General features: G+C 67.1%; 88 protein-coding genes and 2 pseudogenes (2 of these 90 running past the window's edge). 50 read left to right on the forward strand and 40 right to left on the reverse strand.

Features of this window, described 5'->3' with window-relative positions; translation table 11 throughout:
* Positions 1-1,285, reverse strand: partial view of a type II toxin-antitoxin system HipA family toxin gene (locus FHW73_RS12940; RefSeq protein ID WP_183427161.1) — the 5' portion only. 32 nt of this gene lie to the left of the window's left edge; only the first 1,285 of its 1,317 coding nucleotides appear in the window; the start codon lies at positions 1,283-1,285; its stop codon lies off the left edge, out of view.
* Positions 1,286-1,287: 2 nt separating this feature from the next.
* Positions 1,288-1,533: a helix-turn-helix domain-containing protein gene (locus FHW73_RS12945; protein WP_183427162.1), complete on the reverse strand. Its 246-nt coding sequence runs from the start codon at positions 1,531-1,533 to the stop codon at positions 1,288-1,290.
* Positions 1,534-1,721: 188 nt separating this feature from the next.
* On the opposite strand from FHW73_RS12945, the gene xth reads away from it, so the two are divergent.
* The gene (xth, locus tag FHW73_RS12950; RefSeq protein WP_183427163.1) at positions 1,722-2,501 is read left to right on the forward strand and encodes an exodeoxyribonuclease III; all 780 of its coding nucleotides are present in this window, start codon (positions 1,722-1,724) and stop codon (positions 2,499-2,501) included.
* Positions 2,502-2,947: 446 nt separating this feature from the next.
* On the opposite strand, the gene FHW73_RS12955 is transcribed toward xth, so the two are convergent.
* Both FHW73_RS12955 and FHW73_RS12960 read right to left on the reverse strand, forming a co-directional pair.
* Positions 2,948-3,208 (reverse strand): GlsB/YeaQ/YmgE family stress response membrane protein, encoded by a 261-nt coding sequence (locus tag FHW73_RS12955; protein WP_183427164.1) that lies wholly within the window; start codon positions 3,206-3,208, stop codon positions 2,948-2,950.
* A 71-nt stretch (positions 3,209-3,279) separates the two neighbouring features.
* The gene (locus FHW73_RS12960) at positions 3,280-4,659 is read right to left on the reverse strand and encodes an AMP-binding protein (RefSeq protein ID WP_255493002.1); all 1,380 of its coding nucleotides are present in this window, start codon (positions 4,657-4,659) and stop codon (positions 3,280-3,282) included.
* Between the two features lie 129 nt (positions 4,660-4,788).
* On the opposite strand from FHW73_RS12960, the gene FHW73_RS12965 reads away from it, so the two are divergent.
* The 12 genes and pseudogenes from FHW73_RS12965 (at position 4,789) to FHW73_RS13020 (ending at position 21,100) form a co-directional block, all read left to right on the forward strand.
* Entirely contained in the window at positions 4,789-5,415 is a 627-nt protein-coding gene (locus FHW73_RS12965) for a 4'-phosphopantetheinyl transferase superfamily protein (RefSeq protein ID WP_221187557.1), read from the forward strand.
* A complete protein-coding gene (rsmG, locus tag FHW73_RS12970; RefSeq protein WP_183427166.1) occupies positions 5,412-6,062 on the forward strand; it encodes a 16S rRNA (guanine(527)-N(7))-methyltransferase RsmG in 651 nt (216 codons plus the stop codon). The genes FHW73_RS12965 and rsmG overlap by 4 nt, the downstream gene beginning before the upstream one ends.
* Before the next feature lie 109 nt (positions 6,063-6,171).
* Positions 6,172-6,981 carry an AAA family ATPase gene (locus FHW73_RS12975; RefSeq protein WP_183427167.1) on the forward strand — a complete coding sequence of 270 codons (810 nt, stop codon included), beginning with the start codon at positions 6,172-6,174 and terminating at the stop codon, positions 6,979-6,981.
* Positions 6,978-7,895, forward strand: a complete 918-nt coding sequence (locus tag FHW73_RS12980) for a ParB/RepB/Spo0J family partition protein (protein WP_183427168.1) — start codon at positions 6,978-6,980, stop codon at positions 7,893-7,895. The genes FHW73_RS12975 and FHW73_RS12980 overlap by 4 nt, the downstream gene beginning before the upstream one ends.
* A gap of 44 nt (positions 7,896-7,939) precedes the next feature.
* Positions 7,940-8,287: a DUF2946 family protein gene (locus tag FHW73_RS12985; protein ID WP_183427169.1), complete on the forward strand. Its 348-nt coding sequence runs from the start codon at positions 7,940-7,942 to the stop codon at positions 8,285-8,287.
* 310 nt (positions 8,288-8,597) lie between these two features.
* A complete protein-coding gene (locus FHW73_RS12990; protein WP_183427170.1) occupies positions 8,598-9,902 on the forward strand; it encodes a TolC family protein in 1,305 nt (434 codons plus the stop codon).
* A gap of 167 nt (positions 9,903-10,069) precedes the next feature.
* Positions 10,070-10,861 (forward strand): annotated as a pseudogene (locus FHW73_RS12995) (efflux RND transporter periplasmic adaptor subunit); the annotation flags it as partial.
* A gap of 119 nt (positions 10,862-10,980) precedes the next feature.
* Complete coding sequence (locus tag FHW73_RS13000) at positions 10,981-14,160, forward strand: CusA/CzcA family heavy metal efflux RND transporter (RefSeq protein WP_183427172.1); 3,180 nt, start codon at positions 10,981-10,983, stop codon at positions 14,158-14,160.
* 78 nt (positions 14,161-14,238) lie between these two features.
* Complete coding sequence (locus FHW73_RS13005) at positions 14,239-15,864, forward strand: hypothetical protein (RefSeq protein ID WP_183427173.1); 1,626 nt, start codon at positions 14,239-14,241, stop codon at positions 15,862-15,864.
* A 310-nt stretch (positions 15,865-16,174) separates the two neighbouring features.
* The gene (cml, locus tag FHW73_RS13010; RefSeq protein WP_183427174.1) at positions 16,175-17,389 is read left to right on the forward strand and encodes a CmlA/FloR family chloramphenicol efflux MFS transporter; all 1,215 of its coding nucleotides are present in this window, start codon (positions 16,175-16,177) and stop codon (positions 17,387-17,389) included.
* Between the two features lie 131 nt (positions 17,390-17,520).
* On the forward strand, positions 17,521-20,694 hold the full coding sequence (locus FHW73_RS13015) for a hypothetical protein (protein ID WP_183427175.1): 3,174 nt from the start codon (positions 17,521-17,523) through the stop codon (positions 20,692-20,694).
* A 133-nt stretch (positions 20,695-20,827) separates the two neighbouring features.
* Positions 20,828-21,100: a hypothetical protein gene (locus FHW73_RS13020; protein ID WP_183427176.1), complete on the forward strand. Its 273-nt coding sequence runs from the start codon at positions 20,828-20,830 to the stop codon at positions 21,098-21,100.
* Positions 21,101-21,288: 188 nt separating this feature from the next.
* Here FHW73_RS13020 and FHW73_RS13025 read toward each other — a convergent pair whose 3' ends face one another.
* From FHW73_RS13025 to FHW73_RS13050, 7 genes are all read right to left on the reverse strand, one after another.
* On the reverse strand, positions 21,289-26,169 hold the full coding sequence (locus tag FHW73_RS13025) for an RHS repeat-associated core domain-containing protein (RefSeq protein WP_183427177.1): 4,881 nt from the start codon (positions 26,167-26,169) through the stop codon (positions 21,289-21,291).
* Positions 26,170-27,225: 1,056 nt separating this feature from the next.
* Positions 27,226-27,702, reverse strand: a complete 477-nt coding sequence (locus FHW73_RS17370; RefSeq protein ID WP_221187558.1) for a hypothetical protein — start codon at positions 27,700-27,702, stop codon at positions 27,226-27,228.
* 196 nt (positions 27,703-27,898) lie between these two features.
* Positions 27,899-28,348 (reverse strand): hypothetical protein, encoded by a 450-nt coding sequence (locus FHW73_RS13035; RefSeq protein ID WP_183427179.1) that lies wholly within the window; start codon positions 28,346-28,348, stop codon positions 27,899-27,901.
* Between the two features lie 82 nt (positions 28,349-28,430).
* Positions 28,431-29,018, reverse strand: a complete 588-nt coding sequence (locus FHW73_RS13040) for a hypothetical protein (protein ID WP_183427180.1) — start codon at positions 29,016-29,018, stop codon at positions 28,431-28,433.
* Positions 29,019-29,322: 304 nt separating this feature from the next.
* Positions 29,323-29,700, reverse strand: coding sequence for a DUF4279 domain-containing protein (locus tag FHW73_RS13045; protein WP_183427181.1), 378 nt, complete (start codon positions 29,698-29,700; stop codon positions 29,323-29,325).
* A gap of 40 nt (positions 29,701-29,740) precedes the next feature.
* The gene (locus FHW73_RS17495) at positions 29,741-29,875 is read right to left on the reverse strand and encodes a hypothetical protein (RefSeq protein WP_255492978.1); all 135 of its coding nucleotides are present in this window, start codon (positions 29,873-29,875) and stop codon (positions 29,741-29,743) included.
* A gap of 372 nt (positions 29,876-30,247) precedes the next feature.
* Positions 30,248-30,715, reverse strand: coding sequence for a hypothetical protein (locus tag FHW73_RS13050; protein WP_183427182.1), 468 nt, complete (start codon positions 30,713-30,715; stop codon positions 30,248-30,250).
* A gap of 646 nt (positions 30,716-31,361) precedes the next feature.
* Here FHW73_RS13050 and FHW73_RS13055 point away from each other — a divergent pair.
* The 4 genes from FHW73_RS13055 to FHW73_RS13070 all read left to right on the forward strand — a co-directional run bounded on the left by FHW73_RS13055 (position 31,362) and on the right by FHW73_RS13070 (position 37,683).
* Entirely contained in the window at positions 31,362-31,763 is a 402-nt protein-coding gene (locus FHW73_RS13055; RefSeq protein WP_183427183.1) for a DUF2946 family protein, read from the forward strand.
* A 115-nt stretch (positions 31,764-31,878) separates the two neighbouring features.
* Positions 31,879-34,110, forward strand: a complete 2,232-nt coding sequence (locus FHW73_RS13060) for a TonB-dependent siderophore receptor (RefSeq protein ID WP_183427184.1) — start codon at positions 31,879-31,881, stop codon at positions 34,108-34,110.
* 14 nt (positions 34,111-34,124) lie between these two features.
* Positions 34,125-35,513 carry a PepSY domain-containing protein gene (locus FHW73_RS13065; RefSeq protein ID WP_183427185.1) on the forward strand — a complete coding sequence of 463 codons (1,389 nt, stop codon included), beginning with the start codon at positions 34,125-34,127 and terminating at the stop codon, positions 35,511-35,513.
* Between the two features lie 133 nt (positions 35,514-35,646).
* Positions 35,647-37,683: a TonB-dependent receptor gene (locus FHW73_RS13070; RefSeq protein ID WP_183427186.1), complete on the forward strand. Its 2,037-nt coding sequence runs from the start codon at positions 35,647-35,649 to the stop codon at positions 37,681-37,683.
* Between the two features lie 1,065 nt (positions 37,684-38,748).
* Here FHW73_RS13070 and FHW73_RS13075 read toward each other — a convergent pair.
* From FHW73_RS13075 to FHW73_RS13095, 5 genes are all read right to left on the reverse strand, one after another.
* On the reverse strand, positions 38,749-39,120 hold the full coding sequence (locus FHW73_RS13075; RefSeq protein WP_183427187.1) for a hypothetical protein: 372 nt from the start codon (positions 39,118-39,120) through the stop codon (positions 38,749-38,751).
* A gap of 256 nt (positions 39,121-39,376) precedes the next feature.
* The gene (locus tag FHW73_RS13080; protein ID WP_183427188.1) at positions 39,377-40,180 is read right to left on the reverse strand and encodes a hypothetical protein; all 804 of its coding nucleotides are present in this window, start codon (positions 40,178-40,180) and stop codon (positions 39,377-39,379) included.
* Positions 40,181-40,838: 658 nt separating this feature from the next.
* The gene (locus FHW73_RS13085; protein ID WP_183427189.1) at positions 40,839-41,309 is read right to left on the reverse strand and encodes a DUF4265 domain-containing protein; all 471 of its coding nucleotides are present in this window, start codon (positions 41,307-41,309) and stop codon (positions 40,839-40,841) included.
* A gap of 244 nt (positions 41,310-41,553) precedes the next feature.
* A complete protein-coding gene (locus tag FHW73_RS13090) occupies positions 41,554-41,997 on the reverse strand; it encodes a DUF4279 domain-containing protein (protein WP_183427190.1) in 444 nt (147 codons plus the stop codon).
* A gap of 440 nt (positions 41,998-42,437) precedes the next feature.
* Complete coding sequence (locus tag FHW73_RS13095) at positions 42,438-43,379, reverse strand: aromatic alcohol reductase (protein WP_183427191.1); 942 nt, start codon at positions 43,377-43,379, stop codon at positions 42,438-42,440.
* A gap of 94 nt (positions 43,380-43,473) precedes the next feature.
* Between FHW73_RS13095 and FHW73_RS13100 the strand changes: the two genes are divergently transcribed.
* A complete protein-coding gene (locus FHW73_RS13100) occupies positions 43,474-43,911 on the forward strand; it encodes a helix-turn-helix domain-containing protein (RefSeq protein ID WP_183427192.1) in 438 nt (145 codons plus the stop codon).
* 171 nt (positions 43,912-44,082) lie between these two features.
* On the opposite strand, the gene FHW73_RS13105 is transcribed toward FHW73_RS13100, so the two are convergent.
* On the reverse strand, positions 44,083-44,247 hold the full coding sequence (locus tag FHW73_RS13105; protein ID WP_183427193.1) for a hypothetical protein: 165 nt from the start codon (positions 44,245-44,247) through the stop codon (positions 44,083-44,085).
* A gap of 567 nt (positions 44,248-44,814) precedes the next feature.
* Here FHW73_RS13105 and FHW73_RS13110 point away from each other — a divergent pair.
* The 4 genes from FHW73_RS13110 (at position 44,815) to FHW73_RS13125 (ending at position 48,203) form a co-directional block, all read left to right on the forward strand.
* Entirely contained in the window at positions 44,815-45,438 is a 624-nt protein-coding gene (locus tag FHW73_RS13110) for a GntR family transcriptional regulator (RefSeq protein ID WP_183427194.1), read from the forward strand.
* 164 nt (positions 45,439-45,602) lie between these two features.
* A complete protein-coding gene (locus tag FHW73_RS13115; protein ID WP_183427195.1) occupies positions 45,603-45,746 on the forward strand; it encodes a benenodin family lasso peptide in 144 nt (47 codons plus the stop codon).
* 46 nt (positions 45,747-45,792) lie between these two features.
* Complete coding sequence (locus FHW73_RS13120; protein ID WP_183427196.1) at positions 45,793-46,464, forward strand: lasso peptide biosynthesis B2 protein; 672 nt, start codon at positions 45,793-45,795, stop codon at positions 46,462-46,464.
* A complete protein-coding gene (locus FHW73_RS13125) occupies positions 46,464-48,203 on the forward strand; it encodes an asparagine synthase C-terminal domain-containing protein (protein ID WP_183427197.1) in 1,740 nt (579 codons plus the stop codon). The genes FHW73_RS13120 and FHW73_RS13125 overlap by 1 nt, the downstream gene beginning before the upstream one ends.
* Here FHW73_RS13125 and FHW73_RS13130 read toward each other — a convergent pair.
* Together FHW73_RS13130 and FHW73_RS13135 are read right to left on the reverse strand one after the other, a co-directional pair.
* On the reverse strand, positions 48,200-50,302 hold the full coding sequence (locus FHW73_RS13130; protein WP_183427198.1) for an Atxe2 family lasso peptide isopeptidase: 2,103 nt from the start codon (positions 50,300-50,302) through the stop codon (positions 48,200-48,202). The two genes, FHW73_RS13125 and FHW73_RS13130, sit on opposite strands and share 4 nt — an antisense overlap.
* 68 nt (positions 50,303-50,370) lie before the next feature.
* Positions 50,371-52,689 (reverse strand): TonB-dependent receptor, encoded by a 2,319-nt coding sequence (locus FHW73_RS13135; protein ID WP_255492980.1) that lies wholly within the window; start codon positions 52,687-52,689, stop codon positions 50,371-50,373.
* Positions 52,690-53,063: 374 nt separating this feature from the next.
* Here FHW73_RS13135 and FHW73_RS13140 point away from each other — a divergent pair, with 374 nt between their 5' ends.
* From FHW73_RS13140 to FHW73_RS13165, 6 genes and pseudogenes are all read left to right on the forward strand, one after another.
* Positions 53,064-53,324, forward strand: coding sequence for a helix-turn-helix transcriptional regulator (locus FHW73_RS13140; protein ID WP_183427200.1), 261 nt, complete (start codon positions 53,064-53,066; stop codon positions 53,322-53,324).
* A 598-nt stretch (positions 53,325-53,922) separates the two neighbouring features.
* Entirely contained in the window at positions 53,923-54,867 is a 945-nt protein-coding gene (locus FHW73_RS13145; protein WP_183427201.1) for an HNH endonuclease signature motif containing protein, read from the forward strand.
* Between the two features lie 25 nt (positions 54,868-54,892).
* Positions 54,893-55,528, forward strand: a complete 636-nt coding sequence (locus FHW73_RS13150) for a hypothetical protein (RefSeq protein ID WP_183427202.1) — start codon at positions 54,893-54,895, stop codon at positions 55,526-55,528.
* A gap of 621 nt (positions 55,529-56,149) precedes the next feature.
* On the forward strand, positions 56,150-56,908 hold the full coding sequence (locus tag FHW73_RS13155) for a hypothetical protein (RefSeq protein ID WP_183427203.1): 759 nt from the start codon (positions 56,150-56,152) through the stop codon (positions 56,906-56,908).
* 78 nt (positions 56,909-56,986) lie between these two features.
* Positions 56,987-57,514 (forward strand): hypothetical protein, encoded by a 528-nt coding sequence (locus FHW73_RS13160; protein WP_183427204.1) that lies wholly within the window; start codon positions 56,987-56,989, stop codon positions 57,512-57,514.
* Positions 57,515-57,660: 146 nt separating this feature from the next.
* A pseudogene (locus tag FHW73_RS13165) lies at positions 57,661-58,595 on the forward strand (IS481 family transposase).
* A 460-nt stretch (positions 58,596-59,055) separates the two neighbouring features.
* Here the strand turns inward: FHW73_RS13165 and FHW73_RS13170 are convergent.
* Complete coding sequence (locus FHW73_RS13170; RefSeq protein WP_183427205.1) at positions 59,056-62,136, reverse strand: NACHT domain-containing protein; 3,081 nt, start codon at positions 62,134-62,136, stop codon at positions 59,056-59,058.
* A gap of 68 nt (positions 62,137-62,204) precedes the next feature.
* The gene (aceE, locus tag FHW73_RS13175) at positions 62,205-64,994 is read right to left on the reverse strand and encodes a pyruvate dehydrogenase (acetyl-transferring), homodimeric type (protein WP_183427206.1); all 2,790 of its coding nucleotides are present in this window, start codon (positions 64,992-64,994) and stop codon (positions 62,205-62,207) included.
* Between the two features lie 265 nt (positions 64,995-65,259).
* Here aceE and FHW73_RS13180 point away from each other — a divergent pair, with 265 nt between their 5' ends.
* From FHW73_RS13180 to FHW73_RS13190, 3 genes are read left to right on the forward strand one after another with little or no spacing between them, the layout of a single operon-like run.
* Positions 65,260-67,068 carry an ATP-binding protein gene (locus tag FHW73_RS13180; RefSeq protein WP_183427207.1) on the forward strand — a complete coding sequence of 603 codons (1,809 nt, stop codon included), beginning with the start codon at positions 65,260-65,262 and terminating at the stop codon, positions 67,066-67,068.
* A complete protein-coding gene (locus tag FHW73_RS13185) occupies positions 67,065-67,505 on the forward strand; it encodes a response regulator (protein ID WP_183427208.1) in 441 nt (146 codons plus the stop codon). Before FHW73_RS13180 ends, FHW73_RS13185 begins: the two co-directional genes overlap by 4 nt.
* A gap of 6 nt (positions 67,506-67,511) precedes the next feature.
* Positions 67,512-67,922, forward strand: coding sequence for a response regulator (locus FHW73_RS13190; RefSeq protein WP_183427209.1), 411 nt, complete (start codon positions 67,512-67,514; stop codon positions 67,920-67,922).
* 790 nt (positions 67,923-68,712) lie between these two features.
* Here FHW73_RS13190 and FHW73_RS13195 read toward each other — a convergent pair.
* The 4 genes from FHW73_RS13195 to FHW73_RS13210 all read right to left on the reverse strand — a co-directional run bounded on the left by FHW73_RS13195 (position 68,713) and on the right by FHW73_RS13210 (position 75,043).
* The gene (locus tag FHW73_RS13195) at positions 68,713-70,998 is read right to left on the reverse strand and encodes an NADP-dependent malic enzyme (RefSeq protein ID WP_183427210.1); all 2,286 of its coding nucleotides are present in this window, start codon (positions 70,996-70,998) and stop codon (positions 68,713-68,715) included.
* A 101-nt stretch (positions 70,999-71,099) separates the two neighbouring features.
* Entirely contained in the window at positions 71,100-72,584 is a 1,485-nt protein-coding gene (locus tag FHW73_RS13200) for a porin (protein ID WP_183427211.1), read from the reverse strand.
* Between the two features lie 38 nt (positions 72,585-72,622).
* Complete coding sequence (locus FHW73_RS13205) at positions 72,623-73,642, reverse strand: alpha/beta hydrolase (RefSeq protein ID WP_183427212.1); 1,020 nt, start codon at positions 73,640-73,642, stop codon at positions 72,623-72,625.
* Positions 73,643-73,687: 45 nt separating this feature from the next.
* Positions 73,688-75,043, reverse strand: a complete 1,356-nt coding sequence (locus FHW73_RS13210) for a dicarboxylate/amino acid:cation symporter (RefSeq protein ID WP_183427213.1) — start codon at positions 75,041-75,043, stop codon at positions 73,688-73,690.
* A 176-nt stretch (positions 75,044-75,219) separates the two neighbouring features.
* Here FHW73_RS13210 and FHW73_RS13215 point away from each other — a divergent pair, with 176 nt between their 5' ends.
* The 3 genes from FHW73_RS13215 to FHW73_RS13225 all read left to right on the forward strand — a co-directional run bounded on the left by FHW73_RS13215 (position 75,220) and on the right by FHW73_RS13225 (position 80,053).
* Positions 75,220-76,386, forward strand: coding sequence for a porin (locus FHW73_RS13215; protein ID WP_183427214.1), 1,167 nt, complete (start codon positions 75,220-75,222; stop codon positions 76,384-76,386).
* Positions 76,387-76,436: 50 nt separating this feature from the next.
* Positions 76,437-79,055, forward strand: a complete 2,619-nt coding sequence (locus tag FHW73_RS13220; protein ID WP_183427215.1) for a PAS-domain containing protein — start codon at positions 76,437-76,439, stop codon at positions 79,053-79,055.
* Positions 79,056-79,177: 122 nt separating this feature from the next.
* Complete coding sequence (locus tag FHW73_RS13225) at positions 79,178-80,053, forward strand: hypothetical protein (protein ID WP_183427216.1); 876 nt, start codon at positions 79,178-79,180, stop codon at positions 80,051-80,053.
* Between the two features lie 74 nt (positions 80,054-80,127).
* Here the strand turns inward: FHW73_RS13225 and FHW73_RS13230 are convergent, their stop codons facing one another.
* Entirely contained in the window at positions 80,128-80,766 is a 639-nt protein-coding gene (locus FHW73_RS13230; RefSeq protein ID WP_183427217.1) for a response regulator transcription factor, read from the reverse strand.
* A gap of 86 nt (positions 80,767-80,852) precedes the next feature.
* On the opposite strand from FHW73_RS13230, the gene FHW73_RS17570 reads away from it, so the two are divergent.
* A complete protein-coding gene (locus tag FHW73_RS17570) occupies positions 80,853-83,981 on the forward strand; it encodes a ligand-binding sensor domain-containing diguanylate cyclase (protein WP_183427218.1) in 3,129 nt (1,042 codons plus the stop codon).
* A gap of 4 nt (positions 83,982-83,985) precedes the next feature.
* Here FHW73_RS17570 and FHW73_RS13240 read toward each other — a convergent pair whose 3' ends face one another.
* Positions 83,986-85,212, reverse strand: a complete 1,227-nt coding sequence (locus FHW73_RS13240) for a flavohemoglobin expression-modulating QEGLA motif protein (protein WP_183427351.1) — start codon at positions 85,210-85,212, stop codon at positions 83,986-83,988.
* A gap of 533 nt (positions 85,213-85,745) precedes the next feature.
* Positions 85,746-86,831, reverse strand: coding sequence for a ribosome small subunit-dependent GTPase A (gene rsgA / locus FHW73_RS13245; RefSeq protein ID WP_255492984.1), 1,086 nt, complete (start codon positions 86,829-86,831; stop codon positions 85,746-85,748).
* Between the two features lie 151 nt (positions 86,832-86,982).
* On the opposite strand from rsgA, the gene FHW73_RS13250 reads away from it, so the two are divergent.
* The 9 genes from FHW73_RS13250 to FHW73_RS13290 all read left to right on the forward strand — a co-directional run bounded on the left by FHW73_RS13250 (position 86,983) and on the right by FHW73_RS13290 (position 97,417).
* Entirely contained in the window at positions 86,983-88,245 is a 1,263-nt protein-coding gene (locus FHW73_RS13250) for an aminotransferase class I/II-fold pyridoxal phosphate-dependent enzyme (RefSeq protein WP_183427219.1), read from the forward strand.
* Complete coding sequence (locus FHW73_RS13255; protein ID WP_183427220.1) at positions 88,238-88,867, forward strand: GDSL-type esterase/lipase family protein; 630 nt, start codon at positions 88,238-88,240, stop codon at positions 88,865-88,867. Before FHW73_RS13250 ends, FHW73_RS13255 begins: the two co-directional genes overlap by 8 nt.
* Positions 88,864-89,580 (forward strand): class I SAM-dependent methyltransferase, encoded by a 717-nt coding sequence (locus tag FHW73_RS13260; RefSeq protein ID WP_183427221.1) that lies wholly within the window; start codon positions 88,864-88,866, stop codon positions 89,578-89,580. The genes FHW73_RS13255 and FHW73_RS13260 overlap by 4 nt, the downstream gene beginning before the upstream one ends.
* Positions 89,577-90,113: a hypothetical protein gene (locus tag FHW73_RS13265; RefSeq protein WP_183427222.1), complete on the forward strand. Its 537-nt coding sequence runs from the start codon at positions 89,577-89,579 to the stop codon at positions 90,111-90,113. Before FHW73_RS13260 ends, FHW73_RS13265 begins: the two co-directional genes overlap by 4 nt.
* An 87-nt stretch (positions 90,114-90,200) precedes the next feature.
* Positions 90,201-92,171 (forward strand): lytic transglycosylase domain-containing protein, encoded by a 1,971-nt coding sequence (locus FHW73_RS13270; RefSeq protein ID WP_183427223.1) that lies wholly within the window; start codon positions 90,201-90,203, stop codon positions 92,169-92,171.
* Positions 92,172-92,278: 107 nt separating this feature from the next.
* Positions 92,279-93,910, forward strand: a complete 1,632-nt coding sequence (locus FHW73_RS13275) for a hypothetical protein (protein ID WP_221187559.1) — start codon at positions 92,279-92,281, stop codon at positions 93,908-93,910.
* Positions 93,911-94,104: 194 nt separating this feature from the next.
* Positions 94,105-95,766 carry a hypothetical protein gene (locus FHW73_RS13280; protein ID WP_183427225.1) on the forward strand — a complete coding sequence of 554 codons (1,662 nt, stop codon included), beginning with the start codon at positions 94,105-94,107 and terminating at the stop codon, positions 95,764-95,766.
* A gap of 75 nt (positions 95,767-95,841) precedes the next feature.
* A complete protein-coding gene (locus tag FHW73_RS13285; protein WP_183427226.1) occupies positions 95,842-97,128 on the forward strand; it encodes a multifunctional CCA addition/repair protein in 1,287 nt (428 codons plus the stop codon).
* Positions 97,121-97,417, forward strand: coding sequence for a peptidase (locus FHW73_RS13290; RefSeq protein ID WP_183427227.1), 297 nt, complete (start codon positions 97,121-97,123; stop codon positions 97,415-97,417). The genes FHW73_RS13285 and FHW73_RS13290 overlap by 8 nt, the downstream gene beginning before the upstream one ends.
* Positions 97,418-97,510: 93 nt before the next feature.
* On the opposite strand, the gene FHW73_RS13295 is transcribed toward FHW73_RS13290, so the two are convergent.
* The gene (locus tag FHW73_RS13295; RefSeq protein ID WP_183427228.1) at positions 97,511-97,729 is read right to left on the reverse strand and encodes a helix-turn-helix transcriptional regulator; all 219 of its coding nucleotides are present in this window, start codon (positions 97,727-97,729) and stop codon (positions 97,511-97,513) included.
* 8 nt (positions 97,730-97,737) lie between these two features.
* Positions 97,738-98,259, reverse strand: a complete 522-nt coding sequence (locus tag FHW73_RS13300) for a DUF2975 domain-containing protein (protein WP_183427229.1) — start codon at positions 98,257-98,259, stop codon at positions 97,738-97,740.
* 45 nt (positions 98,260-98,304) lie between these two features.
* Between FHW73_RS13300 and FHW73_RS13305 the strand changes: the two genes are divergently transcribed.
* Together FHW73_RS13305 and FHW73_RS13310 are read left to right on the forward strand one after the other, a co-directional pair.
* Complete coding sequence (locus FHW73_RS13305; protein WP_183427230.1) at positions 98,305-99,636, forward strand: aspartyl protease family protein; 1,332 nt, start codon at positions 98,305-98,307, stop codon at positions 99,634-99,636.
* Between the two features lie 113 nt (positions 99,637-99,749).
* The gene (locus tag FHW73_RS13310) at positions 99,750-100,466 is read left to right on the forward strand and encodes an alpha/beta hydrolase (RefSeq protein WP_183427231.1); all 717 of its coding nucleotides are present in this window, start codon (positions 99,750-99,752) and stop codon (positions 100,464-100,466) included.
* A 309-nt stretch (positions 100,467-100,775) separates the two neighbouring features.
* Here the strand turns inward: FHW73_RS13310 and FHW73_RS13315 are convergent, their stop codons facing one another.
* Both FHW73_RS13315 and FHW73_RS13320 read right to left on the reverse strand, forming a co-directional pair.
* The gene (locus FHW73_RS13315; RefSeq protein WP_183427232.1) at positions 100,776-101,273 is read right to left on the reverse strand and encodes a DUF1801 domain-containing protein; all 498 of its coding nucleotides are present in this window, start codon (positions 101,271-101,273) and stop codon (positions 100,776-100,778) included.
* A 207-nt stretch (positions 101,274-101,480) separates the two neighbouring features.
* Positions 101,481-102,014, reverse strand: a complete 534-nt coding sequence (locus FHW73_RS13320; RefSeq protein WP_183427233.1) for a dihydrofolate reductase family protein — start codon at positions 102,012-102,014, stop codon at positions 101,481-101,483.
* A gap of 43 nt (positions 102,015-102,057) precedes the next feature.
* On the opposite strand from FHW73_RS13320, the gene FHW73_RS13325 reads away from it, so the two are divergent.
* Both FHW73_RS13325 and bla read left to right on the forward strand, forming a co-directional pair.
* On the forward strand, positions 102,058-102,618 hold the full coding sequence (locus FHW73_RS13325) for a TetR/AcrR family transcriptional regulator (RefSeq protein ID WP_183427234.1): 561 nt from the start codon (positions 102,058-102,060) through the stop codon (positions 102,616-102,618).
* 245 nt (positions 102,619-102,863) lie between these two features.
* A complete protein-coding gene (bla, locus tag FHW73_RS13330; protein ID WP_255493004.1) occupies positions 102,864-103,727 on the forward strand; it encodes a subclass B3 metallo-beta-lactamase in 864 nt (287 codons plus the stop codon).
* A gap of 982 nt (positions 103,728-104,709) precedes the next feature.
* Here the strand turns inward: bla and FHW73_RS13335 are convergent.
* The 8 genes from FHW73_RS13335 to FHW73_RS13370 all read right to left on the reverse strand — a co-directional run bounded on the left by FHW73_RS13335 (position 104,710) and on the right by FHW73_RS13370 (position 112,666).
* On the reverse strand, positions 104,710-105,546 hold the full coding sequence (locus tag FHW73_RS13335; protein WP_183427236.1) for a DUF72 domain-containing protein: 837 nt from the start codon (positions 105,544-105,546) through the stop codon (positions 104,710-104,712).
* 7 nt (positions 105,547-105,553) lie between these two features.
* Positions 105,554-105,910, reverse strand: coding sequence for a VOC family protein (locus FHW73_RS13340; RefSeq protein WP_183427237.1), 357 nt, complete (start codon positions 105,908-105,910; stop codon positions 105,554-105,556).
* A complete protein-coding gene (locus FHW73_RS13345) occupies positions 105,907-106,947 on the reverse strand; it encodes a phosphotransferase (protein ID WP_183427238.1) in 1,041 nt (346 codons plus the stop codon). Before FHW73_RS13345 ends, FHW73_RS13340 begins: the two co-directional genes overlap by 4 nt.
* 63 nt (positions 106,948-107,010) lie before the next feature.
* On the reverse strand, positions 107,011-108,114 hold the full coding sequence (locus tag FHW73_RS13350) for a heparan-alpha-glucosaminide N-acetyltransferase domain-containing protein (protein WP_183427239.1): 1,104 nt from the start codon (positions 108,112-108,114) through the stop codon (positions 107,011-107,013).
* A complete protein-coding gene (gene nagA, locus FHW73_RS13355) occupies positions 108,083-109,222 on the reverse strand; it encodes an N-acetylglucosamine-6-phosphate deacetylase (protein WP_183427240.1) in 1,140 nt (379 codons plus the stop codon). The genes FHW73_RS13350 and nagA overlap by 32 nt, the downstream gene beginning before the upstream one ends.
* Positions 109,222-110,277: an SIS domain-containing protein gene (locus FHW73_RS13360; RefSeq protein WP_255492986.1), complete on the reverse strand. Its 1,056-nt coding sequence runs from the start codon at positions 110,275-110,277 to the stop codon at positions 109,222-109,224. Before FHW73_RS13360 ends, nagA begins: the two co-directional genes overlap by 1 nt.
* Entirely contained in the window at positions 110,261-111,340 is a 1,080-nt protein-coding gene (locus FHW73_RS13365; RefSeq protein WP_183427241.1) for a LacI family DNA-binding transcriptional regulator, read from the reverse strand. Before FHW73_RS13365 ends, FHW73_RS13360 begins: the two co-directional genes overlap by 17 nt.
* A gap of 30 nt (positions 111,341-111,370) precedes the next feature.
* Positions 111,371-112,666, reverse strand: coding sequence for a sugar MFS transporter (locus FHW73_RS13370; protein WP_183427242.1), 1,296 nt, complete (start codon positions 112,664-112,666; stop codon positions 111,371-111,373).
* A 382-nt stretch (positions 112,667-113,048) separates the two neighbouring features.
* On the opposite strand from FHW73_RS13370, the gene FHW73_RS13375 reads away from it, so the two are divergent.
* Both FHW73_RS13375 and FHW73_RS13380 read left to right on the forward strand, forming a co-directional pair.
* A complete protein-coding gene (locus tag FHW73_RS13375) occupies positions 113,049-114,071 on the forward strand; it encodes a glucokinase family protein (RefSeq protein WP_345776185.1) in 1,023 nt (340 codons plus the stop codon).
* A gap of 158 nt (positions 114,072-114,229) precedes the next feature.
* Positions 114,230-115,343 carry the 5' portion of a TonB-dependent receptor gene (locus tag FHW73_RS13380; protein WP_183427244.1) on the forward strand. Its footprint extends 1,595 nt past the window's final position, so the window shows 1,114 of its 2,709 coding nt (coding positions 1-1,114); it begins with the start codon at positions 114,230-114,232; the stop codon falls past the right edge of the window.

Here is a 115,343-nt window from a genome sequence, read left to right on the forward strand (position 1 = left end):
TCCGGCGTCCAATGCCTCCGCTGACGGACGCGTGCAGCGCCGCCGGAAAGTCCGAGGGCAGTTCGCGTTCGAGCGACGCCAGCGCGGTATCCATTCGGGCGCCGATGTCTTCGATCGCATGGCGCACCAGCGAGGGCGGCAGTCCCGCCGCGTCACCCGTCTGGAAGAAATGCCGGGCTTGGATCTCGTCGATGCGGTAGTGGTGGTTGTTGCCGAGCGACATGGCGAGCTTCATCTGCTTGCGTTCGATCTGTCTCGCATCGAGGCTGAGCTGCGCCGAGAGCACGTCGTACAGCGGCGTCAGCGCGTAGCCGCCGCCCGGGTGCAGGAAGATGCTGAAGTTCTTGGCATGGCCGTCAGTTGCACCAATCAGCCAGAAGATCAATTGCGCCTGGAGCAATGTGCGGTGATCGTCGACGGGCGCATCGGCGCCCTTCAACAGGTCCGCGATTGCCACGAAGCCAGGACCGCCGTGACTCTGATATTTGCGCGCCGGCGGAACGGACAACGCCTGGCAGCAATCCTCCTGCGGCAGGCGAATCAGGCGGCCCTGACTCCAGACGCGGTCGAAACGCTGGACGACCAACGCCTTTGTCTGACCAAAAGTCACTATCTCCGCATGAGCGACCGGCAAACCGAGGTGGCCGAGCAAACGGAGGCAGTAGAACTCGTTCTCGACGCTGTTGGACAGATCGATGCCATTGGGCAATTGGCCGATCTGCGGCTTGATCAGATGCGTGGTCGGCGTGGTGCCGTGCGGCTTCAGCCATTGTCCGTCCAACTGCAGCAGCGCGGTCTTCTCCTGCGCGCCCGCAACCGAGATCCGGAAGTCGTCGTCCCGGCGCAGCCCCAACGGGGCCTGCGCCAGCGATTTGAGCAGCTGTTCGATGGCCGCCTCGTCGACCGCTTCGCCCGAAAGCTGCGACGTATCGATCGGCGCCGCATCACCGACGATGAACTGCAGGGCGCCGATGCAGTCCCGGCCGATCTCGGCCAGCAGGCTGTAGGCATCGATGCCGGCAGCACCAACCTTCTCGGCCACGCGCTTACGTAGCTCGTCCGAGTCCGGCAACAGGTTCTCGAATACCGCGACGACCGGCTCGCCCCGCCAGGGGTCCTCGCGCAAAGGCAGCGACAGCGAGACCGGGAAGGCCTTGCTGCCGCGGTCCAGCCACGCGCGGTCGTAACGGAACTCGATCGCGCCGCTGGGCTCTTTTTGCAGATGTCCGACCAAGCGGTCGTTCTGGTAGACGCGTAGCGGCGGATGCCGGCGTGCCCTGGCCATGCTCAGACCAGATCCAAGGGATCGGCGCCACGGCTGCGGGCAGCGATCCGCAGTTCCAGATCGAGTGCCGCCAGCACGGCGAGCACCGTGTCGAGCCGGGTCGCCGGATTGCCGGTCTCGATCAACGAGATCGTCTCCTGTCGCAGGCCGACGCGCTCGCCCAGCGCGCGCTGGCTCATGGCAAGGCGCTTACGGTTGCGGCGGATGGTGGTGCCGAGCTGCTTGGGGGTACGGGCCAGGTCGTGCATCGCAGTCTCCTTGGCTCAAGACTATGCGCCAATCGCAATAAGTTGGCAATATCGGAATCAGCGCATATTTCTAAATTATTAGCCAATCCCGATAATTATGCCTTATCGTACTTGACGCATAGGATGTCGCTTTCGCGTTGCCGCACCAGGCCCCAGCCTCTCCAAGACATCGACAAGTGAAGCACTGAATGAAGATCGCCAGCTGGAACGTCAATTCGCTCAATGTCCGCCTGCCGCACCTCGAACAGTGGCTGCGCGAGACGCAGCCGGACATCGTCGGGCTCCAGGAAACCAAGCTCGAGGATGCGAAGTTCCCCGACTCGGCGCTCGCCGCACTCGGCTATCGCAGCGTGTTCTCCGGCCAGAAGACCTACAACGGCGTCGCGTTGCTGGCGCGCGAGCGTGCGATCGCCGACGTGCAGATCGGCATTCCCGGCTTCGAGGACGACCAGAAGCGCGTGATCGCCGCGACGATCGACGGCGTGCGCGTGATCGACCTGTACGTCGTCAACGGCCAGGACGTGGGCACCGAGAAGTACGCCTACAAGCTGCGCTGGCTCGAGGCGGTGCACGACTGGGTCGCGCGCGAACTGGCGATCCACCCGCACCTGGTGGTGCTGGGCGACTTCAACATCGCACCCGATGCGCGCGACGTGCACGACCCCGAAGTCTGGAACGACAGCCACATCCTCACCTCGAGCGCCGAGCGCGACGCACTGCGCCGGCTGCAGGCGCTGGGCCTGCACGACGCGTTCCGCCTGCATCACGCGCAGGGCGGGATGTTCAGCTGGTGGGACTACCGTCAGGCCGCGTTCCGCCGCGACCTGGGCCTGCGCATCGACCTGACGCTGGTCTCCGACGCCCTGCGCGACCGCGCGCTGGCCTCAGGCATCGACCGCGAACCGCGCACCTGGGACCGGCCCAGCGATCACGCGCCGGCCTGGGTCGAGCTGCGGCTGGACCGGTAGCCGCGGGAACCCGTACAACGCACTGAGTTCGAGGCGCGCGACGTTTCTAGCGGGAGATGCCGCGTCCAAAAGGAATTCGGTTGTCATCGCCCGAAGCAGCGGACTGACAGCCGGTGGCCGCGTCGAGCACGCCATGGGTGAGCCCGCTCTGCTTGCGCGGCATGCCGCGCGAGCGTGCGAACGCACGGCGTGCTGCGCCGGGCCGGACCGATCCGCGAAGCGGAGCGGGCGTGCGCCCGAGTCAGGGCAGGGTGAGCCTGGATGGCCTGCGCGGCACTGCCGCGCATCCATGCGAACGCCACGCGTGCTTCGCGTGGCTGGACCGCAAAGCGGCCCTGACCGAGGGGAAAGCGGCTTCCGGCTGTCAGGTCGCTGCCTATCCGAAGTGGAACTCCCATCTTCAATTCGGGAGAAGAGTAAAAATCGACTCTGACCCCGGTGTGGAGTCAGCGGCGGAACAGGTTGACGATCGCCAGCAGGATCACCGCGCCGAGGAAGGCGGTGATCAGGAAGCCGAGCCAGCCGCCGCCCACGCTCAGCCCGATCCTGGGCAACAGCCAGCCGCCGATGAAGCCGCCGACGATGCCGACCACGACATTGAGCACGATGCCCTGGCCGCGGCTGCGCATCAGCAGACTCGCCAGCCAGCCGGCGATACCGCCGACGAACAGATAGAACACCCAGGACCAGAACGACGTCGGTTCCATACCCGCCCACCTCCAACTGCGAAAGGGAGCCGCCGGGCGCGCCGGCGGCCGTCAGCACACAGACGACGCGCTCAGGCCACCGCGTCGCCAAGCAGGGCGTCGAGCGCGGCACGCGGCAGCTTGCCGGTCTCGTTGCGCGGCAGCGCGTCCACACGGCGCAACCGCCGCGGCAGGAACACCGGATCGGTACTCTCGCGCAGCGCGGCCAGCAGCGTGGCATCGTCGAGCGCAGGGTCGGCGACCACGACCGCCGCGATCCGCCGTACCCCGTAGGCATCGGCGGTCGTCGCCTGGCAGATCACGCCGTCGCGCACGCCCTCGATCGCCAACAACCGGCGGGTGAGGTCGGCCAGCGACGCACGCTTGCCGGCGATCTCGATCATGTCGGCCTGGCGACCGCGCAGCACGAAATGCCCGTCGGCGTCGAGCTCGACGAGGTCGGCCAGCATCCGCGGCTCGGGCAGGTGCGGCGCAGTCACCAGCGTGCCGTCGGGCACCGGCTGCAGGCGCACGCCCGCGAACGGCGTCCAGGCGGTCTCGCAGGCGGTCCGGCGGCGGGCGAAGATGCAGGTCTCGGTCGAGCCGAACAGCTCGCGCACCTCGCACCCGAAGCGCGCCTCGGCCTGCGCGGCCAGCGCCTGTGGCAGCGGCGCGGTCGCGGTCGCGATCGCAGCCAGCGGCGGCAGTGCCACACCCGATTCGACCAGCGTGCGCAGATGCACCGGTGTGGTCACCAGCAGGGCCGGTGCCGGCGCATCGCGCAGCGCCGCGGCGATGTCCTCGGGGAAGAACGGTCGCGCGTCATGCACCGCCACATTGCCCAGCAACGGCAGCAGGACCGACATCTCCATGCCGTACATGTGCTGCGGCGGCACCGTCGCCACCACCGGCAACGTCGCCCCATCGTGCAGGTCGGCCAGCGCCGCCAGATTCTGCGCGGTGCTGGCGTGGAAGCTGCCCCAGGTCTTGGCGTTGGCGGTCGGCACGCCGGTGCTGCCGGAGGTGAAGCCGATCGCGACCACCGCATCGGCGGCGAGCGTGGGCAGGTCGTCGCCGAAGGCCAACGGCAGGACCTCGGGCAGGCGCAGGTAATGCGGCGGCATCGCACCCGATGCGGGGGCGCCGGCCTCGCAGCCGCAGTCGCCGCGATCGCCGACGCAGTAACTGTCGGGGTGACGCGCCCGCACGTCGTCGATCGCGCCGCGCGTCCGCGAGGGCGGCAGCAGCGTCGTCTGCCCGCGCAGCGCAACCGCGCAGAACGCGACCAGGAAGCGGTAGCGGTCCTCGCACAGGTTCAGCGCGTACGGTGCGTCGGGCAACATCGCGGCCACGCCGCGCACATGCGCCAGGAAGGTCGCCAGCGGCACCGGCCCCTGCGCACCGAACGCGACCGCGCGCGCGCCTTCGCCCGCCGCCAGCGGCAGCCGCCCGGCATCCTGCGCGTCCCCCATGCCCCCTTGTTCCCACACGACTGCCGACATCCGCACTGCGCTCCTCGTGACCTGGCCCGCGCGCCCCGGCGGCATCGCGTATCCGACGTTTTAGCTTACGCTGGACGCCCTGCGGCATGCCAAGTGCGGATGTTCAGCCCATACAGCAGCCTGCGTACAGGCCCGGTCCGCTGCGCCTGGCGCGACTACCGACGTGGCGAGTCGGCCGAAACCCTGATCCGCCCCTGGCTGGCCGCCGAACTGGCGACCGACGATGCCCGGATCGACCTGACCCGCGATGCCCGCGGCCGGCCACGGCTGCGCCTCGCTGCCGACGCACCGGGCGAGGCCCCGATCCGCTTCGACATCAACTGGAGCCACAGCGGCGAGGCGCTGGCGGTCGCACTCGGCGACGGCGTCGATGTCGGTATCGACATCGAATGGCTGCGCCCGCGGCCGCAGGCGATGGCGCTGGCACGGCGGTTCTTCGCCCCCGAGGAGGCCGACGCGCTTGCCCGGCTGCCGACGGCCGAGGCCGAGACCGCGTTCGTGCAGCTGTGGTGCGCCAAGGAAGCGGTGCTCAAGGCCCACGGCCACGGGCTGTCGTTCGGTCTGGAGCGGCTGATCTTCGCCCCCCGGGACGCGCACTGGTCGCTGGTGGCCTGCGATCCCGCACTCGGCCGCCCCGAGGACTGGCGCATCGAGGCGTTCTCGCCGCTGCCCGGCTACCTGGCGACGCTGGCCTGGCGGCCGCGGCTTCTACAATGCCCGCCATGACCGACCCCCACGACCCCGCGCTGCGCGCCGAACTCGACGCCGGCCTGCGCGCCCTCGCCCTCGACCCGGCCCTGGCCGGGCCGCTGCTCGACTACCTCGCGCTGCTCGCGCGCTGGAACCGCACCTACAACCTCACCGCGATCCGCGAGCCGCGCGAGATGGTCGTGCGCCACCTGCTCGACTCGCTGGCGATGACGTCCTACGCGGCCGGGCTGCCGACGCTCGCCGATCTGGGCACCGGCCCCGGGCTGCCCGGCATTCCGCTGGCGATCGCACTGCCCACGCTGCGGGTGACCCTGGTCGAGTCCAACGGCAAGAAGGCACGCTTCCTGCGCGAGGCCGTGCGCCAGCTCGGCCTGGGCAATACCGAGGTCGCCGAGTCCCGGATCGAAGCGGTCGATCGGCCCGGCGCCTTCGCCGCGATCACCGCACGCGCACTCGCTACCCTGCCCGACATCCTCGCCGCCGGCGGCCACCTGCTGGCCGACGACGGCCGGCTGCTGGCGATGAAGGGGCAGCGGCCCGACGACGAGATCGCCGCGCTGCCGGCCGCCTGGCGGCTGGAGGCGGTGCACCCGCTGCGGGTGCCGGGGCTGGAGGCCGACCGCCATCTGGTCGTGATCGCGCGCGCAGGCCCCGGCGCCTGAACCGCGCCGGGCCGGCCGGCGCGCCCGAACCCCCGCCCGCCTTAGGGCATAATCCCCCTCCGGACGCCGCATGGCGCCCGGCTCCCGTCCTCAACCGCGCCCGGAGCCCATGGCCCGCATCATCGCCATCGCCAACCAGAAAGGCGGCGTCGGAAAGACGACCACAGCGGTCAACCTGGCCGCGGCGCTGGCGCGTACGCCCAAGCGCGTGCTGCTGGTCGACCTCGATTCGCAGGGCAACGCGACGATGGGCTGCGGCATCGACAAGTCGATCGTGCCGGTGTCGACCTGCGATGTGCTGCTGGCCGAGGTCGAGGCGATGGACGCGATCGTGCAGACCGAGGAAGAGGTCGACCTGATTCCCGGCAACACCGACCTGACGGCGGCCGAAGTCGAGCTGATGAACGCCCAGGACCGCGAGCAGCGCCTCAAGCGCGCGCTCGCGCCGCTGCGCGACCGTTACGACTTCATCATCATCGATTGCCCGCCGGCACTGTCGCTGCTCACGCTCAACGCGCTGACCGCGGCCGACTCGGTGCTGGTGCCGATGCAGTGCGAGTACTACGCGCTCGAGGGCCTGTCGGCGCTGCTGCAGACGATCGACGCCCTCAAGCAGAACCTCAATCCCGCGCTCGAGATCGAAGGCGTGCTGCGCACCATGTTCGACGTGCGCAACAACCTGGCCAATGCGGTCTCGGCCGAACTGACCGCCCATTTCGGCGACCAGGTGTTCCGGACCATCGTGCCGCGCAACGTGCGCGTCGCCGAGGCCCCCAGCCATGGCCAGAGCATCGTCGGCTACGACCGCGCCTCGCGCGGCGCCGTCGCCTATCTGGGCCTGGCCAGCGAGATCCTCCGCCGCGAGCGCGCGCGGACCCCGCCCCACCAGGACGCCACCGCCACGGAGACCCCGGCATGAGTACGGCCAAGACGCCCGCCAAGAAGCGCGGCCTGGGACGCGGCCTCGAAGCACTGCTCGGCCCCAAGGCCGCCGCCGAGGCGCCGAGCCTGGAGGCCACCGAGGCCGACACCCTGCGCACGCTCCCGATCGATGCGCTGACCGCAGGCCGCTACCAGCCGCGCAAGCACTGGGACGCCGACAAGCTCACCGAGCTGGCCGAGTCGATCCGCGCCCAGGGTGTGATCCAGCCCATCGTCGTGCGCGAGCTGCCCGACCGCACCTACGAGATCATCGCCGGCGAACGCCGTTGGCGCGCCTCCAAGCAGGCCGGCCTGGCCGACGTGCCGGTGGTCGTGCGCAACGTCGAAGACCGCACGGTCGTGGCGATGGCGCTGATCGAGAACATCCAGCGCGAGGACCTCAACCCGCTGGAGGAAGCGCAGGCGCTGCAGCGGCTGATCGACGAGTTCGACCTCACCCACGCCCAGGCCGCCGAGGCCGTCGGCCGTTCGCGCGCGGCGGTGTCCAACCTGCTGCGCCTGCTCGAACTGCCGCCGGCGATCCGCATCCTGGTCGAGTCCAAGCAGCTGGAAATGGGGCACGCGCGCGCACTGCTCACGCTCTCGCCCGAACTGGCCAGCAAGCTCGCCAGCGACGCGGTCGAGCACGGCTGGTCGGTGCGCGAGGTCGAACACCGCGCGCAGCAGTTCGCCGCCGGCCGGGTGCCGGGCGGCAACGGTCGCAGCGCCGCACGCAGCAAGGTCCGCCCGCAGGCCGACATCGTCTCGCTGGAGAACGAGCTGTCGGAGACCCTGGGCACGCGGGTCTCGATCGCCAACGGCCGCGGCAACAAGGGCCGGCTGGTGATCCACTACGGCAACCTCGAAGCGCTCGACGGCGTGCTCGAACGGCTGCGCGGTGCGCGCGACTGAGTCTGGAATTGTGTAACGCCGCGCCTTGCCTCTAGGCTGCGCGGATGCACCGCTCCCCCACCCACCTGTCCTGGTCGCGCCGGCTGCTGCTGGCGCTGCTGGTACTCGGCCTGGCGATCGCGCCGGTGCTGGTGGCGATGGGCAACACCTACGAGCTTGTCCACGGCGAGACCGCCGCCGAGCATGACGCGACCGCGCACGCACATGCCGACGATGGCGACCTGCTGCACGCGGTCGCCCACTGCGCCGGTTGCGGTGCGCACACGCCCGCGCTGCCGCCCGTGCTGCCGGCACTGGCTCCGCTGGTCCTGGTCCGGCCCGCCTATCCGCACCCCGGCGACGCCCCGACCCGCCGGCACGAACGTCTGCTGCGTCCCCCGATCGCCGCCTGAGCCCGCTGACGTCCGCGCGCATCGCGTGCCGGGCGGTTCGCGGGTGCCCGACGCACGTCGCCGTCCGGCGTCGTGAGGCAGGCCGACAGGCCAGGCCACGCCCGACGCCAGGCCGCGCCATCGCAGCTCACCGTGCGCACGCACACGGTGCCGAGCTGAGCGTCCGTCCGCCCCCGCCGCGCTCCCGACCCGTCGCCCGACGCGCACGCCAGCGCTGCTGAGGCCCGGCGCGCGTCCGCGCGGAGCGGGTCCTGACCCTCGCACTGCTGCCGGCCGATCGCCGGCGGCGACCACGATCGGAGTGTGTCCCATGCTGTTGCGACTGACGGCCTGTGCCGTCCTCGCCGCCGCGCCGTGCCTCGTGCCGGCGCAGGCGGCGCCCCCTGCTGTGCCTGGTGTATCCACGTCGCCCGGCCCCACGACCACACAGGTCCTGACCCTGGACGCGGCGTTCGTACGCGTTGCGCAGGCCCACCCCGGCCTGCGCCTGGTCGATGGCCGCGGCGCGGTGCTCGCCGCCGAGCGCGACCTCGCCGCGCTGCGCCCGCCGATGGAAGCCGGCTTCGAGCTCGAGAACCTGGTGCCCGACGCGCCCGGGCGCACGCTGGAAGCGACCCTGTCGCTGGCCGGTGTGTTCGAGCGCGGCGGCAAACCGGACGCACGTCGCGCGCTGGCGCAGACCCGGATCGATGCGCTCGCACTCGAGCGCGAAGCCGCGCGTGTGGACCTGCTCGCCGAGACCGCACGCCGCTACCTGGACGCCGTGGTCGCCGCACGACACCAGCGCCTCGCCGACGACGAGATCGCCGAGCAGGCCCGCGTGGTCGCGGCCGCGCGTCGTCGCTTCGAGGCCGGCGCCGCGCCCGAGGCGGTCGCGCTCGCCGCCCAGGCAATGCAGGCCCAGGCCGAACTGCGCCGCGCGCGCGCGCAAGCCGAAGGCGAGGCCGCACGTCGCAGCCTGGCGATGCTCTGGGGCACGCCCGAGGCCGACTTCGCGGTGACCGACGCCGACCCGCTGGCCCTGCCGGAGATCGCCCCATTCGCCGAACTGCGCGCGCTGCTCGAGCACACCCCCGAACTGCGCCGCTTCGGCGACCAGCGTCGTATCGCCGAGGCCCGCCTGCAGCTGGCACGCAGCGCACGCACGCCCGATATCGGCTGGCGGCTGGGCGTGCGCCACGACCAGGACAGCCGCGATGTCTCGCTGCTGGGCGGCATCACGATGACGCTGGGCAGCCGCACGCGCGCGCAACCCGAGATCCGCGCCGCCGAAGCCGAACTGGCACTGCTCTCGGTCGAACGCGAGGCCGGCGATCTCGCGCTGCAGGCCACGCTGGCCGAGGCGCACGGCCGCTATCTGGTCGAGCGCGCGCAGGTGCAGCGCTTGCAGGCCGACGTGCTGCCCCAGCTGGCACGCGCGCTGACCCAGACCGAACGCGCCTGGTCCGCCGGCGCCGCGACCTACCTGGAATGGGCGCAACTGCTCGACGCCCGCCGCGACGCGCTGCGCCAACAGCTCGACGCTGCCGAAGCCGCCCAGCGCGCGCTGATCGAACTGCAACGCCTGACCGGCGAACCGCTCGCGCGGGCCGCCACCACCGGAGACACCCGATGACGCCCCGCCTTCCTACCCATGCCCTGGCCTTGGCTCTACTGACGGCGCTCGCCGGCTGCAGCGCACCCGACCGCACACCCGCCGCCACTGCCGACCAGGGCGACCAGCACGCCGAAGCCGGCGAAGACGCACACGGCCACGACACCGCGGTCGTCGTGCCCGACGCGATCGCGCGCGACATCGGCCTGCGCACCGCGCCCGCCGGGCCGGGCACGATCGCCGACCAGCACGAGGTGCAGGGTCTGCTGACCACGCTCGAGACCGGCAATGCCCGCGTGACCGCACGCTTTCCCGGACCGATCCGCCGCCTGCATGCCGAGCTGGGTGATGTCGTGCGTGCCGGTCAGCCGCTGGCGACCATCGACAGCAATCTCAGTCTGTCGGCCTACACCGTGACCGCGCCGATCGCCGGCACCGTGCTCGCGCGCGACGCCGCAGTCGGCCAGGTCGCCGGCGAAGGCGCGGTGCTCTACGAGATCGCCGACCTGTCGACGCTCTGGGTGGACCTGCACGTCTATGGCCGCGATGCCGAGCATCTGGCACCCGGCTCGCCGGTCACGATCACCCGCCTGGGCGATGGCGCCACCGCGCAGACGCGCATCGAGCGCGTGCTGCCCGCGACCGCGACCGCCAGCCAGAGCACGGTGTCGCGCGCACGCCTGGACAACGCCGACGGCCAATGGCGCCCCGGCGCCGCGGTCCGCGCGCAGGTCACCGTTTCGCTGCAGCAGGCCGCCCTCGTGGTCCCGCTGAGCGCGCTGCAGCGCATGGACGAGCGCGATGTGGTGTTCGTGCGCGAAGGCGAGCGCTACGAAGCGCGGCCGGTGTCGCTGGGCCGCCGCGATGCGCAGCAGGTCGAGATCCTCGACGGCATCGCGGCTGGCGACGACGTGGTGATCGCGCAGAGCTACACGCTCAAGGCCGACCTCGAGAAAGCGGGCGCGACCCATGCGCACTGACATGACGTCCCCTACGCTGTGCCGCGCCCACGGACATGCCCATCGCGCGCCTGCGCCCGCCTTGTGCGCATGCACAGGACCGCACGCCGCTGCACCCGCCCTGCACGGAGGATGCCCGGATGCTTGAGTCGATGATCCGCCTGGCCATCCGCCATCGCTGGCTGGTGCTGCTGGCCACGCTCGCGTTGATCGCCGCCGGCGTCTGGAGTTTCCTGCGATTGCCGATCGACGCCACGCCCGACATCACCAACGTGCAGGTGCAGGTCACCACCGCCGCGCCCGGCTACGCGCCGCTGGAGACCGAGCAACGCATCACCTTCCCGATCGAGACCGCACTCGCCGGCCTGCCGCGGCTGGACCATACCCGCTCGCTGTCGGCCTACGGCCTGTCGCAGGTGACCGTGGTGTTCGAGGACGGCACGGACCTGTACTTCGCACGTCAGCAGGTGGCCGAACGGCTGCAACAGGTGCGCGGCCAAGTGCCCGACGGCATCGAGCCCACGCTCGGCCCCGCAGCCACGGGTCTTGGCGAGATCTTCATGTACACCGTCGAGGCCGAAGCCGGCGCGCGCAAGCCCGATGGCAGCGCCTACACTGCAACCGACCTGCGCACACTGCAGGACTGGGTGATCCGCCCGCAGCTGCGCACCGTGCCCGGCATCACCGAGGTCGACACCGTCGGCGGCTTCGAACGCCAGATCCACGTCACGCCCGATCCGGCGCGGCTGGTCGCACTCGACGTGCACTTCGAGGACATCGTCGCCGCGATCGAGGCCAACACCCGCAATGTCGGCGCCGGCTACATCGAGCGCAACGGCCAGCAGTTGCTGGTGCGCGTGCCCGGACAGGTCGCCGACATCGAGGCGATCGGCAACATCGTGCTGGTCCGGCGCGACGGCGTGCCGCTGCGCGTGCGCGATGTCGCCGAGGTCGGCGAAGGCCGCGAACTGCGCACGGGCGCGGCGACCAAGGACGGCGGCGAGGTCGTACTGGGCACGGTGTTCATGCTGGTCGGCGAGAACAGCCGCACCGTCGCACGCGCCGCGGCCGCGCGGCTGGACGCCGCCAATGCCAGCCTGCCGGCGGGCGTGCACGCGACCGCCGTGTACGACCGCACGGCCCTGGTCGACCGCACCGTGCGCACCGTCGCCCGCAACCTGATCGAAGGCGCGCTGCTGGTGATCGTGGTGCTGTTCCTGCTGCTGGGCAACGCGCGCGCCGCCCTGCTCACCGCGTTGGTGATTCCGCTGACGATGCTGTTCACCGTCATCGGCATGCGCCAGGGCGGGGTCTCGGGCAACCTGATGAGCCTGGGCGCGCTCGACTTCGGACTGATCGTCGACGGCGCGGTGATCATCGTCGAGAACTGCCTGCGCCGCTTCGGCCAGGCCCAGCAGCGGCTGGGCCGCCTGCTCGACAGCGACGAGCGCCATGCGCTGGCAGCCAGCGCCACCGCCGAGGTCATCCGCCCCAGCCTGTTCGGCCTGGGCATCATCGCCGCGGTCTACGTGCCGGTGTTCGCACTCGACGGCGTCGAAGGCAAGATGTTCCACCCGATGGCGATCACCGTGGTGCTGGCGCTGACCGGCGCGATGCTGCTGTCGCTGACCTTCGTGCCGGCATCGATCGCACTGCTGCTGCGCGGCCGCGTGGCCGAGCACGAGAACCGCGCGATGCGCGCTGCGCGTCGCGGCTACGCGCCGCTGCTCGACGGCGCGTTGCGCCACGGCCGCTGGCTGGTGGCCGGCGCCGCGGTGCTGGTGCTGGGCTGCGGCTGGTTGGCCACGCGCCTGGGCAGCGAGTTCGTGCCGAGCCTGGACGAAGGCGACATCGCGCTGCATGCGATGCGCATTCCCGGCACCGGCATCGAGCAATCGGTGGCGATGCAGCGCACGCTCGAACGGCGTCTGCTGCAGGCGCCCGAGGTCGCGCACGTGTTCTCGCGCATCGGCACCGCCGAAGTCGCCAACGACCCGATGCCGCCTTCGGTCGCCGACACCTTCGTCATCCTGCACCCGCGCGGCGACTGGGCACAGCCCCGCAAGCCGCGCGCCACGCTGGTGGCCGAGATCGAGGCACTGGCCCAGGCGATGCCCGGCAGCAATTACGAGTTCACCCAGCCGATCCAGATGCGCTTCAACGAGCTGATCTCCGGGGTGCGCAGCGACGTGGCCGTGCGCATCCAGGGCGACGATCTCGATGTGCTGCAACGCTTGGCCGGCCAGGTCGAGACCGTGCTGCGCAGCATCGACGGCGCCGCCGACGTGCGCACCGAGGCCGTCGACGGCCTGCCGCTGCTGGAGATCGCTCCCGACCCGCGCGCGATGGCCCGCTACGGCCTCAACCCCGGCGACGTGCAACGCGTGGTCGCCGCCGCGATCGGTGGCCAGACCGCCGGGCAGTTGTTCGAAGGCGACCGCCGCTTCGACATCGTCGTGCGCCTGCCCGAGGACCGGCGGACCGACCCGGCCGCGCTCGCCGACCTGCCGATCCCGCTGGGCACGGCACCCTCGCCCGACGAGGCCGGCCGCGACGACGCCTGGACCGCAGGCGCACCGCGCACGGTGCCGCTGCGGGAGGTCGCCGACATCCAGACCCGGCTGGCCCCAAACCAGATCGCCCGCGAGAACGGCAAGCGCCGCATCGTGGTCACCGCCAACGTGCGCGGCCGCGACCTCGGCGGCTTCGTCGAAGACCTGCAGGCACAGGTGAGCGCGCGCGTGCCCCTGCCCACCGGCACCTGGATCGACTACGGCGGCACCTTCGAGCAACTGGTCTCGGCCAGCCAGCGCCTGCGCCTGGTGGTACCGGCGACGCTGGCCGCGATCCTGGTGCTGCTGTTCATGGCATTCGGCTCGCTGCGCGATGCGCTGGTGGTGTTCAGCGGCGTGCCGCTGGCGCTGACCGGCGGCGTGCTCGCGCTCGCGGTGCGCGACATCCCACTGTCGATCTCCGCCGGCGTGGGCTTCATCGCGCTGTCGGGCGTGGCCGTGCTCAACGGCCTGGTGCTGGTAGGCTTCATCCGCCGGCTGCGCGCCGACGGCCTGCCGCTCGCGACCGCGATCCGCGACGGCGCCCTGACCCGCCTGCGCCCGGTGCTGATGACCGCCCTCGTCGCCTCGCTCGGCTTCGTGCCGATGGCCTTCAACGTCGGCGCCGGCGCGGAGGTGCAGCGTCCGCTGGCCACCGTCGTCATCGGCGGCATCGTCTCCTCGACCCTGCTGACGCTGCTGGTGCTGCCCGTGCTGTACCGCTGGGCGCATCGGCGCGAGCACCATCCTGCTGAGGCGAGTGTGTGATCGATCCCAGGCGCGATGCCCGCCGCGAACGCGGCGGGGACTTCAGGTGAGACGAGGCGACCCGCTAAAGTCCGACAAATGAAGATTGCTGCATGGCTCAAGGAAGGCGGGCAGGCGCTGATCGACGCCTGCGCTCCCCGGCGTCGCACGCTGCGTCAGCTGCGTGCGAAGTGGGGGATGCCCGGAGACAAGGACGCGGACGGCGCCAGTCGCCTGTTCGATCTCACGCGGGAGGCGGCGTCGGTGCCGGTTGTGGACGATCAGACCTGGATCGACCTCGAGTTCCCGCGACTGTTCGCCGACATCGACACCAGCCAGAGTCCATTCGGTAGCCAGGTGCTCTATCGACAACTCCGGTTCTACGCGGCCTCGCCCGCCGACGCCGCCACGCACTACGCCAGTTGCAAGACACTGCAACGCGACGCCCCATTCCGGGAGCGACTTCAACTTGCGTTGACCAACCTCGATCTCGACGCAAACTGGCATCTCGCGCGATTCATCTTCGGCTCCTCACCACAGATCGAGAGAATCCATCGGCTGTTGCCATGGTGGAGCCTGTGCTGCCTCGCAGTCATCATTGCCATGCTCGCCTCTATCCTTCCGATCTGGGTCTGGCTGACCATGATCGCACTCAACCTGTGGCTGATCGTCCGATGCTCCGCCCCGCTGTTTCGCGACATCGAGATGCTCAAGGCATGCAGCCGGATGGTACGCAGCGCACACCGCCTGGCCGCGATCCGCGATGGTGCTACGTCGATTCCTCAACTGGCGCGGCTTCGGAATCAAGCGCTTCTTCGCCGCAGGATCCAGCGATCGTTGGGATGGATCGGCGTGCTGTACTCGCCGCTCGTGCAGAGCATCGCGGTGTGGCTGAATCTACTGTTCCTGGTCGAGCTGGCTGCCTACGCCAGGACCGTCACCCGCTTCGAGCAGGTTCGCGAGGAACTGGCGGCGACCTTCGAGAGCGTGGGCGCACTCGACGCAGCGATTGCGGTCGCCTCCTGGCTCGAACGCCAGCCATTGCATTGCCAACCGTCGATTTGCAGCACACCTCGGCTCCATCTGATCGATGGCATCCACCCGCTAGTCGCAAGACCAGTGCCGAACTCGATCCGACTCGAGACGCGCTCAGCGTTGATCACCGGATCCAACATGGCCGGCAAGACCACGTTCATCAAGCTCGTCGGCATCAACGTCATTCTCGGCCGCACCTTGGGCATGTGCCTCGCACGCCACGCGGTACTGCCGAACACGAGTGTGATGGCCGTGATTCGCGGCGATCATTCCGTTGCTTCGGGCAGGAGCCACTACTTCGCTGAGATGAAGGCGATCCAGACCTTCATTGCCCAAGCGGACCAGGGGCGCTGCCAGTTGTTTCTCATCGATGAGTTGTTCAACGGAACCAATACCGTCGAACGCCTGGCCGCTGGCCGCGCAGTCCTCGAACGGCTCGGCACCAGGGCACAGGTCCTGGTCACCACGCATGACGTCGAGCTCCAGGACGACGTGTCCGGCCCGTACGACCGCTACTACTTCCAAGAGGATCCGGAGGTCGACGGCTGGTTCGATTACCGCCTGCATGCCGGCCGGGCGACACGGCACAACGCGATCCAACTGCTGGCACGCAATGGATTCCCCCCCGACCTCGTCGCTGAGGCACTCCGCTATGCCGACGCGTACGCGGCAGAAGGGGCCCGGACGTAGACACCAGCGAACCACCGCTTTACACAGCTGTGCCTGGATGCCGACAGCGTCGCGAGCACCGGCGGATGGCCGCAGCGACGCAGCCACGGCGCGCCATTCGGACCTCGCCTGCCTGGCGTTCGCCGTCGAGGTTGACTAGAGTCCGCAGATCAACCGCGCGTTCCAGCATTCCGACATGGCAGCAGGCCCGTCCACAGATCGCTAAGCCGCAGCGACGTGTTCCATCCGTCGTTGCGGCGGTCTTTCCTCGATCTCCAATCACCGAGCAGGCAGATCGCCGCCAGATTCCACGCTGCGCGAGTGCCTTGCCATGTCCGGAAACAATGCCCAACCCTGGGCCTACTCCCTGCCATCGACATTGCTGTTGATGGTCCCCTTCGATCTGCTCGCCTCACTGGCGATGGATGTGTATCTGCCGGTGGTCCCGCAGATGCCGGCCGCGCTGGCCACCTCGCCGACGATCATCCAACTCACGCTCAGCGCCTACATGCTGATCCTCGGCCTGGGCCAGCTCCTGTTCGGCCCACTCTCGGACCGGATCGGGCGACGCCCCGTCGTGCTGGGCGGTTCAGGCGTCTTTGCGCTGGCCTCCTTGCTGCTGGCCATCACCAGCAGTGGCGGCCAGTTTCTTGTGCTGCGCGTGATCCAGGCCCTGGGCGCCTCCGCCGCGCTCGTCGGCACGTTCGCCACCGTGCGCGACGTGTATGCCGACCGGCCCGAGAGCACGACGATCTACGGGTTGTTCAGCGCGATCCTGTCGTTCGTGCCGGCGTTGGGCCCGATCCTGGGCGCGGTGGTGGCGCTGACCCTGGGCTGGCGGGCGATCTTCGCCCTGCTGGGCGTGATCGCTGTACTCGCGCTCGTCCGCGCATGGCCGCGCTGGCACGAAACACTCCCCAGGCCCGCATCGAAGCAGGAGCCGCGCCTTGCATCGATCCTGCGTAACGGGGCCTTCTGGGTCTACACGATCGGCTTTGGCACCGCGATGGGCAGCTTCTTCGTGTTCTTCTCCATCGCGCCCCGTGTGCTGATGGACGGTGCTGGGTGGGGCCAGATGGCTTTCAGTCTGGCCTTCGCCTCTGCGGCACTGGCGATGATCCTCACCACGCGCGTCATCCCGCACTGCGTCAAGCGCTGGGGCATCCAGGGCTGCTTTGTGCGGGGAAGCGGCACCCTGACCGCCGGCGCGATGGTGCTGGCCGCACTGTCCGCATGCACTGCACCCAGCTTCGTCACCTTCGTCATGCCGATGTGGCTGATGTGCGTGGGCATCGTGATGGTCGTGTCCGTCACCGCGAATGGCGCGCTTGCCGATTTCGCGGATGCGGCCGGCACCGCCGTCGCGCTGTACTACGCCATCCAGAGCCTGATCGTCAGCGGCGTGGGGACCCTGTCGGTGCTGATGTTCAATGGCGCGACGCCCTGGCCGCTGGTGGCGTACGGTCTGGTCATGCCCACGGTCAGCCTGGCCGGCTTCGCCGTCCTGCGCCGGACATCGGCCTTGGGACGGCGTCCGGGAGACTGAATGTGACGCGTGTGGCGAACTAAGACCTCTGGGTTAAGGGGCGCCCCTAGCTCGCGCGCCACGCACGCCTCTGGACAATGGTGCACGCGCCCCGATGGGCGCGTTGCCCATTCCAGCCAGGGAGCGAACCGATGGCGATCGATGGCATCAACGGAGCCCGCGTCTCCGACACCTCCAGCGTCCCCGCCGACTACACCTCGCCCAGCCGCGCCGAGCTCACCGAACTGGCCAAAGCGCTGCACGATGTGGGCGAGCGCAGCGGCAAGAAGGACGACTACGACCGCCGCCTGCAGGCGCTGGCCTCCGAGTTCCTGCCCACGCTCAGCCAAGAGGACCGCGGGCGCTTCATGGGCGCGATCCTGGACCGCGACACGGGCGCGCTGAAATCCTGGCTGCAGAGCGACCGGCTCGACAAGCTGGTCGACGACGGCCGGCTCGGCGAAAGCGACCGGCAGCGGGTGGTCGACGCCGTCGAGCGCGGCTACGCCGATCAGCACGTGGAGCAGGACAAGGCGTCCGAGTTCATCGACACCGCGAAAGTGGACAAGGCGAGCGACCGGCCATCGGACGCCCCGAGCAAGGACGACCTCGTCGACCTGCACAAGTCGCTGCACGATGTCGGCGAGCGCCGCGCCCGAAAGGACGACTACGACAAGCGCCTCGCCGCGCTGGCCACCGACGAGCGCTTCCTCAGCGGCCTGGACGACAACGACCGCGGCCGGTTCATGGGCGTGGTGTTCGAGCGCGACAAGGGCGCGCTCGGTTCCTGGCTGCAGAGCGACCGTCTCGACAAGCTGGTCGACGAGGGCCGCATCGACGATAAGGATCGCAAGCGCGTCGTCGACAGCGTCGAGCGCGGCTATGCCGACGGTCACATCGACGAGAGCCGCGCCTCGGAGTTCATCGATACCGGCAAGGCCGACGAGCGCGCACGCACACCGCCAGCCGGTGACGACAAAGACAAAGACAAACCCGCCCCGAAGTCCGTGACCGAGGACGGCTACAAGGTGGCCGGCGCCAAGGAGGACGTGGTCTACGACGACATCAAGCGGGTCTCGTATCCCGGTGAATTCGAAGACGGCTGGCTGCGCGTGGAGACCAAGGGCGGCGACAAGCTCGCGGTCGGCCCGTCGGACGCCCCCGACCTGCACGCGCTGGCCGAGCGCAAGTATCTCGACGACGGCCAGGGCACTGTCGACCAGACCCGCGAGAACGCGCGCCTGCCCGCGGCCAAGGACACCGACCTGTTCGCCCTGAAGACCGATGTCGAACAGGACGGCGAAAAGCTCAGCGTCGGCGAGGCGGCGATGAAGCTCACGATCGACGAGATCAAAGGGCGCAGCGACCTCTACGACGGCAGTGCCCAGGCCCAGTTCCTGCGCCTGGTCGAAGCGCGCAGCGCGGTGACCAACGGGCGGCCGATCCATCCGGTCTACGAGGACCGCATCAGCGGCGCGTTCAAGAGCACCCGGACCCGCACCGAGAATCTCGTCCGGCTCGAACAGGCGGACATGCAGGAGATCTTCGACGAGCGCGCGGTCAACCGCGAACTCGATGCCGCGATGCGCAACGAACAAGTGGCCGAGCTCTACCAGTCCAAGCTCACCGAGGCGGTCGGCAAGGTGCCCGAAGACGAGCGCAACAAGCTGGCCGACCGTCTGGAGAAGGTCGTCGGCAGCGCCGATTACGTGAAGGAAGCCAACCAGCTCAAGGCGAGCGAACGCCCGTTGGCAAAAGCCGATGTCGAGGACGCGCTCTCGCAACTGGCACTGATCGACCCCGAACGCGCCGGCGAGGCCGGCCAGACCTTCGCGCTCAATGCGCTGGCGGGCGAAATCGACACCGTATTCGCCGATCCCGAGCTCGTGACGTCGGAGGCACGCGTCGACGCCGTGGATGCGGGCCTGGGCGCGATCAAGAACGGCATCGACAAGGCCAAGCTGCCCTTCGACATGGCGGACAAGCTCGACAGCGTGCTGAAGGCCGACAAGACCGTCAAACAGGACTTCTCCAAGCTGCTCGACGGCATGCGCAACGGCGGGCACGACGACATCGACCAGGTCTTCTCCGACACCATGTTCGCCAGCGACAAGCGCGCCCAGGCCGATATGCGCAGCCTGGTCGGCGAGCTGTCATCGAACGGCCTGCTGCCCGCGATCACCGGCGCCATCGGCATGACCCAGACGATCCGCTCGCTGGTGAGCGACGGCTTGGGCGAAACGCCGGAGGAAATCCTCGGCACCGTTGGTGGCGTGCTGGGCATGGCCGCATCGCTCGAAAGCGGGCCCACCCTGCTCAAGAACGTGGCATCGACCCTCGACGGCTCGGCGACCGACCTGCTCGGCATGCGCAGCGAGGACACCAAGCGCCTGGGCCTGGACAGCGTCCACACCAACCAGGCCACCCGCGCCTACCGTGACGCGGTCGCCGACGCACCGCACGGCCCCGGCAAGCTCGCCGTCCCGGACCAGGACAAGATCGCCAACGGCCTGAAGGACCGACTGGGCGACGCCAGCGACAGCAAGTTCGACCGACGCGTGGACGCGACGATGAAGGTCGCCTCCAAGCTCAACGGCCACGCGACCGGCATGCTCGGCGTCGTCACCGGCGGCATGGGCCTGGGCGATGCCGACTCCGAGGCCGACCGGGCCGCCGGCGTGCTCGGCGTCATCTCCGGCTCGGCCGATGCGCTCACCGGCATCGTCGGCGATCTGACCAAGGACGGCCAGCTACGGCCGGGCGTGAACCGGTTCCTGGCCGCCGCCGGCGGCGAAGGCGCCGCGGTGGCTGGCCAGCGCATCGCCGGCGCGATCGCACGCGGCGCAGGCCCGGTGGGCTTCGTGCTGACCGCCGTCTCCGAACTGGTCTCGGTGTTCACCGGCAACGCCAAGGCCAAGAAGACCGCGAACGAACAGCACGACTGGTTCAACGCACTGGCCGACGACGGCGTCATGCAGTCGGACTGGAACGTCAAATACGACTACGCGCGCACCACGCTGGGCGAGTTCGACAACCTGCACAACGACCACGTCAAGAACGCCCGGGCGCTCAAGAGTGCCGACTGGGGTGGCCGCCAGGCGCCGGAGGACCGCAGCATCTTCGACTTCCACCGCGACGAGTTCGCGCACTTCAAGCAGGAGTGGGAGAAGAACCGTGGCGCACCGACTTACGTCACCTTCCTCGACCCCGACAAGCGCAAGGCGGACTTCAAGCGCGAAGCCGACGCCATGGATGAGGTAAAGGCCTACATGAAGGAGCATCCGACCTATCACCCGGGGCATAACGATTGGGTGCTGGACCCCTGATGCCAAGCCGCTATCAGACTGATCGCGCGCCCGGCTCCCAGCATCCAGGGCTAGTTGGAGCTAGTCAGCGGCAATAGATCTGCTGCGTGCGCTCAGATTTATGGTCCCCGCCTCTCGATCGAGATCGGGAGGCATGACCATGCCGAAGTCCAGTGGGATCGCAGCGCGAGATGACCGTGCGGAAGCTTGCTGCCCCTCTACCGAGCCAATGATTCTCAGAATCGATATCTACCCGGAACAAGAAGTCCTGGCGACCGCCGCCATCAAGAATTCTGGATTGCTGCGCATAACCCTAACTAAATCCACCTGCTCGAACAAACATCACAAGCGAGATCAAAGCGAACATCACAAACAGCAAATGAGAGATCAGGAATACGACAAGCACAAATCGATCAAGTACGCCTGATGTCCTGTACACGTCAGTCCAGCCGAGATAGGGAAACTTCTTCAGGAAGACATCTCTCTCCAAGAACTCAGGGCTGCCAAACCGCTCCCAATCACGACGTCTTCGCACCCGAAGACGAAAAACTGCAGCCTCTCTTGTCACCATCATGACAAGAAGAAGAAACACACACAACATTGATATCCAAAACATCACCTGCCGCACCCACACTCACTCGAAACCGGCGCCCCCATAATCTTGGCTCCACCATACAGAAGCGACATCGACGCGTCCCATCCTGCTTGCCCACCAACCCCGGCACTTGCGACAGAGCCAATACGTAGATTTATGGCAGAAGCCCCACCACCCACAGCAAAGCTCGCTCCTGCCATATAGAACTCCCCCTCAAGATCTGAAGCGTCTGGATACATAATGTTTCCACCGGTCAAGGTGACTTGCGAGACCGTAAGAGCGACCGGAGAGCCAATCGCGACACCGGCGCCGCCAAGAGCCACTTTCGCCGACACCATCTGGCCATTCACGCACTCGGACGTCAGACTTGCTATTCCCATGGCCGCACCAGCTCCTCCGCGACCGCCACTACCAATAGTTATTGTTCCACTCCACCCTACCAAACCCAGAGGATCGACGAACGAGTTCGGGTTTCCTTGCACGTAGGAATACGTATTCATCCCTCCGTTCAGGCCAATGGGATCGCTCTGCAAGTACGTCCCGGTACGTCCGTCGTAGTCGCGGAAGCCGTTGTACCAGAAGCCGGTCTCCGCATCGTAGTACTGCCCGGGGAATCCCAAGTTGTAGTCGCCGATCGTGCTGCCGAGCACGGCGCGATCATAGGCATAATTTGCGGCGTACCAGCGATGTCGACCGCTCGTGTCGGTCACTATCTCCGGGCGCCCTAGCCGATCCGCATGCGTGAAGTACAGCTGCCCACCGCGCACGAACCCGATCGGCTCGCTGCCCATCCAGATGTGATCGGTCCACTGCCCACCCGTCACCTCTGACATCAGCGTGTTTTGTCCACCGTACACGAACCGGGCGCTGCCCAGCGGCCCACTCTTGGCTGTCCTTTGGCCAAGCGCATTGATCGCATATGTCGTAGTACCGGCCGGCAGATGGATATCGGCATAGTTGGGGTTGGTGTAGGAGGCTGCCACGTCTCGCTGCACCGACACGAGCCGGTTGAAGCCATCGTAGTCATAGATGGTTGTCGAGCCTACGAATTGCTGTCTCGCTCGATTTCCCCGGCCGTCGTAAACCAACGTCTGGTTCGCTGCCACCGTCATCCGATTGCTGTTGCTTGCGACCTGGTAGCCCTCGCCATGATCCCACTGATGAAGCGTCCGATTGCCGTTGGCATCGAACGTAAAGCTCTGGTTTCCCACGGGCGAGGCGATACTGGTCAACCGCGACAAGGGGTCATAGCCGAAGTTCTGGTTGTACTGCGTTCGAGACCAGTTCTGGATCGAGGTGACTTCGTCAAGGGCGTTGTAGCCGTACGTGTGACCAAGCCATCCGTGGTCGTGCGTGATCGTCAAACGGCCGTCCAGGTCGTACTCGCGATCCTTCACAGTGGCGTTGCCGTACATCATTCGCGTCATCGCCCCTGTTGGCGAGTACTTGAACTGATCGGCGACCGTGCGGGTGACACCGTTGATCGTGGCCTGGATCACAGCCAGCCTGCCGCGGTGGTAGCCGTAACCGACCGATGTGCCACTGGCGTAGCTGATGCCGCCCAGACGACCGACCGCATCGTATGCGTAGTGCGTCCAATCATCCGAGGACGGCGTTACATCGCGTGTGATGGCGATGGCGCCCTCAGGGGTATAGCCGAAGTGGCGGGTGCTCGTCGGAGAGTCGGCGTTGCACAGCCGGCCCTTGCCGTTACCACACCAGTCGTACCCGTACGCAAGTGTGTCACTCCCACTGGTCGCCCCGGTCAGCCGACCCAGCCCGTCGTAGGTGTAGGTCAACCAGCTGCCGTCATTGCGCGTCATCCGGGTGTTCAGGCCTGCCGCATTGAACTGGAACGTCGTGACGCCAGTGTCGGGGCTGGTCTGCTTCAGCACTTGGCCGAAACCATCGATCACGTAACTCGTGGCGTTTCCGCGCGGGTCGGTAACCTTGGTCGGCAGATCGAGCGCGTTGTACTCGTAGTACGTCGAATAGCCCAGTGCATTGACCGTTCTGACCAAGCGGTTCAGCGCATCATAGTGATGCGTTGTGACATGGTTGTAGGCGTTCTTCTCGGTGAGAACGCTGCCGTTGAGATCGTAGGTGTAGGTCGTCAGCTGGCCATTGTTACCTCGCACCCCACGCACGCGGCCGAGTTCGTCGTAATCGACGATCCGACGGTAGGCGATACCGTCAGTGGACGACAGCGCACCTACAGATGTCTGCGGGCCAGACACGATATCGATCTCGATCCCCACCGGCTGTTGGCAGATGCCCGTATTGGGATTGCACCACCCACCCCCGCCCGGCGGCGGATTGGGAGGCGGATTCGTGCTCTGGATCGCCGGAATCCGGAAGCTGCCAGAGGCCGCGATCGTCAGGTTATTGCCGCCAACCGGCGAAATGCCATGGACGTAGATCGTCTTGCCGCCGTGCTGCTGGCGCATCGCTGTGGTGATCGGGATATTGAACCGGTGCGCAGTTCCCTGCGACTCGCAGGCCTCAGCCACGCCAGGGTCACTGGGCAGATCGGCGATGTATCCGCTGAAGCCGATCCCCGCCCCCGCGGGGCCACCCAGATACATGTGTACCGGGATCGGTGCATCGTAGTACGACGCGCAGGCCCAGCCCCGAACCACATAGCCCGCGCTCTCGCTGCCGGCCACGCCATCGATCACGCCCCGAATGGTGCTGTCCGGCGGCGCGGGCTGCAGGCCGCTGCGCACGACCGTCTGCGTTACCAACGACATTGGGTCAAGGGTGTACTCGATTACCGCGTGGCTGCCGCCATCTTCCGGCTCGGACTCGGCCACCAGGCGCCTCGCGGCGTCGTAGGCGTAAGTCCGCACCTGGCCATCGGGTCGTGTAACCGCACCCAGCAGTCCGCTGGACAGATATCGATATGTGGTATCGGCAGCGGTGCCAGTCGGGAAACGGCGGGCCCGGACCAGCCGGCCGCGCGCGTCGTATGCAAACTCCGCCACGTCACCATTCAAGCCGGTGACCTTGCCAGGTTGCCCAAGTGCGTTGTGGTCGGCGAAGGTCACAGCGCCGATGCTGCTTTCCTGGGCGGTCAGCGCCCCCGTTGCGTCGTAGCGGCTGACCACCTGGTCGGCGGTACCAGCAATCGGCCCGTCGACGGTCGTCGATGCCAGCATGCCATTGCCGTGTACGGTGTACGCAAAGGTGGTCTTGCGCGCCTGCCCGGCCACGCCGTTCGCGCTGAGATTCTTCGCAGCGACCGACGTCAGCCGGTCCTTGCTGTCGTAGGTCCACGTGGTTTCGACCTGCCCCGGCAGCGTCTGCCGGGTCATCCGATTTGTCGAGCTCCAGGCGTAGGTCGTGGTCCGCTCGACTGGGGTGCCGACCGCCTCGCGCAGCTCCAGCAGCTGCGCCTTGGCGTTGTAGGTCGTGTACGTCTTGTTGCCGTTGAAGTCCTCGGCAATCGACGGGTAACCGTTGGCATCGTAGACAATCGCCTTGCTGGCCGCCGCGCAGTGCGCCGATGCGAGCCCGATGGTCGCGATCAGCCTGCCGTTCTCGAACTCGTAGCTGGTCTGTTTGCCCAGCGGATTGGTCACCACGGTGCGTCGGATGGTGCCGGTCGGCGCGCTCGCGGCCACCGCCATCGGCGCCACGGCGGCCGTGCGCAGACGGTCGCCGATCGAGAGCGGATGCGTGCAGCGGCCCGTGTTCGGATCGCAGCTGCCACCTGCCGGCGGCGGCGGCGGCGGTGGGGGGGCCGGGGATGTGGACGGGTTGAGTTCGTAGGCAAAGGTGTAGCGCTCGACACCGCCGGCGTGCTCGCTCAGCGTGGCGCGCCCATTCGCATCGTAGGCAAAGTTGGAATAGCGCAAGCCGTTGAACGACTTACCGGTCAAACCACCCGGAAAGCGCGCATCCTCGTAGTGATACTGGACCGTCGTGCCGGGCGTACCCGGCGGGTTCGCCGTCGCCAGCCGATGCCGGCCACTGCCGAGCGCATTCGCCGTGTAGGTGAAGGTATAGGCATTGCCCCCCGGATCGGTCACCTTCGTCAGCTGCCCATTGGTCCAGGTGAACTGGACATAGCGCCCCGAAGTATGGGTGACCCGCTGCAAGTAATTGTTGCTGTAGCTGAAGGTCCACGCCACGCCCTGCCGGCTGGCCAGGCGCGTGATATAGCCGTTGGCGTTGTACTGCTCGACCAGCCCGTCTTCGCTGTTGTGCGTGTAGACGTTGCCCGACAACGTGACGTAGGCGATGGCCTGCGCCTTGGCCTCTTCCCAACGCCCCAAGGCGGTCCGCTGGAACTTGATGCTGCGCCCATCGGGACGCTGCAGCCAAATATTGGCCGCGTTGGGGCCGGGCTCCGCCGACGCGAGCGAGTAGTCGAAGTTGCTCAGCCAGTGTCGGCCAAAGATCCCGGTCCCGGTCCAGTAATGGTTATAGGTGCGCGTGAGCGACAGGCCCATCTCGACATCGGCCGCGAAGTCCGTCTCGAACTCGACCTTGTTGCCGGTGGAGAAGACGACCGGATTGCCGGCCGTCATCGCCGCGCCGGTGGTCTGATCGCATGGCATCTCCGGGTCGCGGCTCTGGCTGGGCGCGCCTAGATCGCCGAGATTGGGCCGGATCGCGCTGACGACTCCCAGCGTCGGAATCCGGCCGCCCCCGCGAACGCCGATGACCCGGACCGCGTCGAAGTTCACGATCCCGCCGCCGCTGCTCCCACGAGGCGCCGTAACGCGTACGGTTTCCATCGGCGTGGGCGCGCTGACCTCCTCCGAGACCTTGACGGTCCCCAGCGTGCTGATCGCAGAGGCCAAACCGGGTGCAAGCGCAAGAGCGACCAACGTCGCCGCCACAAGCTGCCGCGTCTTCCCACTGCCGATCCGCACCGGCCCGCCCTTCCTGCGCATGCACCACTCCCTGGCACAACCAGCGGATGCCCCCTGCATCGCGCCGCGTGCGAGCAAGGAAACTGCACCTCGTAGGTATCGATGTCAATAGGCTGCAAAGGCTCGTAGCGGAAACATCGCATGAAGCCCTTTCGCCCAGCACGGAGTCTGGACGGGCCCCGATGTTCATCGGCTCGCCGAAGTCGAGAAGACCGCCAACAAACAGCACGGCTGACTCAACGCAATGGCCGACGACAGCGTAACGAAGCCGGACTGGAACATCGAATACAACTACGTACGCACGATGCTGGGCGAACTGGACAACCTGCACAACGACCATGTCAAGAACGCCCGGGCGCTCAAGAGCCCGACTGGGGCGGCCGTCAGGCGCAGGAAGACCGCCGGATCTTCGACCTCCACCGCGACGAGTTCGCACACTTCAAGCAGGAACGGGAGAGAACCGTGGCGCACCCACCTACGTCACCTTCCTCGACCCAGACCAGCGCAAGGCGGACTTCAAGCGAGAAGCTGACGCCATGGATGAAGTGAAGGCCTACATGAAGGAGCACCCGACCTACCACCCGGGGCATAACGATTGGGTGCTGGAGCCGTAGGGCTGAGGCAGGAGCACTTAGCGGACCATTAGCGCCTAGGGCGAATGCCAATGGGCCTTATGCACCACCTTGCCATCCTCACCAAGCTCGACTGACCAAGCTTCAATCCCAAAGCTCAGCCTGTTCTCAAACCATAGACGCTCTTTGCAAATGCCGCCGCAAGGCTTTGAGGCATAGTGTGCGAACAGCTTTTCCGGTCCCTCGACCACATCAGGGCCTCCTAACGCCCGGAGAACCGCATGACGGTCATTGCCCAAACTAATCGTTTCAAACGCACGTAAGCTGCGCCTAGACGCCGAAGAGCACGAGAGCAGATAGGTAGCTATGAGTCCGGCAAGAAATAAAAGTATGACTCTCATCATCGTGCTACCTGCAAGATTCGGAACAGCATATACGTTAGTAGCACCTGCACATTACATCCACCGCAGGACAACATCATACCACTTGCTGGACAAAGTTCGGTTCACCTGTATCCCATCGAACTCATTACAGATAAATCACTCTTCCTGATTCGATACTCCCCGCCGCCGCCAGTCACATTCTCGAAGGGCGGGACACGCCTCGGCAAGAAAACGACAACATACAGCTCATTCGTCTGACTTACGCCCATGTCATAGTTGCCTGGATTGCGAGAGAACACTAAAAGCTCGATCGTGTCTTCGGAGATCGGATGCTCCGAATACCCCCTTTCAAGATCGACCTCAAATCGCGCATAAGCAATAGCAGCTGCCTTGGCGACGTTCACGATGGAACCATTATCAGCAGCACGAGCAATACTTGTGCACGACATCACTGCCCATAGCAGAACGATGAATACTATTTCTCGACGTCGAGAAATCACAAACCCTCCTTGACTTGCTATCAGGGAAGCCGTCGCACCCTCATACGAGGGCGCATAATTCGCCACAGTTCCGATTTCATCGACAGGAGCAAGAGGCACCATCCGATCTCCATATGCACTTCGGACTACGCCGCCCTAAGACAGTCCCACCTCCCGAATGGGCCAGGTTTCATCGGGCTTCGACCTCACACCCCCATGAATCAGCGCCCCCCAAACCAGTGATCCATCTTCCTGCCGCAAAGCGACAATCACCCCACAACGGCGGAGAGACTAAAGAGCAGTTGAACCTCTAAATTTACGCGCTCCGGTCAGCGTAATAGACAGGAGCCATTGCCCTCAGATAGTCATCAATCGATTCAATTTCCCCCTGGATAGTTCGCCCACGCTTCTTTGCAAGACGGCCGAGCTCGCACAAAAGAATCCCGCAGCCGGAATCCAACTCATTGCCGCGACGAGGCGCAAGCTCAACAGAAAAACGATCCTGAGGCCTCAGCTTCCTAACCGGCAAGCCGAGCTCCTGAGCAGCGTGCTCTAACAGCTCGATCACTAATACTATTTCTAGCCCACTTTTCTTGTAGTAGATGGCAAAGATATCGTCCGCCGATAACTCTTCGCGCGCATCAACCATCGCTGACATAGCTATCCTCCTGCCGCACCCGAGCAACCGCAGTAGCCCAACAGCTCCAACGCCGTAGAACCGTTCGCGCACTTGGATCTTAGATTCTTCTCGGATCTTCATGCTCACCCCTTACTGCTTGTTCGATCAACCTCTCGCCACGCATGCTGGTCGATCAGTAGCGAATCAGCAATCACACCGACGCCGTCATTCAGGACCAGAACGATCTTCTCGCATTTCGGCCAATCAATAGGAATATGAACGGACCGAGCATCACCCTTACCACATCGATAAAAGCGGCGCGAACCACATGACCTTGGACCCTCATCACGCGCGAAGCACCAAAGAATCCAGAGAACCTGCCGCGCAACGCTGCACGAAGATAACTTCCAACAGCCGCATGGTAATCTTTATTAACAGATTCATGATACTCGGCAAAGGCCAGGTCAACCTCGGGAGACCACTTGATCTCACTTGCCGCACTGATCGCCTTCAATGCCGACGCCCCATTGGGAACACCCCCCATCTTCAATAGCACGCGAGCCAAGTAAAGCAACGGCGCGGAATCTTCATCCCCGACGAGATGAACAACATGGCGGTAGTGCCGCGCCGCTTTGCTAAGGTCAACCTCGACATCATCGCCTCCATACTCAAAAGCGAGGCCCTTCATAAAATGGGCTGCCGCCTCATGAGAGCCGTTGCGCTCCCCTAACACAGCATCCAGAAGACTTAGGCACAGCTTGATCTCTCCTGCTTGAAGAGCCCGCGTAGCCGCGCGAATCGACTCGTCTGCACTCACAGCCCGCTCCATACCGGTCCTGCCTCCCCTTCCTGCCTTGATCGCTCGCCAATCCGCTGAAAGTCCTGGACATCGCTGCCACTGACCAGACCATCTTCCCTTAGGGCACTGTTCCCAGAGCGACGCACGGGTGAAGACACGCTCCTTCTTGCGCGACCTGCGCAGCGCGGCTCGTACGGCAGCAATCTCAGGCCCGGTCGCAAGGGCAGTGGCAACACCCATAATCGCGCGATAGCTCGCGGCGCCAACAGAATGCCCGAGATCGTGGGATCACTTTACGCAACGACCGGAGTGGTCAGCATACTTAGTCATCCGTGCGCTCCAAGTATATTTCCACTGACAACTGGATACTGAGCTCGGCAAGGGCGGCCATCGTATCGGCCTGCACGCTGAATCCTGTCGTTTCCGATTTGTCCACGAACACGCCGACATACAACTCCGAAGAACCACCAGTCGCCGCAATCGAACTGAGCAATTCACGATGCCTCGCCAGAAGTGGCAGCAACTGCTCGACCCCATCCGTGAAAAACCCAACATCGCGCTCTATCAACTCGAAGACGCAGAAAGTAGCAGGGTTCACACCCGGGAGAACCTGCCCCTTCGGAGTCGTCCTGATCTCACCCGCGCTGTATCCGATGACTGGCGCCAGAGAAATAGACTTGGCGATGGATTGAAACTTCATGCTCGGATGCCAAACCCTGAGAGATATCGTGTAGTAGACCCTATCCAGCGCCATTGTGCTGCTCTATAAAATCAAAATATTCTTCCGCTAACTTTCGGACTTCATCCCAATCGGGATCATTGAAATCATCCAGACCCAGACCCTTGAACGCCCAACCCTGCAATCCTTCTGCCATACAAACTATTTCCCTAATTAACACCCTCTGCCTCCATAGCAGCGCGCTCCATTCAACCAGTGGCTTTCCGGAAATCAGTTCCTGTACAGCCTCCCATGAAGACCCCAACACGCCACCAAAGTCAGAGTATGTATCGACGGGAGACTTTGCGACTGATATCAGAGCACCCTCGAAGTAAACAAGGCTCAACCTCATAGACTCTTCAAGCGAGATCGCAGAGACATCGGGCCTCTTACTCGTTGCACTGCACATAGCTCGAAACACTGAAAAATCAGTCCGCAACGCGAGAGCCCCCCCCAATGCCGCGCTTCGGTGGTATCACTACTGACTTAATCCAGCGCACCAGTTCGGCGCTCAAGAAGTCGACCCAAGCTAGACCCGACGCAGCAGAGCGGCCGCCCTGCTTTCGACAAACTCAGAAAGATCGCCCCGCCTTAGCGCGGATTCCAGTTTTGCCTCAAGCTCCGATTTCTGGAATGCCTCTGCCTCCAGGAATTCGAAGAGCTCCAGCAAATAGACAATGGCGTCCGGCGCACCAGCGTGATACGACCTGGCCATCAGCTCGGCTGCCTCCGCCTTGGCACCGGAATCGAGCCTGTTCAGCCCGAGATTGAACAATCCACACACATTGTTCTTCTCCGCTGCCATTGCATAGAACTCATTGGCCGTGGATGCCTCCAACCAGGAGAAGTCGCCAGATTCAATGAGATATCCAATCGCCACATGCGCGTCCGAATCCCCGGCTTGGGCTGCTTGCAAGAAGTGGGCATACGCCTGCTCGACGTGGCCATCCTCCATCAACTCCCAGGCGCGTACCCAGGCATCGCTTGCCTTTGACATCCTGCCCCCCTTCGCCTCGAACTCCGCGCCCCATCCTCGGATCAGTGATCCATCTTCCTGCCGCGGAGCGACAACCCCTGCATGACAGAAACAAAACCAAACATCAATCCAAAACCCATCACCACGACATCGGAGCCCACGAACTCAGAGCGTTCCAACAACTTGTTGATGAAGTACAGAACAATCCTGAGGAAGAGAAACGAGAAAAACAGAAGGCTTATGAAGCCAAATACCCTTTGAATCATGCGCTACTCACCACTCCATAGACGACCGAACTGCGTCCCAAAGATCTTTGAATCGGGCCCCTCGATTCCCTGATCAACCAACCCTGCCCGACCAAGATCCTCCTACCCCTCACGTACACCATCCGATGCCACCGTGAAGTCCCCAAATCGCGGCAGTGCATTATGAGGCAACATCACCTCATACCTCGCTACTGCCGTGAACCGACGTACCACAGTACGTTCTTCGACGATACGACAGCAGGGCGCGCGACACCATGGGAACGGGCGATGCCTCCGAGGCTCACTTGTCATGTGCGCCGCGCATTGATGGACTCGCATACGCCCAGCGCTGCGACAAACAGTCGCACCCAACGCACCCTCATGCGCGCCTCAATCCCTACGCCCGCAGCTAGACTTCCGTCATGTCCGGGAGCCGCCGTTTCAGACGCGCATTCGCATGGCTGTCGCTGACGGCCGTGCTGCTGCTCGCGTTGCTGCCATCGGTCGGCAGGCTGGCCGCCGCGCCGCATGACGCCCCGCGCACGATTCTGATGGAGCTGTGCACCACGGGCAGCGACAAGCTGGTCAGCATGGTCGATCCGTTCGCGCTGCTGGACACGCCACCGGCCGCGCCGATGGACCACGGCGACAGGCCGGACTGCGCCTACTGCCCGCTGCTGGCGACCACGCTGATCGCGGTGCTGTGGCTGGCCTGGTCGTTGGCGCCGCATATCGCCTCGCCGTTACCCACACCACGCACGCCACGCGTGCTGACGCGACATCCCTGCGGCCTGGGCTCACGCGGGCCACCGCTGGCGGCCTGATCCAAGCCGCCGCGACCTCCGGGTCGCCTCCTTCGTTTGCGATGGCCGCGCGTTGCGCGGCGTCGTGCGTGCGCGCGTGTCCAGCCCGCGTCGCACGCAGTACCGGATCCTGCCCATGCCTCGTTCTATCCCACCCGGGCCACTGTCGGCCCCCGGCACGCCATGCGCCCTTCGATCGATCGCCCCGCTTGCCGGGCTGATGGCCCTTGCACTGTCGCCTTCCGCACTCGCGCAATCGCCCCCGCAGTCCAATGCCTCACCCACTACGCTCGACGCCTTGCAGGTACATGGCCAACGCCTACGCACGCTCGATGCGCCGCAACACACCGGCAGCCGCCTGGGCCTGACCCAACGCGAGACGCCGGCCTCGCTGCAGGTAATCGACCGCGAGGAGATCGCACGCCGGGGCGCCCGCACCACCCGCGAGGCCTTCGAGCTGGCGCAGGGCGCGATGGTCGGCAATGTGCCTGGCAATCCCGCCGTCGTGACCTTGCGCGGCTTCAGCGGCAACACTGTCTCGGTGCTGCACGACGGCGTGCGCCTGGGCGCATCAACCTTCGTCGCCCGCGATGTCGATACCTGGTCGCTGGAACGCGTGGAGGTCCTGCGCGGCCCGGCCTCGGTGCTGTACGGCGAAGGCGCGATGGGCGGCGCGATCAACCTGGTGACGCGTCGGCCCAGCACCGACGGCGTGGCAATCGACGGCATGTTCGGCATCGGCAGCTTCGGCACCCGCCGCGCCGGGCTGGGCGTCAACCAGCCGGTCTCCGACACGCTTGCCGTCCGGGTCGATGCCAGTGGCTTGCGCGCCGACAGTCTCTACGACATCGAGCGCAACGCGGTCGAGACGTCCACGCTCTCGGCAAGCGCAGCATGGACGCCGAGCGAGACGCTATCGATGCTGCTGTCCTGGCAACACGCGCAGGACACGAGCACCGGCACCTATCAGGGCGTCCCGATGATCGCCGCCGAAGACGCCATCGCACCGTCGCGCGTGGTGCGCAGCGCCGATGCTCTGGTGATCGATCGCGCCACCCGCCACACCAACTACAACCCGATCGGCGCCTACACCAGCGCCCGTAGCAACCTCTTGCGCTGGAACACCACCCTCGCGCTGTCGTCGACCTGGCAGCTGCGCAACGACCTGGCGCATTACCGCGCCGATCGCGACTTCGTCTATTCCGACGACTGGCGTTACGACCGCGGCACCGGCCTCTACGCCCGCGGTGTGCAGCGTGTCTTCCACGATCACCGCTTCTGGAACGAGCGCCTGGCCCTGTCCTACGACGGCCCGCTTGCGGGGCGGCGCAACCGCTTCGCCATCGGCGTGGAGGTCAACGACACCGACTTCATCAATCCACGCCAGAGCGGCCTCACCACGCCGGTCACACCGATCGATCCGGTGCTGGGCACGTTCCCCGGCGCCGATTCGGACGCCTTCACCAGCGACCAGGTCTTCCGGACCGGGCTACGCACCCATGCGGTGTTCGTGGAAGACGCCTTCAACCTCACGCCGCGCTGGCTGCTGACTGGCGGCGTGCGCTACGAGCGGATCGACCTCGACCGCGCCATCGACGATCGCATCAGCGGCGCCCGCACCAACTTCGCGCCGCGCTACACGCCACTGTCGTGGCGACTGGGCAGCGTGTTCGACCTGCGCGACCACCTGCAGCTGTACGGCCAGGTCTCCACCGCGGCCAGCCCGGTTTCGAGCATGCTCACGTTGCAGACCGCGTCGGGCCGCTTCGACCTGAGCGATGCACGCGCCGCCGAGGTCGGCCTGAAGGCCGAGGCCTGGGATGCGCGCCTGTCGCTGACCGCAGCCGCATACCGCATCGAGCGCGACGGCATCCTGACCCGCGATCCAGCCAACCCGACGATCAGCGTGCAGGGTGGCCGGCAATCCTCGCAGGGCCTGGAACTGGCCGCCGACCTGCAGGCCACGCGCGGCCTGCGCCTCGAGGCCTCGGCCACCTGGGGACGAGCCCGCTTCGATGAGCTGATCGAAGCCGGCGGCTTCGACCGCCGCGGCCATCGCCCCAGCAACGTGCCCAATGGCACCGCATCGCTCGCGGCGACCTACCGCTTTGCCAGCGCGCCGGTCTCGCTCGGGGCCAGCGGTCACCACGTCGGCGGCTTCTACACCGACAACGCCAACACCTATTACGTGCGCGGCCGCACGACGTTCGATGCCTGGGCCGGCTACGACTGGCCCCGCGTGTCGCTGGCACTGCGCGTGCGCAACGCCGGCGACGCCCTCTACGGCGAGTACTCCGGCTACCCGGCCACCCATGTCTATCTCGGCGCGCCACGCAGCGTCGAGATGACCCTGCGCACGCGGTTCTGAGCATGGTCAGGTCCATGTCCGCTCCCGCACCGCGTCCCGGCAGCGACCGCTACCGCCTGTTCTGGCGCTGGCACCTCTATGCCGGCCTGTTCGTCGCGCCGTTCCTGCTGGTGCTCGCAGTCACCGGCGCGATCTACCTCTTCAACGACGAACTCAACGACGCGTTCTACCCGCACCTGCGCTTCACACCCGCGCCCTGGACGGCACGCGTGCCTCTGGGCGACATGATCGACGTCGCCCACGCCGCCGTACCCGATGCCACGCCGACACGGATCGACCTGCCGGCCGACCACCGCCGCGCCGCGCAGGTGCATCTGGAACAGGCCGACGGCGCCAGCCGCATCGCCTATGTCGACCCCGGCAACGGCACCGTGCTCGGCGTCCTCGCACCGGCACGCACGGTGGTCGGCATCGCGGACCGGCTGCACGGCTCGCTGATGCTCGGTACCTTCGGCCGCTACGTGATGGAACTCACCGCGTGCTGGACGGTGTTGCTGATCGTCAGCGGCCTGTATCTGGGCTGGCCGCGCGAGCGCGGGTGGCGCGTCGCGATACCGGATGTGCGCGCTCGCGGCCGCCGGCTGTGGACCTCGCTCCATCGCGCCACCGGGCTGTGGGTCGCGCTGCTGGTGCTGTTCCTGGTCGCCACCGGGTTGCCGTGGGCGGTGTTCTGGGGCGACTGGATCCGCGGCGGCGCCGAACTCGTCGGCGAAGGCTACCCCGCGGTCTACCGGCGCTATGCCGCGCCGCAGGCACCGCGCGTCGGCGACGCCTTCAACGACGTGCCATGGACCCTGCAACGTGCGCCAATGCCGGCCGCCAATGCAACATCGGCCCACCACGACCATGGCGCGTCCGCACCACGGACTGGTGCGCGGCACTGGACGACGGCCGGCCTGGAACGCGCGATCGCCCACATCCGCGCCGCCGGCACCGACGACGAGCTGCGCGTGTTCCTGCCCAGCGAAGCGCGCGGCGCACTGATGGCCTACACCTATCCCGCGCGGCCGCAGGACCAGGTCACCTACCACTTCGATCGCGACGGCGCGCTGCTGGTCAGCACGGGCTTCGACGACTACGGCGTCGTCGCCCAGGCAATCGAACTGGGCGTGCAACTGCACATGGGCAACTACTTCGGGCGGCTCAACCAGCTGGTGATGCTCGCCGCCTGTATCGGCGTGGTGGTGCTGGTCGTCACCGGGACCACGATGTGGTGGCGTCGGCGTCCGCCTGGCCGTATCGGTGCACCTGCCTCCACCACACGCATCCCGACCCGCGCCCTGCTCGCGCTGCTGCTGATCTCGGCCGTCGTGCTGCCGCTGCTCGCCGCTTCGCTACTCGTCGTGCTGGCGTTCGACCGCTGGGTGCGGCCACACATCGCGACCTTTCGGTGGCTGCGCTGAGTGCGTCTTGCCGGGCCGGGGGGCGTGCGCACCTCCGGCTCAGACGCACGTGAAATGTAATGTTATTACATGATAGATTGCGCGCCCGCGCCGGCCCGGAGGTCGGCATCTCCCCTATCCCCACGCTATTCCCATGCCCGCCACCCCCCTGCATCTCGCCCTGATCGCCGCCCTGACGAGCGGCGCCGCCCACGCCCAATCGGTCGACACCACGATGGGGACTCTGCATGTGCACCAGGCCCGCGGGCAGCTGACCGCACACGAAGTGCTGACCTCGGTCGACGTGCTCGGCGCCGAACGCATCGAGGACCAGACCGTGGCACAGAGCTGGGAACTGCTCGGCCAGATGCCGGGCATGCAGCTCACCGAGACCCGTCAGGGCGCCGAGTCGGGCAAGGTCAGCTTCCGCGCCTTCAATGGCGAGGGCTATCTCAACGCCATCAAGACCCTGATCGACGGCATTCCGAGCAACGTCAACAGCGGCAACCAGCGCTTCATCGACATGCTGTTTCCGCTGGAGATCGACTACATCGAAGTCGTGCGCGGCACCAACGACCCGCGCTACGGCCTGCACAACATCGGCGGCAACATCAACTTCGGCACGCGCCAGGGCGGCACATACACCGATGCCCGGCTGACCTACGGCAGCTTCGCCACCCGCCAGGCACAGCTCGCTGTGGGTCGCGAACACGGCGACTTCGCACAGAACTACTTCGTCGGCGTCCAGGCCTCGGACGGCTACCGCGAGCACGACCACTCGGAAAAGTACTCGCTGGGCGGCAAATGGTTCTACGGCAGCCTTGAGGACGGCATGCGCATCGGCCTGACCGCACGCGCCTACCGCCACCAGGCCGACGAACCCGGCTTCATGACCGCAGACGAGTTGCAAGCCGGGCGCCGGCGCTCGGCGCTGCGCAATGCCCACGACAGCGACGACCGCAGCATGCGTCAGTTCGGCCTGCACATCGATCTCGCCCTGACGGAAGCACTGGTACTGGGCACCAAGCTCTACCACAACCGCTACCACGACGACCGCCGCATCACCTTCAGCGATGTGCCCACCGGCAACGCCCCGCGCCAGCGTCGCGTCTGGGACGAGGCGCAATCGGGCCTGCTCGCCACACTCACCTGGGCGGCCCACCCGGCCCTCACCCTCGAGGCCGGCGCGAACTACGAACAGCAGCACAACGGCTACGTGCGCGAACGGTTCGCCTACAGTGTGCCGACCGACTTCGATGCCACGCCCGCACGCATCCAGAACGACGACCACCACACCTTCCACAATGCAGGCGCGTACCTGCAGGCGATCTGGCAACCCACCGCAGCGTTGAAGATCGTGCCCGCCTATCGCATCGACCGCTTCGATGGCGCAACCCGGCTGCCCAGCGGCGTGCGTGCCGCCTTGCAGGACTACGGCACGATCGGCCAGCCCAAGCTCAGCGTGGTCTACGGGCTCGATGCCGACACCAACCTCTATGCCAACTGGGGCCGCACCTTCCAAGTGTTGACCGGCAGCACGCCGCCGGCCTACCTCACACCCGAGCAGGCGGCGATGCGGCCCTCCACCAACACCGGCATGGAGGCCGGCCTGCGCTTCAGCCCGTTCGCCGGCACCCGCGGGCGCCTGGCAGTGTGGCAGCAGGATGCGGAGAACGAAGTCTCCAACATGCCCGCCACCGGGACCACCGTGGTGCTGGGCAAGACCCGCCGCCGCGGCGTGGACCTGCAGCTCGATGCGCAGATGGGCGAGAAGTGGACGCTATGGGCCTCGCACGCCTACCAGGAGGCGAAGATCGAGCGCGACGGTCGCGCGCCAGGCGTTTCGATCGAAGATAACGAAGTGGCCGCAACACCCCGCACCATCAGCAACCTCGGCCTCGACTACCGCGCCACCGATGCCCTGCAGCTCGGACTGCAAGGGCGGGCGCAGGGTGACTACTACCTCGAAGAGCGGAACCTCACCGACAAATTCGGCGGCTTCGCAGTGCTCGACCTGAGCGCCAAGCTCCGCCTCACCCCGCGCACCAGCGTGGACGTGCAGCTGCGCAACGCCACCGGACGCGAGTACGTCTACGCCTGGTACGACAGCTTCTTCTGGGAAAAGGCCCGGCCGATGTTCTCGCCGTCGTCGGGGCGGAGTGCGTTTGTGTCGGTGACGGTGAGGCTGTAAAGGAACGACGCACCTCGCAGCCTCAGTTGGCCGCGCGAACCGGTGAAGCGGATGGCGCGTCGCGCTGCCGGACCTAAGCGTGCCGAACCCGTCGGCTGTGGACCTCCCTATCGGGTAACCAGGCTTTGGTCGCGCTGCTGGTACTGTTCATGGTCGCCACCGGCGACCACTGGGTGCGTACCCGCGTGCGCTATTGCGGTGGCTGCGGTGAGTGCATCCTGGGGTGCTGTCGCTGAAGGTCGTGCCAACCCGTCGTATCGACGAACCGGCCCAGAAGCTGCAACAGCAGCTTGAACGCATCCGACAGCTGCCCAAGGCAAGGCCGCGCATCGAAAGCGATGTACTCGACTCGTTGCTCCCACAATCTGGATGCTGGTCGCAACGATCACGGCCCGACAACGCACGAGGCCCGTATCGCGGGCCTTGTGCTTCATGGTCAATTGCCCCCAAATGCGCTTCGCTAATTTGGCCTGTCAGCTGGTTCACGAGAAGCTAAATGACAAGGAGCATCTCAAGCCTGCCAAGTTGGAGATCACCGAAGAGGGAAAAAAGCCACCCTCCTGCTCCTCCGAATTCTTGACTGGCCACAGCGTATTGATCTCAAAGAATTCCGGCGCCACAGAGTCGCGAACATCAATCAATCGATCCAACCTGCCTAGCTCATCGAGAAGAAGAGGGATGACCTGGTCCAACCTGACGGTCGGATCAAGAGATACAGAGAACCTAGCAAACGATCGCCTCAAAGTGGCCTTTACACCTGGCCTTACCGGGCCTCCTCGAACACCCTTCTCGCTTGCCCGAGCACCAAGCAACTCTTCGACCCGCTCCGGAGAGCACTCAAACCCGCGAAAGATCAAGGCGACCTCCTTGTGAGCTACCGTGGTCACAACAAGCTCCTCCTTCTCTGCGCCCGCCACCATCCAAAGCCAGTTAGGTCCAGCAAGCGGGCCTCAGCTAGATTCCTGCGATCCTCTCAGCCTGCATGTCCGAGGCTTCCAGTCGATAAAGCTTGTCCTACGTTGTGCCTTCTACGAGCGCACCATCCAGGTGGTGCGCCCGACACACCTACGCCGGTTGCGCGACGATGACGATCTGATCAGGCTCCGTAAGGTCGTTCGCGAAGATCTTGATCCTAGTGAAGGACGCAGCAGAGGGCATCACAATCAATTTCTCGCCCAAGACATCGCAAACCGCTACTTCCTTGTTCGGCGTTGACAGCACGCCATCGTACACAAGCTCGACTCCTTCAATGTCTTCAGTGCTGTCTGCAAAAGTGATGGCGGTCTCTCCATCGGGCGCCGCCAGCGTGCCGATAGCAAGACAGGATCCTGTTGCCGCAACCAGCTCACTACCAAAGTAGTCCGGAATCTCGCCCAACTCATGCCCCATAACGAGTATGAGCGAATTCTGAGGCGAAAGGGCAACGCTTTCCTTCATGGGCTATCCTCACCTCTTTAAATTCGGCACCAAATGAATCACGGCCGCGTCGGACCACGAACCACTCCAACATAACTAGATTGCCCCCAGCTCGCTGAGAATAATGACACGGCCACACACTAAGGCCTGTTCTGAAGACAGACATCAGGTGCGCCAATCAGCTTCGGCGACATGCCGAAATAAGCATCAAAAACCCACCTCACCCAACGATCGGCCTCGGCGATCTCATCCTCGCTATGGGGAAACGCCGGCCTGTTCAGAATGTTATCGAGGTAGCGTGGCGTATCCATCCGCGGCCCCATCCTAAGGAGGCGGTCTTGTAGATCGTGAGCTGATCGCCGGTCGTGATCTGAAACAGAAGGCCTCGCTCTTCAACGAGCGTAAGGTTAGCCGCTCTCAGAACCTCGACGATCAGCCAATCCCCTCTCGACAGGGCCGCCTCGACGTACCTGGGCGCACGATCTGCGTAGTCCCGATGCTCCTGCGCCGTCCAGGGCCTCTGCAGCACAAAGTCTGAATTCACATAACAGATCTGCGCATCTAAATCCCCCAACTCCGCAGCGCGCATCGTGTGCTCGAAGTTCCTCTGCTCGGCCTCGCCCGGGTCCAAGGAAATGCACGACGACAATCGTGCTTGGTCAGCCGGTGCACCGGTCCGGATAAGCGCCAACCGTCGCTCACAGAAGGCTGCAACATCCGGGACGTCCTCCTCGCCTACGCGATTGCAGAGCCCAACCTGATGCTCCGCCAACGCAATCCTCCGGATCGCCATGACGCATTGATTCGCATCCCGGAAATCCTGTGTGGCGGATCTATCGAGGTGCGTCGAAACGGTGGCAGCCGCAGCAGGCCTTGAAGCAACCGGCAACAGGGAGGCGGCTGTTGCGTCAGCAGCATTGCCGCCAGCCGAGATGGCTTCTCTGGAGGACAGCGCCTGATTTACAGCAGCGACATTCAGCGATTCCGGCGCTAATAGGCTGCGGTACAGCAGTGCAGCAGCCACTAACGCCAGCGTCGAGACGATCATGATCCTTGGGAGACGGCGATCAGGCATCTTCATGGACGCTCATTGGAATGTGATCGCAACGCTCGCTGCGTTCGGACCGACTGTCCGCTGGATCGGCATCATCAACGACAGGTAACCAACGTACAAGGGCGCGGATGATCGGCATCACTGCTCACAGGACATACCTGGCTTGCACAAGCCGCATCGAAATCCTGCCATGAGGCGGTTCCGGCATGAACCGCGGGCCTCGCGATCGCGCTATGCAAGATGACTATGCAGCCCGGCTGGTCGCGTCGAGCATTAGGCCGGCGCTGCCGGCGTTTGGCTCGCACCCACCCGCGGAGCCAAACGAGCTAGGGCGATCACCCGCCGGGCATTGCTGCAGGCGCTGCGAAGCGCCGGCGGTTCGCTTCGAACGCGCCCCGACCGACAACGACACCTGTTGCCAATCCCGCCGCTTTCGCATCTCGCCTACCGGCTCGGTATGCGCCACCTGCGCACCCACCCCTACACCGACGCACCAACGCGAGGTCGGATCCCTGGTCAGGACGAGGCTGCGCAGATGAGGCTACTCGCAGGTTTATGTCAGCACGGAGCGACGTGCCACCGCCCGCGACGGCCGACTGCACCGCCACAACTGGCATGGACCTCATGCCAGCCTCGGCCATGAACCGCCCGCCCCATAATTCCGATGCAGCTGAGCGTGCTGCGTTCACACAGCCAGTTCGTGCCGCAACGCACCCTCTTCAACATCGAAGACTCCCTTCTCCTGCCCTTCAACAAGATAGTCCAAGAACGGCTGAATCGGAGCAAATTCCGGAACACTAGCTGCAATCAGGCCTAAGCGCCGGTGACATTCAACGCTACATCCGAGCGCCTCGAAGTCCGCTCGGAATTTCTCGCTATCCGATGGGTCGACGGGGATGAGTCTAAAAGTGGATGCGCCGGAACGCTTTATCAATCGATCAAAGATTAACTCACCATCTTCATTCCTCACCGAGACCTCATCGCCAGCGCTGATCCCCATCACAAAGAACGGGATGTTGTCGATAAGATAGTTTCCGCCGGGCAGCGGCTTAGCCCACAAGCGCTCGTAGTCAGATGGCGGATAGCCGTCTTCATCGCGTTCCAGACGGAAAACAATCCTTTGATGCCTCGTCATTTCGTCACCGCTTTGGTTCATCGCCTGGGTGTGGACCTGGTGTATCAGAGTCGAGGACCTTTGGCTATGGTGCTATGCGCGGTCGCAATGGTGTCCGGCGGTAACAGCGAACCTTCTGTTGACCCGGAGGACGTACGGCTCGCACGCACCCCGCCCGCGAACGAACCCCTCACGTACAGCCTCGCACCTCTTCGTGGTACGGCCACGGTGAGCCACGGGTCATAAATACCGATTATTAAGCGCAGCTCTTGAAACCCTACTACAATCAAGGAACAACTACGGCGAAAGTAATATTAACAGGCAATCCAATTGCTTTCATTTCTTCCACAGTGTGCAAGCTAAGGGTAAAGTCGCACCCACCTCCATCTTCATCAGCATCAGTCAGGATAAGAACATCGAGATATGCGTCCTGCACCCGAGGAAGGCGATCTAACGATGAACGCCTGCGTGCAAGGGCAACCGCCATTCTTGAGACTAGGGTTGATAGATCTTCACGATCGCCTCCTTTTAGCACCAAGGCCCAAAGACCGGTCTTCTGAACCACTTCCTTCTGAGTAGAGGTCGTCCATTTCATACCCTTTTTATGAGACTTCGTGGCCTCGACGCACAGCAAGGCTGTCAACTCCGCCGGATCTAACGCATCCCCATTTAAATAAAAAGACAACTGATACGAACATCTAACACGCTTCGTCATCTCATCACCCACCATTTAGATCACCTATTGTCTCGCCTTGCGGATTCTGCACCTCTCCCGCATTAGGATTTACCCCGTATTGGTCCGCCCCCTTGCCACCGCCCTGGCCTTTGTCATCCTGTTTTATTCCATGAAACCTGCGCCTGCCCGCTACCCCTCGCCCGCCTCCCTCTGCCGCTCGAGCGCGCCCCTCTTCGCCTGATAGCGGCGCCACTTAATGGCGAAGCACATGCCGACACCGAGGACGACGACCTTGAAGATGATGAAGACGGTGGGGAACCAGTCGTACCTGGGAGGACGTCCAGATCCCGATGCCATCTGGGCGCTGCGCGGACAACACCGCTCGCCTGCCTAAACCCTCAGAGCCGCACACCTCTTTAGTCCGGCCGAGCTTGACCGACTGGCGTCACAGCGCGCCAGCCAAGGGAAGGTGCGGACCCATGCCCACCCGCAATTCATTTGCCCTTGAGATTGTCCCTCGCCCATTGCTCGGCGGTGGTGACCTCAATGGATTCGCGGTCGTTGAACGTGCCCGCTTTCGGCCACGCCACGCCTCGGCCCTGCGCAAACACAGCGCGGTACTTCTTGATGTGATGCGTGGGATCCTTCGCCAGTGCATCGAGCAGGTACGGAACGCTCCAGACATTGCGCTTGAACGGGCGCCCCAGCACACGCTCGAGGATGTCGGCAACCTGACCGTAAGTCACGGTATCGCCCGACAGGTAGACGATCTCATTACGGAAACGGCGTTCGTAGAACACGATCTCCGCAGTCAGCGCGCCGATGTCGTCGGGCGTGGTGAGCGTCACGCTGGTGTCCAGGCTGCCGAGGGCATTGACCGTGTCGGTCTCTAAATCGACCACCTCAAACGCCGGCTCGAACATGAAGCTGGTGAACATGCCGGTCGAGATGATGACCCATTCGGTCTTGTCCTGGCTGCGAAGCAACTCGCGCACATCGAGTTGGGCGTCGAACAGGTCCTGCGGGCTGCCCCGTCCAATCGCCTCGAAGTCGACACCGAACTGCCACGGGAAGTAGCGCTTCACACCGGATCTGAGCGCGGCGGTGGCCAGCTTCATCGGCGTTTCCCGTCCCGCGACCATACCCGCGCAGCCGATCACGGTGTCGAAACGGGAAAACACGTCTGCGAGCTGATCGATCGAATCGTTCACCAGATCGGCAGCGACCATCTGAATGCCCAGGCTGCGGAGCTCGTCGATGTCCGCCTTCTTTTCAGGCACCTGGGTGTCGATGGTCGACGCCCTGAGCAGCACGCTGACTGTGGAACCGGGCGCCCGCGCGGCGACGCGGGCCAGATTGCGCAGCACCGGGAGTCCCAGTTCGCCAGCGCCTAGAACGAGAATCGATTGGGGAGGAAGCGAGCTTGACGGACCCATGATGGCAGTGGAACTGTTGCAGATAAGATGGGCAAATGGTTGCACCGGCCCCTAACGCGCTCAAGAAGGCACACACGTGATCCCTGGAAACGCCATGGACGATGACGACGCACTACGCCAAGCAGAGCTCGTCTGCCAGACGCTCCGGGACGACGATGACGGCCTCCGGCGGGAGGTCCTCGCGCACGCGGGCAGCCGCTGGTCGTTGGGCATCCTGCACGCCATGGGCGTGTATGGAACGATGCGTCATGCCGAGATCAAGCGGCAGATGGCCGGCGTGACGCAGCGAATGCTGACCAAGACCCTCCGCTCCCTCGAGCGTGACGGCCTGGTGATTCGCCGGCAGTACGATGAAAAGCCCCTCCGCGTCGAGTACGCACTGACCTCGCTCGGAAGGGCGCTCCTGATCCGCATGTCGCCCGTCTGGACATGGGTGGTCGAGAATGCGGAACAGGTTCGTCAGGCACGTCGCGCTTTCGACAGCCAGGAGCAACGCAGCGCCCTCCATGACCGGCAGGACGATACCCACTGAGGCCTGCGCAGGAGCGCAGCTGGAATGCGGGCGCATCGGCCGCATGACCTGCCGACAGAACCAGGAAAGCGCGACGCCCTCTTGTCATCGAAGGGCGCACACCGCCGGCGTCTCACTCAGAGGGTGGAGTTGGCCGTCACACCGAGTAAGGCAGCCCTGAACGCAGAAGCCTTAGGCCTCACCCGCCTCCCGCTGCCGCTGCCGCTCCAGCGCGTCCTTCTTCTCTTGCTCGTCCTTCTTCGCCTGATCGTGGTGCCACTTGATGGCGTAGAACATGCCGACGCCGAGGACGACGACCTTGAAGATGATGAAGACGATGGGGAACCAGTCGTACATGGGAGGATGTCCAGGTCTCGATGCCACCCGGGTGAGGCGCGGATTCGCGCCTCGTCGTGCCGCGTCAGCGGCGCGGTGGCATCGCAAGGTCGTATTTTAGGCCGCCCGTCTCGCGCCTCCGCGCGACAGTTTGTCGCACCCGGTGAGCCGTGCGGCGCGCGTTCATCGCAGCGCGGCACTTCCACAGCGTTCCATGCGGCGCGATCACTGCCGTCCTACGCGATGCCCACGCCGACGAGCAATGCGGGCGCCAATGTCCCCGGGGACAAGCACGGCCGGCAAGCGTTCCAAGCGCGAACATGCCGATCAAAAGATCACCCGCATCCGTACACTCGAACGTGCAGCACGGGCTGGCGGCGCGTGCATGCGCGCACGTGGGCATGCTGACACTCAAGGAGTATCGCGCCAGCAACGCTTCGACCCGCAATCGCTGCGCCCATCTGCAGAGACGTCGCCCTCAATCCCATCGCTTGGCAAATCCGCGGCCCCGGTCACAGATCGCACCCATCGCGAAGCTGTAGTAATTTCGTCACAGGACGAAGTTCTACGCCGAGACGGAGTTCCGCGATGAACGCAATGCACACCAAGAGCGCGTTTCTGTTCGAGCGCATCCGACGCGTGCTGCGGGAAGGCCGCTACCTGCCGGGCCAGCACATCGAGCCGCTTGCACTGGCACGCGAGTTCAAGACCAGTGTGACGCCTGTCCGCTATGCGCTCCATCAGCTGGCGGGCGCGGATCTGATCGAGATTCATCCGCGCGGTGGCTTCCATGTGCCGATGCTCTTCGAGTCCGCCCTGGAGGGACGCTACGCGTGGCTGGAACGCCTGCTCCTCGATGCCATCGACAGAGGCAGCGCAGCGCATCCAGCCGCCGAACTGCCCGCCGTTCCGGAACCCACGGCCATTCCGGACGCAGCCTGGGCGCTATTCAATGCGATCGCAGACGCCACCGACTACGAAGAGCTGTGCACGGCGCTCAAACGCGCCAACGACCAGCTCGCGCCAGTGCGCCATGCCAAGCACGCCTTGCTCGATGATGCCCACGACGAACTGAGCGCGTTGTACCGGCATTGGGCAGCGCGGGATGTCTCGTCCCTCAAGGCCGGCATACGCGCCTACCACGAGCGTCGCATCGCCATGGTGCCGAGGATCGTCTCGCATCTGAGTCAGAAACGGGCCTCCGTGCACTGACTGACTGCGGCCCTTGCGTCATGCACCACAGCAGCGTTCGCGACCGCTGTCACAAAGCGGGAAGTATCAACTCTGCATCAATCAAATATTATTTGAGCATCACTGCGTTCGGCTCCTAGCTTGAAGCCGCCATGGATGTCCATGGCATCGCAAAGGAGACCGTCATGAGCAACAACGACAACACCCGCACCCAGGTGCAGGACGATGTGATCGAGCTCGGCGTTGCGAGCGTCGAGACGCAGGGCTTTCCGGGCATGCCCACCGAAGGCGTGAACCTGCGTATCGCGCCGGGCATTTCGGAAGACTGACCGAACGGGCGCACCGAAAGGTGCGCCCACGGCCGGGACGCCGATCATGGCCTATACCCTTCGACAAGACCTGTCGTACTGCCTGATCGATGGACGGGCGATCTTTCTCGACATCGAGAGCGATCGTTACTTCCGGCTCGGGCCCGCACTCGAAGCTGCGTTCCTTCGCCATGTCAGCGGCGCCCCCATTGATGCGGCACCACTTGAAACACTGGTCCAACGCCGAATCCTCACCACCGCCACGGCCGACGAACCGCGCACTGATGCGCAATGCCCCACACCCAGCCGAAGCGTGCTCGAGCTTCATACCAAGGCACAGACACGCGGAATCTCGGCGCTGATCGAAGTCGCCGCGACCGTCATCCGCACACGCCGGCACCTGCGGACGAGATCCCTCAAGGCCATCGTCAGCGCGCTGGATCAGAGGCTGACACAGTGTGCGCGACGCACCCCACGCTCCGAGCACGATGAAGCACGGCTACTCGATGAAGCGGGCGCTTTCGTCGGCGCGCGGCTGCATGTCCCCATCGAGACCTGTTGTCTGCTCGACTCACTCGCCATGGCGCACTTTCTGGCAAGGCGTGGGTTCGCAACGAACATCGTCTTCGGGGTCATCGACGATCCCTTCTCCGCCCACTGCTGGGTGCAAGCCGGCGACCTGGTGCTCAACGACACGGTGGGCAACGCAACGTCGTACACGCCGATACGGGTGCTCTGATGCCCTACCGCTACATTGCAATCGTGGATGACGACCAGCCGGCCGCCACAGATCCTGTTGAGATCGGTCCGAAGCTCAATGAGATCGGCCTGTCACTGCGTCTGTCCAGCGCCACGGTGCAGCTGTACGCCGACAAGCACACGCCTGTTCTAGAAGCGCCAGGCGGCGGCGCGATCATCGGGCATCTGTTTCGACGGGACGGTGCACCGGTGCGACGGCCGGAAGACCTTCCCAGGTTGAACAGCGCAGAAGACCTGCGGTCCGTCCTGTTGACGCAGTGCTGGGGCGACTACTTGCTCATCCAGCCGGGCGATGCCTCGAGCGGCGCCCTGTCGATCACCCGTGATCCTTCCGGCGGCGTGCCCTGCGTCTACGCGGTTGGCGCACGCGGGGGCTTCGTGACGTCGGATGTCTCGCTGGCAGTTCGCATCGGCCTGTATCGAAGAGAGATCGACTGGGACTTCCTGCCCGTCTGCCTGACTTACCCTCACGCAATGACCGCCCGCACAGCGCTGGCGCAGGTCACCGAGTTGCTGCCGGGCTGCACACTGCTTGTCCGCGGTTCCAGCACCCACATCGAGCAAGTCTGGTCGCCCTGGGATTTCGTCACCGACGAACGCCGCGTGCGGAACCCGGACGAGGCCGCCCGCCGCGTCCGCGATGCCGTGTTGTCATCGATCCAAGCCTGGGCCGGAATCGACAGCAACATCCTGGTCGAAGTATCGGGCGGCCTCGACTCATCGATCATCGGGGCATCCCTGGTGTCGACAGGGGCGGATGTGAGCTGCCATACGCTGTTCACGCCGGTCCCTGGAGCGGACGAGCGACAGTACGCCACGCTCGTTGCCAACATGCTCGGCGCGCCGCTGCATGCCCGGGAGCTCGACTTCCCGACGGCCCGCTTCGACGCTGCACCGCCGCCGTGGTCGGTGGCACCCCGCATCAATGTGCTCCAGCACGCTCTCAACGAAGCGATGGCCGTTGCCGGCGGCAGCGAAACAAGCCCGGCCCACTACTCGGGTGGCGGGGGCGATGTGATCTTTTGCTACCTGGGCAACGCGGCGCCCGCCGCCGATGCGGTCAGGGCGCGTGGCCTGCTTGCAGGATCACGGGCCATCGGCGACCTGTCGCAGTTGCACCAGTGCACCCGCTGGAAAGCGGCACGTCTCACCTTCAACAAGCTCACGCGGCCGCCCAAGGCGCCTTACGACGCCGACCGCACGCTGCTGCGCGAGGACGTGCCGAACGGCGCGCTCGACACCCACCCGTGGTTTCAAGCACCGGATGACGCACTCCCCGGCGACCGGGAGCGCATCCAGTACCTGGCGGGCACCCAGCTCTACCGTCATGGCATGTGGCGCGGCCCGGCGCGGCAACTGCGTCTGCCCTTGCTGTCGCAGCCGGTCGTCGAAGCCTGCCTGACGGTCCCCTCCTGGATGTGGGTCGCCGGCGGCAGGAACCGATCCGTTGCGAGGGCGGCGTTCTCGGACCTCCTGCCGACCGAGGTCCTCAACCGCAAGAGCAAAGGCGACTTCGCGCAGTACCTGGGCGCCGTCTATCGCCGGAACAGCGAACGGATGCGTCGCTTCCTGCTCGATGGCGAACTCAACGCCCGCGGCTTCCTCGCGACAGCCGAGCTTGACGCCTTCTTTCGCAAGACCTTTCCGTCGCGAGACCAGTCCTTCTTCCGCATCCTCGACCTGTGCATGATCGAGAACTGGGTCCGCCACCAGCGCTAATCGCGGCCTCGATCACCCTCCGGGCTTGGCCGCCCCTCCGCTTGCTGCTTCATACGATGCCAGCGCGCATATTGCGGGGCTTTTCCTGCGCCGTCCCGCTCGACGCCTTGCAGCCAGAAGCAGAACCAATCCAGGTTCCGTTCGTAGGCCGCCAGCTTGTGCTGCGGCTCGAACTTCATATGGGGTGCGGTCGGGAACAGATAGAGATCGGCCTGACCGTCGCGCACCATCGGGATGATGTAGTCCAGGGCGTACAGGTACTCCTGCTCCGGCATCTGCAACAACACCGGCGCCCTCACCTTCTGCCGATTGAAGGCCAGCGACAGCCGCCTCCATGCCTCCGGCGTGGCATCTGGCGCGCCAAGCCCCCAGGCCGCCTGCAGACCGGTCGCGAACCGCTCGCCCTGCAAGCTGCCCATCAGGTGGTACAGCGGCGTCACCGCTGGCGATGTCACCGAGGTCGCGGCCAACAGATCCGATTCCGCGGCCACCCAGAGCGTGACCTCACTGCCGAAGCTGAAACCTCCCATTCCCACGCGGCCCGGATCCACCACCCCCTCGCCCGCCAGCAGGTCCACCACACTCCGGACCGCAGACATGCCCTCGTCATAACGCGTGATCGGGTCCGGCTTGTGCGGGAGTGCGGTGATGCACAGGGCCGCAATGCCAGCCTGCGCAAACGACGCCAGCGGCCACTCGTCGCCGGTCCCACCACGCAGGAACCCGCTGCAGGTGTAGTACGTCACGAACAAGGGCCGCGGGGAGGCGGCCATGCCCCGCCCAAGCAGGAGCTGGCCGGTGAACTCGCGGCCTTCTGCATCCCGCCAGCGCAGGAACCTGGACGACACGCCCTGCGCAAGATCGAACGCAAGCGACGCATTCGGATCGAACAGCACCTGCCGCTGACCGGTGTCGATCTCGATGCGCTCCAGGCGCGGCGGGCGGTCGGCCTCCGCAGTCACGCACACCATCGCATCGGCCGCCACCCCGCACGCACTCGCCACTTCTCGCCCACCATTGAGCAAGCCGCGCGACGTCGCCACCACCGTCACCGCGCCGGTATCCACGCTCCAGCGAAACACCGTCTGCGCCCGGCCCGCCTCGACAGGGCTCGTGGTGAACAGCAGCTCATTGCGCCCAGGCCGCCATTGCGCACTGGTGATGTCCGCCCCGGTACAGGCGGGCGCAGTGCACTGCGCGATCTCGCGTCCACGCCGATCCAGGACCGACAGGGTCGCAACCGGCTCGGTATACGGCCCACCAGGCGCCAGCGCCCGGGTCAAGGTGGCGGTCCGACCGCTTTGCGGGTCTCGGACCCAAGTCCGGTTCAGCGGCGCGGCCCCGGCCACAGAACTGGGTGCCGCCTTCGCCGCAGGCGGCACGAGCTCGCGGCGCGCGCCCGTCCGCAGGTCGATCTCGACCCAGCGCTCGGGCACGTCGTCCAGCAAACCTTCACGGTCGAAGCCGAGCCCCGTGAACCGCTGCGTCGCCAGCCGCCCCTTGTGATGACCGGAGCGGAAGACACCCTGCCCGATCGGAATCGAGGCATCGACATGGATGCCACGCGCGTACTCCGCCTGCTCCGCGTCGACGATGTCCGCGCGAGGCGCGCCCACGCTGTACTGCAGCGTCGTGCCGTCCTCGCCGAGCCTGAAATCGCGCACATTCGCCGGGTCCCGCGCGACCGCTTCTGCGCCCGAGCCGTCCGCAGCGGCGCGCCAGACCTCGATGCGACCGTCCAGCAACGCCCGGTAGAAGATCGAGCGCCCATCGGCAGACCAGTGCGCCACGGCAGGCAATGCGCCGCCGGAGCTGTTGCGCAGCGGCACGCCACCCTCCGCGACCCGACGTGGCGGTGCCTTCCCATCCACATCCTGGACGTACCACACCGAATCGTAGGTATTGCGCTCAACAGACGGCTGATCCGCCCGGAAGGCCACCTGTCGCCCATCCGGCGACACGACCAGCCCGGAGAGATCCACCACCTCCACCAAGCGTCGCGGCGAGACAGCCGTCGCCTCGAAAGGGGCCAGCACCATCGCCAGCACGACCGCCAACATCACCGCAGCGCGGCCATTGCGCAAACAGACCATCACCATCCCATGCACTCCTTGACGAAGCATCGAGCGCCGTCGCCCGTCAGGACGACGGACCGATGTGCCGCAGTTCAGAACCGGCGTGTGATCGAGACATCGAGACGCCGCCCGATGCCCGAGTAGTTGGTCGAGTCGTAGGGCAACCAGGTCGGATCGGTGACGCGATGCCACGGCGGCGCACGATTGAACAGGTTGTGCGCGGACACCGAGACATCCCAACCGGCCAGCGGATTGCGTCGGCTGTCAAACGCGTAGCGCAGGGTGAGATCCGCAGTGGTGAACGATGCAGTCTTCGTCCCGTCCACGGTGCTGCGCACGCCGCTGGTGTGGTTCGCAAACAGCGAGGCACCGAGGCCGCCCTGCTGCCAGACCATCCCGATCCGGCCATTGACCTTGGCCGGGCTGTACAACGTGCCGGCCAGATCGAACGCACGATCGGCCGGGCTGTTCTCACGCGTGCTGTCCAGCCAGCTCCCTGCTCCGCGGACAGTCAGCCGTCCGGGCCCGAGATCGAACCGGTAAGCGCCCGACAGGTCGACACCGCGAATCCGCTCCCGCGCCACATTGACGAAGTGGGCGTACAGCAGCGCCGTGACATCGGCGGGGTCGTAGCTGCCACCGGTGTAGTTGTAGAAGCCCGCCGCCGCCTCGATGATCCGGGCCTGCCCCTCGGCAGTGGGCGAGCGATCGACAAACGGCGCGTAGATCGGGTTGGTCAGCGCCTCGGCATAGTTGCCCACGGGTTGGACCACACGGTCCGTGTAGTCGATATCGAACACGGACAGTTCCACCTCAAGGGCGGGCAGCGCACGCGGATGCAGTGCCAATGTGCCCGTCCAGGTCCGGGCGCGCTCCGCGTCCAGCTGCGGATTGCCGCCGAAGACCGCAAGCACCGTGGCATCGCTGTCGGCGCTGCCACCAAACACCGCCACCGGGTAGAGCAAGGCGTTCTGGCGCTGGTACTGCTGGAGCAGCGTGGGCGCCTTGAACGACCTGCCCCATGAGGCCTTGAGCGTGTAGTCGCCAGTGGGGCTGTAGACAAGCCCGAGCTTGGGCGTGGCGACACTGCCGAAGCTGTCGTACGACTCACGCCGGACGGCAGCCGTCAGCGTCAGCCGCTGTGGCCCATTGCCATTGGAGCCCGCCAGCAACGGCAGGCTCAACTCGGCATACGCGAAGCGACTGCGCTCGTCCCCTTCGATCAAGCGCTCGCCGGACACGACGTTGCGCTGCACGAAGTCGTTCTCACGCTGGCCCAGGCCCGCCGCAAGACGCGCCTCCCCGGCCGGCAGCGCGAACAGCGGTCCTTCCACACCCGCCTCGTAGGCGCGGCTCTCATTGCAGTAGCAATCGTCGTAGGGCGACGGCAGCACCTCGCCGTTGGCGACCATCGTCATCCATTCGTCCTGGACACGACGATCGCGCCCCCAGGTGGCGCCGATGGCGAGCTGCCAGTCGTCGGCGAATGCGATCTCCAGGCTCGGCGCCACCAGCGTGGTCGTGGTGACGGGCGAGAACCGGCTGTAGTAGCTGGAGATCCCGCTGAAGTAGGCGGTGGACCGCTGCTCCCGCTCAGTGCGCAGCGCATCCAGGCGCAGCTCCACCGCATCGCCGAGCGACTGGTGCCCGCTGACCAACGCGCTGCGCAAGTGGCTGCCCGGATAGATCGTGGTCGGCTCGGGCATGTGGACCGTCAAGGCCCGCTGGCTGGCCAGGATGGGTTCGGCGGACGCGTACTTGTAGGTCGCAATCAGCCCGCCGCTCGACCAGGCCGAGCCTGCCGTTGCGGTGTAGCCATGGCTGGCCAGTCCGCCATCGGCCGTACGGCCGTACTGCGCGCCAACCGCCGCGCCTGTGTACTCCCGCTTGAGAATGACGTTACCCACACCACCCACGGCATCGGAGCCGTAGATGGCCGAGGCGCCATCGGCCATGATCTCGATGCGCTCGACCGCGTCGACGGGGATCGCATCGATGTCCACCGCCTGCGAGAAGCCGCCGTAAGCCATGCGTCGGCCGTTGAGCAGCGTCAGCGTCGCATCCGCGCCCAGGCCCCGCAGGTTCAACGACGAACCGCCGGTGATGTTCTGGTTGGCGACGCCCCCTGCCCCGGCCGTCGCCCCGGCGGCCACGCCGGGGTTCTGCCCGCCCGAGAAGTTCTGCGGCACGCTGCGGATCACGTCACCCAGGTCGCGGAAGCCTTCTTCCTGGATCCGCTCGGCGCCGAAGGTGATCACCGGCGACGGCGTGGTGCCGCCGCGGATGCGGGTGCCGGTGACCTGGACGGTGTCGAGCTGGGTGGCGGCGGCTTCGGTCTCCCGGGTGTCCGAGGGGCGATCGGGCTCACGTACCGCACCGGTCTCCTGTGCGGCGGCGGCCAGGGGCAGCAATGCGATGACGGCGGCTGCGAGTGCATTCGCGGCCGGCCGGCGCGAGGTCGGCCGTGTGGATGGCCAGGCCAGGGCCCCTGCTGCCTGCGCCGACGCTTGGCCGGTTGCTGGCCTGGCGATACGGACTGCGCGCGTCGCAGGCGCCGAGACGGCGGAGCGACACCTTTCCAGCGGCAAACCACGCACAACAGCCGATGCGTTCGACATGCGATCTCTCCATTGAGTGAGGCGGCCGGCCGGGGCGGGAAGAGACGCAACAGCGTCTTCGCGCGCGGGCGGCACATGGCTCATGGCCCGGATCGAGCATATCTAGTTTTCGGATATATGGAAAGCAGATTTAGGGTAGGCCTGGCCTTCAACCCAAGGAGCCTGCAATGACAAGCAAGTCGATCTACAAGCCCGAGTACCAGATCCTGGTGAGCCTGCTGAAGGAGAGCCGGAAGAAGATCAGCGGCATGACCCAGGCCAGGCTGGCCGAGGAACTGAACCGACCGCAGTCGTACGTCAGCAATGTGGAGCGCGGCCGCCGACGGCTGGATGTGCTCGAGCTACGCGCGCACTGCAAGGCCTGTGGCCAGAGCCTGTCCGGCTTCATCAGGAAGTTCGAAGCCGCAGTGGCCAAGACCCTCCACTGATCCGGCCATCGAGGCCGGCACCGCACATGGTGCCGGCCTTCTTTGCTGTGTGCCCGTCGCGTCAGAATCGGGTGACGCCGCACGCGGATGCGCTGAAGGGGTCGATCGAGAGCTCCCCGCCACGTCTGCGATGCCGGGCGTGGTGCGGACGCGATCTGCCTCCCCGGAACCGCTATGTGGCAGCGGCGACCGCTTGTGTGATCTGGACGGGATGCCGGAACGAGATCAACAGCCCAGATCCTCATCAGACGACTTCGCGGTCGGCACCACGCGCGAAGCCGCCAAAACGGCGAAGCACCCGCAGTCGCAGAAATCCCTGGCGCCATAACCAGAAAAATCTGACACGGGCCTGCGGCGCCCACCGACGTCCTTCCTGAGCCGGAACTTGCATCCTAACCTCCGTCAGCAACGCGCGATCCTTGCCTTCGGGCCAGTCGCCAGACGCGCGGGCCGGGGCAAGGAGCACCCCGGCTGCTGGCGCCTTTAGCGGAGGTGGCCGTGCCATGGACGACAACCACAATGCCTGGGCGGTCCCCCATCTCGTACGACACCGCCGCGGCCGAAGGAACGCGCTATCCTCCTTCGAGGGGAGGCCCTGATGGCGTTCTGGTGGGTCAATCACAAGCAGACACGCGACCTTGAAGTCCGCGGAGGCTACCTCTGGTCGCCCTTCCGCAACGCCAACGGCGCATTCAACCAAACGTACGAGAACATGACACTCGTGCGTCCCGGCGACCTTGTGTTCTCGTATGCCGATGGCCAGATCGGCGCCATTGGTCAAGTGACCGAAGCCGCATCCGCAAGCCCAAAACCCACCGAGTTCGGCAAGGCGGGCGACGCTTGGGCGAACGAAGGTTGGCTCGTCAGCGCGTACTTCACGCCAGTTCCCAAGCCGCTCCGCCCGACGGCGCATGCGGCCACCATCGCGCCGTTACTGCCGGATCGATATTCGCCGATTCGTCGCAACGGCCATGGCAACCAATCCTGCTATCTGGCAAGCATCTCAGATGCCTTGGGCCACTTGCTGCTGGAACTTCTTGGGATCGAAACGACGCCGGTCTTCGCGTCGCGCTACAGAGTCCAGGACCCGGGGCACGATGCCGCGTTGCTCGACGACCTTGCCCAGATCGAACGCGATCGCAGCATCTCAGACACCCAGCGCCTGCAACTCGCGAAGGCGCGTGTGGGCCAGGGCCTATTTCGCAAGCTCGTGCTGCTTGACGACCCGCGCTGCAAGGTGACAGGTGTCGAAGACGAACGCCTGCTCGTCGCCAGCCACATCAAGCCCTGGCGTGATGCCACCAATCAAGAGCGCCTCAGCGGCTCGAACGGCATCATGCTCTCTCCGCATGTCGATGCCCTCTTCGACAAGCACCTTCTGACCTTCGAGAACGACGGACAGATTCGGGTGCACACAGCGCTGCCAAGGGACGTCCTGGACCGCTGGTCTATCCAACCAGATCGCAAGGTAGAGCGCTTCAGGCCCGAACAACACCGCTTCTTGGCGCACCATCGCAAATGCTTCGCACAACAGCTCTCCTAATCTTTCGCTCCCTCAAGCCTCAGCAGTGGACAGTATCGACGTGATCAAGGACTTGATTGCAGCCAGCGGGCCCGGCTTACTCATCCCCGTCGTGTTGTTCGCCCTCCTCTTCTACGCGGTACGCGGACTATTTGGCCTCCACGGGCGACGCAGCCAACATCGACGCGAGTTCCTAGAGCACTGGGATCCGAAGCGCGTGGACGATGACCTGTGGCTGGAAGTGACAATCCGGCATCTCTACGGCAAGCCCCTGCCTGCCCACGTCATCCGGACCGCACTCTCGCATCCACATGCGAGCCAAGCGCTGCTTGATCTGTCCGAACTCTGGTCATTTCTGGACTACGACCCCGAGACCCGCAGTGTCAGCTGGCAGCACAAATGGCACCGGAATCGCACCACACGCGGCGCGCTGCGTCACTGGCCGGTCGTCCGCTACTTCTTGTTCGCACTCACCAGCATGGCAGCTGCGTACTACGCCACACGCGTTGAGGGCATAAGCCAATGGGCCTTCGCCGCCCTCGCTCTGATCATGGGCGCAGCTGCCTTCCTGAGCCTATGGCACAGCGATGCTGAGAAGGTTGCGGCGAGAACTGGCGAGGCATGGATCGAGCGGATCAACGCAACTTCGACCCCTCATCCATTATCCGACAATGCAACGTGATTGGGCCGCGCGTTGTATACATACCCGCCCATCCTGGCGCTGACCGCAGTCAACTTTCAAACAGCGGCGGAGGCCGGCCATAAGGATCACGCTACGGGCAAGCGCTAGCCCTCTATTCAGCATACCACGCCCCGCCCCAGCGTCACCTCTGCTGCGCTCCGAGAACGGCTTGGCCTTCGCCAGTCGGCACCACGTCTATCTTATGCGGAGCTCCAGCCCAAAGCTCTTGGATTACGAGGACGCCCGCGCTGGTGACACGAGCTAGCCCGGACGTGGACGGGGAGGCGGGCCGGCACCTTCTCGGTGGGGCGTACCCTGCTTCTTACTCCAGAACCTCTAGGGTGATACGGTATGGAAGTTCACCAACCGGAAGCGCTAGGGGGAGCAATGCCAACGGCAAAACGGACTTTTGCTTTAAAGATTGTGAGGTTCAAAGTGGGGCGTAAGAAGGGCTACGTCCCGCCGAATATGGACGACCTACTGCGCCGGCTTATGACTGCCGCGCCGCGCGTAGGTCAAAGGCATGTACCGCCCCCGCCGCCGGCTCCTAATAGACTCGCCACCGGAACTTCATGCTTCTATATTAATCGCGCGAAGCGTCGCAACGGACGAGACGGACACTTGATCGAATGTGTCTCCTACGTCAACGGCCTGGCACCAGAGCAGACGATCCCAGATTTTACCGCCAACTCGCTGCCTATCAGCTCGGTACCGATTGTCGATCCGGCCACTGGCCAGACACGTCAAGTGATCCACAGCTATAGGGCATTGTTCTTTGGGCAATGCGCAATCATCGAACAGGAGAAGGGAGGGGGCGGCACGGCGACGCTTGCGTTGTCGCTTACTGCGATGCTTCGCGAGCATGTGGACCATAACCTTCCTGGCATTGAGTTCATGGACGTAATCGGCGCCGACCTTAGAAAGTCCATACAAGCGGCGGGCGGCGTTGAGCGCATAAGTGCGAGCCTTGCCACACGGACTACAAATCGGCGCCGCCCGCTTGCGTTCAGACTTAGTAGCCTGAAGCAATGGGCCGGAAATAGGGCAATAGTACATGCGGAGATTGACTTTCCGGATGGCGACAATACGAGAAAAGGGATTCAGGCGCTAGACGAGTACGCAGCTGACAGTGGTTTGGACTCGGTGACGGTGTATCTGCGCGATGGCCAGAAGATTACGGGTCTGCGCAAGTTCGTGGAGAAGCGCCGTATGGATATTCAGATTAACCCGTCCGGCAGCTACAACACATCTGACATCGAGGACACAATGTGGAACTACCTTGACGAAGTGCGCGCCCCTGACGATGAGGGCTGGCGAATTATTGATAATGCAGGGCGACCAGTTGGCGCTCAGGTTATTGATAACGATGGCGACGGATGACTGAGATCGATTATGCGCCTACTGCCGGAAGAATGGACGGCTAGCTGGTCAGCCCTTCGAGCTATGGGAGGCTTGACCGTGGGCATCGGCTTTAGTCTTCGCCATTTCACTGCACTGATGATTCCCCTGGCCCTGGGCGGGTGGGCGGGGTGGTCTATCGTGCCGGCTTTTGCTATTGCACAGCGAGAAGACGCGCTATTCGCCCTTCTCGCTGGCGTGATCGCACTCGGCAGTTTACTAGCTGGCTTCATGGTTACTCTAATGCTTTTCTCTGGGCGCATAGATAATGCAAGTTTATTAACACTAGAAGAACTAGAGGCATATACAGAGCGAATCAAGTTCTTATTGTCTTCGCAGGCACAGACATTATTCGCATCGGTACTGAGCGCGGCATTCGCGATTACATGGCTATGCTTCTATGCTCTTCAGTTAGACCAGGTGACGCAGCGCATAGTGGGGGCCAGTTGCTTTGGCTTCACCTTCGTTGCATTGCTTCGTTGCGTGCTGGTGCCGCTGCAGATTTACGAGATTCACGAGGCATCACTTGATGACGCAGTTTCCGACCGGCGGGAGCGAGAGCGGGCTAAATTTAAGCCACAAGGGTAACGCCTCGAGGCCGGCGCATCGTCCAAATTTGCCAGCATCACTCTACGGGCGTGGATGACCTAGCTGTGATCTCTCAGTAGGTTGTTCATCCGGGGCCTCTCTGGAAGATGGGGGTTACGAAGCCAACCAGCCCCCAGGAGCCCCGGATGAACCTGCATAAACATGCCCGTTTGAGTCCTCGCGGTCGAGCCCTGCTCGTGGATCGGGTCCTCGTTCACGGCCTTCGCGTGGAAGAAGCGCGGGCGTCAGCGTGCGGACCGCCTACAAGTGGCTGAAGCGGTTCCGGGAGGAAGGGCCAGAGGGATTGACCGACCGCACTTCCCGGCCGCATGCCTGTCCCCATGCCACGCCTGCGGCCATCGTGGCCCAGGTGTTGGAACAACGCCGTTCGCGCCAGACCTACCGCCAGATCGCCCAGCAGGTGCCCGTGGCACCGAGCACCATCGCCCGGTTGTTGCGCCGTGCCGGTCTGCATCGGTTGGCCGAGTTGGAGCCGGCTGTGCCGGAGAACCGCTACGAACACGCCCGGCCCGGCCAACTGCTGCATCTGGACATCAGGAAGCTGGGGCGGATCGGCTCGCCGGGCCATCGCGTCACCGGCGACCGGTCGCACCGCCATCGCGGCATCGGCTGGGAATATGTACACCTGGCCATCGACGATCACTCGCGCGTGGCCTTCGGATCCATCGAGCCGGACGAACGCGGCAGCAGCGCCTGCAAGGCGCTGATCCGCACGGTTCGCTATTACCGCACCCTAGGCGTGCGCTTCGAGCGGCTGCTGACCGACAACGGCTCCTGCTACCGGTCCCGCCGCTTCCGTCGCCTGGTCCGCAGGGTCGGCATGCGCCACTCGCGAACGCGGCCGTATACCCCACGCACCAACGGCAAGGCCGAACGTCTGGTCCAGACCAGCCTGCGCGAATGGGCCTACGCGTGCGCCTACGACAACTCCGAGCAGCGAGCCAATGCCTTCACCCACTGGTTGCACCACTACAACTGGCATCGCCCGCATGCCAGCCTCGGTTACAGGCCACCCATCTCCCGCATCCCGCTGAACAACGTACTGGGTTTACACACCTAGTCCCTGCGACTGCGCAGGGTGCGCGTGTCCGACGCCTACTGTGTAGCATTTGCAACCCGCCATTTTTTCGGCAGGTCACACACACTGGCAGATGATCGGCTACAAGGAAGCACGACCTGACGACGCACTCGGTTGATTAACGTTCATCGAGCATCAGCTTATTAATTTCGATCGCGTCCCAGTCCAAGCCGCGGATCTATTCGCGGCTGCCGAGGCCACTTGATCCTGTGTTCGAACTCGCCAATCGCCGCATTGAACTCAGTCAGCGAAGCTGCGGTCGGCCCTGTAAATTCGCGCCACACCCTCTCCTTGCCGGTCACCGGAGCGGAAAATGCGGTCTTAATTCAACAGATTACTGATAATGAAATGTTAGTTTCCTTCCAATGCGGTGCTGCTTACCAATGGCGAGCAGGTCTAAGAAGTTAGGTAAGCATAAATCCACTATCCATTTCCGATCCGCTCAAATACGCCTCTGAACCTTCCTACGTGGCTTCTTTACCGCGGAGTCCTCAATGCCCAAGTATCGCAGCAACGTTGCTGCCGACGAGCGTCTACGCTGATAATCAGGAAAAAGAAGCAGCCGCTCGGCAATCTCGGAATCTGACACCAGCCCACGCGCGTACCAAGCTAACGTTAACGCCCCCATCTCCACATGGTCATGATATGTCCCGGCCTTACTAACTGCAGCTTCTTCGAGGAATCGATTAACCAAATTAGGCTCCAATCGAAGTTCCACCTTCTCTACAGCCGGCAGTGACGAGACTGCCCACGCAAAAAATCTTGAGTCCGGCTCGCCAATTCGCTCGCCCCATCTTCTTGACAGCTTATACAAGGCGTCCTCTAGACAATCAGGAGCGGTCCTTAAGCACTGACCAATCCACGAGAGAGCCCACGCAGCACAGAACTGCACTTGAGGCACGTCTGAATCTAGGCAGCCTACAGCGACCTCAGCCGAAGCACTCATAATTGCTTGGCCGTCAGACTTTATAAATTCGGAGCTATTCCTTATTCTGTAAGCTGCATTCATCATAAGGACCAGTAACGCAGCCTGCCGCTCAGCCAAGGCGCAATTAACTTCGCCCAAGATCAGTTCAATAAAACCTAGATCATCCAGCCGGGCAGACCTCGGCTCGTCATTCAACACCATCTCTGAATATACCGAGCACACTTGCGAATAATTACGTGACCTCCCCCAAAACTTTTTCTTCACGGAAGCCCTAACGAGGTGGCCAAACTTGCCGGCAATCAAAGTCTGCACTAGGTCGCTGCCGGATCGTTCGGCATTATCTATTATCAGATCAAGCGCTTTCTCAAGCACCCCGCCCGATATCTGTATGTCTTCTTTGAGGCAGCTCGTAATTGTCGAAAGCTGAATAGATGGGAACTTTCCTCGTGCAGCATCAAGCTCACAGCTCTCAATCAAACGACTAACTAAACCACCTGCTTTACGACCAGAAATTGCTGACGACAAGCTAATAACTTCCGACCAGCGCTCATTATCATAATAAGGACCCAAGAGATCAGCTAACGGAGCCGCGTTATCTCGGCCCTTGAACTGTTCTTCAACCAACCCCCTAGCTGACAAGTACTCTTGAAAAGTTAAATGCCTGAATTCATAAACTGGCTGAGTTAACCCATCGATCCTCGCGTGCCCCGACTGTAGGATCAAACTGCTCCGATGCTCAATTCTTTCTAAAAAATCTGAAGGAGATACCTTGCTAAACTGGAGTTCGTCAGCTAATTCCAATCTTGCATCCTTAAGAAGATCCATTAGATCTCTATGGCCAATTTGCTGCAGGCCACTCTTAAACATCTCCAGCGCGACATATGATAGCTGCGCAAGCGCTTCCTCCTCATCTAGCGGCGCATAGCCTTCCACATTCCATGTCCGCACTAATACGCGAATGGCTTCTCGATACAGAGATGACCTGCTACGAGGCAATTCCCCCACGCTCCGCTTAACGACTAGAAGGGTGGTCAGCAGAAGAGGATTTTCTCCTAACGGCCTGATACCATTATTCGTAAGTATTGCCATAGCAACATTACGTGATTCCGATCTTACAGCTTCAGTGTCTGCCACAACCTCTGTATGCCACTTCTCACACAAGGCCACAACGTCGTCAGATGAGAGGGGCGCAATTCGTGCCGGCTTAAAAACACTTGCAACCGCCCCAGCGACTATTCTGAATCCAGCTTCGCGAGAAGTGGTGACGGCAGCAATCCGCGGAAACATCGACATGAAAGTCCGAAGATGCTCCGCAAATATTCTTCTATCGGATTCCGAGGATATCTCGTCAAGCCCATCTACCAAGAGAAGCACTCGGCCCGACCGCAATCTTTCGTGGATATCCACTCGGAACGCGGCAGCTTCTTTGTCATTCATGCCCGCGTAGCTCGGTATAGCCCCTATGATCTCCTGAAGCGACCAATGAACGCGATCTTTCAGCTCTCGGCAACGCAAGAATACCGGCATCCAATCGCCAAGCGGGAGGCCATCATCAATCTCCGACCGCCTTTCAGGAGATGAGTAGGCAGTTGCCAATCGTTTAAGGAATGTGCTTTTGCCACCTCCAGGAATTGCAAGCAAGGCGAGTCGATTGGACTGACCGAGCATTGCTCCTAGTGACAAGGACTCTACCGAATCCATCTTCGACTCAGTCGCGTTTAAGTCTTCTGAAGGATCAAGTGGCAGATAGTGTGCACGCAATGGAACAAAAAGCCTTTCAAGCCTTAGCCTTGTCGCACTTAACTCAGTATCCGCAGGTAGACCGTCAAGCTGAATATATCCGTACTCGTGTGAGACCCAGTTTCGGTAGACGTTCTCAGCGGCGGCAAGTGCTTCGCCATCAATGTGATTCCCCGGCGGCGCCAAATGAATCATGCCTGCGAGCGACGAATCACCTTCTTTCATATCGTCGCTAGTGACCTGAAGGGCGATACTACTCGCTATGGGCGTACCATCCGCATGAATCAGCGAGTAATGCGTCCTTTCCTTAAATTTCGAGTAGAAAACTACCCAAAAGTAGCCGAGCTGATGGGCAATTAACTCCCCGCCACTCATCTCAAGGATGTTCGAGTCTTTACCTAAGCATTGACTAGATTTTCCCACGGCCACTTCAAAGGGGACCACTACGCGCGAGGCGACCAATTGCTCGACGACATCTTCGCCGTTTAATAGGATCAACCCATCACTGCCTGATTCACGCTCTTGCTCAATGGCACTTTCACTGAAACCTGCTAATGAGAGGAAATAACCCTCCACCCGTCGCCCTGGAAATTTAATTCGCTCGCGAGTGAGAACGCCGAGGAATTTATTAAGATCTGCGCCACCAATTTTCACTGAGTGAGCTTTGCATTCAGCTCGCACGCTTCTTGCTTCAGTTCTGTGCTCACCTTGGAGGTCTATTTCCCGCCCAGTTTTATGCACATCTACGCGTATCTCGTCGTATCCGATCGCGAAGAATAGATCACGACTTATCCTAGTGAATAGATCCCCCGTAGCGTTCGATCCGTCCGCAATCAGCCTAATTCCTTTTGACATTTTTATTCCTTTCTGCGTACATATAAAAACGGCGACTTTCTAGCCGCCGTTTTCATTACTTATTCGAATCAAACCCCAACCGGGTTCGCCTTCTCCGGATCGATCTTGTACAGCTTGATCGCCCTGGCAACGTCTTTCCCCGTCATCTTCCCGTCCTTCGCCAGCGCGTCGATCGCCGCCTGGGCGATGTAGTAGCGGTCCACTTCGAAGTGGCGACGCAAGTTGGCGCGGGTGTCGGAGCGGCCGAAGCCGTCGGTGCCGAGCACGGTGTAGGTGTGCGGCACGAAGGCGCGGATCTGGTCGGCGAAGGCGCGTACGTAGTCGGTCGCGGCGATCACCGGACCGGGGCGCCCTTCGAGCTGTTCGGTCACGTAGGGCTTGCGGCGGGTCTTGGCTTCGGGGTTGAAGCGGTTCCAGCGCTCGGCGTCGAAGCCGTCGCGGCGCAGCTCGGTGAAGCTGGGGCAGGACCAGATGTCGGCGGTCACGCCGAAGTCCTTGTCCAGCAGTTCGGCGGCGGCGATGACTTCGCGCAGGATGGTGCCCGAGCCCAGGAGTTGGACGTGGGGGAGGTTGGTGGACTTCTTCTTGCCCGAGTTGCCCCCACCCGAAGCGGCTGCGCCGCTTCGACCTCCCCCGCTGGCGGGGGAGGTGTCCGACTTGCTGGCGGGGGAGGTCGCCGTGTCGGCGGTGCTGGAGAGCAGGTACATGCCCTTGATGATGCCCTCGGCGGCCTCGGGGGTGACGGCCGGGTGCGGGTAGTTCTCGTTCATCAGGGTGATGTAGAAGTACTCGTCGCGCTGCTCGTCGAGCATGCGCTGCATGCCGTACTGCAGGATCACCGCGACCTCACCGGCGAAGGTGGGGTCGTAGCTGCGGCAGTTGGGAATGGCGCCCGAGAGCAGGTGGCTGTGGCCGTCTTCGTGCTGCAGGCCTTCGCCGTTGAGCGTGGTGCGCCCGGCGGTGGCGCCGAGCAGGAAGCCGCGGGCGCGCATGTCGGCTGCCTGCCAGGCGGCGTCGCCGATGCGCTGGAAGCCGAACATCGAGTAGTAGATGTAGAACGGCAGCATCGGCAGGTCGTTGGTGCTGTAGCTGGTGGCCGCGGCCATCCAGCTGGCGAACGCGCCGGCTTCGGTGATGCCCTCTTCCAGCACCTGGCCGGCCGCGTCTTCGCGGTAGTACATCAGCTGGTCGCGGTCCACCGGCTTGTACTTCTGGCCCTGCGGGGCGTAGATGCCCAGCTGGCGGAACAGGCCTTCCATGCCGAAGGTGCGGGCTTCGTCGGCGACGATCGGCACCACGCGCGGGCCCACCTGCTTGTCGCGCAGGATCACCGAGAGCGACTGCACGAAGGCCATCGTGGTGCTGATCTCGCGCTCGCCGGTCGCCTGCATCAGGCGGTCGAACACCTTGAGCTCGGGGGCCTTGAGGCTTTCGGTGCTCTTGCGGCGGCGCTGCGGCAAAAAGCCGCCCAGCTTTTCGCGGCGCTCGAGCAGGTACTGCACTTCCTCCGAATCCTTGCCCGGGTGGTAGAACGGCACGTCGCCGTCCTTGAGCGCGGCGTCGGAGACCGGGATCTTGAAGCGGTCACGGAACGTGCGCACCGCGTCGTCGTCGAGCTTCTTGGTGTTGTGGGTCGGGTTGAGCGCTTCACCGGCGCTGCCCAGGCCGTAGCCCTTGACGGTCTTGGCCAGGATCACCGTGGGCTGGCCCTTGGTGTCCATCGCGTTCTGGTAGGCGGCAAAGACCTTGTGCGGGTCGTGGCCGCCGCGGTTGAGGCGCCAGATGTCGTCGTCGCTGAGATTGGCGACGAGGTTGGCGGTCTCGGGGTACTTGCCGAAGAAATGCTCGCGCGTGTAGGCGCCGCCGAAGGCCTTGCAGTTCTGGTACTCGCCGTCGACGGTCTCCATCATCAGCTTCTTGAGCATGCCGTCCTTGTCCTTGGCCAGCAGCGGGTCCCAATAGCTGCCCCAGATCGTCTTGACGACGTTCCAGCCGGCACCGCGGAACTGGCCTTCCAGCTCCTGGATGATCTTGCCGTTGCCGCGCACCGGGCCGTCCAGGCGCTGCAGGTTGCAGTTGATCACGAACACCAGGTTGTCCAGGCCTTCGCGGCCGGCCACCGAGATCGCGCCCAGGCTCTCGGGCTCGTCGGTCTCGCCGTCGCCGAGGAAGCACCAGACCTTGCGGTCGGTCTTGGGCATCAGGCCGCGGGCTTCGAGGTACTTCCAGTTGCGGGCCTGGTAGATGGCCGCAATCGGGCCCAAGCCCATCGAGACGGTCGGCAGCTGCCAGTAGTCGGGCATCAGCCAGGGGTGCGGGTAGGACGAGACGCCCTTGCCGTCGACTTCCATGCGGAAGTTGTCGATCTGCTCTTCGCTGATGCGGCCTTCCAGGAAGGAGCGGGCGTAGATGCCCGGCGAGCTGTGGCCCTGGGTGCAGATCAGGTCACCCGGGTGATCGGCGGAAGGGGCGCGGAAGAAGTGGTTGAAGCCCACGTCGTAGAGCGTGGCGCTGGAGGCGAAGCTGGCCAGGTGGCCGCCCAGGTCGCCGGGCTTGCGGTTGGCGCGCACGACCATCGCCATCGCGTTCCAGCGGATGATCGAGCGGATGCGCCATTCCAGGTCGCTGTTGCCCGGCATCTTCGGCTCGAGGTGGGCCGGGATGGTGTTGACGTATTCGGTGGTCGGCGCGAACGGCAGGTGGGCGCCGGCGCGGCGGGTCAGCTCGACCATGTTCTCGAGCAGCTGGTGCGCGCGCTCGGGGCCGCCGACGTCGATGACCGCCTTGAGCGACTCGATCCACTCGCGGGTCTCGGTCGGATCGGGGTCGTTCTGCAGGACGTCGTTCAGCCAGTTCATCAGATGTGCTCCAGCGCGGCGCGCGCGGCCGCGTGCAAGGGGTCGTTGTCGAACGGTCGATTCTAACAGGCGCGTTCTGCCGGGCGCGCCGGTTGCGGGGGTCGGGGACAGCGCGTTCCAGCGGTGCGTCTGCCCGGGTCCGGCTCGCCGGCCGGGCCCGGCAGCCATTGCCCGATTGCGGGCCGCCCGGCCGTCCGCCATGATCCCGTGTTCAGGGGAGGATGCGGCATGATTGCGCCCCCCGCCCGCGCCCGAGCCCATCCCGATGCCCCATACCGCCTCGCGTTCCAGCCGTTGGCAGTTGCCTGCGCTCGGGGTGGCGATCGTGCTGATCGTGGTCGGGCCGTTCCTGATCATGCGCGCGGCGATCGGCGAGGCCGACGAGGCGACGCTCGAGGTGGTGCATACCCGCGAGATCCAGACGCTGGTGCAGGCGGTCTCGGCCGATGCGCGCAGCCTGGAGGCGGCGGCGATCGCACTGACCCGCGGGATCGATTCGCCGTTGCTGCGCGAGCGCATCCGCGATGCGCGCGAGCGGATCCTGCCCAATGTCGAGGCGGTGCTGGAGTTGACCCGGGACAACCCGGCGCAGCAGGCGCGGCTGGGCGCGCTGCGCAACATGCTCGAGCAGCGTCTGGCCCGGATCGACCAGGTGATCGCCGCCGAGGAGGCGGCGACCAACCGGCAGATCGACGAGATGATCGTGCTCTACCCGATCCAGCGGCTGGTGATGGACGTGGTGGCCGAGGAAGAGGCGCTGCTGCTGGACCGCAAGGCGGTGGCGGCGCGTGCCAACCGCAATGCCGAGCTGTCGAGCTGGGCGGCGATGGTGGTGCAGTTGCTGCTCTTGGCGGCGGCGAGCTACTTCGCGCTGCGCCAGCAGACCGGCCGCGTGGCCGCCGAGCGGCAGGCGCTGAGCGCCAGCAGCCGGGCGCTGGCGGTGCTCGACAGCGTGCGCGAGCCGATCGTGCTGGTCGACAACCAGCAGCGGGTGGTGATGCACAACGCGGCGTTCGCCGAGCTCTATGGCGTGGACGACGATGCGCGCGGCCATGCGCTGGCCGAGATCGGCGACGGCGCCTGGCAGGATGCCGAGACGCTGCGGCGGCTGCACGATGTGCTGGCGCGCAACCGCGAGCTGTGGGACTACCGCCTGAGCCAGGCCACGGTCGACGGGGTGGAGCGCACGATGCTGCTCAATGCCCGGCGCATGCCGCTGCCCGACCGCGATGACGCGGTGGCGCTGATCACCGCGTCCGATGTGACCGCGCAGAGCATCAGCGAACGGCAGATCCGCGAGCTCAACCAGCAGCTCGAGGGCAAGATCGAGCAGGTCTCCGACGTCAATCGCGAGCTGGAGGCCTTCAGTTATTCGGTCTCCCACGACCTGCGCGCGCCGCTGCGGCACATCGCCGGGTTTGCCGACAAGCTCGGCCGCCATCTGGGCGAGAACATCGACGAGAAGAGCAGCCACTACCTCAATGTCATCGGCAGTTCGGCGCGACGCATGTCCACGCTGATCGACGATCTGCTGGTGTACTCGCGCCTGGGCCGCAGTGCGCTGCGGCTGCAGAGCGTGGATCTGCAGACGATGGTGTCCGATGCACGCGCGATGCTCGACAGCAACGCGAAGGCCGAGAAGCCCGACCACCGCATCGAGTGGACGATCGCGCCGCTGCCGATCGTGGTCGGCGACGAGAACATGCTGCGGCAGGTGTGGTTGAACCTGCTGGGCAATGCGGTCAAGTACAGCAGCGGCAGCGAGCCGTCGACGATCGAGGTCACCTGCCGGCGGCTGGACGACGGCGGCTACGAGTTCTCGGTGCGCGACAACGGCGCGGGCTTCGACATGCAATACGCGGGCAAGTTGTTCGGCGTGTTCCAGCGCCTGCATTCGGCCAGCGAGTTCCCCGGCACCGGCGTCGGCCTGGCCAGCGTGCGTCGCGTGCTCGGCCGCCACGGCGGGCGGATCTGGGCCGAGTCGGCGCCGGGCCAGGGCGCCACGTTCTTCTTCACCCTTCCCGCCTCCGTCCAGGAGCCGGGTCTTCTGTCCTCACCAGGAAAACAGCAATGAGCGAAATCCGCACCATCCTTCTCGCCGAGGACAGCCCGCACGATGCCGAGATGGCGATCGATGCGCTGCGCGAGGCCAATCTCGCCAACCCGATCGTGCATGTCGAGGACGGCGTCGAGGCGGTGGACTACCTGTTCCGTCGCGGCAAGTACGCCGACCGCGCCGAGGGCGACCCGGCGGTGCTGCTGCTCGACATCAAGATGCCGCGCATGGACGGCCTGGAAGTGCTCAAGCAGTTGCGCGATCACGAGACGCTCAAGCGCATGCCGGTGGTGATCCTGTCGTCCTCGCGCGAGGAAAGCGACCTGGCGCGCAGCTGGGATCTGGGCGTGAACGCGTATGTGGTCAAGCCGGTGGACGTCGACCAGTTCTTCGATGCGGTGCGCACGCTGGGCAAGTTCTGGGCCGTGCTCAACGAAGTGCCCGAGGAAGAGTGAGCCCGCATGGGGGACGATGAAGGCCATGGCGCGCGGGCTGGACGCCTGCGTGTCCTGATCGTCGACGATTCGCGCGACGATGCCGAGCTCGCCGAACTGGCCCTGCGCGATGCGGGGGTGGCGGTCGAGACGCGACGGGTCCACAGCGAGGCGGGGCTGGTGGAGGCGCTGGAAGCCTTTGCGCCGCGCGTGGTGCTGTCGGACGTCAATCTGCCGGGGTTCTCGGGCGCCGAAGCGCTCGCGCTCACCCGCCGGCTGCGTCCCGGGGTGCCGGTGGTGTTCATGACCGGCTCGGCCTACGGCCTGCCGGGCGATGTGATGCCCGAGGGCGATGCGTTGGTCCACAAGGACCAACTCGACCGCCTGCCGGCGGCGCTGGCCCAGGTGTTGGCGGTGGGAGACGACGGGGCGGAGTGAAGGCGGTGGGGCTGCGCGCAAAGCCCCTGCCCCCACCCGACACGCTACGCGTGTCGACCTCCCCCGCGGTGCGGGGGAGGTGATTTGGTTGCGCGATGCATGACGCAGCGCGCGCTTTGTGCCTTCCCCCGCTTGCGGGGCATTGCACCCTTTACGGGTGGAAGGTTGGGAGGGGGGCGCTTTTCGCGCCGTACTGGACGAAGCGGCATTCCGCTCAAAAGCCCCCGCCCCCACCCGACACGCTACGCGTGTCGACCTCCCCCGCGGTGCGGGGGCGGTGACGGACTCCGCGATGTGCTTGTCTCCGCCCTGCTCCGAGACGTGGCCGCTCGCGCGATGAATGATCCAGCGCGCGGGGCGCTAGCTCCTTCCCCCGCTTGCGGGGCATTGCGCCCTTTACGGGTGGAAGGTTGGGATGGGGGCGCTTTTCGCGCCGTATTGGACGAAGCGGCATTCCGCTCAAAAGCCCCCGCCCCCACCCGACACGCTGCGCGTGTCGACCTCCCCCGCGATGCGGGGGAGGTGATCTGGTTGCGCGATTCGGTTGTTCTCTGCGCGAGTGCAACGACGCGCGCGCGGGGCGCTTGTCTCCTTCCCCCGCTTGCGGGGGAAGGTTGGGATGGGGGCGCTTTTCGCGTGGCGCTGGACGAAGCGGCATTCCGCTCAAAAGCCCCCGCCCCCACCCGACACGCTGCGCGTGTCGACCTCCCCCGCGGTGCGGGGGAGGTGACCTGATTGGGGGTGCGTGCGCCGACCTCCCCCGCGATGCGGGGGAGGTGACGGGCGCCGGTCAGGCGCCTTGTTGTTGGGCCTTGCGGATCTGGGCGTCGACGGCGGCGATGGCGGTCATGTTGATCACGCGGCGCGGGGTGGCCGAGGGCGTCAGGATGTGGGCGGGCTTGTTGACGCCCATCAGGATCGGCCCCAGGGCCACGCCGCCGGTCATCACGCGGATCATGTTGTAGGTGATATTGGCGGCGTCGATGTTCGGGAACACGAAGAGGTTGGCGCGGCCGCTCAGTGTGGTGTCGGGCAGCATGCGGCGGCGCAGGGATTCGTCCCAGGCGGTGTCGCCCATCATCTCGCCGTCGAATTCGAGCCGGGGCGCGCGGCGCACGAGGATCTCGCGCACTTCGCGCATCTTGCGGGCGCTGGGGTCGTCGTGGCTGCCGAAGTTGGAGTGCGAGAGCAGGGCGATCTTCGGTTCGATGCCGAACAGCTTCAGGCGGTAGGCGGCCTGGATGGTGCTCTCGGCGATCTGCTCGGCGGTCGGGTCGGGCTGGACGTGGGTGTCGACGAAGAACCACAGGCCCTGGTCGTTGACCACGCCGGTCATCGCCGAGGTGCTCTGCAGGCCGGGGTCGAGCGGCAGCACGCTGCGCACGTAGCCGAGCTTCTTGTGGAAGCGGCCGACGATGCCGGTGATCATCGCGTCGGCCTCGCCGCGGTCGACCATGATCGCGGCAATCAGCGTCGGGCGCGAGCGCAGCAGGTTCTTGGCCGAGTCGGGGGTGACGCCGCGGCGCGCGGTCATGGCGTGGTAGTGCTGCCAGTACTCGTTGAAGCGCGGGTCGTCGTTGATGTTGGTCAGTTCGAAGTCGCGACCGGCGACCAGGCGCAGGCCCAGGCGCTTGATGCGCATGTCGATGACGTCGGGGCGGCCGATCAGGATCGGGGTCGCCAGGCCTTCGTCGACGACGGTCTGCACGGCGCGCAGCACGATTTCTTCCTCGCCTTCGGCGTAGACCACGCGCTGGCGGTCGCCGCGGGCGCGGTCGTAGACCGGCTTCATGACCAGGCCGGTGCGGTGGATGAACTGGCCGAGCTTCTCGCGGTAGGCCCCCATGTCCTCGATCGGGCGCAGCGCGATGCCCGAGGCCATCGCGGCCTGGGCGACGGCCGGAGCGACGATGGTCAGCAGCCGCGGGTCGAACGGGCGCGGGATGATGTACTCGGCGCCGAAGCTGGGGATTTCCTCACCATACGCGGTGCCCAGGTCGCTGGCTTCTTCCTTGGCGAGCTGCGCGATGGCATGCACGCAGGCGAGCTTCATCGCCTCGTTGATGCCGGTGGCGCCCACGTCCAGCGCGCCGCGGAAGATGTAGGGGAAGCAGACCGCGTTGTTGACCTGGTTGGGGTAGTCCGAGCGGCCGGTGGCGATGATGGCGTCGGGGCGGGCGCGCTTGGCGTCCTCAGGCATGATCTCCGGGTACGGATTGGCCAGCGCCAGGATCACCGGGCGCGGCGCCATCGTGGCGACCATCTCCGGCTTGAGGATGCCGCCGGCCGACAGGCCCAGGAACACGTCGGCGCCGGCGACGATCTCGGCCAGCGTGCGCGCCGGGGTGTCGCGGGCGTAGCGGGCCTTGGCCTCGTCGAGGTTGTCGCGCCCGGTGTGGATCACGCCGTCGCGATCGAAGGCGAGGATGTTCTCGGGCTTCAGGCCCAGGGCGACGAGCATGTCCAGGCAGGCGATGCCGGCCGCGCCGGCGCCGGTGGTCGCCAGCTTGACGTCCTCGATGCGCTTGCCGGCCACTTCCAGGGCGTTGACGATCGCAGCGCCGACGATGATCGCGGTGCCGTGCTGGTCGTCGTGGAACACCGGAATCTTCAGTCGCTCGCGCAGCTTGCGCTCGACGATGAAGCACTCCGGCGCCTTGATGTCCTCGAGGTTGATGCCGCCGAAGGTTGGCTCGAGGCTGGCGATGATCTCCACCAGCTTGTCGGGGTCGCGCTCGTCGACCTCGATGTCGAACACGTCGACGCCGGCGAACTTCTTGAACAGCACGCCCTTGCCTTCCATGACCGGCTTGCCGGCCAGCGCGCCGATGTCGCCCAGGCCCAGCACCGCGGTGCCGTTGCTGATGACCGCGACCAGGTTGCCGCGCGCGGTCAGTTCGCTGGCGGCGTTGGGGTCCTTGACGATCTCCTCGCAGGCGTAGGCCACACCGGGCGAGTAGGCCAGGGCGAGATCGCGCTGGGTCAGCATCGGCTTGGTCGCGCTGACGGTGATCTTGCCGGGCGGCGACAGGCGGTGATAGTCGAGGGCGGCCTGGCGGAAATCGTCGTTGGACATCAGATTGGTCTTGGCTGTTAAGGAAGCGGGGGCAGGCGCGTGATTCTACCCCCGGCGCCCGCGCCGGACCCGACGCGGGCGGATGGTGCGCATTGCGCAGGTCAGAACACGACCTGGGCGCGGACGTTGACGGTGTTGCCCGAGTCCGGGCCGCGGTAGCTGCCGACCTGGTTGTCGGTGGTCCAGTGCACGTAGTTGAGCATCAGCCGCGACCAGTTGTTGAGGTACCAGTTCACGCCGAGCGTCCAGGCATCGCCCTCGCCGCCGCGCCGGGCGTCGGTGAAGTCCATGCGGTCGAAACGCGCGGCCAGTTCCCAGGCGCCGATGCCGCCGTCGGTGACCGGGCGCGCGACCCGGGTGGTGCCCCAGACGCCGGAGCGGGCGCTGAAACCGGGCTTCTCGCCGGTGAGCAGCCAGCCGGCGTAGACCGAGGTCGCCTTCTGGGTGAAGTCGTCGGCGGTGCGCGAGGCGATGGTGCGCTCGGCGTACTCGGCGAAGGCCCAGCCGCTGCGCCAGGTGCCGCCGAGCTCGGCGCCCCAGATGGTCTCGCGGCTGACATCGGCGATCGAGCTGGCCGACACACGCACGTTGTCGTTGAAGCTCGAGGCGATGCGCGGGACCTTGTTGATGCTGGTCACGTCGCTGCCGAACTCCTCGTACACCGCCCAGCCGCCCAGGTGCACGAAGCCCTGCGCGCGCTTGATCGGGTTCCAGTGCGCGCGTGTGGTGACGGTCTGCGAATCGCTCTGCGCACCGGCATTGCCGATGTCGTCGCCGGTGAAGCCCAGGCTGTAGTGCCAGTTCTGGCCGATGAGCTTCATCTGCGCGCCCAGGCCGAAGTAGCCGCTGTTGGGCGCGCCGATCGAGGCGACCGCGTTGCGCTCCATGAAGGGCGTGCGGGTGAGCGTGGTGCTCGAATCGATCGCGCGGTCCTTGAGCTTGTTGCCGAGGTAGAACTCGGCCGGCAGGTTGCCCAGGCGCGTATCCCAGGACAGGTAGGCGTCCTTGATGCTGACGTCGTTGTCGGCGAAGTCGGCGTCGATCTTGTAGCCCAGCGCGCCGATGGTGCCTTCGGCGCCCAGGCGCACCTGGCGCATTTCGGTGCCGCCGATGTTGCGGTCGGCGAAGTTCGAACCGTGGGTCGACGACCAGTCCATCATCACCCGGCCACGCGGGTGGAAGGTGAAGCTGCGATCGGCGTTGCGGAACTCCGGTCCGCCGCGGCGCCAGCTGGTGTTGCCGCCGCCGGTGCCGCCGCTGGCGGCCAGCTGCGCGACCTGCGCCTGCAGGATTGCCAGGTCGTCCTGGCGGGTGTCGGCGACGGCCGCGGCGACCTGGGCGTCAGTCGCGGACGCGGCCGCAGGCGACGCGGCGACGGCGGTCGCCGGTGCCGGCCGCCCCGCTTCGAGCGCGGCCAGGCGCGCGTTGAGCTGTTCGAGCTGGGCGGCCTGGGCCTGCAGCATCTGGGCCTGCTGTTCGACGAGCGTCCGCAGTGCGGTCTCGTCCTGGGCGGTGGCGTCGAAGGCGGCCGTGCCGAGTGCAAGGCCGATGGCGGCAGCGAGTGCCGCAGAGCGCAATGGGTGCATGTATGTCCCTCCCCGGGATGGTGGCGTGGGCGCGGCGGTCAGTCGCCGTCCGCGTCGTCGATGTCCTCGTCCGGCACATCGGTGGCCGGCGCGGGTGCGGTGTTGCCGAGCAACGGCTGCAGCGAGACCGGCGCACCCTGCATGAAGCCGTGGCTGCGCGCCCAGGTCGCGAACAGGCGCGGCCACTGCGCGACCAGCGCGCCCGGCCGGCCCAGGCCCCAGCTATGGCCGCCGCGCTCGAAGATGTGCATCTCGGCCGGCACGCCCTGGGCGCGGGTGGCGTTGAACATCGTCAGGCTGTGGCCGACATCGGCGATCGGATCGTCGGCGGCATGCACCAGGAACACCGGCGGCATGTCGGCGCGCACGTGCGATTCGACCGAGTAGGCGGCGACCGCGTCGGACTGCGTGCCCAGTTCGCGGCGCGAGCGGGTGGTGTCGAGCGGCGCCTGCAGCGACACCACCGGGTAGAGCATCGCCAGGAAATCCGGCCGCGACGAGGTGCGGTCGGCAGCATCCAGGGCGGGATAGAAGTCGTGGTCGAACCGCGTGGCGAGGATGCCGCCGAGATTGGCGCCGGCCGACGAGCCCATGACGCCGATCTGCTGCGGGTCGATGCCCAGCGCATCGGCCTGGCTGCGCAGCAGGCGCATCGCGCGCTGGCCGTCCTGGAACGGCGCCACCGCCGGCCAGCCGTCGCCCGGCAGCCGGTAGTACAGCACCGCGGCGGTGGTGCCGATCGAGGCCAGCCACTGCGCCATCGGCGCTGCGGCCGTGCCGACCTGGATGCGGAAGTAGCCGCCGCCGCCCAGGATCAGCACCGCGGTGCCGTTGGGCTGCGCGGGCCGGTAGATCTCCATCCGCGGCTCGGCGATGCGGGTCACCGCACCCAGTGCGCTGCCTTCGTTGCCGACTTGCTCGGGGCCGGTGACGTTGGTCGGCAGGTGGCCGGCCGGCCACAGCGGCACGGTCTGTGGGCCGGTCTGCGCCTGGGCGATGCCGGTGCAGGCGAACAACAGGCCGGCGATGGCGCCGGCCCAGCGATGTGGTGTCGTCATGGGTCCCCTCCCGAGGAATTGCATGGATGGTGCTGGGTGCGGCGATCAGTCGAGCGCCAGCACCTCGCGGTCACCGGGGCCGGCGGCCGGATCGGGCGCGGCCATCACCGGCGCCGGCGTGCCGTCGAGTGCGGCGTTGAGCGCGTCGCGGTCGAGCGCGTTCTCCCAGCGCGCGACGACCACGGTCGCGACCGCGTTGCCGATGAAGTTGGTCAGCGAGCGGCACTCGCTCATGAAGCGGTCGATGCCCAGGATCAGCGCCATGCCGGCCACCGGCACCGTCGGTACCACCGACAGCGTGGCCGCCAGGGTGATGAAGCCCGCGCCGGTCACGCCGGCCGCGCCCTTGGAGCTGAGCATCGCCACCAGCAGCAGGGTGACCTGCTGCCACAGCGTGAGTTCGGTGTTGGTGGCCTGGGCGATGAACAACGCGGCCAGGGTCATGTAGAGGTTGGTGCCGTCGAGGTTGAACGAGTAGCCGGTCGGCACGACCAGGCCGACCACCGACTTCTTGCAGCCGGCCTTTTCCATCTTCTCCATCAGCGAGGGCAGCGCCGATTCCGACGACGAGGTGCCCAGCACCAGCAGCAGTTCGGCCTTCAGATACCGGATCAGCTTGAGCACCGAGAAGCCGCACGCGCGCGCCACCGCGCCCAGGATCACCAGCACGAACAGCAGCGCGCTGACGTAGAACGTGCCCACCAGCCACGCCAGGTTGACCAGCGATTCCAGGCCGTACTTGCCGATGGTGAAGGCGATCGCGCCGAACGCGCCGATCGGCGCGGCCTTCATCAGGATGTGCACCAGCTTGAACACCGGCGTGGTCAGCGCTTCGAGGAAGGTCAGCACCGGGCGGCCCTTCTCGCCGGTGAGCGCCAGCGCGATGCCGAACAGCACCGCGATGAACAGCACCTGCAGGATGTTGCCGTCGACGAACGCGCCGACCAGGGTGCCGGGGATGATGTCGAGCAGGAAGCCGGTCAGGGTCAGCTCGTGCGATTTCTGCACATAGCCCTGGACCGCGGCGGTATCGAGCGTGGCCGGATCGATGTCCATGCCCACGCCGGGCTGGACGATGTGCGCCACGACCATGCCGACCACCAGCGCCAGCGTCGAGAAGAACAGGAAGTAGGCCATCGATTTGGCGAACACCCGGCCGACGGTGCGCAGCTGGGTCATGCCGGCGATGCCGGTGACGATGGTCAGGAAGATCACCGGCGCGATGATCATCTTGACCAGCTTGATGAATGCGTCGCCCAGCGGCTTGAGCTGCTCGGCGAACGCCGGTGCGTAGTGGCCGAGCAGCGCACCCAGCGCGATCGCGACCAGCACCTGGACGTACAACTGGCGATACCACGGCAACCGCGGGGCGGCCGGCGTGGCGGCGGGAATGGCGTGCATGCGAAGGATCCGGTTGGCGCGTCCGTCGACATGCGGGCGCTCGGCGAGGCTGTGTTGTACGCCCGCATGCCGGATCCGCCGATAGCGCATTGGTGTTATGCGCCGCGTGCATCCGCTGCGCACACTGCCTAGACTGCCCGGCCCACCCGCGCCCTGCGCCCATTCAGGTCCCCCCGATGCGCCCCACCCTCCCGCTGCTGCTGGCGCTCGCCGCCGGCACGTCTCCTGCGTTCGCCCGTCAATTCGACGACTGGCCGACCGGCTACACCTTCGGCGACGGCACCCGCGTCGCGGCGACGGCGAACTTCGCCTGGGACACGGTGGATTTCAGCGGCGATCGGCGCCTGAGCGACGACGACGGACTGCGCCGCCGCGAGTTCGGCGCGACGGTCAAGAAGGCTGGCGTCTGGGATGCGATGGTCTATTTCGACTTCGAATCCAGGACCTGGCTGGACGTGTTCGTGCGCGTGGAGAGCAAGGCGTTCCTGGGCCGCGACCTGGGCAAGCTGCGCGTGGGCTATATGAAGGTGCCGGTCGGGCTGGAGGGCGTGACCGCCTCGCGCGCCGGCACGTTCATGGAACTGGCGGCGCCGATCCAGGCGATCTACCAGGGCCGGCGGACCGGTGTGGAGTGGACCTACGAACAGCCGACCGCGCTGTTTCAGCTCGGCGGCTACGCCGGCCAGGACCTGCACGGCGACAATCACGGCCAGACCCTGGCCGGGCGTGCGGTGTGGACGCCGCGCAAGGCCGACGGCGACGTGCTGCACCTGGGGCTGGCGGCCTCGCGCGAGAACCCGGAGGCCTGGACCGATGGGCGCGGCGACCGCTTCGCCCCGACTGCGCGCCTGCGCGCGCGACCCGGCGCGGGGCTGACGCCGGTGCGCCTGGTCGATTCGGGCGACCTGGCGCCGGTCGATCACATCCGCCGCACCGGTCTGGAAGGCATCTGGATCCGTGGGCCGGTCTCGCTGCAGGGCGAGCTGCTGCGCGCCGACATCGCGCGCGACGGCGGCCTGCCCGACTACCGCGCCGAAGGCGGCTACCTGGCCGGCAGTTGGCTGATCACCGGCGAGCACCGGCCGTACTCGGCCGGCAATGTCGCCAACCCCAAGCCGGCGCACGGCTACGGCGCGGTGGAACTGGCCGCGCGCTACAGCACGCTCGACCTCGACGACGGCCTGATCGCCGGCGGCCGCCAGCACGACTGGACGTTCGGCGCCAACTGGTATCTGACCTCGCACTTCAAGCTGCAGGCCAACTACGTGCGCACCAACGCCACCCGCGGCGGCCGCGCGACTTCGCCCGATGCGGTCGAGTTCCGCGCGCAGGTGCAGTTCTGAGCGAGCGACGCGTCGCGAGCCCGCGACACGTCGGCCGCTAGCCTGGCCCCATGCGCTCCCCGCCCCGTGCCCGCCGCCTGCTGTGGACCGCAATCGCGATCGGCGGGCTGGTGGCGACGATCGTGCTGGGCTACCAGGTCGGTGGCCAGAGCGCCTTGCGCCAGCAGACCGCGCTGGCGCAGCAGCAATTGCAGTTGCAGGCGCAGGCGCTGGACCAGCGCATCGAGCGTTACCGCGCGCTGCCGCAGTTGCTGGCGCTCGACCCCGACCTGCGTGCCGCGGTCGCCGCGCCCGTGGACGCGCCCACGCGCGAGCGGCTGAACCGGCGGCTGGAGGAAGCCAACCGTACCGCGCAGGCGTCCACGCTGACCTTGATCGGCGCCGACGGCACCGCGATCGCGGCCAGCAACTGGCGCACGCTGGGCAGCAACGTCGGCGAACGTTACGCCTTTCGCCCGTATGTGCAGCAGGCACTGCGCGAGGGCAGCGGGCGCTTCTACGGCATCGGTGTGACCACCGGCGTGCCGGGCTACTTCCTGTCCGAGGCGCTGCGCGACGCGGACGGCCGCGCGGTCGGCGTGATCGTCATCAAGCTCGAGCTGACCCAGTACGAGGAGCGTTGGCCGCACGCCGGCAACGTGGTGCTGGCCAGCGACCGGTACGGCATCGTGTTCCTGGCCAGCCGGCCCGAATGGCGTTACCGGGTCCTCGCCCCGCTCAGCGATAGCGCACGCGCCGAACTCGAATCCACGCGGCAGTACGGCCGGCAGCCGTTGCGTCCGTTCGCCGGCACGATCGACGCCGATGCGCTGGCGCGCATCGACAACCCGGCCATGTCCGGACGCTGGCTGTGGCAACGCACGCCACTGGCCGACACCGACTGGACGCTGCACCTGCTGCAGGATGCGACGCCGGTCGCGATCGCGGCCTGGCAGTGGGCCGGCATCGCCGGCGTGTCGTGGATCGCGCTGGTGTTCGTGGTGCTGTTCGCGCAGCAGCGGCTGCGCCTGGCGGCGCTGCGTCGGCGCAGCCGCGAGGAGCTGGAGACGTTGGTGCGCCAGCACGCCGAGGAACTGCGCACCGCCAAGGACGGGCTGGTCGCCGCCGCGCAGGAGGCCGATACCGGGCTGAGCCGGCGGCTGGCGCATCTGCCGCAGGGCGTGGTCATCATCGACGCGCAGCTGCGCATCGTGGCCTGGAACGCGCGCTACATCGAGTTGTTCCGCTTCCCACCCGACCTGGTGCGGGTGGGCACGCCGATCGAGGACGTGTTCCGCTACAACGCGCGACGCGGCCTGCTCGGCCCCGGCCCAGTCGAAGACGCGATCGAGCGCCGGCTCGACCATCTGCGCAGCGGCAAGCCGCATGCGCGCGAAAGCGAGAAGAGCGACGGCACGGTGCTGGAGATCCGCGGCAATCCGCTGCCCGACGGCGGGTTCGTCACCAGCTACGCCGATATCACCGCCTACAAGACCACCGCGCGCGAACTGCGCACGCTGGCCGACGCGCTGGAGCAGCGCATCGCCGAGCGCACCGCGGATCTGGAGCAGGCGCGCCGCGAGGCCGAGGCCGCGAACCGCCAGAAGGGCCGGTTCGCCGCGGCCGCGGTGCACGATCTGCTGCAGCCGCTCAACGCCGCGCGCATGTTCGTCTCGGCGCTGCGCGCACGCTTGCCGAATGCGGAGACACGCACGATCGTCGACAGCATCGAGAGCGCGCTGTCGGCGCAGGACGGCATCCTGACCAGCCTGCTCGATGTCTCGCGGCTGGAATCGGGCACGCTGCAGGCCGACGTGCGCGACGTGCCGCTGGGCCCGGTGCTCGAAGCGCTGGCGCGCGAGGCCGGCGTGCTGGCACAGGCCCGCGGCCTGCAATTGGACGCGGTGCCCACGCGTGCCTGGGTACGCAGCGATCCGGTGCTGCTGCGCCGGCTGGTGCAGAACTTCCTGTCCAACGCGGTGCGCTACACCGCGCACGGCCGCATCCTGCTCGGTTGTCGGCGCGAGGGCACGTCGCTGCGCATCGAGGTGCACGACACCGGCCCGGGCATTGCGCCCAACCGCCAGCGCGAGATCTTCGAGGAGTTCCGCCGGCTCGACGACGGCGGCGGCGACGACCGCGGAGTCGGTCTGGGGCTGTCGATCGTCGAGCGCATCGCGCGGTTGCTCGGCCATCGCATCGGCCTGCGCTCGCAGCCCGGCGTGGGCAGCGTGTTCTCGGTCACGGTGCCGCTGGCGCCGCCGGGCGCGCACCCGGCACCGGCGCCGACGCGAGACCCCGGCGAGGATTCGCCGCTGCGCGGCTGCCGGGTCTGGTACATCGATTCCGACGTCGTGGCCTGCGAGGCGATGCGCGAGCGACTGGCGCAGTGGCAGTGCACGGTGGCGTTCGTCGGGGCACCGGCGGACGCGGTGACGCTGGCCGATGGCGCGGCCGCACCCGACGTCCTGCTGCTGTGCGAGCGGGGGAATGCCGCGGATGTCGCCGCACTGTGGCGCCAGCTGCAGGCGAGCTGGGAAGACGCGCCGCTGGTGATCCTGCTGGCCGAGCGCGAGGACGCCGGGTTGCGCGCGCTGGTCGAGGCCGGTGACTGGAGCATCCTGCCGATGCCGGTGCGTCCACCGGCGCTGCGCGCCTTGCTGAGCCAGCGTCTGCTGCGTCGCGGTTGAGCGGCGCCGCGCACGCCCGACGCCAAGCCGATCCGCGAACGCGCTTGCCCTCCGGGCGCTGTCGGCCGATCCTCGCGACCCGCCACCGCCACGCCGCCGCCATCCAGGAGCCCTGTCCCGCCATGCCCATGCCCTTGCGCGCACGTCTGTGTCCTGCCGTCGCGGCGCTGTGCGCCTGTCTGCTGGTGCTCAGCGGCTGCGTCACCACGACGCCCGTCCGGGGCGATGCCGACGCGCACACCCTGCTGGAGGCCGGCCAGCAACACGCCCGGCAACAGGACTGGACCGCACTGCGCCTGTACCGGCGGGCCGCCGTGCTGCGCCCCGTCGACGACGCGGTGATGGGCGCGCAGGCGCGACTGGGACGCGCGCTGTCGACCGGCAGCCTGGCACCCTATGGCGAGCGCGACAACGGCGGGGCGCTGCGGCGGCCGCGGCCGGAACAGGGGCGTCCGTGGCTGCTGCTCGCGGCGCGCCATGGCTCGACGGCCGCGATGCGCGACCTGTGGGAGGACGCCCGCCTTCGCGGCGATGCCGTGCAGGAGGCGCGTTGGCGCATGCGCTTTGCGATGACCACGCAGAGCCTGTTCGAACGCGGCGCGCTGCGCCCGACCCAGCTGGGCGGCCTGTCCGACCCCCGCTCGCCGCCGACCGCCGCGTCGCAGGCGCGGCTCGACGCCATCGTCGCCGCGATCCGCGAGCAGGCCGCGCGCGGCGATGTCGAGGCCTGGATCGACCTCGGACTGCTGCAGACCTTCGGCATCGGCATGCCGCGCGACCCGCAGGCCGCACTGGCGCAGTTCCAGCGCGCCGGCGATGCGGGCAGCGCCATCGGCCTGTATTTCTGCGGGCTGCTGGCGATGGAGAACGCGGTGACCGGGATCGAGCGGGCGCAGATCGAGGCCTGGTTCGCGCAGGCCCATGCGGCTGGGTTCCCCCTCGCCCGGGACGGGCTGTGGCAGGAACTGCAGGCGCCCGTCTTCAACTTCAGCAGCTGAACGCGCAACCGGCGTTGCCGACCGACGGGTGACGCTTTGGCAAGCTGCGCGTGGCGCCGTCACCGCCCTCGCGGTCAGCCTTCGTCTTCGGGCTCCAAGGCCTTGACCAGGACTGCGGCCTGGGTGCGGCTGTGGCATTCGAGCTTGCGCAGGATCGCGGTCACGTGGACCTTGACGGTGTTCTCGGCCAGGCCGAGCTGGTGGGCGATCTGCTTGTTGAGCAGGCCGTCGGCCAGGCACAGCAGCACCCGCACCTGCTGCGGCGTGAGCTGGGCGAGGCGGCTGGCCAGCTGGGCATCGGCCTCCGAGCGCTCGGCGGTCAGCGGCGGGAACCAACTGCCGCCGTCGAGCACCGCCGCGACCGCCTGGGCGATCGACTCGGCCGGTGCCGACTTGGAGATGAAGCCGGCGGCGCCGAACTGCTGCACCCGGCGCACGGTGCGCGGGTGGTCGTTGGACGAGATCACCAGCACAGGCAGCTCGGGCCGCTCGCCGCGCAGCCACACCAGCGTGGACAGGCCGCGGGCGCCGGGCATCGCCAGATCGAGCAGCACCAGCTCGATCTCGGGGTGGGCCCGCAGCGCAGCCTCGACGGCCGAGGCGCTGGCGGCCTCGACCACGCGGATCTCGCCCAGGCCATCGCGCAGTGCATGCAGGACCGCGGCACGCAGCAGCGGGTGGTCGTCGGCGACCAGAATCGTCGGAGTCTCCATTGTCACAGTCTGGCATGCCCATCGGCGGGCGCTTTCGAAGGCACAATGGTTGATCGGGACGATCGGGAGCCGGAGCCACCATCGAGGTGCATACCGTCGCGCACATCCTTCGCGCGCACAGGCGCCGCCGTTGCCGTGGCGCACTGCTCGCGCTGCTCGCCGCGCTGGCGCCTGCGGGCGTCTGTGCGCAGGCGCCGGGCGAGGCGCCCCCGCTGAGCCTGGAGATCTACGGCCTCGATGAAGGGCTGTCGCAGCTGACGGTCTCGTCGATGAGCGGCGACGACCAGGGCTTTCTGTGGGTCGCCACCCAGGACGGCCTCAACCGGTTCGATGGGCATCGCTTCCGCACCTACCGGACCGACGACACGCCCGGCGAGGCGGGTCTGGCGAGCAGCGGCATCGACAGCCTGGCGTTCGAGGCGTCCACCACCCGGATGTGGCTGGGCACCGACGACGCCGGCGTGGAGGTGGTGCATCTGCCGACCTGGACGCGGCGACGGGTGGATGTCGATGCGGGCCTGTCGCACACGCGCGTCACCGAGATCCTGCTCGACCCCGACGGCGGCGCGTGGGTGGGCACCGAGGCCGGGGTCGACCATGTCGACGCGGCGGTCGCCAAGGTCCGGCCGCTGGGCGCGACCGGGGAGATCGTGGGCCTGGTCTGGGCGGAAAGCCGCGGGCAGCCGGTCGCGCTGGACACCGCCTGCAGGCTGTGGGCGGTCGCCGATACCGGGCTCGAGGCGCTGCCGTCGCCGCCAGGCGCGCGCCGCTGCCTGGCGCTGCAGGCCGGCGCCGAGGGGCTGTGGATCGCCTCCGATGCCGGCCTGCACCGGCTGGACCTGGGCGGTGCGGTCCTGCGCCATTGGCCGATGACCGCGCTGGGCGCCAGCACCGCGCGGCCCACGGCGATGATCCGGCTCGGCGATGGCCGGTTGCTGGTCGGCTTCGCCGATGGCGGGGTGGTGCAGCTCGCGCCCGGCAGCGACCGCCCGCAGCCGCTGCGCTTCGACCAACCGCCGCGCAGTGCGATCACCCGCTTCCATGAGGGGCGGTCCGGCGCCTTGTGGATCGGGACCTACACCTCGGGCCTGTACCGGGCGCGGCCGCTGTCGTCGGTGATCCGCCAGGACGGCGCCGGCGTCGGCGACATGCGCGACTGGCCGAGCCCGAGCGTGCGTGCGATCGCACGCGACGGGGCGCGGATGCTGGTCGGCACCGATGCCGGGCTGCACCTGCGCGATGGCGCCGGGCCGTGGCGCACGATCCCGGCGCTGGCGACCGATTCGGTGCGCGCCCTCGCCGCCGACGGGGCCGGCGGCTGGTGGGTCGGCACGCTGTCCGGGCTGTACCGGCTGCACCGCGATGACCGCATCGTGCCGGTCGCCGGCCTGCGCGATCCGCGCATCGATGCGCTGCTGCGCCAGGGCGACACGCTGTGGGTCGGCACCCGCGGCGGGCTGCAGCGTTTCGAGCGCGGCCAGGCGGTGGCCGACCCGCGCGCGGCGGCGATCGACGGCAGCGTGGTCACCCGGCTGTATCCCGACATCGACGGCAGTCTGCTGGTGGGCACCAGCACGCGCGGGCTGTGGCGGCTGCGCGGCGATACGTTCGCGCGACTGACGCCCACCGGCGCCGGCCTGCACCGCGCGGTGTGGGCGATCCATGGCGATGCCCGCGCAATCTGGGCCGGCACCTTCGGCGGCGGCCTGTACCGCATCGACCGCGCGAGCGGCGAGTCGACCGTGCTGACCGACCGCGATGGGCTGACCAACAACGTCGTCTACCGGATCCTGCCCGACCCGGGCGGGCGGCTTTGGGTGAGCACGAATCTTGGCCTGAGCGTGGTCGACCACGACAACGGCATCGTGCAGAACCTGGGCCGGCGCGACGGCCTGCGCAACCAGGAATACAACAGCGGCTCGGCGTTCCAGGACGCGGACGGGCTGCTGTATTTCGGCGGCACACTGGGGCTGGACGTGATCGCGCCGATGCAGCTGCCGTGGCGCAGCGCACCGGCGCGCCCGGTGCTTACCGGCCTGCAGTTGCTCAGCCGGCGCAGCGACCTGGAGGCGCGTCGCGCCGGCGAGACCGACATCGTCTACGCGACCCGGATCACGCTCGACGACGAGGACGACGTGTTCACCATCGGCATGACCGCGATCGACTTCCTCGCCCCTGGCGCGGCGCAGCTGCGTTACCGGGTCGACGGCCTGCATGCGGGCTGGCTGTATCCGCACCAGGCGCGCACCGAGGTCTCGCTCAACCACCTGCCCGCCGGGCGCTATCGACTGGAGGTGCAGGCGGCCGGCCGCGACGGCACGTTCGGCCCGTCGCGGGTGCTGGAGATGACCATGCCGCCGCCGCCCTGGCGCCATCCGCTGGCCTACGCCGGCTACGTGCTGCTGGCCGTCTGTGCGCTGGCGCTGTTCGTCTGGCGCGCGCGACGGGCGGTGCATCGCGAGCGCGAACGCGCGGCACTGCTCGACCGCACGATCGCCGAGCGCACTGCCCAGCTCGAACAGGCCAATCGGCGACTGCAGTTGAGCAACGCGCAACTCGACGCGGCGACCCGGCTCGATCCGCTGACCCGCCTGGCCAATCGGCGCGAGCTGCAGGACTGGCTGGCGCGGGCGTCGCAGCGTGTGTCGACGCCGGCCACCGCGGAGGCGACGCAGACCGCGTTGTACTTCTTCATGCTCGACATCGACGCGTTCAAGCGCATCAATGACACCCGCGGCCACCAGGCCGGCGACGCGGTGCTCGTGCAGTTCGCGCAGCGGCTGCGCGGCCTGTGCCGCAGCGACGACCTGCTGGTGCGCTGGGGCGGCGAGGAGTTCCTGCTGGTCGCCCCGCTCGACGGCCCCGAGGCGGCAGCCCGGCTGGCCGAGCGCATCCGCGACACCGTCGCCGCCGAGCCGGTGACGCTGGCCCACGGTGCGCCGCTGCCGCTGACCTGCTCGATCGGCTTCGCGCCCTGGCCGTTCGCATCCGCCTGGCCGACGCTCGGCGACTGGCAGCAGACCAGCGCGCTGGCCGATCGCTGCCTGTACGCAGCCAAGGCCGCCGGGCGCGATGCCTGGGTCGGTCTGGTACCGACTCCCACACCCCGCCGGCACCAGTTGCATGCGCTGTTCGCCGGCGCCGACCCGGCCGACCTGGGCGAGAGCGTGCGCTGCCTGTACTCGACCGCCGCGCCGCCGACCTTCGGGCTGTGAGCGGCTAGAGCCGGTCGAGCCGGATGCGGTTGGCGAACAGCGAGAACGCGAGCATGCCCGCCAGCCCGCCGGCGCGCGCCAGCCACGGCGGCAGCCAGCGCGGCGGCTGCAGCGTGCCGTCGTCGAACAACGACGCGAACCGGTGCACATCGTCCAGGGTCATCTTGCCGGCGAACAACTGCCGGCACAGCGGCAATCGGCGCTGCGCCAGCGCCTGGCGGAAGAAGGTGTGCACATCGATCAAGCCGCGCAGATATACCGTGTCCTTGGTGAAGGCATGGCCACCGCCGAGCGGCACGCCGCGGAACACCCGCTGCGCCGAAGCGAAGCTCTCGGCCGGCGCTTGTCCGGCGGCGTGGAAATAGTCGAATACCTGCAGAAAGTCGGCCCCGTCCAGCGCACGCGCGATCGCCTCGGTGCGCAGGCTGACCCGCTTCATGCGGGCGATGTCGAGGCTGCCGGTGATCTGCTCGGCGAACACCGCCAGCCCTTCCTGCGTGGCGGTGGTGCGCGGCGCGGCCATCGCCAGGCTCGGCAGCACCGGCTGCGCGCGGCCGTTGAGCGCGGTCAGCGAATGCACGAAGGCTTCGTGCTGCAGCAGTTGCGCACGGTCGTGCGGCGAGTAGCGCGCATCGGCGCGCAGCCGCAGGCGATAGGCGCCGGCGGCGGCCTTGGCGATGAGCCCGGCATCGAGTGCGACCTCGACCACGCGTGTGCCGAAGTACCCGTCCAGATCGCCCTGGAGCTGCGCCTGCAGCGTCGCGGCATCGACCGTCGGGTCGTCGGCCTCGCCGAGCAGGGCCGGATCGTAGGCCTCGGCGATCTGGAGAAAATGCCGCGCCGCATCGCAGGTCGTCAGCGCCCCGCCCGGCAACGGTGCGTCGGGGCGCCCGTAGAGCGCGACCGCGTGCGCGGTGACCGCGCCGGTACCCAGCGTCTCGAGCAGGCGCGCGGCCACCTCCCAGGCCTGCGCCGATTCGACCAGATACGCGCCCAGCGGATGCTGCGCATCGGCCGCGGCCGCGACCGCGGCCAACTCGCGCCGCGCCTCGGTGAAGTCGAGCGTGGGATAGACGACCTCCGGCATCTCGCGACGCCCGGCCGCGAACGCCGCAAGAAACCGCTGCTGCGTCTGCGGCGCCCAACTCGCCAGCCCGAGCAAGCGGATCCCACGCGCAGCGGCGACCATGCGCGCATCGAGCGCAGCGTGATGGGCGATCGCATCGGGCATCGGCAGCTCCTGGTCGCGGCGCGGCCACTGTAGCAACGCCGCGTCGTCGACTCCCGGCGCCCGCATTCCTACCTCCCCGCCTGCGGGGCGAGGTCGACGCGCGCAGCGCGGCGGGTGGGGGCGGGGCTGTCCCGACATCCAAACGACGCGCCCTCGCGGCCAAGCGCCCCCCACCCCAGCCCTCCCCCGCACGCGGGGGAGGGAGCTAGATGCTGCAGCGCTGCAGTGCCGAAGACCGCGACTACCTCCCCCGCCTGCGGGGCGAGGTCGACGCGCGCAGCGCGGCGGGTGGGGGCTGGGGCTTTCCCGAGCTCCAAACGACGCGCCCTCGCGGCCGAGCGCCCCCCCACCCCAGCCCTCCCCCGCACGCGGGGGAGGGAGCGCAGCGTTGCAGTGCCAAAGATCGCGACACCTTCCCGCACGCGGGGAGGAGCACAGTGCTGCGGCACCAAAGATCGCGACACCTCCCGCATGCGCGGAGGGAGTGCGCGCCGTAGCGTCGGGAGCACAGCGCCGCAGCGCGCGCGCAAGTCTCAGCGGCGGCCGGGCCGTCGTCCGGTGGGGCGGGCGTCGTCCTGGCGGGCGGCCAGGCGGTCGGCGCGGCGGGCGGTGGCGGCGTCGCGTTCGTCGCGCAGCTTGAGGTAGTTCGCCAGCCGCTGTGCGGTCAGGGTGCCGGCTTCGACCGCGGCGCGTACGGCGCAGCCGGGCTCGCGTTCGTGCCGGCAGTCGCGGAAGCGGCAGTCGGCGGCCAGGGCTTCGATGTCGGCGAAGCCGCCTTCGGCAAGGTCTTCTTCGCCGGTCGGCTTGAGCTCGCGCATGCCCGGGGTGTCGATCAGGCAGGCGCCGGCCGGCAGCGGGATCAGCGCGCGGTGGGTGGTCGTGTGGCGGCCGCGGTCGTCGCTGTCGCGCACCGCGCCGGTGCGCATGTGTTCTCGGCCGAGCAAGGTGTTGGTCAGCGTCGACTTGCCGGCGCCCGAGCTGCCGACCAGCACTGCGGTGGTGCCCGGCCCGAGCCAGGGGTGCAGGGCGGCGACGCTGTCGGGGTCGCGGGCGTTGACCGCCAGCACCGCGACGCCGAGCGCGGCGATCTCGGCCAGCGCGGCGCGCGCGGCCTGGGGGTCGGCGCTGTCGCGGTCGGCCTTGGTCAGCACGACGACCGGCGTGCCGCCGCCCTGCACCAGCAGCAGGTAGCGTTCGATGCGGCGCGGGTTGAAGTCGGCATCGAGGCCGCAGACCACGAGCACGGTGTCGATGTTGGCCGCGATCAATTGCTGGCGGTAATGCTCGCCGGCCGCCGCGCGCTTGATCGCGCTGCGCCGGGGGAGCATCGCGACGATGCGACGTTCGTCCTCGACCAGCACCCAGTCGCCGACCGCGGCTCGGTCCTCCGGGGCCATCGTGCCCTTGCGGTAGCCGCTGCGGCGCAGCCAGTCGGGCAGCGACTCGACCGACAGTGCTTCGCCGGGCGCACCGGCGACCAGGTAGCCGGAGCGGTGTTGCTCGACCACGCGCCGGGGGTGCGCCTGCGGGTGGGCGGCCATCGTCTCGGCCCAGGGGCCGGACGGGGGGCCGTCGAATGGCCAGCCGATCGCGCGCAGCGCGGGGTCGGGGGCGGTCAAGCGGTCGGCGGGACAGTCGGCATGCGGCGAATTCTACGGGGACCGCGCCAAGGCGCGCACGGCGGCGGGCATGACCATTCGTCGGCCCGGCCGCATTCATGCATCTTTTGGGCTAGCATCGGGCGACCCTCCCCGCGCAGAGCGCCGCCTGATGTCCGCCCCCCTCAAAACCCGCGAACGCCTGTCCGAAGTGCGCTACGAAATCCGCGGCGAGCTGGCCCGGCGAGCGCGCGAGCTGGAGGCTCAGGGGCGCACGCTGATCAAGCTCAACATCGGCAATCCCGGCGCCTTCGGCTTCCGCGCCCCCGAGCACCTGCAGCGCGCGATCGCGGGGCGCATCCACGACACCGATCCCTATACCCACCAGCAGGGCCTGCCGGTCGCGCGCGAGGCGATCGCCGCCCACCATGCCGCGCGCGGCGCGCATGCGGTCTCGCCCGAGCGTGTGTTCGTCGGCAACGGCGTCAGCGAGCTGATCGACATCGCGCTGCGCGCGCTGCTCAATCCCGGCGACGAAGTGCTGGTGCCCTCGCCCGACTATCCGCTGTGGTCGGCGGCGACGATCCTCAACGACGGTCGGCCGGTGTTCTATCAGTGCAAGGCCGAGCACGGCTTTTTGCCCGACCCCGACGCGCTCGAGGCCCTGGTGTCGCCGCGCACGCGCGCGATCGTGCTGATCAACCCGAACAACCCGACCGGTGCGGTCTACCCGCGCGCGCTGCTCGAGCGCATCGTCGCCATCGCCCAGCGCCACGGCCTGCTGCTGCTGTGCGACGAGATCTACGACGCCATCACCTACGACGGCGCGGTGTTCGAGCCGCTCGCGCCGATCGCAGGCGACGTGCCCTGCGTGTCGTTCGGCGGGCTGTCGAAGGTCCACCGCGCCTGCGGCTGGCGCGTGGGCTGGGCCGTGCTGTCGGGCGATGAGGCGCGCAGCCGCGAGTTCCGCAATGCGATGGACCTGCTCGGCGCGCTGCGCCTGTGCGCGAATGTGCCCGGGCAGTTCGCGATCGAAGCCGCGCTGACCGGCATCGACACGATCGGCGCGCTGTGCGCGCCGGGCGGACGGCTGTACGAGGCGCGCCGCGCGGTGATCGAGGCCTGCGCGGCGAGCCGTTATCTGCAACTGGTCGAGCCGGCCGGCGCGCTGTACGCGTTTCCCGGCATCGCGCCCGAATACGCGCAGGGCTTCGACGACCATGCGTTCGCGCTGGAACTGATGGACGCCGAGGGCGTGCTGGTGGTACCGGGCAACAGCTTCAACGTGCCCTATCGCAATCATTTCCGCGTGACCCTGCTGCCCGAGCCGGCGCAGTTGCGCGAGGTGTTCTCGCGCATCGAGCGGGTGCTCGATCGCCAGATCACCGACGCGCGCAAGGTCGTGCCGCTGGTGCCGCGCGCGGTCAATGGCTGAGCGCGCGCGGCCGGTCCGCTATCTGGCGCTCGGCGACAGCTACACGATCGGCGAGGGCATCGCGCCGGCCGCGCGCTGGCCGGTGGTGCTGGCCGATGCGCTGCGCGCGGCCGGGACCGCGATCGATACGCCGCAGATCATCGCCACCACCGGCTGGACCACCGACGAGCTCGATGCCGGCATCGACGCCGCCGCGCCCGAGGGACCGTTCGATCTGGTCAGCCTGCTGATCGGCGTCAACGACCAGTACCGCGGCCGCCCCGTCGAGGACTATGTGCCGCGCTTCGAAGCGCTGCTTGCGCGGGCAGTCGGCTTTGCCGGTGACCGTGCCGAGCGCGTATGCGTGCTCGCGATCCCCGACTGGGGCGTCACGCCGTTCGGCGCGCAGTCCGGGCGCGATGTCGCCGAGATCGCGCGTACGCTCGATGCCTACAACGCCGCTGCGGCGGCGCTCTGCGCGCAGCATGGTGTGGCGTTCGTCGACATCGCGCCGGTCAGCCGCGCCCTCGGCGGCGAGCCGGCGATGCTGGCCGACGACGGCCTGCATCCCTCGGCCGCGCTGCACGCGGCCTGGGCCCGACTGGCGCTTCCGGTCGCACGCGGCTTATTGTCGCGGGCATGACCGCGACCACCTCCGATTCCACCCCGCTCTCCACTGCCCCGTATCCGCGCGATGCCGCGCGCGGCATTGCGCGCGCCTTCCTGCCGCGCCACCCGCTGGGCAACCGCTACGACTACTACTACACGCTGACCAAGCTGCGCACCGATCCGCTGTATCCGGGCGTGCTGCAGGCGCTGCGGCCGACGAGCGCGCCGGTGCTCGACCTGGGCTGCGGCCTGGGCCTGCTGGCGCACGCCTTGCGCGCCGATGGCCAGGTCCTGCCCTACGCCGGTGTCGACATCGACGCGGCCAAGATCCGCCGCGGCCGCGAGGTCGCGGCGCGCGCCGGCCTGGCCGACGTGCAGTTGGACGTGCTCGACCTGGCCGCCGGCCTGCCGGCGCACCGCGGCAGCGTCGCGATCCTGGACGTGCTGCAGTACCTGTCGCACGAGCGCCAGCGCGCGTTGCTCGACGAGGTGATCGCGATGCTCGCCCCGGACGCGCTGCTGGTGATCCGCAGCGGGCTGGCCGACGGCTCGACCCGCAGTCGCACCTCGCGCATCACCGATCGGCTGGCCAATTTCGCCGGCTGGATGCAGGAGCGCGCACGCTGCTACCCCACCGCCGACGGGCTGCGCACGCAACTCGAGGGCGCAGGTCTGGCGACCACGCTGCGACCGCTGTACGGCGACACCCCGTTCAACAACTGGCTGATCGTGGGCCGCCGCACATGAGTCCGCGCGACGGGCTGGCCGATGCGCCGATGTTGGCGCTCGACGACCCGGCGTGGGCACGGCTGAGCTGCGCGCATGGCGTCGCGCTGGGCGTGCCGGCCCTGCTGGCGCAGCTCGACGGCGCGACCGAGGACAGCTGGCAGAGCGCGCCCTGGCAGGCGCTGTGGTCGGCGCTGTGCGACGAGGGCCGCGTGCATCCGGCCTCGTTCGCGGCCGTGCCGCACATCGTCGCCGCGCTGGCCGAGGCGCCCGAGCGCGCCTGCCCGAGCCATTTCGTGTTGCCGGCGAGCATCGAGCTGGCGCGCGCCGCCAGCGATGCGGTGATTCCCGACAGCCTGATCGACGGCTATGTCGCCGCGCTCGCCCGGTTGCCGCTGCTCGTCGGCCTGGTCGCCGCGCCGGACTGGGACGAGACGCTGTGCGCATCGGCGCTGGCCGCCACCGCCGCGGCGACCGGCCAGCATGCGTTGGCCGAGTTGCTGCTCGAGGCCGACGACGTCGATGCGGTACTCGCCTGGCTGCGCGCGGACTGAACTGCTGCAGGCGGCACCGCGGCTGCCACATCGGCTTCAGCGACGCTTGGCTATAGTCGTCGGCCCTTCGCCGAAGCCTGTCTGCCGATGCCGTCCAGCGTCCCTCGCACCGCCCACTCGCTGCCGCGCACGCTGCGTGGCGCACTGCTGTCCCTGCTCGCGCTCGCCGCTGCTGCGCAGGCGCAAGCACCGGGCGACGACGGCTTTCTTGCCGCGATGCAGGCCGCCGAGCGTGGCCAGCCGGTGCCGCCGGCAATGACCGGCCATCCGGCCGCCGCCTGGTTGGAACTGGCCGCGCTGCGACGCAATCTCGACACGCTGCCGTTGGCGCAGGGCCAGGCCTTCCTGACCCGGCATGCCGGTACGCCGGTGGCCGAGGTCTTCCGCGAGAGCTGGCTGCGCGCCCTGGCCAAGCGCCAGGACTGGGCCGGCGTGCGTGCGGCCTGGTCGCCGTCGATTTCGAATGTCGCCTTGCGCTGCATCGAGCTCGACGCGCGCGCGCGCACCGGCGCCACCGATGCGCAGTGGACGCGCGATGTGCAGGCCATCTGGCGCAGCAGCGGCACGTCGCTGCCCGACACCTGCGACGCACCGCTGCAGACGTTGTCTGCGCGCGGCGGTCTAGACGACGCGCTGCGCTGGGAGCGCTTCGACCTGGCGGTCGCCGCGCAGGACGTGGCGATCGCGCGCGGGATCGCGCGGGGGATGTCGGCGGCCGAGCAGGCGCTGGCGACCGACTATGCAGCGTATCTGCAGGCACCGCACGCGCGCGCCACAAGCTGGCCGAAGACCGCGCGCAGCCGGCTGGTCGCCTCGCACGGGCTGGCGCGTCTGGCCAAGGACGATCCGCTGGGCGCCGAGGCGCAGTTGCCGGCGGTCGCGAGCGCGCTGGGCTTCACCGAGGAAGACAACGGCCGCGTGCTCTACCAGGCCGCGCTGTGGACCGTGGCGTCCTATCTGCCGGACTCGGCGAGGCTGCTGGCGCGGGTGCCGGCCTCGGCCTACGACGAGCGCCTGCACGAGTGGCGCGCACGCGAGGCGATGGCGCGCAGCGACTGGCCGGCGGCGCTGTCGGCGATCCGCGCGATGGGCGCGGCGCAGCGTGCGCAATCGCGCTGGACCTATTTCGAGGCGCGGCTGGCGGCGCTGACCGGCGACCCGGCGACCGCCGAACGGCTGTACCGCGACGCGGCGACGAAATCCGACTTCCACGGCTTCCTCGCCGCCGACCGCCTCGGCCAACCCTACGCGCTGTGCCCTTGGGACTTCGCCCCGTCCAACGAGGCCAAGACGCGCGTGGCGACCGACCCGGGCATCGTGCGGGCGATGGCGCTGTATCGCATCGAACGGCCGATCTGGGCGACGCGCGAATGGAGCGCCGCGCTCGAACGCTTCGACGACGAGCAGCGGCGCATCGCGGTGCTGGTGGCGCAGGAGAACGGTTGGTACGACCGCGCGGTGTTCGGGCTCGGCCGCCAGCCCGACGAAACCCGGCTCTACGCGCTGCGCTTTCCGCTGACCCAGCAGGCGCTGATCGAGCGCGAGGCCCAGCGCCACGGTCTGGACCCGGCCTGGGTCGCGGCCGAGATCCGCGCCGAGAGCACGTTCAACCCGCGCGCACGTTCGCCTGCCGATGCCCGCGGGCTGATGCAGGTGCTGCCCTCGACCGGCGCGGCGGTCGCGCGCCGGCTCGGCCGCAGCTGGGGCGGCGCCGAGAGCCTGTACGACCCCGAGACCAACGTCGCGCTGGGCACCGCCTATCTGCGCGAGAAGAAGGACATGTATGGCAAGCCCTACGTCGCGATCGCGGCCTACAACGCCGGGCCGACGCCGACCTCGCGCTGGCTGTCGCAGCGCCCGGACATGGATCCCGACTTCTGGATCGAGACGATCAGCTATCGCGAGACGCGCGAGTACGTCGCCCGCGTGCTCGCTTTCAGCGTGCTCTACGACTGGCGCATGTACGGCCGCGCCGCGAAGCTCGACGAACGTCTGCGCGGCGCCGAGGCCCAGCGCAACACGCGCTTCGCCTGCCCGACGGGCACGGCAGCCGGCTGAGTCGACGTCTCGGGGATAATGGGCGGCGGTCGCGATGGATCGGGGATGCCTGCAAATGCGCGCATCCCCATTCGCATGGGGAGTCGATAGTGTGGCGTAAGCTGTGCATGGCCGTGTGCCTGGTGGGCGCGGTCTGGGGTGGGGTCGAGGCATCGCCGGTCGACCCGCAGGTGGTGTTCATCGCGCACGACGTCACGCCCGATCGCGCGCGTGCACGTGCGCAACCCTACCGTGCCTACGTGGATGTCTCGATGCAGTCCGCGCCGGACAGCGCGTCGCAATTGCGCATCCGCCCGTTGTGGGTGGGGGGCCGCGGGTCTTCCACGCGCGGCTCGCTCGCGCTCGATCACCGGGACGAGGGGGATCGCGCCGCGATCGACATCCTCGAGCGCGGCTTCACCCTGACACTGCCGGGCAACGACGAGGGCGCCGTCCTGCACCCTGCCGACCTGGCGGGCTGGCAGGCCGCCTCGGGCCCCTCGGACGCCCGGTTTCTCGCGCTTCTCCGACTCCAGGCCCTGGGCCTGCGCCCGGTGACGCTGCCGGCGGCGCCGCAGCTCGGACAGCGCCTCACGCATCTCGAGCGCGGTGGCGATTTCGCATCTCTCGCCACACGGATGCGCGTGCGCGCGCTGACGCCGGAGATCGTGCTGCTCGATCTCGAGTTCGAGGGCGACGGCCTCTCCGGGCACGGACGGCAGGCGGTGCGCCGCCAGGACGGCAGACCGCTGGAGACGCGTCTGTATCTCACCTCCCGTGACGGCCAGGCCACGCCCGAGACCCACCGGTTGTATCTGGTGGACATGGCGACCGAGCCTGTCCTCGATCTCGAACACGCCCTCTCGCCGCCAGAAGACGTGTTCAACGTCACCGCCGAGCGGCTGGCGGCGCCGCCATTCTCGGCGCGCAGCGACGACCCGGCCCTGTTCGCGACGGACCCGATCGAGGCGGGCACGCTCGAGGCCTGGATGCTGCTCGACGACGGCAGCGCGCTCGACATGGCGCTGGCCTTCGACGTCCTGTCGCACCACGACGGCGGCCGCCCGCACATCGTGCTGCGCGCCGACGGCCGTCCGGCCGCCCGCGCGCCGCATGTGGTCTTCATGCACCTGCGCGATGTGCAGTTGCTCGATGTCGAAGGCCAGCCGTTGCCCGACGCGACCCCGACCGTCACGCAGCGGAGCTTTCGGGTGCATGCGGGCATGCGACTCGACGAGACCCGGGTGTCGTTTCCCTTCCGCCTGCCGCTGACGGTGTCCGAATCGACCTTGCAGCCGCTGTCCCGCATTCGCCTGACCGCCGATACCCGGGTCTACCGCTGGGATCGGGCCGAACCCGTGCCGTATTGCGGGCAGAGCACGCACAGTGCCGACACCGTGATCGAATGGACGTCGCCGTACCGCGCCACGCTGCGTCAGGCCGCCCCCGCTGCGGGCGACCCCCAGGGCAGGTGGACCACGGCCGTGCCGATCGATGCGGCCGGTCGCGAGATTGCCTTTTCGCAGCTCTTCGTCGGCCGCGCATCCGATGCCGCCAGCGACTGGCGCACGCTCGACGCCATGCCGCTGCTGCAACTCGACCCGGAACGTGCTGTCGACCGCACGGAAATCGCCACGCATGCGCCCATGGCCGGCCTGCGCCTGCGGCATTACCGCTGGCGGACCGACCGACGCACGCTGACATTCGACGACATCCGCATGCAGCCCGGCGAGCGCGACCGGGACGCCGCCGCGGACTGAGGTCACACCGGTATCGGCCGGCGATGCGCGTGGCGTCCGGTGCCGGTGTTGCGTGCGATGTGTCGATCCCTCTCATTGCGCAGCAGCGTCCGGACCGAAGTGTGGTGGCAGCGCGTCGGGGATAATCTCCGGCTCACCGCAATGGTCCGCACACCCGGCGTCGACCGGCAGTCCAACCAAGGAGCAACGAGTCGATGATCGGACCGTATGGCATCGCGACGGGCCTCTGCCTGTGGATGACGGCGGGCTTGGCCAACGCCGCGGACGTCACGCCGCGCGTGGTCTTCATTGCGCACACGGTCCTGGATGCGGTGCCGGATGCTGTGCCGAGCAGGCACTGGAGCTATGCCACAGTCTCGCCAGGCACGCCCGCGCGCGATGACACGCCGCTGCGCGTCCGCCCGGTCTGGACGCGCGCGCCGGACCGTCACATCGACGAGATGGCCGGGCGCGTGCCGCCCGCCGCCTACGCGGGTTTCGATCTGCAGTTGCAGCGCGAAGGCGTCGCGCTGCGGCCGGTCGACACGGCGGCGTGGCGGTCGCTGCCGCCTGACGATCCGGCCACCTCCCTGCTCGCCTCCACCCGGATGGCCGCGCTCGCCCTGCGCCCCGGCATGCTCCCGCCGGCGCTGCGCGTCGGAAGCCACGCCACCCGCCAGGACAGCAGCGGCGATTTTGCGGGTCTGCGGCAGACCTCGCGGATTCGCAGCCTCGACGCCACGGTCGCCGTGCTCGACCTCGAGATCGTCAGCGCCGGTCTGCGTGGCCATGGCCGGCAAGCGGTCCGCATCGACGACGGCGTGCCGCTCGAAACCCGCCTGTACCTGGAGCGCACGACCGACAGCACCGGGCCCGACGTGCAGCGGCTGCACGTGATCGACATGGCCACCGAGCCGGCGCTGGATCTCGAACTCGAGGCGGACCTGGCCCAGGCGTCCATCGACTCGGCGCGCGCCATCCTCGATGCGCCGCCGTTCTCCGCGCCGTCCGACGATCCGGCGCAGTACGCGCCACACCCGACTCCGGAAGGTGCGCTCGAATCGTGGATGGCGAGCGCGGACGACGCCGCGCTGGAGACCATGCTGGTCGTCGGTGTGCAGCGCTCGCCTGACGGCGATCGCCCCCATCTCGCCATCGGCGCCGATGGCCGCGCAGCCGGCCGCAGCGGTCCGCCCATCGCGGATTTCCTCAGCCTGCGGCTGCGCACGGTCACCCTGCTCGACGCCGCCGGCCAGCCGCTGGCCGGCACCGACGCGACGATCGTGCAACCGACCCTGCCGATGGCCGATCGCCAGCGCATCGTCGACACCCAACTGGCGTTTCCGTTCCAGCTCCCGCCCGACGTGCCGGCCGATACGCTGTGGGCGCTGGACACCGTGCGGATGACCGGCGAGGTGGATGTCTATCGCTGGGACCGGGCCGAAACCGTGCGCCGCGGGACCTCCCAGACGCACAACCGCGATGCGCGCATCGAATGGATATCGCCGCACCGGGTCGCGCTGCTGCAGGATCACCCCACGCCTGCGCACCGCGACGGCCTGTGGACGACGGCGGTCCCGATCGATGCGGACGGTCATGAGATTCCCTCGGCGCAGGTCATCACCGGCCGGACACTCGACGCGCCTGGCGACTGGCGCACGCCCGCCACGCTGCCGCCGCTGGCGTTCGAGTCCGGGCGCATGCCCCAACGGCTGGACATCGCCACGGCCACGCCGTTGGCCGGCCTGCGCCTGCGTCACTATCGTTGGCGCGCCGAGCCGCGAACCTGGACGTTCCACGACATCCGTACGCGGATGCCCGCCGCTGAACGCGCCGAGTACGAGCGCCAGTTCGGACGCAACGCGAGCGCGCGTTGAGGCGACCATCGGCCCGCGACCGGTAGGCTGTCGCTTCAGACCCGCCCGATGGTGATTGCCCGAACCATGTCCCCCATGAAGACCTATCTCGTCGGTGGCGCCGTGCGCGATCGCCTGCTCGGCCAGCCCGCGGGCGATCGCGACTGGGTCGTCGTCGGCGAAACCCAGGCGGCGATGGAAGCGGCGGGCTTTCGCGCGATCGGCCGCGATTTTCCGGTGTTCCTGCACCCGCGTACCGGCGAGGAGTACGCGCTGGCGCGCACCGAGCGCAAGGCCGGACGCGGCCATCGTGGCTTCGTCGTCGATGCCGACCCGTCGGTGACGCTGGAACAGGATCTCGAGCGTCGCGACTTCACGATCAACGCGATCGCCGAGGGGCCCGACGGCAGCCTGGTCGATCCCTACGGCGGCGCGCGCGATCTCGACGCGCGGGTGCTGCGCCACGTCGGCCCGGCGTTCGCCGAAGATCCGCTGCGGGTGCTGCGTGCCGCGCGCTTCATGGCCCGGTTCGCGCCGCTCGGCTTTACGGTCGCCGACGAGACGATGGCGCTGATGCGCGCGATGGTCGAGGCCGGCGAACTGGCCACGTTGACGCCCGAACGCGTGTGGCAGGAACTGCGCCGCGCCCTGGGCTCAGCGCGGCCGTCGGCGTTCGTACGCACCTTGCACGACTGCGGCGCGCTCGCGGTCGTGCTGCCCGAGGTCGATGCGCTGTACGGCGTGCCGCAGCGCGCCGAGTACCACCCCGAGGTCGATACCGGTGCGCACATCGAGCTGGTCGTCGACATGGCCGCGCGGCTGGCGCCGGGCGACGATGTGATCGGCTTCGCCGCGCTGACCCACGACCTGGGCAAGGCGCTGACGCCCGCGCACCGGCTGCCGCGCCATGTCGGCCACGAGCACGCCGGCGTGCGTCCGCTCGAGGCGCTGTGCGCGCGGCTCAAGGTGCCGGCCGCGCATCGCGAACTGGCGATCGTTGCCTGCCGCGAACACCTCAACGTGCACCGCATTGCCGAACTGCGCGATGCCACGCTCTACGAACTGATCGCGCGCTGCGACGGGTTTCGCCGGCCCGAACGCATCGACCAGCTCGCACTGGTCTGCGAGGCCGACAAGCGCGGGCGCCTGGGCAGCGCCGATAGCGACTATCCGCAGGGCGCGCAGCTGCGTCGCGCCCACGCCGCTGCCTGCGCGGTCAATGCCCGCGACCTCGCCGCCGACGGCCTCACCGGCCCTGCGATCGGCGAGGCGCTGCGGCGTGCACGGATCGCGGCGATCGCCGCCGCGCGCCGCGCCGACGCGCCGGTCACGGCAACGCCTGCCGCCTCGAACCGATCCGACACAGGGGACCCCAATGCATAAGGCCACGATGCTGTTACTGGGACTGCTGCTGACGGCTTGCAGCCCACCGCAGGCGCCCACCCCCGCCACGCCCGCTCCGACCACCGCACCGACCGTGGTCGGCGGCGACCGTGACGCCCACGGCTGCATCGGCTCGGCCGGCTACACCTGGTGCGCGCGCAGCGCGACCTGCGAACGGCCGTGGGAACTGGCCGAGCGCGAAGGCATCGAGAACACCGCACCCGCCGTCGAGGCCTGGTGCGCGGCGCCGGCCGACGCGCCGCAGGTGATCACGCCGCCCGCCGACTAGGTCGCAACGCTGCAGGCCAGGCCTGCACGATGGCGCCCCCGCCATCGCATCCGCGCATGGCTGCGATGCGATCGCCGCGCTTGTGGCGCGCGCTCAATCATCCGGAGTGTGGGGATCGAAAGCCAGCACATCGCCCGGCTGACATTGAAGGTGCCGGCAGATCGCCGCCAGCGTTTCAAAGCGCACGCCTCGCACCTTGCCCGATTTGAGCAGCGACAGGTTCGACTCGGTGATGCCGATCTCCTTGGCCAGCTCCTTTGATCGCACCTTGCGTAGCGCGAGCATCACATCCAGACGCACGACGATTCCCATGGCATTTCCTAGACGATAGTGCGGCTGTCTTCTTCCCAGCGCGCAGCCTGCTCGAACAGACTGGCGACGAAATAGAGCAGCCCAGCGATGACCAGTGTGATGACGTCGCCGCCATCGAACGTCAAACGAATGGCACCGGCACCCGCCTGCATCGCGAGCAGGAATGCTGCAGCGGCGGGCAACGCGCTGCGCACAAGCAATATCGTCAGAAAGAGCAGGCAGAAGAATCGGAAGCGCCGGATCATTGCCGATGAGAAGACACGGTCCTTTCCTATCCGCCCCAGCATCCCCGCCAGTTGCTGCATTGCGGCCAACGTGATGGCTGCTAGCAGCAGGGCCAGTGCAGCCGCCCATTCCCGTGGCAGACCCCCTGCTTCAACCGTGGCAGAAATGAAGCGGCCGCCCCAGCCTGCTCCAGCGAACACGGCAACTGCGGTGACCAACGTATAGGCAGACCCGGCAAGAAGGGCGGCCCACCTTAGGCCCCGGGCGAACCGCATGACCCCGATTGCAGCACCTGTATCGCGCATAGTAATTTCTGTCCTACAATAATTTATTGCCAGAAGGATCCTACCATGCGCCTCACCCTCCTGTGCCGCACTCAAGTCTGGATCCTCACCTTGGTGGCGGTCGCGTGGCTGCTAACAGCGGCCTGTGCGCGCGCCTGGAGCCCGCCTGACGCCGAGCAGCGCAGCACTGGGATCGAAGAGCTGATGAGCGACGCCGAAGCTGGAGATGTCTTCGCATTGGAGCGCTACACGGGCACGCCCGCTCCGGTATGGCATGCGATTGCGAAGGTGCGTGTGGCCGCAGCCCGATTACGAACGGAGGAGGCAGCCGCGCTTGCCCGGGCCGTCATCGACGACCCGCAGGTACCGGCGGCCGCTCGAGCCAGTGCGTGGTCGGTGCTGGCTGATGCGTTCTTCGCCGATGGCCGCTACGACGAGGCGCATGAGGCGGGCCATCATTGGCAACAGGCCCTCCGGGCAAGTGGTGCCTCGGCGCGTCCGCTCGCAGGTGCGCACCGCCTGAGCGAACTTGCGGCCGCGCTGTCCAACGCGCCCCGTCAGACGGTCGCCGCCTATATCCCCCAGTCCGTGCTTACGGCAAGAGACAAGGTTGGCCTGTCGAGGGCGACAGTGCATGTGAACGGGCATGCCCAGGAAGCTGTTCTGGACACAGGCGCTGGACTGTCCGTCGTCTCCCGCACGACGGCAGAGCGACTGGGGCTTCACCTGCTCGAAGCGCCGGCCACCATCGACAGTTCAACCCGCGACGGTGTACACACGCGCATCGGCGTCGCGGACAGCGTCGACTTTGCAGGACTCTCGCTGCGAAACGTTGCCTTCCTCGTCATCGACGACGCACAGCTTTCGATGCCATTGCCGGGCGGGTACTCGATCCCCGCGATCGTCGGCTTCCCAGTGCTTCGCGAACTGAAGCGCATACGCTTCGATCATGATGGCAAGTTGGTGCCGGAGCCCGAGGCGCGGTCGAATTCGTCCCATGAGAACATGCGCATCGTGGGCAGCGGGCTGTACGTCGACGTGGCAATCGAGGGCGTGCAGACAGCGCTGCACTTGGACAGCGGCGCACCGTCCTCGTTTCTCAACTACCGTTTCGCACTGCGCCATCCCCGCTTCGTCCAGGGGCAGACAATCCACGATGAGAAGCTTGCAGGCGCGGGCGGCACCAGCATGCGACGCGCTGCACGACTGCCATCGGCCAATCTCGTGATCGACGGCAAGCGAGCTACGTTGACAGACCTTTCAGTGACTATCCCAGAAGGCGCGGAAGCGGAGGTCTCCAGCTTCGGCGTGCTGGGAGGCGATGTACTCGATCAGTTCCACCATTGGACGATCGATTTCAGATCCATGACCTTTGAGCTAGGGAGTTCGAACAAATAGCGCGTGCCTTGTGTGCAGAACGCAGCCAGCGTGCTGTTCGCACGAGGGGCGGATGAAGCGCGCGCCCTCGAAACGACACTGGCCATGCAACGCATCATCATTCCGAGCAAGCCATGATCGAGTTCAGTTCCAGACTGCAGCATCAATCCGACGGGAGCCCCGTGCGATTGGTCCTGCTACCGGGATTCATGCTTGATGAGGCGCTATGGCCCCGTTTCATAGAACTGTTGCCAGCAAGCTGGCAGATTCAATCGCTGTCACTTCCGCGTGGCGACACCATCAATGCCATGGCAACAGGTGTGGCCAAGCAACTTGCGGCGCCATCAATCGTCCTTGGATTCTCGATGGGGGGCTACGTCGCCAGAGCGACCGCGGCCCGCTTCCCTCACCTGGTCAAGGCCGTAGTCCTTGTCGCCTCGTCCTCGCGCGAGGACGACACCGTCGCGCGCCAGTCAGAGGTTGGCCAAGCGTCAGCGGTGTTCAAGGGGATCGCCCGCGCAGCAATCAGGAGATCGCTGAGCTTGATGAACGAAAGCGATGATGCTCTGGTCAACAGCGTTCAAGCCATGAGTCTCCGACTTGGGAAAGAAGAGTACGCATGGCAGCGGGCAGTAGACAGACGAGGCACCCCTCTCGCAGCGATCAGATGTCCGACCCTGGTGGTTGCGGCCAAGGACGATCGGCTCAGGTCGTTGGAAGAGTCAAAGGCGCTTGCCACAGCCATTCCCGGGGCGACCCTCGAAGTCCTCGAAGGCACCGGTCATCTTGTGCCGCTGGAAGCACCGGCAGCGCTCGCCGAAAGCTTGAAGACATGGATAGCGTCCCTCTGAACAGGCGCCTTTGGTCACGTTCGCTGGGCAGGAAACGACAGGAAAGCCCAGGACCGAGCGTCAAAACGCTTCCACTTGATCGGAGAGTTCATCTGGCTGAGCAGACCCGCATCGGGTCGACGGCGAAAGCGTCTCTCCGGTGAGCCGCTCAGGCCCAACGCGCGGCGGAAGTGGATCGATCTGCAGCAAGACCTTTCGATGCGCATCTAGAAGCGCAGCCCGGTTCTGACGGTTGCAGTCCCTGACGACGCTTCGGTGTCTGCTTCCGGCGAGAGGCCGGCATGGCGCACAACGAGTGCGACGGCCAGCTTACATCTTCTCGCCTGGAGCCCTGCTGGCCTGGAGCACCCAGTCGATGAACTGCGCTTCGTTCAGCTCGTCATTCGCGTAGATGTCGAGATACCTGACATCTTTCTGCTTCGAGCCTCCAGGCGGCTTGGGATCGAGCTCGTTTCCGCGAAAGAAGGCGACCTTGATGTAGTGCGTAAGACAGTGGAATCCGAGAAACCAGGCGTTCTTCTCCATCCCATAAAGCGGCGAGTTCCATTTGACGGCCTTCTCGACACCTGGAACCGCTTGCACTATGCACTGGTCCAGAAGCTCTCCGACGTGGCGCTTCCAGCCAGGCATCGCTTTGATGTAGGCCTGAACCACTTCGTCACCGTATCCCTTCGCGATCTTCGGATTTCCGCCGGACAGAAGGATGACGCCTTCTCTCGGGCCTTGGATTGCTGTGGCCGACGCGGTCGTGTCACTCGAACTGCTCTCCGGATGTCCTGCTGACGTCCGATCGGTGGGCTTCGTCATCCTGAACTCCCCTCAGATACAGTGCTCTCGGTCGATGATTGAGCACGCCCATCCCAGATGACGCCCCTGTCGCGGTAGACGCTCTCGGTATCCACTACTGCGGGCGTACGACGCCCGCGATGAGGCGAAGCGCGAAGCATTCCCGATGGCAAGCCGTTCTCCACTCGCCTCGGCTTGGAACGGCTTTATGACGCCGCTCTCCACGCGTCATTCGCTGAGAAGTGTGTAGTGCAGGCGGACACAGCCCCGGTCCAGCGTCTTTGCGCTGATCAGCGTCGGACTCAGGCGAACTCCGGCGGCCGGGAACAATGGACTGCCGCCTCCCAGAAGCTCGGGCATGACGTAGATCTCGATCTCATCAAGGCCACCACGTTCCATGAAAGCCATCTGGAGCTTGCCCCCGCCCAGCATCCAGACATCCCCATCATCGAGCGCTCTGAGTTCGGCGATCAGCGCGTCAATATCATGACGGACTTCGAGCGGCCCTGGGGGCTCGTTGATGACGCCAGAGGTGACGACAATGACCCTGTGATGTGGGTACGGCCAGGAGCCGGGATCCCGAGCAAGAAAGTCGTATGTGCCGCGCCCCATGACGACCGTCCTGATCCTCCCGAGGAAGAGGTTGTAGTCATGCGCCCCGAGGTCCATGCCCTCATACCGCTCCAGCCAATCGAGCCTGTCACCCGGTGAGGCGATGAAGCCGTCAAGGCTGCTCGCGATGTATCCGAGAATGCGCGCCATCGCGCCACCTATTTATTAACGAACGTTCGTTTATATTAGACCAATGGGCAGATCGAAGAAAGTCTCGGACGCAGCGTTGATGGATCGACTCCTCGTCCTCATCGGCAAGAACGGGCCGGGCCTGTCGTTCGCTCACGCCGCGCAGTGTGTTGATCTCGCGCCCGCCACCCTTGTGCAGCGCTTTGGCACGCGGGAGCGCATGGTCGAGTCGACCTTGTTGCATGCCTGGACGCAGCTGGAGGAAGCCACGCGTGCCGCCGATGCCCAGGCGTCGGCGGACCCAGCGGGCGCAGTGGATCTTCTTTTGCAGCTGACTAGGCGCGAAGGTGGAGAGGTGGCGTTCTCGGACGGACTGCTCCTGCTTGGAGAGGATTTCCGTAACCCGGTGCTTCGCGCTCGAGGCGCGCAGTGGATCAAGCAGCTGACCACCGCATTGGGACGACGCCTATCTCGGGATCCGGTGCTTGCCGATGTGCTGGGTCAGCAACTGACCAGCGTTTGGCAGGGCGCCATCATCTGCTGGGGCTTCACGCGGCAGGGGACCCTCCAAGACAATGTAAAAGCCGTATTGGACAATTGGTGTCGCAGCGCTCTTCGCTCCTGAATCGGCGGACCCAACGCGTGCCAGCGCACAGCGATCACTGCGGCGCTTCCTTCTGGCTGACACTGCTCATTGGCTGATACGTTCGGAATGTGGCGATGTCACCGACGAAAGAGCCCCGCCTGGAGTGCCATCGAATCCGCTCATGGCTGCGATGAGATCGTCGCGCTTGTGGCGTGCGTGAGGGCCTGTCGACAATCGTCCACACCCAATGACCGGAGTGGATGATGCGAAGCGCGATCGGTTGGATGCTGTGGACGACGGCGGTGCTCGGCGGCCTTGGCGCGCTGCCGGCGAAGGCGGCCGAGCCGCTGCCGCAGTTGCGCGCCTACGAGGTGCCCGCCGCCTGGCGGCAGCCGGTCGCGCCATTGCGCATCGCCGCCGGCACCTGGCAGATAGGCACGGCGCAGTTGAGTGCGCTGCTGCTCAAGGGCGATGCCGGGGCCATCCTGATCGACGGCGGCATGCCGCAGACCGCCGAGCACCTGCTCGCGAACATGGCCGCCCTCGGCGTGGCCCCGCCCGATCTGAAGTTCATCGTGCTCAGCCACGCCCATGCCGATCACGTCGGCCCGCTCGCCGCCCTGCGCCGGGCCACCGGTGCCCGGGTCGTGGCCAATGCGGAATCGGCGCAGTTGCTCGCACGCGGCGGCAGCGACGACCTCCACTACGGCGATGCCTTTCTCTATCCGCCGGTCGTCACCGATCGCCTGCTGCAGGACGGCGAAACGCTGGAACTGGGCGAGCTGCGCCTGCAGGTGCATTTCACCCCCGGCCATACCCCGGGCAGCATGAGCTGGACCTGGACCGACCGGGCTGACGATGGCACGCCCGTGCGGATCGCCTACGTCGACAGCCTCAGCGCGCCGGATTACCGCCTGCTCGGCAACCCGCGTTATCCGCACATCGTCGACGCCTACCGCGCGAGCTTCGCGCGCGTGCGCAGCCTGCCCTGCGACCTGTTGCTGACCCCGCATCCTGACTTCAGCGGGCTGCGCTACGGCGCAACGCTCGAGCGCGCGCGCCCGGCCACCTGCGCGACGTATGCCGATGCCGCCGAGGCCGCGTTCGAAGCCCAGCTGACGGCCGAACGCCAGGCTGCGGTGGACTGAGCGCTGCATCGATGGGTCGGGGCGGCCACGCGAATGCGCGCACGGCCCCTGCCCCCACCCGGTGCGCTGCGCGCACCGACCTCCCCCGCGATGCGGGGGAGGTGACGGCAAAAGCGTGCCGGCGTCGCACACCAAGCTGCCACGACGATCGAAACCCTCTCCGCAATGCGGGGCAGGTATCGGCAAATGTGTGCCGACGTCCGGATGAGGAACTGCCGCATGATCAAAGCCCTCCTCCGCTTGCGGGGGAGGGTTGGGTGAGGGCCGGACATCGAGGCCATGTCTTCTGCCTCTAATCGCAAGTTGGCGAGATGATCCCCTGCCCCCACCCGGTGCGCTGCGCGCACTGACCTCCCCCGCGATGCGGGGGAGGTGACGGCAATGCGTGCCAGCGTCCGGATGCGGAACTGCCGCATGATCAAAGCCCTCCTCCGCTTGCGGGGCATTGCGCCCTTCACGGGTGGAGGGTTGGGTGGGGGCCGGACATCGAGGCCATGTCTTCTGCCTCTAATCGCAAGTTGGCGAGATGATCCCTGCCCCCACCCGGCGCGCTGCGCGCACCGACCTCCCCCGCGATGCGGGGGAGGTGACGGCAAAAGTGTGCCGACGTCCGGATGCGGAACTGCCGCATGATCAAAGCCCTCCTCCGCTTGCGGGGGAGGGTTGGGTGGGGGCCGGACGTCGAGGCCATGTCTTCTGCCTCTAATCGCAAGTTGGCGAGATGATCCCCTGCCCCCACCCGGTGCGCTGCGCGCACCGACCTCCCCCGCGATGCGGGGGAGGTGACGGCAATGCGTGCCAGCGTCCGGATGCGGAACTGCTGCGACGGTCGAGCCCTCCTCGCTTGCGGGGGGGGGTTGGGTGGGGGCTACAGGTCGAGGCGATGCCCTCTACTTCTCGCACAAGCAGGGAGATGATCTCCCCCACCCGGCGCGCTGCGCGCACCGACCTCCCCCGCGACGCGGGGGAGGTGACAACGGCGCTATGCGGTCGCTTCGAGTCGCTGCTGCAGGGCCATCGCGGCCGCCGGGTTGCGGGCCTTGGCTGCGGAGATGAAGAACACGAAGGTCTCGCGCGGCACGACCGGGGCGGCGTCGCGGTCGCCGGCGTAGGGCAGGTCGGCCGGCGCGCCGCCCTTCGCCCACTGGCGCGCGCGCTGCGCCCAGGCGTCGAGTTGCAGGCCGGGGTAGCCCTGCGGGTGCTCCTCGCGGCTGGACATCAGCCGGGCGTAGACGAAGTCGCCGGTCAGGTCGGCGAACGACGGGTAATCGGCCGAATCGGTGAACACCGTGGCGACTTCATGCGCGCGCGCCAGCGCCAGCCAGGCCGCGCTCTGGAACGAGGGGTGGCGGACCTCGACGGCATGGCGCAACGGCAGGCCGTCGACCTCGCGCGGCAGCCGCGCGAGAAAGGCTTCGACGTCGTCGGCATCGAAGCGGCGGTTCGGGGCGAACTGCCACAGCAGCGGACCGAGTCGGTCGCCGAGTTCGGCGATGCCGCCACCGACGAACGCCTCGATGCGCGGACCGGTGCCAGCCAGTGCGCGCGCGCCGACGATGTGGCGCGGCGCCTTGAGCGAGAACACGAAGCCCTCGGGCGTCTCCGCACGCCACGCAGCGTAGGTCGCGGGCTTCTGTGCGCCGTAGAAGGTGCCGTTGACCTCGATCGCGGTCAGCCGCCGGCTCGCGTACTCGAGCTCGCGCTTCTGGACCAGGCCCTTGGGGTAGAAGTTGTCGCGCCACGGCGCGAAGGTCCAGCCGCCGATGCCGGTGCGGATGCCGTCGACCGGCTGCGGCGGAGCGTCGAACAGGTCGATCATGGGAACCTCAGTCGGGATGCTGCGCAAAGCGCAGCCGGTTGTGGTCAGGGTCGACGAGCAGCATCTCGCGCGTGCCCCAGTCGGTGTCGTGCGGCGGTTGCACGATCGCGACACCGGCGGCCTGGAAGGCGTGCGCGCAGGCATCGACGTCGGCCACCTTGAAGTAGACCGCGCCGCCGACTGCGCCATCGCCGGCGTGCCCGCTCAGGAACAGCGTCTGGCCGTCGCGGGTGAGCTGCGCGAACAGCGGCAGCCCGGGTTCGAAGCGATGCTCCCAGTCGACCCGGAAGCCGAGCGCGGCGTAGAACGCGAGACTGCGCGCGGCATCGGTCATGCGCAGCTGCGGGATCACGGTCTGGGTCATCGCACGAGCTCCGGCGAAGCGGCCGTTGCCAGCTGCGGCCGCACATGGCGGTCGAGGATCGCAGCCAGCGGCGCGAGCGTCGGCTCGCGCGCGATCACCTGGTCGAGATACGCGACGAAGCGCGGCGCATCGGCCAGATAGCGGGGCTTGCCGTCGCGGTAGTGCAAGCGTGCGAACAGGCCGAGGATCTTGAGGTGGCGCTGCATCCCGGCGAGGTCCGCATGGCGCGCGAACACGGCCGGATCGGGATCGAGCGGCACCCCGGCAGCGCGCGCACGGGCGTGGTAGCGCGCGAGCCAGGCATCGACGCGCGCTGGCGGCCAACTGCGGAAGGCGTCGCGGAACAGGCTGACCGGGTCGTAGGCCAGCGGCCCACGCACCGCGCCCTGGAAATCGATCACCGCCACGCCCGCGCCGTCGGGCATCAGGTTGCGCAGCATGTAGTCGCGGTGCACGAAGCCCTGCGGCTGGGCCAGCACGGCCTCGATCAGCGTCCGCTGCACGGCCTGCAAGCCGGCGCGCGCGTCGGCGTCGAGCGTCACACCGAGGTGGCGGCCGAGGAACCAGTCTTCGAACAGGTCGAGTTCGCGCTGCAGCATCGCCGCGTCGTAGGTCGGCAGGTCCGCCGGGCAGGCGATTGCCTGCAGGCGCAGCAGTTGCTCGAACGCCGCATCGAAGGTGGCCTCCGCATTCGCGTCGTCGACGCCATCCAGGCAGGTGCGCGGCCCCAGATCTTCGAGCAGCAGGAAGCCGGCATCGATGTCCTCGGCCAGCACCTCGGGCACGCGCACGCCGGCCTCGCGCAACAGCGTGCGGATGCGCAACCATGGCCGCACGTCTTCGAGCTCGGGCGGCGAATCCATGACGATGCGCGCCGCGCCTGCGCCCTGGGTGCGCCAGTAGCTGCGGAAGCCGGCATCGGTCGACGCGCGGGCGAGCGTCAGCGCCGCATCTCCGCTGGCGCGGCGCGCCCAGGCCAGGCGGGCGGCGCTGCGGTCGGGATCGGCCTCCGGGGAGACGGGAAACGTCGCGGTCATCGGGGCAATGCGTGAGGCGGGATGCGCAGGGTACAAGCTCGGCGCGCACGCGGCATCGCGGCCTTAGACCTTCAGGTACCAGTGGCGCCGGTCCATCCAGGCGGCGACCGCCCACCACAGCGCGACGAACGCCAGCGCGAAGGCCAGCGACGCGCCCTGCGCGCCGAGCACCGGCGCCAGCGGCGCGGCGAACAGCACGCGGTAGAGCGGTGCCCACAGGCCGGCACCGATGGCCAGCAGCACCAGCGCGCTCGAACCGGCGTAGACCGCGATCGCGTTGACACCGAAACGGCGTCCCCAGGCCGGCCAGCCGCGCCGGTCGATCAGCAGATGCAGGCCAACCAGCGCGAGCGCGGCCAGCCCGCCGGTCCACAGCACATAGGACGAACTCCACAGCGGCTTGTTGAACGGCAGCACCAGCGACCACGCCGCGCCCAGCATGCATGCGGCCACGCCCAGCGCGAGCAGTGCGCGCACCCGCCCCGCACGCAGCCAGTCGCCGGCGCGCACGCCCAGCAGCGTGGTCGCCAGCGCACCTGCCGTGCTCGCCAGGCCCTCCGGGTCGTGGCCCAGGCCGGTGACCGGGTCATAGCGATACAGCCAGGGCGCAAACAGCGCGGTGTCGAGCCGGTCGAACAGGTTGGTCCCTGGCGCGGTGCCGCCCAGGCCCAGCGCCACCGCGCTGGCCACGAGCAGGCCGGCCAGCAGCGTCCACTGCCCACGTGGCGACAGCGACAGCGCGGCGAGCCCGGCCAGCGCGAAGCACACGCCGATGCGCTGCAACAACCCCCACGGGCGGAAGTTCGCCAGGTCGAGCACCCACCACGCGAGCAGATGCAGCGCCAGACCGACCAGCACGAGCCGCGCTGCGCGCAACAGGACGCTGCGGCGCAGCCGGGCGACACCGGCGCCGGCCTCTCGCCGGGGCGACAGCGACAACGCGATCGACACGCCGACCACGAACAGGAACGTCGGAAACACCAGGTCGGCCAGCGTGCAGCCGTGCCAGGCCGCGTGCAGCAGCGGCGCATAGACGTGGTCCCAGTCGCCGGGCGTGTTGACCAGCAGCATCGCCGCGACCGCGAGGCCGCGCAGCGCATCGACGCTGGCCAGGCGCGCGGGCGGCGCGGCCCGGTCAGCCGGCCGCACCACCGATCCAGGTGCCATGCAGCGACAGTGCGTCGTCGACCAGCGCGAAGTCCGCGCGCAGGCCGGGCGCGATGCGACCCAGCCGGTCGTCGAGGCCGAGGAACTGCGCCGGATAGGTCGCCGCCATCCGGGCCGCCTCGTCCAGCGGCACGTCGAGCGAGCGCACGGTGTTGCGCACCGCCGTCATCATGTCGAGCGCCGAGCCGGCGAGCGCGCCCGCGGCATTGCGCACGACGCCGTCGACGGCGGTGATTGTCTCGCCATAGAGCACGTAGTCGGGGCGGTCGGCGCCGACCGGCGGCATCGCATCGGTCACCAGGAACACCTTGCCGCGCGGCTTGGCGGCCAGCGCAACGCGCAGGCTGGCCGGATGCACATGCGCACCGTCGACGATGATCCCGCACCAGGCCTCGCGGTCCTCGAGCGCGGCGCCGACCGCGCCCGGCTCGCGTCCCTGCAGCGGCGACATCGCGTTGTAGAGATGGGTGAAGCCGCGGATGCCTGCGTCCAGCCCGGCGCGCGCCTGCGCCCAGGTGGCCGCGGTGTGCCCGGCGGCGACGATCGCGCCGCCGGCGACCAGCGCGCGCACGGTGTCGGCCGGCACGCGCTCGGGCGCCAGCGTCACCAGGGTGACGCCGCCGCGCAGCGAAGTCGCCAGCGCGATCTCGTCGGCGCCGGGCACACGGAACTTGCCGGCATCGTGGGTGCCGCGGCGCTCGGGCGCGATGTAGGGGCCTTCGAGGTGGATGCCGATCACGCCGGGCACGCCGGCGGCGATCGCCGCGTCCACCGCCGCGATCGCTTCGCGCATCACTTCGACATCGTCGCTGATCAGCGTCGGCAGCAGCGCGGTCGTGCCGAAGCGCCGGTGCGCGGCCGCGATCGTGGCGATCGCCTCGACGGTCGGTGCGTTGTTGAACAGCACACCGCCGCCGCCGTTGACCTGGGCATCGACGAAGCCCGGCAGCAGATGCAGTCCATCGAGGTCGTGACGCGCGACCTCGCGGAGCGTCGGATCGTCGTGCGCGAGCAGCGCCGCGATGTGCGCGCCCTCGACCAGCACCGCGATGTCGTCGCGGAAGCCGGCGTCGGTCAGCACGCGGCCATTGACCAGGGCAAGCGCCATCAGACGGTCTCCGTGACCTTGTTGAGATGCGGCGGGACATCGGGATCGAAGCCGCGCCGCAGCGACAGCGCGTTGGCCGCGCGGTAGAAGCTCTGCACTGCCAGCAGCGGTGCGCAGGCCGGTTCGGGCGCCGCGGCAACCGGCAGATCGCCACCGGGCGCGGCCAGCCACACCTCCGCACCACGGCCGCGGAACTCGTCGGCGACCGCGCGCGTGCCGGCATCGGTGCCATCGGGCTGGGCCAGCAGCAGGACCGGGAACCGTGGACCGACGAGCGCCATCGGCCCATGACGGACCTCGGCGGCGCTGTAGGCCTCGGCATGCAGCCCACAGGTCTCCTTGAACTTCAGCGCCGCCTCCTGTGCCGCGGCCAGTCCGGTCCCGCGGCCGAGCACGAACAGGTTGCGCGCGTCCGCCAGGCCCTCGACCAATGGCGACCAGTCGCAGGCCCAGGCCGCGCGCATCGCCTCGGGCAGCGCCGGCAGCGCCGCGGCCAGCGCGGTGTCGCCGCTGGCGGCCCGCTGCCAGTGCGCGGTCAGCTGCAGCAGCGCCGACAGCGAGGCCAGATAGCTCTTGGTCGCCGCGACGCTGCGCTCGGGGCCGGCATGCAGCGGCAGCACGGTGTCGGCGAGCTGCGCCAGCGGCGCGTCCTCGAGGTTGACCAGTGCGACCACGTGCGCGCCGGCCGCGCGCGCGGCCTCGGCGTTGCGCAGCAGGTCAGGGCTGCGGCCCGATTGCGAGATCGCGATGAACAGCGCGCCGTGCATGCGTTGCGGCGCGGCGTAGACCGAGCCGACCGACGGCGAGGCCGAGGCGGTGACGATCCCTAAGCGGGTCTCGAACAGGTACTTGGCGTAGGTCGCCGCGTGGTCGGAGCTGCCGCGCGCGCAGGTCACCACGAACGGCGGCGGGCGCGCGACGAGTGCCTCCACCAGCGCATCGACGGCGTCGGCGTTGTGCGCGAACTGCGCGGCGACGACATCCGGCGCCTGCGCGGCCTCGCGGAACATCCAGGTGGTGGCCGCGTCGCGCGGCGCCTCAGTCGTGTGGGGCATCCTCGGGTCCCGGTGACGGCGTCGGCCGCGGGCGCATCGGCGCGGTCGATCCGCGCACCACCAGCTGCGGCACGAAGCCCTGGTTGTGGGTAGCCTGCGCGGCGACGGCATCGGCGTCCTCGCGCAGGCTGGCGATCAGCATCCGCGCGGCCTGCCGCGCGATGTCCTCGGTGGCCTGCTTGGCGGTGGTCAGCGGCGGCCACGACTGACGCGAGAACGGGCTGTCCTCGAAGCCGGCGATCGACAGATCGAAGGGCACATGCATGCCGGCCGACTTGGCCGCAGCCAGCACGCCGGCGGCGATCTCGTCGTTGGAGCCGAAGATCGCGGTCGGTGGGTCGCGCAGCGCCAGCAGCCGGCGCGCACCGCGGAACCCGTCGTCGAAGGTGTAATCGCCGGGAATCACCAGGTGCTTGTCGTGCGGAATGCCGTAGTCCTTGAGCGCGGCCTCGTAGCCGGCGTGGCGTTCGCCGCTGGAATGGTGCTGCGGCCCGCCCCACAGAAAGCCGATGCGCTGGTGACCGAGCTGGATCAGGTGCTCCGTGATCTCGTAGGCAGCGTCGCGGTCGTCGACGAACACACAGGGATGGCCGTCGCGCGGGTCCTCGGTCGCGGCGATGATGCGCACCAGGCGGATGCCGCGCGCGGTCAGTGCGTCGATCAGTTCGCGCCGCTCGGACATCGGCGCGGTCAGCACCAGGCCGGCCAGTCGCGAGCGCCGCACGAACTCCACCAGCTCCTCGACCAGCAGCGGCGAGCTCGCATCGCAGGGATGGATCTGCAGCCCGAAGCCGGTTTCCCGGCACGCGGCGAGCACGCCGTTCTGCACGCCGATGATGTGGTACGGGTTGGGGTTGTCGTAGATCAGCCCGATCACGAACGAGGTCGCGCTGCGCAGATTGCGCGCCGACGGGTCGGGCTCGTAGTCGAGCTCGGCGATCGCGTGCAGCACCCGCGCGCGGGTGGCCTGCAGCACCGACGGCTCGTTGTTGATCACCCGCGAGACGGTCTTGAGCGAGACCTTGGCCCGCTCGGCGACATCCTTGATGGTGGGTTTGCGCACGTCCGGCTCCGGCAGTCTTTCAGGCCGCCATCATCGCGCAGCCCGGCGCGCCGCGTGACCGGCACGGTGCCCGCGCAGGCCGTAGTACAGGATGTACAGGTAGCACGGCAGGGTCAGCGCCAGGAACACCAGTTGGAAGTCGTAGTGCTGTTTGAGCACCGCGAACAGCTGCGGCACGATCGCGCCACCGGCGATGCCCATGATCAGCAGCGCCGAGCCGGTCTCGGTCAGCCGGCCCAGGCCCTTGATCGCCAGCGGGAAGATCGCCGGCCACATCATCGCGTTGGCAAAGCCCAGCGCGGCAACGAAGCCCACCGCGACATAGCCGTGGCTCAGGAATGCACCGGCCGAGAACACGATCCCCAGCACCGCCGAGATGCCCAGGTAGCGCTCCTGGCTGACGAACCGCGGGATCGCGACCAGCCCGGCGACGTAGCCGAGCAGCATCGCGCCGAGGGTGAACGAGGTGAAGAACTTGGTGCGGTCCAGCGGCAGGTCGAAGCCGTTACCGTAGGTGCCGATCGCATCCCCGGCCAGCACCTCCACGCCGACATAGAGGAACAGGCACAGCACGCCCAGCCACAGGTGCGGCAGCTGGAACAGGCCACGTACGCGCGCGCCCTCGCCCGGCTCGGCTGCGGCGTTGGCCTCGGCCGGCCGCAGTTCGGGCAGCGGCGAGAACAGCACGCCCAGCGCGACCAGCATCAGCACGCCGGCCATGACGAGATACGGCAGATGGATCTTGGCGGCGAACTCGCCCAGCAACTGCGCGCGTCCGGCGGCATCGGCCGCAGCCGCCTGCGCGCTGAGATCGCCCATGCCATGCAGCACCACCGTGCCCAGCACCACCGGCGCCAGAATGCCGGCGACCTTGTTGCAGATGCCCATCAGCGCGATGCGCCGCGCCGCGCTCTCGATCGGCCCCAGGATGCTCACGTACGGGTTGACCGCGGTCTGCAGCAGCGCCAGACCGCTGCCCATCACGAACAGCCCCGACAACGCGCCGGCGTACCAGCGCTGGGTCGAGAACTCGCCGAACAGCATCGCGCCGCCGGCCATCACGAACAGGCTCAATGCCAGTCCCTTCTTCATGCCGGTCCGGCGCAGCACCCAGGCCGCAGGCAGCGCGAGGAAGAAGTACGACAGGTAGAACACCATCAGCACCAGGAAGGCGTTCACCTCATCGAGTTCGAAGGCCAGTTGCACGAACGCGATCAGCGGGCCGTTGACCCAGGTGAAGAAGCCGATGATGAAGAACAACAGGCCCATGATCGCGATCGAGGTCGCGTGACTCGGGCGGGCATACGGTGTCGCGATCGCAGACATCAGGAGCGCTCCGGCGGACGGGACTGCAGGACCGGTGCGGCGCGGCCGCAGACCGGACATCGAGTACCAACGTTGTCATCAACACGCGCCAGGCAGGACCCGGCGACCGCATCATGCCTGAACTTCCGCGCGAAACGCGTGCTGCATTGCGGCATCTATCGGCGGACCCTGTCGCGCACCGAGGGTCGGAACCTGCTGATTCGACGCGCTTCTCGCGTTCATTTCCGCGGGCCGGGCCGATTGTTGCAATTGTGTGAAGGATCCCGTGGTGGGACGCGCCCAAAGCATCCGGGTCGTTGACATCGTTGTCATGACATGCCGACACTCCGCCGCATCTGGCAGCGGCTGTCATCGTATGGCGCCCTTCCCACCCGGAGCTTCCGTGGCTGCATCCCCTTCCCTGCCGTCGACCGCACCGCGCCACGCCATGCGCGATGCCTTCATCGCCGCCGACGTCGGCGGCACCCATGTGCGTATCGGCCTGGTCGAGGCTACCGGCGATGCCGCGCGCCCGGTGCGCGTGCTCGAGTACCGCAAGTACGCCTGCGCCGCGTACCCGGGGCTGGCAGAGATCGTCGAGGATTTCCTGGCGGCGCTGCCCGGGCGTCGGGTCGATGCCGGCGCGATCGCCAGCGCCGGCTACGCCCTGGGCGATGGCACCGTGATCACCGCCAACCTGCCCTGGCCGATCTCGCTCGAGCGCATCCGCACCCGGTTGGGTTTTCGCGAGTTCCGCCTGGTCAACGATTTCGAGGCGGTCGCCCATGCCGCCGCCCAGGTCGACCCCCAAGATGTGGTGCGGCTGACCGGTCCCGACGCCGCGGCGCCGGGGCCGATGCTGATCGTCGGACCGGGCACGGGCCTGGGCGCGGCGGTGCGCATCCCGACCGCGCATGGCCCGGTCGTGCTGGCCACCGAGGCCGGACAGGCCGCGCTGACCACCGGCCACCCTGCCGAGCAGGCGCTGCTGCGCGAACTGCAGCGTGGCCGCAGCCACGTGCCGATCGAGCACGCGCTCTCGGGCCCGGGCCTGCTCAACCTCTACCGTGCGGTGTGCGCGCTGCAGGGCGTCACGCCGATCCACACGACCCCGGACGCGATCACCGCGAAGGCGATCGCAGGCGACGACGTGCAGGCGCGCGCGGCGCTGGATGCCTTCTGCGGCCTGCTGGGCAGCACGATCGGCGACATGGCGCTGCTCTACGGCGCGCACGGCGGCATCTATCTGGCGGGCGGGATCCTGCCGCAGATCCGCGACTACCTGATGGGCAGCGACTTCGTCGCCCGGTTCCTCGACAAGGCGCCGATGCGCGAGGCGCTCGAACGCATTCCCGTGAATCTGGTCGAGCACGGGCAGCTGGGCGTCATCGGCGCCGCCAGCTGGTACCTCGATCGGCTCGACTGACGCGTCGCCGGCGGCGCGCGGGTCGGGAAAACGTCGTGTCGCGACGCGCCCTTGGGGCGCGCGCGGTGCGGCCAGGCAGTGGGGTACGCCGGTACAGGTACGCACGCGACGGCACGACGGCCGCCGCGGCGCCACTCACATCAGCGATGGGGACCACCATGAACACCCGTAAATCAGTGCTTTCGGCCGCGATCACGCTGGGGCTGTGCGTCGCCGCGCAGGCCCAGGCACAACAGACGGCCCCCACGTCGGACGCGGCCACCGATCTGGACCGGGTCGTGGTGACCGGCATCCGCGGCAGCCTGGAGAAGTCGCTCGACACCAAGCGCGAGGCGCAGTCACATGTCGAGGCGGTGTCGGCCGAGGACATCGGCAAGCTGCCGGCCAAGAACGTCGCCGACGCGCTGCAGCGTCTGCCCGGCGTCAACATCAGCTCCTCGAGCGCCAGCGAAGGCGGCTTCGACGAAGCCGACCGGGTGAGCCTGCGCGGCACCAATCCCAGCCTGACCCAGACCCTGGTCAATGGCCACACCATCGGGACCGGCGACTGGTTCGTGCTCAGCCAGACCGCGAACGTCGGCCGCAGCGTCAGCTACTCGCTGCTGCCGGCCGAGATCGTGGACCAGGTCGTGGTCTACAAGACCGCGCAGGCCAAGTTGGTCGAGGGCGGCACCGCCGGCTCGGTCAACATCGTTACCCGCAGCCCGCTGCAGTTCCCGCAGCCGTTCACCGCCGAGCTGTCGGTGGGCGCGGTCCACGCCGACCTGCCGGGCGAGACTGATCCGCAGATCAGCGCGCTGTTCAACTGGAAGAACGAGGCCGGCAACGTCGGCGTGATGGTCCAGGGCTTCCACCAGAAGCGTCACCTGCGCCGCGACGGCCAGGAGGTCGTGGGCGGCTACGGCGTCATCGGCGCCGATTCCGCGGTCGCGGCGACCAACCCGGACCTTGCAGGCGTGCTCTATCCCAACCTGCTCGGCGCCGTGCTGTTCGAGCAGGAGCGCGAGCGCAAGGGCGGCGTGATCGACATCGAGGTCAAGGCCTCCGACACCCTCACGCTCGGCCTCAACGCGTTCTACTCCAAGCTCGAAGCCGACAACTTCAACCGCAACTTCATGATGTGGGGCAGCCAGTTCGTCAACGGCCGCGCGCCCGAGCCGGGCTACGTGGTCCGCAACGGCGTGCTGACCCAGGCCACCTATGCGCCGGTGACCAGCGACACCATCACGCCCTATGGCGTCTACGACATGATCTCGCGCCCGGGCGCGGGCT

This window comes from Luteimonas sp. RC10, from assembly GCF_014192745.1.
Lineage (GTDB): Bacteria > Pseudomonadota > Gammaproteobacteria > Xanthomonadales > Xanthomonadaceae > Luteimonas.

Excerpts from the sequence above, each read along its gene's own strand:
- FHW73_RS13370 (WP_183427242.1), bottom strand. The coding sequence starts at position 112,666 with ATGTCTGCGATCGCGACACCGTATGCCCGCCCGAGTCACGCGACCTCG.
- FHW73_RS13185 (WP_183427208.1), top strand. The coding sequence starts at position 67,065 with ATGAGCGAAATCCGCACCATCCTTCTCGCCGAGGACAGCCCGCACGAT.
- nagA (WP_183427240.1), bottom strand. The coding sequence starts at position 109,222 with ATGGCGCTTGCCCTGGTCAATGGCCGCGTGCTGACCGACGCCGGCTTC.
- FHW73_RS12975 (WP_183427167.1), top strand. The coding sequence starts at position 6,172 with ATGGCCCGCATCATCGCCATCGCCAACCAGAAAGGCGGCGTCGGAAAG.
- FHW73_RS13125 (WP_183427197.1), top strand. The coding sequence starts at position 46,464 with ATGCCCTACCGCTACATTGCAATCGTGGATGACGACCAGCCGGCCGCC.
- FHW73_RS13275 (WP_221187559.1), top strand. The coding sequence starts at position 92,279 with ATGGCCGTGTGCCTGGTGGGCGCGGTCTGGGGTGGGGTCGAGGCATCG.
- FHW73_RS13140 (WP_183427200.1), top strand. The coding sequence starts at position 53,064 with ATGACAAGCAAGTCGATCTACAAGCCCGAGTACCAGATCCTGGTGAGC.
- FHW73_RS13310 (WP_183427231.1), top strand. The coding sequence starts at position 99,750 with ATGATCGAGTTCAGTTCCAGACTGCAGCATCAATCCGACGGGAGCCCC.
- FHW73_RS13120 (WP_183427196.1), top strand. The coding sequence starts at position 45,793 with ATGGCCTATACCCTTCGACAAGACCTGTCGTACTGCCTGATCGATGGA.
- FHW73_RS13345 (WP_183427238.1), bottom strand. The coding sequence starts at position 106,947 with ATGACCGCGACGTTTCCCGTCTCCCCGGAGGCCGATCCCGACCGCAGC.
- FHW73_RS12955 (WP_183427164.1), bottom strand. The coding sequence starts at position 3,208 with ATGGAACCGACGTCGTTCTGGTCCTGGGTGTTCTATCTGTTCGTCGGC.
- FHW73_RS13325 (WP_183427234.1), top strand. The coding sequence starts at position 102,058 with ATGGGCAGATCGAAGAAAGTCTCGGACGCAGCGTTGATGGATCGACTC.
- FHW73_RS13205 (WP_183427212.1), bottom strand. The coding sequence starts at position 73,642 with ATGACGACACCACATCGCTGGGCCGGCGCCATCGCCGGCCTGTTGTTC.
- FHW73_RS13065 (WP_183427185.1), top strand. The coding sequence starts at position 34,125 with ATGTCCGCTCCCGCACCGCGTCCCGGCAGCGACCGCTACCGCCTGTTC.
- FHW73_RS13055 (WP_183427183.1), top strand. The coding sequence starts at position 31,362 with ATGTCCGGGAGCCGCCGTTTCAGACGCGCATTCGCATGGCTGTCGCTG.
- FHW73_RS13200 (WP_183427211.1), bottom strand. The coding sequence starts at position 72,584 with ATGCACCCATTGCGCTCTGCGGCACTCGCTGCCGCCATCGGCCTTGCA.
- FHW73_RS13260 (WP_183427221.1), top strand. The coding sequence starts at position 88,864 with ATGACCGCGACCACCTCCGATTCCACCCCGCTCTCCACTGCCCCGTAT.
- FHW73_RS13225 (WP_183427216.1), top strand. The coding sequence starts at position 79,178 with ATGCCCATGCCCTTGCGCGCACGTCTGTGTCCTGCCGTCGCGGCGCTG.
- FHW73_RS13240 (WP_183427351.1), bottom strand. The coding sequence starts at position 85,212 with ATGCCCGATGCGATCGCCCATCACGCTGCGCTCGATGCGCGCATGGTC.
- FHW73_RS13000 (WP_183427172.1), top strand. The coding sequence starts at position 10,981 with ATGCTTGAGTCGATGATCCGCCTGGCCATCCGCCATCGCTGGCTGGTG.
- FHW73_RS13025 (WP_183427177.1), bottom strand. The coding sequence starts at position 26,169 with ATGCGCAGGAAGGGCGGGCCGGTGCGGATCGGCAGTGGGAAGACGCGG.
- FHW73_RS13115 (WP_183427195.1), top strand. The coding sequence starts at position 45,603 with ATGAGCAACAACGACAACACCCGCACCCAGGTGCAGGACGATGTGATC.
- FHW73_RS13195 (WP_183427210.1), bottom strand. The coding sequence starts at position 70,998 with ATGTCCAACGACGATTTCCGCCAGGCCGCCCTCGACTATCACCGCCTG.
- FHW73_RS13100 (WP_183427192.1), top strand. The coding sequence starts at position 43,474 with ATGGACGATGACGACGCACTACGCCAAGCAGAGCTCGTCTGCCAGACG.
- FHW73_RS13290 (WP_183427227.1), top strand. The coding sequence starts at position 97,121 with ATGCATAAGGCCACGATGCTGTTACTGGGACTGCTGCTGACGGCTTGC.
- FHW73_RS13265 (WP_183427222.1), top strand. The coding sequence starts at position 89,577 with ATGAGTCCGCGCGACGGGCTGGCCGATGCGCCGATGTTGGCGCTCGAC.
- FHW73_RS12965 (WP_221187557.1), top strand. The coding sequence starts at position 4,789 with ATGTTCAGCCCATACAGCAGCCTGCGTACAGGCCCGGTCCGCTGCGCC.
- FHW73_RS13110 (WP_183427194.1), top strand. The coding sequence starts at position 44,815 with ATGAACGCAATGCACACCAAGAGCGCGTTTCTGTTCGAGCGCATCCGA.
- FHW73_RS13300 (WP_183427229.1), bottom strand. The coding sequence starts at position 98,259 with ATGCGCGATACAGGTGCTGCAATCGGGGTCATGCGGTTCGCCCGGGGC.
- FHW73_RS13295 (WP_183427228.1), bottom strand. The coding sequence starts at position 97,729 with ATGGGAATCGTCGTGCGTCTGGATGTGATGCTCGCGCTACGCAAGGTG.
- FHW73_RS13280 (WP_183427225.1), top strand. The coding sequence starts at position 94,105 with ATGATCGGACCGTATGGCATCGCGACGGGCCTCTGCCTGTGGATGACG.
- FHW73_RS13050 (WP_183427182.1), bottom strand. The coding sequence starts at position 30,715 with ATGTCAAAGGCAAGCGATGCCTGGGTACGCGCCTGGGAGTTGATGGAG.
- FHW73_RS13210 (WP_183427213.1), bottom strand. The coding sequence starts at position 75,043 with ATGCACGCCATTCCCGCCGCCACGCCGGCCGCCCCGCGGTTGCCGTGG.
- xth (WP_183427163.1), top strand. The coding sequence starts at position 1,722 with ATGAAGATCGCCAGCTGGAACGTCAATTCGCTCAATGTCCGCCTGCCG.
- FHW73_RS13085 (WP_183427189.1), bottom strand. The coding sequence starts at position 41,309 with ATGAACCAAAGCGGTGACGAAATGACGAGGCATCAAAGGATTGTTTTC.
- FHW73_RS13270 (WP_183427223.1), top strand. The coding sequence starts at position 90,201 with ATGCCGTCCAGCGTCCCTCGCACCGCCCACTCGCTGCCGCGCACGCTG.
- FHW73_RS13045 (WP_183427181.1), bottom strand. The coding sequence starts at position 29,700 with ATGAAGTTTCAATCCATCGCCAAGTCTATTTCTCTGGCGCCAGTCATC.
- FHW73_RS13015 (WP_183427175.1), top strand. The coding sequence starts at position 17,521 with ATGGCGATCGATGGCATCAACGGAGCCCGCGTCTCCGACACCTCCAGC.
- FHW73_RS12980 (WP_183427168.1), top strand. The coding sequence starts at position 6,978 with ATGAGTACGGCCAAGACGCCCGCCAAGAAGCGCGGCCTGGGACGCGGC.
- FHW73_RS13020 (WP_183427176.1), top strand. The coding sequence starts at position 20,828 with ATGACCATGCCGAAGTCCAGTGGGATCGCAGCGCGAGATGACCGTGCG.
- FHW73_RS13315 (WP_183427232.1), bottom strand. The coding sequence starts at position 101,273 with ATGACGAAGCCCACCGATCGGACGTCAGCAGGACATCCGGAGAGCAGT.
- FHW73_RS13105 (WP_183427193.1), bottom strand. The coding sequence starts at position 44,247 with ATGTACGACTGGTTCCCCATCGTCTTCATCATCTTCAAGGTCGTCGTC.
- FHW73_RS12945 (WP_183427162.1), bottom strand. The coding sequence starts at position 1,533 with ATGCACGACCTGGCCCGTACCCCCAAGCAGCTCGGCACCACCATCCGC.
- FHW73_RS13180 (WP_183427207.1), top strand. The coding sequence starts at position 65,260 with ATGCCCCATACCGCCTCGCGTTCCAGCCGTTGGCAGTTGCCTGCGCTC.
- FHW73_RS13215 (WP_183427214.1), top strand. The coding sequence starts at position 75,220 with ATGCGCCCCACCCTCCCGCTGCTGCTGGCGCTCGCCGCCGGCACGTCT.
- FHW73_RS13335 (WP_183427236.1), bottom strand. The coding sequence starts at position 105,546 with ATGATCGACCTGTTCGACGCTCCGCCGCAGCCGGTCGACGGCATCCGC.
- FHW73_RS13190 (WP_183427209.1), top strand. The coding sequence starts at position 67,512 with ATGGGGGACGATGAAGGCCATGGCGCGCGGGCTGGACGCCTGCGTGTC.
- FHW73_RS12985 (WP_183427169.1), top strand. The coding sequence starts at position 7,940 with ATGCACCGCTCCCCCACCCACCTGTCCTGGTCGCGCCGGCTGCTGCTG.
- FHW73_RS13320 (WP_183427233.1), bottom strand. The coding sequence starts at position 102,014 with ATGGCGCGCATTCTCGGATACATCGCGAGCAGCCTTGACGGCTTCATC.
- FHW73_RS13220 (WP_183427215.1), top strand. The coding sequence starts at position 76,437 with ATGCGCTCCCCGCCCCGTGCCCGCCGCCTGCTGTGGACCGCAATCGCG.
- FHW73_RS13340 (WP_183427237.1), bottom strand. The coding sequence starts at position 105,910 with ATGACCCAGACCGTGATCCCGCAGCTGCGCATGACCGATGCCGCGCGC.
- FHW73_RS13130 (WP_183427198.1), bottom strand. The coding sequence starts at position 50,302 with ATGGTGATGGTCTGTTTGCGCAATGGCCGCGCTGCGGTGATGTTGGCG.
- rsmG (WP_183427166.1), top strand. The coding sequence starts at position 5,412 with ATGACCGACCCCCACGACCCCGCGCTGCGCGCCGAACTCGACGCCGGC.
- FHW73_RS13095 (WP_183427191.1), bottom strand. The coding sequence starts at position 43,379 with ATGGGTCCGTCAAGCTCGCTTCCTCCCCAATCGATTCTCGTTCTAGGC.
- cml (WP_183427174.1), top strand. The coding sequence starts at position 16,175 with ATGTCCGGAAACAATGCCCAACCCTGGGCCTACTCCCTGCCATCGACA.
- FHW73_RS13070 (WP_183427186.1), top strand. The coding sequence starts at position 35,647 with ATGCCCGCCACCCCCCTGCATCTCGCCCTGATCGCCGCCCTGACGAGC.
- FHW73_RS13170 (WP_183427205.1), bottom strand. The coding sequence starts at position 62,136 with ATGTCAAAAGGAATTAGGCTGATTGCGGACGGATCGAACGCTACGGGG.
- FHW73_RS13285 (WP_183427226.1), top strand. The coding sequence starts at position 95,842 with ATGAAGACCTATCTCGTCGGTGGCGCCGTGCGCGATCGCCTGCTCGGC.
- FHW73_RS13060 (WP_183427184.1), top strand. The coding sequence starts at position 31,879 with ATGCCTCGTTCTATCCCACCCGGGCCACTGTCGGCCCCCGGCACGCCA.
- FHW73_RS13255 (WP_183427220.1), top strand. The coding sequence starts at position 88,238 with ATGGCTGAGCGCGCGCGGCCGGTCCGCTATCTGGCGCTCGGCGACAGC.
- bla (WP_255493004.1), top strand. The coding sequence starts at position 102,864 with ATGCTGTGGACGACGGCGGTGCTCGGCGGCCTTGGCGCGCTGCCGGCG.
- FHW73_RS12960 (WP_255493002.1), bottom strand. The coding sequence starts at position 4,659 with ATGGGGGACGCGCAGGATGCCGGGCGGCTGCCGCTGGCGGCGGGCGAA.
- FHW73_RS13080 (WP_183427188.1), bottom strand. The coding sequence starts at position 40,180 with ATGAAGATGCCTGATCGCCGTCTCCCAAGGATCATGATCGTCTCGACG.
- FHW73_RS13305 (WP_183427230.1), top strand. The coding sequence starts at position 98,305 with ATGCGCCTCACCCTCCTGTGCCGCACTCAAGTCTGGATCCTCACCTTG.
- FHW73_RS13230 (WP_183427217.1), bottom strand. The coding sequence starts at position 80,766 with ATGGAGACTCCGACGATTCTGGTCGCCGACGACCACCCGCTGCTGCGT.
- FHW73_RS13090 (WP_183427190.1), bottom strand. The coding sequence starts at position 41,997 with ATGGTGGGTGATGAGATGACGAAGCGTGTTAGATGTTCGTATCAGTTG.
- FHW73_RS13250 (WP_183427219.1), top strand. The coding sequence starts at position 86,983 with ATGTCCGCCCCCCTCAAAACCCGCGAACGCCTGTCCGAAGTGCGCTAC.
- FHW73_RS12990 (WP_183427170.1), top strand. The coding sequence starts at position 8,598 with ATGCTGTTGCGACTGACGGCCTGTGCCGTCCTCGCCGCCGCGCCGTGC.
- FHW73_RS13360 (WP_255492986.1), bottom strand. The coding sequence starts at position 110,277 with ATGCCCCACACGACTGAGGCGCCGCGCGACGCGGCCACCACCTGGATG.
- FHW73_RS13075 (WP_183427187.1), bottom strand. The coding sequence starts at position 39,120 with ATGAAGGAAAGCGTTGCCCTTTCGCCTCAGAATTCGCTCATACTCGTT.
- FHW73_RS13350 (WP_183427239.1), bottom strand. The coding sequence starts at position 108,114 with ATGGCACCTGGATCGGTGGTGCGGCCGGCTGACCGGGCCGCGCCGCCC.
- aceE (WP_183427206.1), bottom strand. The coding sequence starts at position 64,994 with ATGAACTGGCTGAACGACGTCCTGCAGAACGACCCCGATCCGACCGAG.
- FHW73_RS13145 (WP_183427201.1), top strand. The coding sequence starts at position 53,923 with ATGGCGTTCTGGTGGGTCAATCACAAGCAGACACGCGACCTTGAAGTC.
- FHW73_RS13005 (WP_183427173.1), top strand. The coding sequence starts at position 14,239 with ATGAAGATTGCTGCATGGCTCAAGGAAGGCGGGCAGGCGCTGATCGAC.
- FHW73_RS17495 (WP_255492978.1), bottom strand. The coding sequence starts at position 29,875 with ATGGCAGAAGGATTGCAGGGTTGGGCGTTCAAGGGTCTGGGTCTGGAT.